Here is a 115343-nt window from a genome sequence, read left to right on the forward strand (position 1 = left end):
AGAATTCAAGGGGAAGTCCTCCTTTTGATGTTTGTATTTGGTTGTACAAATGCATCATAACGGAGGGCTTTTTTTAATACAAGGACCCCTCTATTATCCCACAGGAATCTCCCGCGGGAGAAGGAGCTAGGCAAGACCCCGCAGGGAGTGTAACGACCGAGGAGGCTTGCCAGTTCCCCCGCAGGAATGAAATGAATGCGTAATCGCCTTGGGAGACACGACACGCATAAGCAGAACATCAAAAGGGAAGGGTTCTTTCTTCCCGTTGATGGACTGCTTATGTCGCGAGTGTCTAGGTGATGAAGTTGGAAAGCGAGTAGTTTCCAACCCACCCCTGACTCTTTTTTAGCAAAGAACCCCTTTTACCTTGAAACTGAGTCTTCCATAATCCGGCGCTATACTTGAATAAGTGTATTAGAAGCAAAAATGAGCCTGGCGATTATCGCCAGGCTCATTTTCATTAAGACAATACTTCTTTGATTTGGTCGATCGCCCATTCTAAATCCTTACGATTAATAATCAGTGGAGGGGCGAAGCGGATGACGTTTTCATGCGTCTCCTTACATAGGAGGCCTTTCTCCTTCAGTTTTTCACAATAGCTTCGTGCAGGTTCGGTCAGTTCGACTCCGATGAATAAACCTTTTCCGCGTACTTCCTTGATGATCGGATTATTGATTTTTTTCAATTCGCCCATCATCAAGTTGCCTAATTCCAGGGAGCGGTCTGCCAGTTTTTCATCTTCCAGCACTTCCAGGGAAGCGAGAGATACTGCGCAAGCCAGTGGGTTTCCTCCGAATGTAGAGCCATGGGATCCAGGATTGAAGACACCTAGGATTTCACGGTTAGCTACTACAGTGGAAATCGGGAACACACCGCCGCCAAGGGCTTTACCTAAAATCAACATGTCAGGTGTTACGTCTTCCCAGTCGCAGGCGAACATTTTGCCGGTTCGGGCCAGGCCTGCCTGGATTTCATCAGCGATGAACAGCACTTTGTTTTCTTTACAAACTTCGGATGCTTCTTTCAAGAAACCTTCTGGAGGGATGACAATTCCAGCCTCTCCCTGGATCGGTTCAATTAAGAATCCGGCTGTATTTTCAGTGATCGCCTCTTTGAGCGCATCGATATCACCGTATGGAACTAATTTGATGCCTGGCAGCATTGGACCAAAGCCACGCTGATATTCTTCTTCGGAAGAAAGGGAAACGGCAGTCATCGTACGTCCATGGAAGTTTCCGGTGCAGGCGATGATTTCTGCCTGGTTATCGGCCACCCCTTTGACATCATAAGCCCAGCGGCGTGCTGCTTTGATAGCTGTTTCGACTGCTTCAGCTCCCGTATTCATCGGAAGGGCCATTTCTTTATTGGTGAGCTTGCAAATCTTTTCATACCATGGTCCGAGTTGATCATTGTGGAAGGCGCGTGACGTCAGGGTCACACGGTCTGCTTGGTTTTTTAATGCTTCAATGATTCGTGGATGGCGATGGCCCTGGTTGACGGCCGAGTAAGCGCTGAGCATGTCCATGTAGCGGTTACCTTCAGGATCTTCTACCCAAACACCCTCCGCTTTTTCTACCACAATCGGAAGTGGGTGATAGTTTTTTGCGCCGAATTCCTGCGTTTGGTCGATGATTTCTTGACTAGTTCTTGTCATTCTATCCCTCCATATCAATTCGAAAATCTTCATTCATTATAACAGGTTTCAGGCTAATTTTCTCTCTAGTCTAAAAATTCCTCCTGAAAGGTTTTATTAGGATAAATTTGTGTAAACATGGTACTATAACGGTAGATTGATAGCAAAAGGAGGAAGTTTAGTGGCACACTTACATATCACCTCATGGGTGATCACGTTAGCATTATTGATTCTAGTATTGACCTTCTCCCGCGCAGGGAATGCGAAAGCTGCTAAAATCACACAAATGGTTATGCGGTTGCTCTATTTACTTATTTTATACTCTGGTGGCAGTCTGTTCGCTTCCTACTCTAATATCGGTATACTGGTTATCGTTAAAATGCTGGTCGGTCTTTGGGCGATTGCAGCAATTGAAATGGTGGCAATCAAGGTTTCCAAGGCACAGCCTGCTTTCAGCTGGTGGACACAGCTGCTGATTGCATTCGCATTGGCATTGATTCTAGGTTTTGGGTTTATGCCATTAGGTATTCTTCCAGCATAAATGAGAAAGTTGCCTGGCTAATTTTGCCGAGGCAGCTTTTTTTATGCCATGTTTATTGTGCTGAGAAAGAGGATTACCATTACGAATAGGAAAAATTTAAGCATAGGGACGACTCACTTCACATATATTAGGTTATCTTTTTTAGCTACAAAAAAGGAGTGGCTCGATATATGTGCGGAATTGTCGGATGGACGGATTTCCGGAAAGACTTGAGTTGTGCTTATGATACGATTGCGGCCATGGCAGCGACATTGGAGCACCGTGGTCCCGATGAAGGGACCCAATGGCTGAGCCGGCACACAGCGTTCGGGCATCAACGTCTGATTGTCATCGACCCTGCCGGAGGTCGTCAGCCAATGACGCGAAAGGTCGGGGAGAAGCGCTTTACGTTATGCTATAACGGAGAATTATATAATACAGAAGACGTAAGAACGGTATTGCATCAAAAAGGCTGGACGTTCCGATCCCATTCCGACACGGAAGTGTTATTGACCAGCTATATGGAATGGGGCGAGTCATGCGTCAACCATTTGAATGGAATATTCGCATTTGCTGTTTGGGATGATGCGGAACAAAAATTATTTCTGGCACGGGACCGGCTCGGGGTCAAGCCGTTGTTCTATATGGAAACAGATGGCGGATTGTTATTCGCCTCCGAAATTAAAGCGCTGCTCGCCCATCCGAAAGTAACTGCGGAAGTGGATACCACTGGACTCCATGAACTGTTGGCATTAGGACCGTCCCGGACACCCGGATGCGGGGTATTCTGCGGCGTCCATGATTTACGGGCTGGTCATTCCGCTATTTTTACCAGGGAACAAGGGCTGAGAATAAAGCGATACTGGAATGTGGAAAGCAAACCTCATGAAGACAGCCTCGATGTGACCGTGGAAAAGGTACGCGCACTTTTTCTTGATGCGGTCGATCGTCAATTGGTTTCAGATGTACCGCTTGGAACATTTTTATCCGGCGGGGTCGATTCCAGTGCCATAACCGCAATAGCAGCAGAGCAATATCGCAAACAGGGAAAAGGAGCGCTTGATACATTTTCGATCGATTTTGAAGGTAACGATAAACATTTCAAAGCCAATGCCTTTCAACCCACAAGCGATAAAGATTTTATTGCCTTAATTCAAAAAGAGCATGGCACGAATCATCAAAGCTGTATCGCCGATAATGAAGAATTAGTACGCCTTCTGAAAAAAGCGACCAAATTACGGGACCTGCCCGGGATGGCGGATGTTGATTCGTCATTGCTTTGGTTCAGCGAAGAAGTGAAGAAAAAAGTGACCGTTGGTTTATCAGGAGAGTGCGCCGATGAAATTTTCGGTGGATATCCGTGGTTTTACAGGCGAGAGGAATTGGAACGGGAAGGCTTCCCTTGGATCCGTTCACTGAATTTGAGAAATGGGCTGCTTACTCAGGAGTGGCAGCAAAAACTGGATGTGAAAGGGTATATGCTGGCCCGCTATCAGGACACAGTCAATGAAATGCCGAAGCTCGCCGGCGAATCGGCGGTAGAGGAAAAGCGCAGGCAGATGTTTTACTTGAATATTCATTGGTTTATGCAAACGCTGCTTGATCGCAAAGACCGGATGACTATGGGAGCGAGTCTGGAGGTGCGCGTTCCTTTCAGTGATCATCATCTTGTCGAGTATGTCTGGAATGTCCCATGGCAGATGAAGCACTTGGACGGGAAAGAAAAAGGACTGCTTCGGAAGGCATTGGAAGGGATTCTGCCTGATGAGGTGTTGTACCGGAAGAAAAATCCTTATCCGAAAACCCATAATCCTGTTTATACCCATGCGGTAGTGGCCTGGATGAATGAAATTCTCGCTGATAAACAGGCACCGATTTTTGATTTGTTTGACCGGAACGAGCTGCGTAAGCTCGCTGATACGAAAGGGCAGGCGATTGATGCTCCTTGGTTTGGCCAACTGATGACAGGGCCGCAGTTACTTGCCCATCTTTGCCAGATCAACTATTGGCTCGAACACTATCAAGTTTCGATAAAATGAACAAACTGAAAGCTATGAGACGCTGTTATATAGTTAACCAGGAAAGGACCGGGGGACCGGTCCTTTTGATATGGGAAAACGTAAGAGAACTGTCCCGCTCCTGATTATCACACCCCTGAGCCCTCCAAAAAAGGAAAATCGCACGCTGCTAACTGGAGTCTTTTACAAAGGCCTTCGATACCCACACACGCGAACGCCAGCGGAACAGCATGAAGATGCCACGCAGCCACTCATCGACCATGAAGGCGATCCAGACACCGACAAGGCCAAGATCCAGATAGAGTCCGAGAAACCAGGCTAACGTAACGGCTATTCCCCACATCGACAAAATACCGATGTACACGGGAAATTTGACATCTCCAGCGGCCCGCAGTGAATTGATGACGACGAGATTGAAAGCACGGCCCGGCTCGAGCACAACCGTCAGCAGTAATAACATTGAACCCTGAGCTATGATGGTGGCGTTATCTGTAAATATGCCGAGGAGAAAGTTGCTGGAGGCATACACGACAACGGCAACAGCAAGTGAAATGGCAATCGCCAGTTTCAAGCTTTTCAGGCAACGGTGGTACGCTCGTTCGGTTTCTTTTGCACCTATGTAATGGCCGATAAGGATCTGGGTTCCCTGTCCGATTGCAATCGAAAATAAGAAGATGAGCATCATGATATTCTGGGTATACACTTTCGTCGTGATCGCAATCGTTCCCATCTGGGCAATGAAATAGGTGATAGCCATCTGACTCGTATTGTAGGAAAGATGCTCGCCTGCAGATGGAATGCCAATGCTGAGCAGGTTTTTGACATGGATTTTATGATATCTGAAAAATGAACCTTTCGGGAGCGATCCCTCGCTACGTTTGATCAAAAGTCCAAGCAGCACGATAAACCCGATCAACCGGCTGCCCGCCGTAGCAAAAGCAACGCCCTCGACGCCAAAGACAGGGAAGCCGAACGGGCCGAATATGACGAAGTAGTTGGCAATCACATTCACTATATTCATTCCGATCGTCACGTACATCGTATCTTTTGTGAAGCCATAACTGCGAAGAATGGCTCCTGTCGTCATGATCAGCGCCTGGATGAAAATCAGGCCGCCGACCACATTCATATATAACTGAGCTTCTCCCATCAATTCGGGTGGCAGGTCCATAAGCGCGAGAATCTTTTCACTGAACAAGAATAATAGAAAACTTAATACAACAGAAAACCAAAGATTGATGCTGAGGGAAGTAACTGCAATTGCTCCTGCTTCTTTTTCCTGTTCGGCACCAAGGTTCTGGGCGACGAGGATGGCAGAGCCGGTAGCGACAAATCCGAACATGACAATCACAACAGCAAGAATTTGATTGGAAACGCCAACAGCAGCTACTGCATTATCGGAATATTGACTGAGCATCAGCGTATCGGCATTTCCCATTAGCATATGTAGAAATATTTCTATGAAAATAGGCCAAGTCAACGCGAGTAATGACATATTTTTAGTAGATTTTAAAGCCATGGCACCCGGACTCCTTCAAGCAAATTCAAATAAATCAAGCCGCCCATTTCTAAAGAGCGACTTGACTATCTAGCAGGATTCTAATGATTCAGTTGAAAAATTTGAAAGCCGAAAGCAGGAAGTGTCACTTTTGCTTCATGATTAAAGCTTATGTTTTCTCCGGTAAATAATGTTTTCGCTTGTTTGTCTGCTAAAGCATCCAAGGTGAACGTTTGTTGTTGATCACCATTATTGACGACAAAAATCAGCCTGTTTTTTTCGTTGAATTTTTCATAGACGATGACACCTGTGTCATCATTCGTTTCAAGAAAACGGAAGGAACCATCGTTGCCGAAGGCAGGTACAGCACCTCTGTAATTGAGCAGTTGCTGGACAAAGGAAAATAGATTGCGGTCCTGTTCTTCTTCGTCCCATATCATACATTCCCGGCAGCCTGGATCCTGGCCGCCACTCATTCCAATTTCATCGCCATAATAAATGCACGGCGTTCCGATAAACGATAATTGGAACAAATATAATAGCTTGACACGCGCTTTTTCCTCGCCTGCGAGCGTCAGGATTCTTGGTGTATCATGGCTGTCGAGGAGGTTAAACGCGACTTCATTCACATTGTCAGGATACATATGAAGCACCTTTGTGATCGTATCAGCAAATTCCCCAGCCTTCATGGTATCTTTTGCGAAAAATTCCACCGCTCCATTGGTGAAGGGGTAGTTCATGACAGCATCAAACTGATCGCCCTGCAGCCACGGCATGGAATCGTGCCAGATTTCACCAAGAATATAAGCGTCGGGTTTTGCGGATTTTACCACACGGCGGAACTCCCTCCAGAAGGCATGGTCGATTTCGTTGGCGACGTCGAGGCGCCAGCCATCGATATCGAATTCTTTTATCCAATAACGAGCGACATCGAGAAGATATCGTTTCACTTCCGGGTGCTCCGTATTCAGCTTAGGCATCGTATGGACGAAGGCAAATGTATCATAATTCGGCACGGGCTCTGTTTTGATCGGTAACTCACGTAAATGGAACCAATCGCGATACTTGGACGCTTGTTCTTTTGCTAAGACATCCTGGAAGGGAGGGAAGTAGTAACCGCTGTGATTGAAGACAGCATCGAGCATCACTTTAATCCCCCGCTCATGGCATGCCCTTACTAACTTACGAAATGTCTCTTTATCTCCGAATTGCGGATCGATTTCCATGTAGTCGATGGTGTCATATTTATGATTGGAGTACGCTTTAAAAATCGGTGTAAAGTAAATGCCATTGATGCCGAGTTCGACAAGATGGTCCAGGTGGTCGATCACCCCTTGGAAATCGCCTCCGAAAAAATTGGTCGGCGTCGGGTCGGCACTGCCCCATGCAAGCGTGCCTTCCGGGTTCAAGGATGGGTCGCCGTTACCGTAACGCTCTGGAAAAATCTGATACCAGGTTGTCTGCCGGACCCATTCAGGCGCAGTAAAGACATCTGCCGGATTAAGGAAGGGAAAAGCGAAATAATCGGCTGTGTCACCAGGCGCTTCATCATAGAATCCCCGCTCCGTATAAATGCTTGTTTCTGCCCCATCCGAAACTTCAAATCCATAACGCAGCCGTCGGTAAGGAGGCTTGATAGCAGCTTTCCAGTAATCGTTGAGTTCCGAAGAACCTGTTTTCTCCATAGGAAGTGTTTCGGTTATCCATTGTTCCTTTTCCCAATGATAAGGGTCTCCGTGGATGAGGGAAACGGAAGTGAGATCATCTTTCTTGGTTTGAAGCATGATATGCAATGTGTCGTCATCATAAGCATAAGCGAAATTGTTTTTGGGACGATGGTAAATCGCTTCTTTTAACAAGTATCTCATCCTTTCAGCACAATCGTTTGCACAAAAATTGCCCTATAAATATTTCTTATAGACTAAAAGTAGACAAAAGTAAACAGAAAGTCAATGAAAACATACAAGATTCATAGCCTGATTGTGAAAACGCTAACCATATGTCTGTAATAGAAATAAACGTGATTAGTTAAAAGTAGTAAAATTGTCTTGCAAATTATTTTAGCTTTTGTATAATAGAATTCAAGATGTGTGCAATCGTTTTCATGAAAAATATTTGAAATCGATTACATACATCTTGTAATTAATATACCTTTGGGAGGTCAATACAATGAAAAAATGGTTAGGTATGTTGTTTGCCGCACTATTAATGATCGGCGCACTTGCTGCCTGTGGTCCTGATGAAAGTGGACAAGAATCGGAAGGGAACACAGAAGGCGGAGAGTCAACAGAAACAGAAGGCAATACAGAAGGTGAAATGCCTGAAAAGCCTGAAAAACTTACTGTATGGATGAACGCAGAAGAGAAACAAGAAGAAGCGTTGAAGACTATCACAGATAAATTCACAGAAGAAAATGACATCGAGGTCGAAATCATTCCTATCTCTATGTTGGATCAAATTGAAAAGCTGGACGTAGAAGGACCTGCCGGAAATGGTCCAGACATCATTTTCCAACCGCATGATCGGATCGGTGACCTCGTACTTAAAGGTCTTGTAGACCCTGTAAATCTTGGAGATAAAGAGGGCGAATATACAGAAACTGCTGTCGATGCTGTCACTTATGAAGGCGACGTGTGGGGCTACCCGGCAGTAACAGAAACATATGCTTTATTCTATAACAAGTCATTAGTAGAAGAAGCTCCTGAAACTATGGAAGATTTGATGGCGATTGCCGAAAGAGATACCAAAAAAGGTGAAGATAAGTATGGATTCCTAATGGAAGGTGCTAACTTCTACTTCACATACCCGTTCTTCTCTGGGAATGGGGCTTATGTTTTCGCTAACGAAAATGGTTCTTATGACATTGATGACATCGGGTTGAACAACGAAGGCGCTGTCAAAGGCGGCAAGCTGATCCAGTCTTGGTTTGACAACGGATATATTCCGCAAGACTTGACTCCGGATATCATGAACGGACTGGTCAAAGAAGGAAAAGTATCTACGGTAATCAATGGCCCTTGGATGGTGCGTGAATACCAGGATGCCCTTGGTGACGACCTGGCAGCTGCTCCACTACCATTGCTTGAAAATGGCGAAAACCCTAAATCTTTCGTAGGTGTAAAATCCTACATGCTTTCCTATTACTCTGAAAACAAAGAGTGGGCAGAAGAGCTGATGGCATTCATCACAAACAGTGAAAATGCGATGACTTACTATGACATGGCTGGTGAAATGCCTGCACGTAAAGATTCCATCGAAGATCCGGCAATCGCGGATGATGAAATCATGTCCGCTTTCGCTGAGCAGGCTACTTATGGTGAGCCAATGCCTGGTATCCCGGCAATGCAACAAGTTTGGGAACCGATCAACAATGCACTTTCGTTTATTTCAAAAGGTGAGCCTGTAAACGAAGTACTAGATGAAGCGGTTCAAATCATCAAAGACAACATCGCAGCTTCAGGTGCTGGACAATAAATAAAGGAAAAAGCTCTGTCAATTAAGGGCGAGATGGAAGGCAGACAGCCTTCCATCTGCCATTTTATACTTTAGAAAGTTTAACTTTGTTAAATGATTAGAAAAGACTAAAGCTTTCGCCATAAGTACTTGGCGACAAGCCAAGTTTTTCTAATCACCACCGGGGAGGACATTATTATGGCAAAGGATGATAAAAAAGCAGCATTCGACATCAAACAACCCCGCAATATTGCTGCTTTATTATCTGTTTTCGTTCCAGGTCTGGGACAAATGTATAACCGCCGCTTCATTAAAGGCATACTTTTGTTTGTTATTGCTGTCTCTTTCTTGATGGCATTTTGGGATTATATCGATATCGGGGTCTGGGGGCTATTTACGTTAGGTACGATTCCCCGGGAACATCATTCCATCCAGTTATTGATACAAGGCTTCATATCATTAGTGGTGCTTTTCTTTGGAATCGCTATTTATATTTACAATGTTAAAGATGCTCGTAATGATGCAATTGCTAGAGAAGCCGGAAGACCGAACCCGACATTTTTCAAAGCGATGCAGGATTTCTACGATCGCGGATTTCCATATTTCATGATCCTGCCTGGCTTCATCATGTTGATTTTCGTAGTAGTACTGCCGCTGGCGTTCATGGTCTCGCTGGCCTTCACCAACTACAACCAGTATAATTCACCTCCGCGAAAACTGTTGGACTGGGTCGGCTTTGACAACTTCGTCAACTTAGTGAATGTGGATATTTGGCAGGATACATTCTTGAATGTATTCACTTGGACGATTGTTTGGACAGTAGTGGCGACAACTCTGCAAATTGTTCTTGGTCTGTTCCTGGCATTGCTTGTCAACGATAAACGGATCAAGTTCAAGCGGACGATCCGTACCGTACTTATTTTACCATGGGCGGTACCGGCTTTTGTATCAATTTTGATTTTTTCAGCATTATTCAACCCGACGTTCGGTGCGATCAACCGTGATATCCTCAGCCAATTCGGGATGATGATCCCTTGGCTGTCAGACCCATTTTGGGCTAAGATCGCTCTGATCATGATTCAGACATGGCTGGGCTTCCCATTCGTATTTGCATTGTTCACTGGAGTTTTGCAAAGTGTGCCGGCGGATATGTACGAAGCTGCCGATGTTGATGGCGGAACACGATTCCAGAAGTTCCGTTTCATCACCCTGCCGCACATCCTTTTTGCCACGGCACCACTTCTGATCATGCAATATGCCCAGAACTTCAATAACTTTAATATCATCTATCTATTCAACGAAGGGAATCCTGCTGTCCGAGGCCAGTCTGCCGGTGGGACAGATATCCTGATTTCCTGGGTATACAAACTGACATTTGAAACCAATAACTATAATATGGCTGCAGCTATCACGATCATCATGGGATTAGTAATATCAATCTTCGCATTCTACCAATTCCGGAAAACGGCTGCATTTAAAGAGGAGGGACGTTACTGATGGCGATGAATAAAAAAACGAAGTCCAGGATAGAAGTAACGTTCATTTATTTATTTTTAGCAGTGATGTTCGTGCTGATTGCTTATCCGTTACTATGGACAGTAATGATGAGTATCAACCCTGGTACGAACATGCTGGTGACGAAAATGCTGCCGGAAAACCCGACACTGGAGCATTATAAATGGTTATTCACTGATCCAAGAAGTGACTATGTTATCTGGTATAAGAACAGTCTGTTGGTCGCATTCGCCAATGCAATCGGTTCCGTCATTTTGACTTCATTAGTCGCTTATGCATTTTCCCGTTACAAGTTTATTGGGAAAAAGTATGGGCTGTATATGTTCCTGTTACTACAAATGTTCCCGGCTTTGATGGGGATGGTTGCGTTATACATCCTGCTTAGTACGATTGGGTTGATCGATTCCTTAGTCGGTCTGACATTGATTTATCTTGGCGGACAGATTCCATTCAACGCCTGGCTGGTCAAAGGTTACTTTGATACCATCCCGAAAGAATTGGATGAAGCCGCCAAGATGGATGGAGCCGGACACTTGAAGATTTTCTGGACAATCATGCTTCCTTTGGCAAAACCGATTCTTGCTGTTGTAGCGCTTTTCAATTTCATGGCTCCGTTCATGGACTTCCTGCTGCCGCGAATCGTGTTGACCAGTCCGGAGAAGTATACACTGGCACTTGGATTATTCAATTTCATCAATGACCAGTTTTCTAATAACTTTACCCGTTTCTCCGCGGGAGCAATTCTGATCGCTGTTCCAATTGCGCTTGTCTTCTTATTACTGCAGCGTTATTTGATTTCAGGATTGACATCTGGAGCTACCAAAGGATAATAGGAAAGGGATACTTAATTTTAATGATAAGGGGGAGCGGAAATGAGAACAAAAGCACTGTTATCTTTGTGCATCATTCCGTTTCTTCTTTTTTGTTCTTTTCCTATGACTGCTTTAGGAGCTGATGAAAAAGAAGAAAATGACTGGAACGATGAAATGATTTATTTCATCATGGTCGATCGTTTTTTTAATGGGAATTACGACAATGACTATGAAGTGGATACAGGTGATCCGAAGGCATACCACGGAGGAGATATAGAAGGGGTCATCCAGCAGCTGGATTATATTAAGAGCCTTGGCTACACAGCAATATGGATGACACCGATTATGAACAATGAACCGAAAGGCTATCACGGCTACTGGATTGAAGATTTCATGGAAGTGGAAGAGCATTTCGGTACCATGGAAGATGCCAAGCGCCTTGTAGAAGAGGCTCATAAACGTGACATGAAAGTGTTGTTCGATTTTGTCGTCAATCATACTGGTTACCAGCATGCATGGCTGGAGGATTCGAATAAAGAAGACTGGTTCCATGAAGAAAAACGGATGATGGGAGAAAGCCAATCCGTATTAGAAAATGCCTGGCTCGCAGGCCTGCCAGATTTGAATACTGAAAATCCGGAAGTGGAACAGTACTTATTTGATGCAGCCGAATTCTGGATCGAGGAGACGGGAGTGGACGGTTTCCGTTTGGATACGGTTAAGCATGTGCCGAAAGACTTTTGGAAAGATTTCAATGATCATGTAAAAAGTATTGATCCAGATTTCTTCCTGCTTGGAGAAGTATGGCAAGATAGTCCGCGTGAAATAGCGGCTTATGAAGAAACAGGTATCGATTCTTTTGTTGATTATCCATTATTCAATGCGATTAATGAGTCGTTTAAGAAGGCGGGCAATTCTTTGAATGGCCCAATGAGTGTGTGGAAAGCGAATGAACAATTATATGAAGAGCCTGGTATGTTAAGTTCTTTCATTGATAATCATGATAATGTCCGGTTTACCAGAAAGGCGATTGAGAATAAACAAAACCCGGTGACGCGGTGGAAGCTGGCGTTGACCTACCAATTCACAATGCCTGAAATCCCTATTACATATTATGGGACAGAGGTGCCGCTGGATGGTGGAGAAGACCTGGATAATCGCCGGATGATGAACTTCAAAGCCGCTGATGAAGAGTTGAAACAAAGGATTGAACAGCTGACATCGATGCGAAAAGAATTCCCGGCACTGACAAAAGGGGATTTTGAAGAGCTATACAACGAAGACGGGCTTGCCGCTTATAAACGTACCTATGAAGACCAGACATTAGTCGTTGTCCTCAACAATGATGTTGAAACGCGAACCATGGAGTTGGATAACCTTCCCCAAGACAAACAGTTACGCGGGATGTTGACCGATGATATCGCCAGGGAAGTGGACAAGGGAACCTACAAGATCGCGATGGAACGGGAACAATCAGAAGTGTACTTGGTCGAAGAGAATACCGGTCTGAACTGGTCTTTCCTGTTATTTGTCGGAGGTATCTTTGCTGCCTTTGTCGTTGCGGTCATCATTTTAAGTAGAAAAAGCAGGAAGAACTAGACATCCAGCCATCTGAAATGAGTTACAATAATAGAGAGAAAGAGTAAGCAGCAAACTTTCATTCGTAAAGGAACTGCCAAGGAAATCAGAAGGAATAGAAGGTGAGTGTCATGGGAGTTACCATTAAAGAAGTTGCCAAAGCGGCAGGGGTGGCGCCTTCCACGGTATCCCGCGTCATAGCGGATAATCCGCGGATCAGTCCCGCCACGAAGAAACGGGTAAGGAAAGCGATGAAAGAACTTGGCTACCACCCGAATGTAAATGCGAGAAGCCTGGTAAGAAGTTCGACACAAGCGATTGGAGTCGTCATGCCTTCAAGTGCAGATAAGGCCTTGCAAAATCCATTTTTCCCTGAGGTACTGCGTGGAATCAGTACGGTAGCCCATGACCTCGAGTATTCTTTGCTGCTTTCGACGGGAGAAACGGAAGAGGAAATATTAGAAGGAGTCCAGCGGATGGTCCATGGCAATCGTGTGGATGGAGTCATTCTGTTGTATTCCCGGTTAAAGGATAAAGTCATGGAATTTCTTCATGAACAGAACTTTCCCTTTGTCATTGTAGGGAAGCCAAATGAAAACATCGATACAATCAGTCATGTCGATAACGACAACATCCGGGCATCCAAAGAGATCACAGAGCACCTGATTGGGCTGGGGCATCACCGCATCGGTTTTATCGGGGGTTCCAAAGATCTGGCTGTCACCGTCGACCGTATTACTGGCTATGAACAGGCCCTTAACCAGGCAGGACTGCCAGTCAAAAAAGAATACAGGGTCCACACCGAATTTTTGAAATCCGGTGGAAGAAAAGCCGTCCATGAATTATTTTCTTTAGAGGAACCGCCGACCGGCCTGGTGATTTCTGATGATCTGATGAGCATCGGGGTCATCAATATGCTGGAGGAATTCGGTCTGTATGTACCAGAAGACGTGTCAATCGTCAGCTTCAACAATGTCTATATGGCGGAGGTCACCCGACCGCCGCTGACAACCGTCGATATCAATATTTATGATCTTGGCGCCCAGGCATGCAAGTGTCTGGTTGAAAAAATACAGAATAAAAATGAACCAGCCAAGCGGATCATCGTGCCGTTTGAAATCAAACACCGCATGTCTACACAACAGTGGAAAAGGGAAACAAGTAAGAGAGCCTGATTCGGTTCTCTCTTTTTCCCATAGAAATGCAAACGTTTGCCTAATCTAAATGAGAGGTGATAAAGATGAAACAGATTTGCAGAATGGATGAATGGAAAGTCATCGAAGACAAGCTGCACCCAGGAGATAACCGTCTTGCAGAAAGCTTAATGAGTATCGGCAACGGCCAGATGGGGATGCGTGGCAACTTTGAAGAAACCTATTCCGGAGATACCCATCAAGGCACCTATGTAGGGGGCATCTATTACCCAGATAAGACCAGGGTCGGCTGGTGGAAAAATGGTTACCCGGAATACTTCGCTAAAGTTTTGAATGCGCCGAATGTAACCGGGGTCCGGGTGTTTGCTGATGACGAAGAACTTGACCTTCATACATGGAAAGTACACGAATTCAAGCGGGAATTAAATATGAAACACGGCTACCTCTACCGTGAATTTGATGTGACAAGCCCAGAAGGCAAACATATCAAGGGAAAGGTTACCCGTTTCTTTTCCATCATTGATGCTTCGATTATTGCCATCAAGTATGAGGTTACGTCCGAAGACTTTGAAGGAAAGATCACCTTCCAGCCCTATATGGATGGCGACGTCAGGAATGAAGATGCCAATTATGATGAAGACTTCTGGATGCCTGTCCATCATGAAGCTGACAAGGAACAGGCCGTTTTGACGATGCGTACCCGCAAGACGGAATTCGATGTTTCTGCTGCGATGACAAATCAGCTTGTCGGTCAGGAGACGAAAGTAGAAGATGTTGTGAACAAAGAAGAATATGTCGATCAAAAGCATACAGCCAGCATCAAACCTGGGGGAAAGGTAAGTTTTTATAAATATGTAGCTGTTACGACAAGCAGGTATTTCAATAAAAACGAGCTTGCGGATGAAGCAAAAAAGCAGGTAGCAAAAGCAGCTGATAGCGGATTCACTTTCTTGTTCAAGCAGCAGATGGAAGCGTGGGAGCGCCGCTGGAACCATGCTGATGTGACTATCGGGGGAGATACGTCCGCTCAGCAGGGGATCCGCTATAACATTTTCCAGCTGTATAACACGTATACAGGTGAGGACGCGCTTTTGAATATCGGTCCGAAAGGCTTTACGGGAGAGAAATATGGGGGGAGCACTTATTGGGATACGGAAGCTTACTGCCTGCCATTTTACCTTGGTACAGCTGATTCATCCATCGCCCGCAATCTATTAATCTATCGTTATCGACATTTAGAAAAAGCGAAAGAAAATGCGGCGAAGCTCGGCATGGAGGGCGCTCTCTATCCAATGGTAACGATGAATGGGGAGGAATCGCATAACGAATGGGAAATCACATTTGAAGAAATCCACCGTAACGGTGCCATTGCTCATGCGATTTGGAATTACGTCAACTATACCGGCGATACCTCCTACCTGCCGGAATATGGTTTTGAAGTGCTGGCAGAAATCAGCCGTTACTGGGCAAGCCGGGTTAATTACAACCCTCGTAAAGGAAAATATATAATTCTTGGAGTCACGGGACCGAATGAATACGAAAACAATGTCAACAACAACTGGCACACTAACCGGATGGCCGCCTGGACATTGGAGTACACCTTGTCTGTCGCCTTGTACCTGGAACGTAACCATCAGAAGCGATTCGTAGAATTAAAGAGTAAATTGGGCTTGAAGGAGGACGACTTCGACCACTGGAAAGACATCATTGAACACATGTACTACCCAGTTGATGAACAGCTTGGTGTCTATTTACAGCAGGACGGCTTCCTCGATAAGGATTTGATACGTGTCGCGGATCTAGATGAAAAACATTTGCCGCTCAACCAGAACTGGTCGTGGGACCGGATCCTGCGTTCCTGCTTCATCAAGCAGGCGGATGTATTGCAAAGTATGTATTTCTTGAATCACCGCTTCACGTTGGAGGAGAAAAAGAACAACTTTGACTTTTATGAGCCGATGACTGTTCATGAATCATCGTTATCACCTTGTGTGCACTCGATCATTGCAGCAGAAATCGGTTACGAAGAAAAAGCATATGAAATGTACTTGCGCACCGCAAGACTCGATCTCGACAACTATAATAACGATACGGAAGACGGACTCCATATCACAAGTATGGCTGGATCCTGGCTGTCTATCGTTCATGGCTTCGCTGGGATGCGGGTAGAAAAAGGGGAATTACACTTTAAGCCGTTCATTCCGAAAGCTTGGGGTGATTACTCCTTCAAAATTAACTTCCGCGGCCACTTGATCAAAGTAAGCGTCAATCATCAGCAAGTCGTGATTACACAGGAGGAAGGTAGTGACTTCGCAATTTTTATCAATGGCGAAGAAAAACAGCTGCCAGCTGAAGGGAATATCACCATATAAACGGTTAAATCAAAAAGGCTGTTCCACAATGGAACGGCTTGTTTGCTTTTATCAAACTAAAAAGAAAAACTTGCAACTCAAGATAGAAACCTATTTTCCTATTGTGATAGGATAGGTGGAGGCAAGGGGGGATACTTATTTATCCATATATCTTACTAGTATTCGTTATCCTATTCTTTTCAGGCAATATCCTCGTTGGTAAGGCAATCAATGAGCTTCCGCCATTCACCATTGCTTTCTTCCGACTGGTGGTTGCTTTCTTTGTAATCCTTCCGTTCGGCTTACGTGGAGCCTGGCAGTATCGCAACAGCTACCTACAGCATAAAAGGCCATTTTTGATCATTACGCTGACCGGAATCACATTCTTTAATACATTCATTTATGGCGCACTGCAATTCACGACATCTACCAAAGTCTCCGTGCTTGAGACAGTGATTCCGGTGGCAACTGTGATCATGAGTGCGTTTGTTTTAAAAGAAAGGCTGGCCAGCATCCAATGGACAGGAATCGTGCTTTCTCTGATGGGAGCTCTTTGGGTAGTCATGGATGGGAAAATTCTGAAATTGGCTGCTATGGAATGGAATATCGGAGATGCCATCATGATCGGGGCGATCCTGACCTGGGCAGTCTACTCGATCATGGTAAAGCAGTACATGCATCTTTTCCCTACTTATGGCACGCTGCTTGTCATGACTGGCATTTCCGTTATCGTTCTGCTTCCGATCGTAGCAGCAGAATGGATCATCGTCGGGGTGCCATCTTTGAATCTATCCAACATGAGCGGGTTACTCTATTTAGGGATTTTCCCCTCTTTCATCGCATTGAGCATGTACAATCGGGCAGTCGAACTGACGAGTGCGTCTAAAGCTTCGGTGTTCTTGAATTTTCTTCCGGTAGTGACGATGATCGGGGCCTATTTTTGGTTGGGAGAATCAATTACTGTGATGCAAATTTCAGGTGCTCTCGCTGTTATAGCCGGCGTCATACTGACTACCCAATTTGGGAGGCAGGAACAGGATTTGAAAAAAGCAATCAACCAGGAAAAATAAATTTTTGTATGGGCGGTCTCCCAGCATTTCTATCGGTTATAATAGAAAAAATCCAATCAGGTGGAGGAATGCCCGTTGAAAATCATGCCCCATACCCAAGTAGAGCCACAATTAGCACAGGAAATCCGTGCGTTAGAAAGCAAACTGAAAATCCATGACGGCATCGACAGTGAGATGTATATCGTCGATAATTTGAATTTTGATACCACATTACCGTGGGTGTTCACGATGCATGAAAATGATGAGTTGATTGCTGCTGTAGCTGCCTTCATTCCTGCAAAAAAAGAAATCGAATTGATGGCCGTCACCCATCCGGACTACCGGCAAAAAGGGTATTTTTCTATGTTGGAAAATCAGCTATATGAAACATGGGAGAAGCACAAAATCCCTTCTTTGCTTTATGTTCTTAATGAAGATTCTGAGACTGGTAAGGCAGTAGCACATAGCAGGGGAGCATCCTATCAATATACCGAATACCAGATGGAGCTTCGCGGACAAGACGATCAGGAAGACATTGGTAAATTAGAGATCGTGAAGGCAAAAGAAGAACAGGTGGATACTTTGGCAAACATTCAGGAGCGGGCATTCGATCTGCCAGGAGAAGACGCTCATACCTTCATCTCGGCTGTTTTAAAAAAGTCCCATCACCATATGTTCCTTTCCTTTTACCAGGGCAGCCCAGTTGGCATGGGGGCGATTGCCGTTGATGAGTAGGCGGCCTCAATTTATGGCGTTTGCATGTTGCCGGAACATCAGGGCTTTGGTTATGGAAAAGAAATGATGCTGCATCTGATTAAGGAAGCAAGACGCTTGTCCAATCAAAAAGTTACGCTCGAAGTGGATAGTAAAAACGACCGGGCTTATCTGTTGTACCGGAAACTTGGGTTTGTAGCAACGAAATCGACCGGTTATTATCAAAAATCCCTTCAGCAATAGTCTCTGTTAAATTTACAGATAAGCTCCCTTTTGCTGAAGACTCAGTTTCGAGACTTTAGGTTGCAATGATGGTGGCTGGGAAAACGGATCGCTTTCCGTGGGCATGTGGTGAGCTTCCTCAGGCTTCGCCTTGCGGGATCTCACCGATCATGTTCATCCCACAGGACTTTGTAATAAGCATCTTGAAGAAACACCGCACGAAGGAAATGCGTAGCATTTTCGAGGAGTCTCACCGTTTTTCCAGCCACCATATGGTTGTAAGAATCTCGAAACTTCTGTTACGAATGGCATACTTTTGAAGCAATAAGAACGGATCAATCTGGCATTGTAATAGTATTTTCCTAACAATTTAGGGTAAGTAAATTTAAGAGCGATTTCGATAATCTTATGTGGTAAGGGGCGTGGGGGAAGGGTGAGACTCCTGCGGGAAAGGATAGACTGGCAAGACCCCGCAGAGCTTTAGCTCGAGGAGGCTTGCCGTCTTCCCCGCGGAAAGCGAATCGCTCCCCATCGATCCTAATCTCCTCCAATATCTCGAAATCAAGTCTTCGACTTTTCGGCTCTATAGTTGAGTAAACCTTTATAAAAAATTAACAACAACGTTAACTTGGCCTGGCAACATAGAAAAAGGTACAGTCCTTAGGGGGGCTGCACCTGTTTTGTTTAGTTGTTTTCACGTTTACGTTTGCTTCTCTGGCGGATCAGTAACCAAACCACAGGAATAGCAATCAAAAATATAACTGGTGAGTAACCGATGAGGATGACCATGATCCACGAAGCAAACTGAGTCAACCCGTTCAACGATTGCACAAATGCCTGCTTCGTTTTTTCCCATGTATTCAGTTCTTCTTCATTCAAGCCAGGTACATTTACCTTTGTCTCAGTAATATTCAAGGTTATCGTAGAAAAGTCACTTTGATTTTCTAAGTATTTCATTTTACCTTGAATCACTTCGATTTCTTCCTGGACGCGTTCAAGGTCTTGAGAAATCTTAATCAAATCCTCTGTCTTTTCTGCTTCATCCATGAATGCCAGCAGCCGTTCTTCGATTTTTTCTTTAGCGGCCAGGCGAGATTCTAAATCGACGTATTCCTCGGTTACGTCTCGCCCTGAAATGTTCCTTGAATCAATGTTATCGCTGTAACTGCCAAGCTCATCGATGAAGGGTTGGAAATTTTCCTGCGGCACCCGAAGGCGGATATGGGCGTTCCGCTGTCCATGTTCCTGTCGGTTGACGTTTGCTTCGACGATGTAGGCTTTTTGTTTATCCATATGTTTTTCCAGTTGCTGGTAAAAGGTGTCATAATCTTTTGTGCGCAGGGAGATATCCGCATTGTAAATCATCATTTGATTTTGAACGTTGTCCATCATATTCCCCGAATTCGGACTCGCCTTTTCTTCAGAAAGACTGTCACCATCCTGTGCCATGTTCGGTTCAGACATTTCCTGTTCAGTCGCCATGTCCATACTTTCGCTGGATTCGCCAGCTTCATCATTACTGCTGCAGGCTCCTAACAAAAGCAGAGAAAACAGCAGGGTGAAACCAATTATTTTTTTCATCGTAACGACCCCCTTCTAATAAGTTAGTCGTTCTATGTAACAAAAATGTTACAAAAAAGCAGGCTCTCTTTTCAGAAAGCCTGCGGCACTTTTTCTTAATAAATAAGAAATTATAAAATATTGGACATCTGCGAAGTATTGGCTAGCTTCAACACCCAGACACTCGCTACATAAGCAACCCGTATTGCGGATGGGAAGGACACCTTCCTCCAGCCGTTTTGTTTATGCGTCTCGTTTCTTTCAGGGGCGCTTTCACTTTTCTTATACCATTTGAGGTTTTTTAACTCCGTTGGCAACAGAATAAGTTTTCCAGCCGCCATCCAGGTTACGAGCATCATAGCCGTTAAGACGGAGCAGCTTAGTTGCAAGATAGCCACGCAGACCTACCTGGCAATTCACGTGGATCGGTTTATCTTTCGGCAGTTCTTCCATCCGATGACGCAGGTCATGAAGCGGAATGTTGATCGCTCCAGGGATATAGCCTTGATCCAATTCTTTTGCATCACGTACGTCAAGTACGAGATCGCCTTGGTTCACTTTTTCGTCAATTTCATCCCAGTGGGTGATTTCAACCGCACCATCGATAATATTTTCCGCGACATAGCCAAGCATGTTGACCGGGTCTTTTGCAGAAGAGAATGGTGGAGCATAAGCAAGTTCCAAATCTGGCAGGTCATGGACAGTCAGACCGCCTTTGATAGCCGTGGCAAGTACGTCAATCCGTTTGTCCACGCCATCTTTTCCTACGATTTGAGCGCCGTAGATTTTTCCGTTGTCCGGGTTAAACAGCATTTTCATTGCTAATGATTCAGCTCCAGGATAGTAGCCGGCATGGGAAGCAGGATGGATGTGAATCGCTTCATACTTCCAGCCAAGATTCTTCATGCGTTTCTCATTGACACCTGTAGCAGCAACGGTATAATCAAATACCTTTACAATGGATGTACCCAATGTGCCAGGATAAGCTTCGTTCTTTCCATAGATGTTGTTCGCAACGATCCGTCCTTGACGGTTGGCAGGCCAAGCGAGCGGTACCATGGCAGGTTCTTTTGTAATATAGTCCTGAACCTCAATGGCATCACCTATCGCGTAGATGGATGGATCATTTGTTTGCATGTATTCGTTGACGATGATACCCCTGCGGGCACCAAGTTCTAATCCTGCTTCATGTGCCAGTGTGCTTTCAGGCTGTACTCCGATGGAAAGGACGATCATATCAGTATCCAGCATCCTGCCGCTTTCTAATGCGACGACGTCACCTTCGTTTACGGAAGCGATCCCATCGCCAAGAATCAGTTCGACGCCTTTTTCCCGAAGATGTTCGTGGACGATTGCTGCCATTTCAGGGTCGATCGGCGCCATGACTTGTGGTCCTTTTTCCACGACAGTTACTTTAGCCCCGCGATCAGCAAGGTTCTCAGCCATTTCCAGACCGATAAACCCTCCCCCGATAACTGTTACGTGTTTCGGCTGTTTTTCATCAACATAAGCTTTGATCCGATCCGTATCAGGAATATTTCTTAAAGTAAAATATGTGCTTTCTTTCAATCCAGGAAGCGGAGGTACGATAGGTTTTGCTCCTGGAGATAAAATCAAATGATCATAGCTTTGGTGGTAAACTTCCCCGGTCTTCAAATCTTTGATTTCGATTTGTTTGTCTTCCCGGTTGATCTTCATGACTTCCGCAGAAGTTCGGATATCCATATTGAAGCGGGCTTCCATACGATCGACGGTCTGAACAAGCAGCTTGCTGCGTTCTTCGATGGTACCTCCGATGTAGTACGGCAATCCGCAGTTTGCGAATGAAATATATTCTCCTCGTTCAATCAAAATGATTTGGCTTTCTTCATCTAATCTTCTCAATCTGGCAGCGGCAGTAGCACCACCAGCAACTCCTCCAACAATCACAATCTTTTTAGACATTTTGTTTTCCTCCCTAACCATTGTATTAATACCCCTTACCGTATGGTATAACGGGGAGGGGGTAATTACAACAGGTAAACAAGCAGTTTATGTTACAAAATTGTGAATGGGTGAACATTGGAAGGTTTTCGGTAATATTGAAGAAATTGGGCATGACTAGGAAAAGATAAAAAAAGCCGCCTCTTTTAGGAGAAAAGGCAGCCTGGAGAGTATGAACACTCATATTTTCGCTCGTCAACGCTTATTTTGTAATTACAAATCATAATTTTTGACCGCCAAACAGATTCTCTCGTTCACAACCTGGCCCACGGACATCATTTATATGGCTGGTTCAGGAAGAAAAGTGCGATGGTACCCGGGCCGGCATGTGCCCCGATAGCGGAGCCGACCATTTCAATATGAATCTGCTCGGTGCCGAATTCTTCCTTTATCATGCTCGCGAGCTGTTCTGCGTTTTCTAAGTCGTCAGCATGGCTGATGGCAATTGGCTGATTGGAAAGGTCTTCGCCACGTTCCTTCATGATGTCCAGCATGCGTTTCAAAACTTTTTTGGCGCCGCGGATTTTTTCCAATGGAATCAGCTTGCCTTCTTCGACATGTAAGAGGGGCTTGATCTTCAATAAGGTACCCACGAATGCCGCTGTTTTACTGACACGGCCACCGCGGTATAAGTATTCCAGATCATCGACGGTGAAAATGTGTTCCATATGTTCTGCGTGATAGGTACCGATATCGAGTATTTCCTGTATTGATGCGCCGTCAGCAGCCAATTCTGCTGCCCGCAGGACGACGAGTCCATAACCTAACGATGCGCACTTGGTATCGACTATATGCAGGTCAAAATCAGGGTGCTCTGTTTTCACTTCATCTTCCATCATTTTCGCTGTCTGATATGTACCGGATAATTCTGAAGAGAGTGCGAAGTAAATGCATGGTTGTCCAGCTTCTGCATAACGTGTAAAGAATTCTTTGAACGCCTGCGGAGATACTTGTGAGGTTTTTGGAGCAGCTCCCTCGCGCATCGCATCGTATACCTTTTTTGGCGTGATAGTCTTACCATCAAGATACTCTTCTTCATTCAGGGTGACTTTTAACGGCACCATTTCGATGTTATTACGATCGAAATGTTCTTGAGATAAATCGCTTGCCGAGTCACAAATGATTTTAACTTCCATCACGTTCACCTTCTTATTAGTAAGGAATTAATCATACTTGTTTTATTCAAGTTTATGCCTATATAAGGAAACTGTCAAAACATTTCACGCTAATGAAGGGAATAGGTGATTATTTTTTCCTAGGTGGGGGAATGGGGAATTGATGCTTGATTTTCGTTCACTGGGGTGATAAAAAAGAATAGTGTTTTTCGCTATTATAAGTTCTTTTTAAAGGAGGCAACTATGTTTTCATTTGAAGCCAAACGGATTGTTGTTGTCATATTCGGCGCCATCTTAAATGCGCTTGCTCTAAATATGTTTTTAATTGAAGCGAATGTATATGCGAGCGGTTTTACAGGTGTCGCTCAGCTGACAGCCAGTATTCTCAAGGATTTCTTAGGGGTGCCTGGCATCAGTACAGGTTTGCTCTTATTCGTATTGAATATTCCGGTTGCCATATTAGGCTGGTATAAAGTAGGGAAAGGATTCACGGTCTACAGTGCACTATCCGTAGCTTTCACCACTGTATTTCTTGGGTTCATTCCGGTAAAACAGCTCTCTGAGGATATCATACTTAATGCTGTATTTGGTGGAGTGCTCGGTGGAGCGGGCGTCGGCCTGACACTAAAGTGGGGTGCTTCCACCGGGGGTCTCGATATCGTAGCAATGGTATTGTCCAGGATGAAAGACCGTCCGATCGGCATCTATTTTTTAATTTTGAACAGTGGCATTATTGCACTGGCGGGGCTATTATATGAACCGGAAAACGCCTTGTATACCCTATTAACCTTATATGTATCGACTCGGGTCATTGATGCCATACACACCCGTCACGAGAAACTGACTGCTATGATCATTACCACCAAGGCAGCAGAGTTGGAAAAAGCCATCCATTCCAAAATGGTACGCGGGATCACTACCTTACCGGCACGAGGTGCTTTTACCCAGCAGGATAAAAATATGCTGGTCATGGTCATCACACGTTATGAACTTTACGATCTGCAGGGAATTATCAATGAAGTCGATCCACAGGCGTTCACAAATATCGTCCAAACGACAGGGATCTTCGGATTTTTCCGAAAAGACGACAAATAATGTAACCTTTGGTAAGTTCATACGTCTATATTAATGAACCCACCTAAAAAGAAGGAAGTGACGGACAATGAAAAGGGGATGGATGCTTCTTATTGGGCTGATGGTAATGCTACTTGTCGCAGCCTGCGGAGCAAAGGAAAGTCAAGGGGACTCTGGAGATGAAGGGGCAGAAGACGTAATGAAAGAGGAAGAGACAAGCAGCAACGAAGGTCAAAATACTGTCCAGGAGGCGGTTAGTCAGTTGGCTGTAGATGCTACGATTACGCCTGAAAGTGACAAGGTAACATTCAGTTTCTCTATGGAGAATCAAGGGGACAAAGCATATGATCTTGGTTTTTCATCCGGCCAAAAATATGAAATCGTTGTAAAAAATGAGGAGGGAGAGGAAGTATACCGATACTCAGAAGGACAAATGTTCACGCAGGCGTTAGAAACAAAAACCATTGAACCAGGAGAGAGTATCAGCTTTGAAGAAGTATGGTCCGCAGACATCAAGCCAGGAGAATACGATGCGGCGATCTCCATTGAAGTAAACTCGATCAACGAGCAATCGCTGGAGGCGAAGCCATTCAAAGTGACTAAAGCATTTACCGTGGAAGGGAAGCAAACCACAGAAGAGCAGGAAGGTAACTCTGGCGATTCAGTTGCGGAAGGAGAAGCTTTCCGTAATATTGAGGTTTCTGGAGAAAAAGGTTCCTATGTTGTTACAGGGGAAGCAAAAGTATTTGAAGGTTCGTTCGTATATAATGTAGAGGATGGACATAATATGCTGATTGAAAACACCACCCATCAAGTGGATGAAGGTGCTCCTTCCTGGTCATCGTTCAAACTTGAAATAGAAATTAGTCAAGAGGAGCTCCCGCAGTTTGGCTCCTTGACGTTAACCATGTTCGAAATCGATCCGAAAACCGGCAACCCGACCAACGTGAATTATATTCCTTTAGAACAGTTTCAGGGATAATTGTCAGGTTAAACAGCTTAAAAGAGTGTAACACAAAAAAGCATAGAGATATAAGGCTCTAAGCTTTTTTTGTGTGCTTCCTTTAATACTCATCTAAGTGACGCATCAACAAAAAATCGAGGATAAAACCTTAACGATTTTATCCTCGATTTTTTTTGCCGTCAATTAAGTTAAAATACTTACCTTGGTTTTACTTAACGATATTGAATCGCAGTATGGTTTTAATAGTTGTGCTTTTCGAATACTTCTTCAATCTTCGGTGTCAGGCTGTCCCACTCAGCATCGAATTTTTTGTTGACGGTGATGAAATTCTGGAAACCGAAAACGTTATCCACGCCTTCCACTGTCATCAAATCGTTCAATATTTCATGTTCACTAGTCTGTCCTGCCATGACTGATACACTGCCGTCACCGCTGAAAATCATGGAATCCGTAGTGAATTTCATTGCATTCGGGTTTGGTGTTGCTTCTACTTTTACACTCATTTTTTTAAAACCTCCTCCATACATCTGTTTTCATTCTATCAAAAATTCACGGATTCACAAAAGATTACTTTTTCCGCAGGTTTACAGTATTATTTCGATGGTAAAATGATTTACATATTGAGGTGAGCAGGAAAGGAAGAGGGTACATGTACCAGACTGGTTTATTGGTGGGTACTATTGCCGGCATGGCGCTGGCAATAGTTCTTTGGGCCGCTGAAGCGGCAACCGGAATCAAAGTATATACGCTATTAATGAATGTAGATTTTATTCCCTGGATAGGACAGATCGATTGGCCTGTTTATATGGAGTGGTTCTTCCATATGATTATTTCCTGGGGAATAGGCGTGATTTATGTCTTTTTATTGCACTATTCAGTAAGTGACGCCCCAATCCATCAATGGTCGCTAGCGTTAACTCTCGCGACACTGGCAGGTCTGACATACTTTCCACTGACCGCTTTAGCTATCAAGGAGACACCGGCCATCGATGATATCGCAGCCATTGCAATCTGGTCCGCAGGGCATGGGTTATACGCAGTGGTGATGAAGCTCACTTATCGCATGAGTTAAATACAGGTTTGAATCAGGCCGGTTCAGGTTACAAGAATTATGCATATATTCTTGTTGTTAAGGAGCGGATATAATGAAAGTATTAGTTGCTGGAGCAAACGGTCATACAGGTCGATTGTTAGTACAAAACCTGGATGCTGCAGGTCATGAAGCCTATGCTATGGTGCGAAAAGAAGAGCAGAAAGAGGCCATGGAAGGCTTAGGAGGTATTCCGGTACTTGCCGACTTAGAAAGCGACGTCGGTCATGCGGTGAAAGGCATGGATGCAGTCATATTTGCAGCTGGGTCCGGTTCCAAGACACCGCCAGAAAAAACAAAGGATGTCGACAGGGACGGTGCCATCAATTTGATTAAAGAGACAGAAAAACTGGGAAGAGCCCCTAAATTTATCATGTTGAGCGCCATGAAAGCAGATAATCCGGAAGAAGGCCCGGAGCAATTGAAATACTATTTAGAAATGAAAGGCGAAGCAGATGATTATCTTCGCAAGACGGAGCTTAATTATACCATTGTACGTCCAGGAGCGCTGACTCACGAGGCAAGTACTAGTAAAATCAAGGTAGGTAAATCGGTGGATCGCGGCTCTGTATCCCGTGCAGATGTTGCAAAGACAATGATTGCAGCGCTTGAGGAACCGAATGCCTATCGTAAAACCTTCGAAATGGTAGAAGGCGATACGCAAATTGAAGACGCATTGAAATCATTGGAGTAATAAATGGAACAAAGACAAAGACTGGTTCAGATTAATCTGAACCAGTCTCTTTTTGCGGGTGATAATTTACAGCTCGTTATGGCGCTTTAATTGCTGTTCAAGCTGCTGTAGCTGCTGCTTTTCTTCAGGAGTGCTAGTGGCATAAGCGGACTGAATGGCCTGTTGAGCCGCTTGTTTTTCCTGTTCATTGGACTGTCCGCGAGCTGCGTTGGTGATACGATTGACGGCATTTCTCGCACTCTGCATAAGATTGTTATTGCCTTGATTGACAGCATCCATGGCATTTTGCATAGCGTTATTGTTATTATTGTTTCGTTGGTTGTCCATCCTAAAAACCTCCTACAGTGTGACGGTCAGCTTCTTCACGTTTCCGTTCGACGTCTGAAAAGCGCTCCCGGTAGGGGAACCGTTCATCATGCTTTTTGACTGCGTCTGAACCCTGTTGTACAAAACGTTTGGATTTGTTGTTCTTAGCCATAACAAGACCCTCCCGAATTAAAAAGCCTGAACGTTTTTATCAAAACGCTCAAGCTTATTATGACTCAGGAGAGTCTTCTTATTCGTTATCAAAATATGGGTTAAATGGCTTTTGTATTCAATTTCAGATACTCCTCAAGGAAGCTTCCAATGCCATTATCCATATTCGAGTGCGTGATATGCTTAGCAATCCCTTTCAATTCATCAATACCGTTTTTCATTGCGACGCCTACACCTGCGTATTCGATCATTTCCAGATCATTATCTTCATCTCCGAATGCGATGATACGGTCTTTGGGGATATGATAATAACGGGAAATTTTATCTAATCCGACGGCTTTATTCAAGCCTTTACGGACAATTTCAATGACGTGATAAGGTGCTCCCCATTTGCGGTGCTCGATGAGTTCGGCATGATTGTCTTCCAAACCTTGCCTTAGGGATTGAATTTGATGTTCGTGGGGATAAATAAGTAACGAAGTAGGATCTTCTTTCAGTTGATGTTTCAAGTTTCCTACAGTCACTGGGTTAGTATCCCCGGTTGCATGAAAAAGTTCCATAACTTCCTCGTCGTGCTGATCCAGGAAGACATCATCTTTAATTTCGGCTAACAAGTTTTTTACTTCCATCTCGTAGCAGTCATGAATGATGCTTTTTGCTGTCCGGATCGGAAGTGGAGAATGGAGCGCATCCCATTTATGGTCTGTCGGGTGATGAATCAGGGCCCCGTTGAAATTGACCATCGGAGTATCGAGTCCGAGTTCATGGTAATAATCAATGCTTGCCCGGTGAGGACGGCCGGTAGCGATGACGACTATGTGGCCTTCCTCTTTCGCTTTCAATACCGTTTGTTTTGTGCGTTCGCTAATAGTTTTTTCATCTGTCAATAATGTGCCATCTAAATCCAATGCGATCAAATGCTGTTGTCTGCTCATATTTTTCACCTCGTTGCTCTATAGTTTAGCGGTTTTACAGCTATTTGCAAAGTGATTCTGCTTTAATTATCTGTATACCCATGTTACGATTTGATTATATTATGTCAATATTAGGATGAACTAAACGGCAAGTAAAGTTTTTGCAAAGAAGGGAAATAGCAATTATGGTAACGGTCAATCGCAAATTTATCGAAGGAATCCCTGTATTAGTAATCGTAGAAGCAGAAAAATATGATCAGCCGCTCCCTGTCGTTACATATTTTCATGGGTTCACCTCAGCTAAAGAACATAACTTGGCACAGGCTTATCTTTTAGCACGTAAAGGCTTCCGGGTACTGCTGCCGGACAGCATGGATCACGGAGAAAGGGCAGTGGAGCAGACCCAGGAAGAACTGCAGTTCAAGTTCTGGGACATTGTCCTGGCCAATTTAGAAGAGCTTAAAAAAATTAAGACAGCAATTGACGATAAGGGCTGGACAAAAGGACAGCGGTTTATTGTGGCCGGAACCAGTATGGGAGGCGTCACCACATCCGCGGCTCTTACGCAATACCCATGGATAGATGGCGCTGCAGTCATGATGGGCTCCCCTAAACCAGTAGAATTTGCGCAAAAGATGATTGCTGATGTCCGTAATATGGGTGTGGAAATGCCGATAACTGAAGAGCAAATGGACGCATTGATGAAAGCTTTGTCTGAAATCGACCTGTCCCGCCAGGTGGAAAAGCTCCATGGCCGCCCTATCTTCTTCTGGCATGGAGATGCAGATCCTGTCGTACCATTCGAGCATTCCTATGACTTTTACAATGAAGCGATCCATCATTATAAAAATCCGGAAAATATCCGGTTCCTGCGGGAAATCGGAAAAGATCATAAAGTGACTCGATTCGCAATTCTGGAAATGGTCGATTGGATGGATAATCAATTTAATACCTATTAAGTGATAGGAATCATTTTAATCACTGAAGAATTTTGTTTATAATAAGAATGAACATTCAGGAAGGGGGAACGATTCGTGGAAGATAAAGCATTGGAAGAAAATCTTATGGGCGCACTTGAAAACGTCATTGACCCTGAACTTGGGATAGATATCGTAAACTTGGGACTTGTTTATGGTGTAGATGTGGACGAAAACAACACATGCACGGTGACAATGACCTTGACTGCAATGGGTTGTCCGTTAGCAGGTGTCATTGAGCAAGATGTGAAACGTGCGCTTGCTGACATTCCGGAAGTAGACGAAGTGGTCGTGAACATTGTATGGAATCCGCCTTGGACAAAGGACAAGATGAGTCGCTATGCGAAAATCGCGTTAGGAATTCCAGATTGATTTCAAAGAGTGAGAGGCTCTGCCGGCAACGGCAGAGCCTTTTGGTTATCTGGGAGAGTTACTGTAATTGTCACAGCATTTTTTAAACAATAGTTTTAAACTGTACATAGAGAATAAAGGGGGAGCGCATATGCCGAAAGCCAGTTCTTTTCCGATCATTCAAGTGATCGGGTATAAAAACAGCGGGAAAACAACGATGGTGAACCGTCTGATTCGCTACGCTTCGGATCATAATATTAAAACTGCTTCGCTGAAGCACCATGGCCACCAGGATAGTTTGACACCGATCCACGCGGGTACAGACAGTTATACACATAAAGAGTCGGGTGCTTTTATAACGGGAGTAGAAGGCGGCGGATCCTTGCAACTGGAGTTCGGTGAGGATATCGACGTTTCCCTCGATCAGCTGATTAAAATTTATGAAAGCTTTTCTCCAGGATTACTGGTGGTGGAAGGGTACAAACAAGAAGTACATCCCAAAATTGTCATGATTCGGAAAGAAGCGGACCTCGAATTGATTACAACCGTCTCCAATATTAAAGCGATCATCCGATGGAACGCTCAACTGGAGAATCCATCCGAAGATATTCCGGTGTTTGAGTTAGAGCATATTGATGACCATTTAGCGGAATTGATATATTTGTGTAAAGAGGTGTAAGTTATGAGCGAAAAATTTTGGATTTCTGAGCAACCATTGAATATACAGGAAGTAGTTGATCTCGTAACCAGAAGAGAAGCAGGGGCCATTAACACGTTTATTGGTACGGTTCGTGAGTTCACGAAAGGAAATCGGACGCTTTATTTGGAATATCAATCTTATGTACCGATGGCTGAAAAAAAGCTTGCCCAAATCGGTGATGAAATTAACGAAAAATGGCCAGACGCCGACACGGCGATTGCCCACCGGATCGGACATTTGGATATTACCGATATAGCGGTTGTCATTGCTGTATCCACGCCACACCGGGCCGATTCCTATGATGCAAGCCGTTATGCCATCGAGCGTATTAAAGAAATCGTTCCTATATGGAAAAAGGAACACTGGGAAAATGGGGAAGAGTGGATTGGTGATCAAAAGGAACAGAAAGCTTACCCGCAAGGACAACCAGATGAGGAGGATTTGATATGAATAAAATTCTATTATTTGCCGGACTTCAGGAAAAGGCAGGCCAGGCTGAAGTAGAGCTTAATGCCGTAAATAAAAGCATCGCAGAAATAAAATCCATGCTGAAAGAAAGCTACCAGATGGAGGAAATCGATACATCGATGGCAGCGGTCAACGAAGAGTACGCCAATGGTGACTTTGTCGTGAAAGAAGGAGATACGATTGCCTTTATCCCCCCGGTCAGCGGTGGCTGATTAGATGACTGGAAGTGAGACATTTCTTTTGTGTATGAGCCAAAAGGGCTTATATATGGGGGGGTTTATCCCCGATGAGAGACAATCCCGCTAATAAGGGAGAGTAGCGAAAAAAGAGAGACAGATATAGTCTTAAGAGAGACATTCCACGTACAAAAATGCTCAGCGCCCAAGTGAGGGAGCTGAGCATTTTCACTACATCAACATTTCTTTGGCGCGGCTGCTCATTTTTTCCGGCGACCAGGCAGGATGCCAGACCAGCTCGACATGGACATCATTGACTTCATCTACCCCATAGATCATTGCTTCTGCGCCGCTGACGATACTGTCATGGAGTGGGCAGCCGGGAGTGGTCAACGTCATTTGCACATGAACATCGTTTGTTTCGTTCACATCTATTTTATAGACAAGCCCCAGGTCAACGATATTGATGCCAAGTTCCGGGTCAATCACTTGATATAGTGCTTCTTCGACTTGTTTAGTCAAATCCATGATAAATCACTCCTTGGTTATCTAGTTAAAACACGGAAGATTGAGCCTGCGTATAACAGCGAAACAATCGTTAAAAGTCCCTGAGCTGTAAAAACTGATACTGGCATTTCCAGCATGGCGGTGACCGCCAGTATTAGCACTCCGGCAGTCATGGCCGCGAAAAGAATGGTACCCCATTTTTCCTGGATCATTTCCTTCAATGTCGGTACATCTTTTTTACCGACACTGCCGGAATACTTATGGGTCCACCATAAAAATGGAACTATTTTGTAAAGATAACCCATGATGCTGAAAATGATCCACATCATGATGTAAAGATAGATCATCCAGCTCCAGATGGTAACATCCTTGACGTGGAACATACTCATAACCAGGGCGGATGTATGGATCACCCACCCGAAGCAAATGGAGACTAACGAGAAAACAAACGGCTGATCGAGCTTTTTTTTGATTCGCTTTGTGACTATTTCCTCCATGTCGACGGCATAGCCGGTAAAACCGATCCATAGGAAGCCCCATCCGAATGTCAGCAGCCAGCCGGCAGAAGACCACACACCAAGTATCAGCAGTATAAGGCCAGAAACATAACTGATAAAAGCAGGCTTTGCCCATCGCATTGAAAAGCCATGAGAGAGGCTGAACATGGGCACCATTTTATAGGAAAAGCCAAAAATTAAAAGCGTAAACCAGCCAGTAAGGCCGAAAATCAAATGAGATTTGAACAAAGAGTCATAATAGACGAGCGTTCCGAACGCCAGGTTCCAGGTCAAAAAAAGTCCGGCCAGAATCGTCAGTAAGAAGAATACTAGTGCTCCACCGACAAACCAGCTCATGATATTTGCTTTTTCCTGCTTAAGTAAAGTCATACCGATTTGAAACAAGAACATTAAAATACCGAGGACTGTCAGGCTCCCTGCAATGATCGCGGCGTCAGGTTTCAGGGACAGCGCTATTGATAAACCAGCAACCCCGACAGCTGTTATAAAAAATTGAATGAAGCCGAATCTTTCATTCCAAATCGGTGTCAAAAAAGCGACAGGAACGAGCTGGTACATGGCACCCATGACGACCATCACCGCCCATCCCAGTAAGAGGAAGTGGGCGGCCATCCATAAGTCAGGCATTCGGAATATCCCGTTGCTCAAAGCAGCAGTGTTCATCCATAAAAGCGACTGGGCAGCGATAAAGGATACCAGGCCAAAAAGGATGAAGGCGAGCGGCAGTTTGATATTGGTTTCTGTTTTGGTCTGCATCTGCGGTATCATGTTAATCACCAGATTTCGTAATTGTTATCCGGAAGCTCCCATCTTCTTGTTGAACCGTTTCATAAAGATGGCCAAGTTCGTCAAGTTCAGCGAATAAAAACATCGGGCGGCGGTCATTGATGATGACAAGTGCTTCCTTATCGGTCAATTCCTCAAGTGCCGTCAGGGTCCGCATCATCGGCTGTGGCGGTTCTAACCCACGGTTATCAAGTATCATTGCAATCCACCATCCCGTTTATAAAAAGTGACTTGCCAGTGTTTTGGCTCCACTTGCTCTAAATGATGATCAAATCCCTTTTTATCCAACACCTTTAGTAAGGGGATCGGTTTGAACGGTGCGTGCAGCAGGAGTGCTTCACCATCCTTCAAACTTTTTATGGTATCCATGATTTTATGGAACGGGTCATTTTTCAGTTTCAAATCTTCCCTGACGTCCAACTCTACGATAGCAGCTTGTTCTGACATATTTATCACCCCATCATTGATTTATACCCCTATGATAATCATTTTCAATTAAACAGGAAGTGATGATCGTCACAGGGTTAGAAGAGTTCTTCCTCCAATGCTTCCGGGTGTAATTTGAAATAGCCGTCAAAATCGGTGTAGACGAGATTGTTTTTCTTCAGCTGTGTCAGTGTCCGGCTGACGGTTTCCCGGCTCGATCCGATCATGTTGGCAAGTTCCCGGTTGGTGAAATGGGAATGGAGCTTTACCCAGCCATCTTTTTCTTCCTTACCGTACAACTTGCCCAGCCGGATCAATAGCATGATGATCTGCTCATAGGTGTTATGAAGAATCTGTTCTTCCAGCCGGTTATGCAGGTCGACGATTTTATCTCCGAGTACCTTGAAGAGCTTTACGGAAATCTCGGGATGATTAATCAATGTCTGTTCAAAGGAAGGAATCGGAATATGAACGAGCATTGCTTCATCTAATATTTCCGCATGAGCCGGGCATTCATCTTTCCGAAAGAAACCCTGGTGGGGAAACATGTCGCCAGGCTGAAGTACGTTGACGATCTGTTCTTTACCGTGAAAGTCTGTTTTATAGATTTTCACTCTTCCTTTATTGATGAAATATACATTCTGCAAGGGATCCCCTTGCATGAAAACATGGGTGCCGGCTCTGTATCGGCGGGATTTAGCCAGTTCAAGGACTGGTTCCATTTCTATATCTGTCAAATCTTTGAATATAGGAACATTCTGTAACAATTGTTGTGTAGAATGGAATTTCACATTAAACATCCTTTCTTATCCAATTTCTACTATATATTGTAGCATCAAAAACAGGTATTTTTGATACTACTTTTTGAACAATTTATAACTATCTTTATACGTTGGCTGTGATGAAAATCATAGGTGTCTGTTGCTTCTTCTCACACCCGGATGAAAATTACAGGAGTAACATGAAGGCATACAAACGAAAGGATGTGAACGTGATGGGTGTTCGCAAACTGGAGGAATGGCAGCAGAAAGAAGCCAAACCTACCACGAAAAACGGATTACTTAAATCTATTTTAATCGTTACTTTATTAGCAAGCTTCACAGTTTTAATCGTTGGGGGATTTTGGATATTCGAAAATATGGCCCCTCGTCCGATGGAAGCGACCAGCTCAGACGGAGAAGTCGTCATGACGCAGGATTCCATCATCGGCGGTCAGGCTGTGTTCCAAAAATATGGATTGATGGATTACGGGACGGTCTTAGGACACGGATCCTATATGGGTCCTGACTATACGGCGGAAGCACTCAAGGTCTACACCGTCGGTATGCAAGACTTTTACGCCATGAAAGAACACGATCAAGCCTATGCGGACTTGAATCAAGAGCAGCAGACGGTGATCAAAGAAAAAGTCATAACAGAAATGCGGGTCAACCGGTTTAATGAAGAAACCAGTGAACTGCCGCTGACCGATGCTCAGGTATTTGGACTGGAGCGGGTCGAAGCTTATTACGAAGATGTATTTAAAAATGGAGATGGCTGGGGGTTAAAAGCCGGCTTGATCCAGGAATCACACGTACCGGGGGAAGGGGAGCGTTTATACGTTGCAGACAGCGACCAGATTACGCAGATTTCCCATTTCTTCTTCTGGACCGCATGGCTTTCCAGTACAGAGCGGCCAGATGATGATATCACTTATACAAACAACTGGCCTTATTTTGAGGATGCCGGGAATACGATGGCTTTCTCGGCGGTCTGGTGGAGTGGTGCCAGTGTCACTGTCTTGATCTTATTCGTCGGTCTGATTTTGTTCGTATTCTATCGTTATCATCTTGGCATGCAGGAGGCTTACACCAAGGATAACTATCCGACCTTCAACCTTGCCAAGCAGAGTCTGACATCCTCCCAGGTGAAGTCAGCCAAGTACTTCCTGGTTGTAGCCTTACTGTTCCTGGTGCAGGTCATGTTCGGTGCCCTGATGGCCCATTATTACGTCGAACCGGATTCGTTCTTCGGAATGGATTGGATCTTTGAACTATTACCATTTGGCATCGCCAAAGGCTACCATTTGCAGCTTGCAATCTTCTGGATAGCAACCGCATGGCTGGGGATGGGAATCTTTGTCGCACCAATTGTCGGTGGCCATGAGCCGAAACGTCAAGGTTTACTCGTCGATATTTTATTCTGGGCATTAGTAGTCTTAGTCGGTGGCTCAATGATCGGCCAATGGCTCGGAGTCAACGGCTATCTTGGCAACCTATGGTTCCTGCTTGGCCACCAGGGCTGGGAATACTTAGAGCTCGGGCGGATCTGGCAAGTGATTCTCGTTGTCGGAATGCTGATCTGGCTGTTTATCGTCTACCGGGGCATTCGAAATGGTTTGAAAAAAGAACGGGATAAAGGCGGGCTTGTCCACTTATTATTCTACGCATCGATTGCGGTTCCAGCTTTTTATATCTTTGCATTCTTTATCAACCCAGGTGCCAACTTCACGATGTCTGACTACTGGCGCTGGTGGATCATCCATCTTTGGGTAGAAGGTATTTTTGAAGTATTCGCGGTCGTCGTCATCGGTTTCTTGTTAGTACGGATGAAACTGGTTACCAAGAGTTCTACCGTCAAAGCGCTATACTTCCAGCTGATTATTCTGCTCGGAAGTGGCGTTATCGGTATCGGTCACCACTATTACTATAATGGTTCAGCTGAAGCCTGGATCGCACTTGGATCTGTCTTCAGTGCCCTGGAAGTTATTCCATTGACATTGCTGGTATTGGAAGCCTATGACCAATACAAAATGATGCGTGACGGGGGAGTCGATTTCCCTTACAAAGCCACGTTCTGGTTCCTTATTTCCACAGCGATTTGGAACCTGGTCGGAGCTGGTGTGTTAGGATTCCTTATCAACCTGCCAGCCGTCAGCTACTTCGAGCATGGACAGTTCTTGACACCAGCTCATGGTCACGGAGCGATGATGGGAGTTTACGGAATGTTCGCGATTGCCGTATTGCTGTATTCCTTAAGGAATATCGTCCGGCCAGATAAATGGAATGACAAGTGGCTGAAAATCTCTTGTTGGACATTGAACATCGGGCTTGCAGGAATGATTCTGATTTCCTTATTACCAGTCGGATTCCTGCAATTGAAGGAAGCATTCGAAAGTGGTTACTGGGCGTCCAGGGATTCGTCATTCCTTCAGCAGGATATCATTCAGGAGCTATTGACAATCCGTGCAATCCCAGACGTGATTTTCATTATCGGTGTTGTGATTTTAGCGGTCTTCGCAGTGAGATCCATGTTCCATCTCCGTCCCGCTACACATAAAGAAGGAGAGCCGCTACCAATCGACGAGGTAGAAGAAGATTAATAATCAATGATGTGGAGGAGATTTTTATGAAAAGTCAAGAATTCGCTGCTAAGATTTATGCGCCGGAGATTGAACCAAAGATACGTCACCCAAGGATACTGGAAACATTTGATGAACTGGATAGTGGTCAAGTGATGGAGTTGACCAATGACCACGATCCCCGCCCATTGCGGTACCAGTTCATGGCGGAGCGGGAAAACCAGTTCGAATGGGAATATCTCGAAGAAGGTCCAGAACAGTGGCGTGTAGCTATTTCTAAAAAATAATAGGGGAGAGACTGCGGCATGAATCTTTCATGCCGCAGCTTTTTCATGCGAAGTTCTTTCCTTACTCAATTATCTGCATATTTTATGAAAACTTTTTGAATAAAGAAGGGAAGTGTCCATGTCTTGTGATGTAAATCACAACTAAAGGTCACATTCTTCGCTACAATTGAACCATGAAAATAGTGTTAACCAAAGTTAGGGTGGCACGAAGGAGGGAACGTCATGTTCAACCGTGACTATAATGAAAATCCTTTTATTGTGATTTGGGAACTTACAAGAGCGTGTGAATTGAAATGTCTCCATTGCCGGGCAGAAGCTCAGTATATGCGAGATCCTCGTGAGCTATCGTTTGAAGATGGTAAAAAGCTGATTGATGACATATATGAAATGGAAAATCCGATGCTGGTCTTCACAGGAGGAGACCCATTGATGCGTCCGGATGTTTTCGATATTGCCGAATACGCAGTCAAAAAGGGAGTCCGTGTTTCCATGACGCCTTCTGCTACACCGAATGTTACAAAAGAAGCGATGGAAAAAGCCAAGGAAGTAGGGTTATCGCGCTGGGCATTCAGCCTGGATGGACCGAATGCCGCAGTTCATGATCACTTCCGGGGGACCTCAGGATCGTTTAATCTGACGATGAATGCAATAAAATATCTTCATGAACTTCAAATGCCAATCCAGATCAATACCGTCATCTCCCGTTATAACTACGACCACCTGGATGAAATGGCCGCGTTGATCGAGGAATTGGACTGTGTATTGTGGAGTGTGTTTTTCTTGGTACCGACTGGACGCGGACAAGAAAAAGATATGATCACGCCGGTGGAGCACGAAAAAACATTCAAGTGGTTATATGAACTGTCTAAGCGTGTTCCATTCGATATTAAAACGACAGCAGCACAGCATTACCGGAGAGTTGTCATTCAGAACAAGATGAGGGAAAGCAGTCAAACGACAGCCAATAAGGAAATTAACTATCAGGATGCGTTGATGAATGGGACGACAGGACAGATTGATGGTCTAGGCCGGGCACCAAAAGGGGTGAATGATGGCAATGGGTTTGTTTTCATTTCCCATATCGGTGATGTCTATCCAAGCGGGCTGCTTCCAATCAAGGCGGGGAATGTGAAAGAAACACCACTCGCAACGATTTATCGGGAGTCTGAAGTATTCAAAAATCTTCGTAATACGGATGCTTATAAAGGAAAATGCGGGGTATGTGAATTCCGGCATGTATGCGGCGGTTCAAGGTCACGTGCTTATGCGATGACAGGGGATTACATGGAAAGTGAACCGTATTGCGTCTATATTCCGAAAGCACTACGCGGGAAAAAGAAAGCCGGCACGGTCTGATGACGGATGAAGTTTATACCATTTAAACGAGGTGACGGGTATGAAATTATTTCTCCCTAAACAGCACGGGGCTTGGGCGATGTTGACAGTGCCGTTTCTTTTAGGAATGGTAGCGGGTGGGTTCGACTGGCTGCAGCTGCCCTTGCTGATTGGATGGGTGGCTTTATATTTAGCGACTTATCCATTGATTTTGGCCGTGAAAAAAAAGAAGATCCGGTTTCACATGAACTGGTTTTTCAGATATTTTATCGTCGCAGTTATTTTTGCTTTACCAGTTTTAATTGTCGAACCTTTCTTATTGTTGATTGCATTCATGATGGTGCCCTTTTTTATCATCAATTTATGGTTTGGAAAAAGAAACAAAGACCGCTCGCTTTTGAATGATTTCGCAGCAATCACCGCTTTTGGTATCAGTGGTATTGCTTCTTATTATTTGGGAGGAGGGTATATCGACGAGCTTGCATGGTCGGTGTTCGTATTGGCGATTTTGTTTTTCTATGGGAGTGCTTTTTTCGTTAAAACCATGATCAGGGAAAAGAAAAATCCAGCATTCCGCTGGATATCGTGGGGCTATCATGTGATTGTGGTCGGATTGTTCCTTGCTACAGGAGCATGGATGGTAACGCTTGCTTTCATTCCAAGTCTTGCCAGAGCCATCTATTTATACGGAAGGCAATTGAAGCCGATGCAGATCGGCATCCTGGAAATCGGAAATTCCTTGTTTTTCTTAGTAATTTTATCCGTCGGTTTCTTTTAATCAATGCTGCATAAGACAATCGGACAATTTTCACAATTGATTTCATCTTTTAAATACTGGAGGTCCTTGACTACGATTTTGTTTTTTTCCATCTCAAGGACTTCTTTTCGTTTCAAATCACTGAGCATCCGATTGACGCTTTCTCTTGAGGTTCCGCAGAAATTGGCTAGTTCCTGATTCGTCAATACGATATCAATAAGAATATCATCGGGTCGTTTAACGCCGTAGCTGTTGGTGAGACGGATCAACGTAGAATACAAGGCACCTTTTTTGCCATGCAAAACAAGGTCGCGGAACTTCGTTTGTGTCTTACGGAAATGCTCGCTCATCCACTTCATGAATTCAAAAGCGAGTTCTGTATTGGTCAGTAATTCCCGCTCTAAGTAATCTTTTTTTATAACGGCAACTTCGGCATCCTCCATCACTTTCGCGTTCAAGAGGTAAGTCGCGTCATCAGTAAACAGCGTAAGTTCCCCGATGATATCGCCTTTTTGGCAGATACGGAGGGAGAGTTCCCTGCCATCGGGAGAAATTTTACTGATTTGGATTCTTCCAGATTGGATGATGAACATCTGATCGGCATCTTCGCCTTCCTGGAATAAGAACCGGTTCTTTTCGATTTTTTGTACATGATCCACGGACGAAAGCAATTCTTTCAAGTTTTCAGATATGGAATGTTTGCTCAATTGCTTTACCATATGCACAATCCCACCTTTATCTATTCATGTCTGGAATGCTGGTTATATTTAGCAAGTTGTTATTACTCATTTAAAATCATATCCTAACCTACGTCAAGATATGATAGAAAGAAAGAGGATGGTTTCCACCATCCTCTTTTAGCTTATAGGGTTTTCTTTTGTGACGTTGTGACCTTTATCACACCATTATAAAATCATGATAGCTATCGCCCCAACGACGAAGCAATAAAAGGTGAAATATTTTAAATTCCCTTTTGCCATGATATTCATGAACCATAACAAGGCAAAATAAGTTGCGATGATCGATGCGATGACTGCGAGCGTCCAAAGTACCCACATCTGTGAAATGTTTTCCTCGAGTAAATCCCCAATAGACATAACCATCGTACCAAGACTGATCGGTACATATAATAAGAAAGAAAAGCGCAGGGCGGTTTCCTGCTTCATGCCGAGCAGCATTGCTGCCACTATGGTAGCACCCGAGCGGCTGATTCCTGGAATCAATGCTACGGACTGGGCAAGACCGACAATTAAAGCATCTTTCCAGTTAAGTCCGCCTTCCCCTCTTGTTCCGCGGATATTACGGATGATCCATAACGCTATCCCCGTGATGATCAACGTAACCCCGACCAATTGAGGCGCTTTGAAGGTTTCACCGATCCAATCCTCGAAGAGCAGTCCAAGGACGCCGGCAGGGATGGTTCCGATGATCAAGTAGACAATAAACATGAATTCCGATTTATTTTTTTCATCTTTATGGACGGCATAGCTAATCCCATTTTGCGCCAAACGGATGATATCTTTCCGGTAAACCATCAATACAGCGATCAGTGAGCCGAAATTGAGCAGCACTTCCAGCTGAAGCCCTTCCAAGTTCATACCGAAAACAGACTGTAATAGGGACAAGTGGCCGCTTGATGAAATTGGAATGGGCTCTGTGACCCCTTGGAACAGCCCTAAAAATATGTATTTTATTAATAACCAAAACTCCGTAGTTGCTTCCATATCTATAACCTCCTGGGTAAACCGCGATATTTTTTGAGATTTACTTGCTGAACATTGGTTTCGTTACATTTGAATATGGTGGAGGGGGTCTGGGAAACCACTCGCTTTCCGAAGCCCCCTTTTACACATGAAAGCTTTGGAATCGAGTCTACGATTTTACGCCCTCTAAAAAAATTAACAACCTTCAACAGAGATACAATTCATTATTAGCCTATGTTTGTACACGGGGAGAATGACTCTTCACGTATGAAAGACAGGCGGATGCACATGATAAAACTATATAGAATAAAAAGGAGTGTGCACAATGGGTCAAAGACACCAATTTCGAGCAGGCGATCATGCCCCGAATAACGGGGTATATGTAGAAATCGGCGAAACAGGAAGCATGGTCACAGAGCCGCAGCAAATCCATTTGAAGGCTGGCGACCGCTTTCCTGAAACAAAAAACCAGGACCGCATTTGGACGTATAAACGCAAACCTTAATATATCATGAATACAAAAGGCTGTCTCCATAAATGGTCAACTTCACACCATTGGAGACAGCCTTTTTTTTGTATTTGTTTTTATAGGATCTAAGCCTCGTCCTTGATCAATCCATCACCAAGAACAACCGCAGCTCCAGAGAATAGTACGGTTAAAACAACAACTTGTACGAAACTGAAATCGGAGCTTTGCATATTGCTGATAACATACGTAATCATAAAGCTTAATAAGAAAGCCCAAAAGATAGTCCAAAAGAAACGCATATCTGTTCACCTCATTTAACATTCTCTCATTAGTTTATCAAACCCCGTAAGAAAAATAAATATGAAATCGCTTTAGTCGATGAATAATTGAATAACACCCCCCTTCTTATGAATAAATATGGAATAGCGAAGGGGGACGCGAACATGGTTTATATCATCGATGCATGCTTCCATTGGATAGGATTTCATCTAACGCAGCATTTGCTGACAGAAGGGTACGAAGTGATTGGAATTGATCCGCTTGAAGGTACAAAGCAGGAGAACCTGTACTTTTTTATCGGTCGAAACAGCCGTTTTCAACATTTTCATTCTATAGAAGAAATGGAGCGGCATTGTCATAACGAGACGATTGAAGCAGTTATCAGTGTTGGCAGTCCTGCAGATGGAAGAAGCCGTTTTGGTGAATTGTTTGTTTATGAAAGTGTGGAAGGTTTCATGAATAGGAAAGGCAACGGTGTTGAGCTTCCGCCACTGTACGGAGAATGGATGCCGCGGGATGAACAGACAATTTATATCAGTAAGACAGAACCATTATTATTTTCCGATCTGGTAGATAGGGAGGATTCCCTCTATATAGAAGACTTTATTGTATATTTCTTTAAGAACTTTTCGGAAAAAGGAACGAGCTTCTCAGCAAGTGATTTACTTTCTCTCCAGTCACCGTCCACAAAAAATAACGAAGAATTGAAAGAACAGTTACAGGAACATTACCGACAATACCGCCGGATTTATGAATATTAGGTTAATATTCCTACTAATTCATTTACTTATAATAGTAAATATAGTTAAAATAAGAATAACAATGTGATAAGTGAAGCTGTAGGAGTGCTTATAGTGAAAAAAATTATCGTAATAGTCATGCTGGCAATGATGATATTGACTGGTTGCAATGTCGGTTTCAGTGAAGGAGAAATTAGATCTGTCGGGATGCTGGTGGAAACAACGATCCATGACCAGGCATGGGGACAGAAAGGTTATAAAGGATTGTTGGAAGTAAAAGAAGAATTTGGTGTCGATGTGTATTTTAAGGAAGGCATCAAAAACCAATCTGATGTAAACCAGGCAGTAGATGAGCTGGTTGATAAAGGAGTCAATGTCATCTTCGGCCATAGCAGTATTTATGGAGAATATTTCAAAAAGATACATGAGGATTATCCGGAAGTCCAGTTCGTTTATTTTAACGGCGGCTATTCTGCTGAAAATGTCACGAGCCTAAATTTCAGCGCGGATGCCATGGGTTTTTTCGGAGGAGTAGTAGCCGGCAGTATGACGAATTCTAATCAAATCGGATTGATTGCCGCCCATGAATGGCAGCCGGAAGTGGAAGGATTTTACGAAGGGGTCAAATATATCAACCCGGAGGCGAAGGTGAACTTTTCCTTCGTAGGGAGCTGGGATGATACAGAACAGGCCATGCGGTTATATGACCGCATGGCCCAGCAGGGAGCCGATGTCTTCTATCCTGCCGGAGATGGTTTCAATCCGCCGATGATCCAGCAGATTCAAAATGATGGCCATTATGCCATCGGGTATGTATCCGACCAGTCATCTCTCGGGGAAGGAACCGTTTTGACCAGTACAGTCCAGCACGTGGAGAAATTATATGTGATAGCGATGGAACGCTTAATGGAAGGAAAGCTTCCAGGAGAAGTATTAACCTTTGATTTCCAGGATGGTGCCATTTCAATGGGGAAGTTCAGTCCTAATGTTCCTGAAGAGGTAAAGGATCAGGTCAACAACATGGTAAATAATTATATTGAAACAGGAGAGCTCCCGACAGAGAGATAAATATAGAAAAGCCGTTGCTTAAGCATAAAAGCAACGGTTTTTTTGCATATCAGCGTAAGACAAACGAAATTAGCATGAAGAGAGACAAGCTCTTTCTATATGTGTATCTGGGGAGAGGGGGAGAAATAACCTGCAAATAAGAGACATTTTTGAAAAACGGAAAGCAGGTTTCTTCTTATTAAAAATAACACCTCCGTTGGCGGAGGTGCTTTATAGTCTGCTTACTGGTCGCTTCCGCTTTTGAACTTATCGATTGCTTTCGATAGGTTTTTGATATAGGGGTTGAAGGCGTGGTAGGTATCGGACATGCTTTTCATAAATTCCATCCAATCAAAGGATGATTTTTCCTCTTGTTTTTCAGCAACGCTTGTATCACGATTCCGGTCCCGGTTATGGTTACCAAACATGAAAGCATCAAAAGGATCCTGTCTCTTTTCGTTATCTGGCATAGCTAACACCTCCTGCATTATCCTATGTAAGCAGGGCCGACGCTTGTGGGCGCGGGACTTTTGAATACTTGCTAAAATGAAGCTTATACATTAAAATTAGGACCAAGTCATAATAATTAGTATTAGACACTACCATAAGGGGATGGATATATGAAAGCTGGAATTTTAGGTACTGGCCACTTTGTACCGGAAAAAGTCCTCACGAATAAAGATTTAGAGAAAATGGTTGATACGAGCGATGAATGGATCAAGTCTAGAACCGGGATAGAAGAACGCCGGATTGCGGACGATGATATGGATTCATCTGATATGGCATTCCGTGCTTCCGAGCGTGCACTTGAAAATGCCGGAGTCAGGGCGGAAGACCTGGATATGATCCTTGTTGCTACCGTGACACCGGATACACCTTTCCCATCGGTTTCCTGTATGATTCAGGAACGCCTTGGTGCAAAGGGAGCTGCCGCGATGGATGTCAGTGCAGCTTGTACTGGTTTCATGTACGGCTTAGCGACAGCTAAGCAATTCATCGAATCTGGTGATAATAAAAATATTTTAGTCGTAGGTGTAGAAAAGCTATCGAAAATCGTCGATTGGGATGATCGGAATACGGCTGTCTTATTCGGTGACGGTGCCGGAGCGGCTGTCGTCGGTCCTGTCAGTGAAGGAAAAGGAATCCTTTCTTATGAATTGGGAGCGGATGGCGCCGGCGGCGAGCATCTATACCAGGACGAAGAAGATCACCTGTTCATGAATGGACGGGAAGTGTTCAAATTCGCAGTGCGCCGTATGCCGGAAGCATCAGTCAATGTGGTAGAGAAAGCCGGATTCAATAAAGAGGATGTGGACTATCTTATCCCACACCAGGCAAACATCCGCATTATGGAAGCAGCCCGGGAGCGCCTTGGTATATCGGAAGAAAAAATGGCGATCAAAGTGAATAAATATGGAAACAATTCAGCAGCTTCCATCCCGATCGCATTGTCTGAAGCAGTACAAGAAGGTAAAATAAAAGAAGATGACCTGGTCGTCCTTGTCGGGTTCGGCGGCGGATTGACTTGGGGAGCAGTCGCCCTGCGCTGGGGCAAGTAGAAGGAGGAAGCAGGTATGGATAATAAACGTGTTGTCATTACAGGGCTTGGAGCGATTTCCCCTGTAGGAAACAATGTCAAAGATATGTGGGAAAGTATCACTTCCGGCCGTTCCGGAATAGATACGATGACAAAGATTAATAAAGATGATTACCCTGCCAAAGTGGCAGCGGAAGTAAAGGATTTCGACCCGACTGATTTCATCGAAAAAAAAGAAGCGCGCAAGATGGATCCGTTCACCCAATACGCGGTAGCAGCTTCCTTGATGGCGGTCAAAGACGCCAACCTTGAAATCACAGAAGAGAATGCTTATCGTACGGGGGTCTGGATTGGCTCAGGTATCGGCGGTATGGGAACTTATGAAGAACAGTTCGAAAAGTTCCAGAAAAAAGGATACCGGAGGGTTAGCCCGTTTTTCATTCCAATGATGATTCCAGATATGGCAGCTGGGCAAGTATCGATCACACTGGGAGCAAAAGCGATGAACTCTTGTACCGTGACAGCATGTGCTTCTGGAGCAAACTCGATCGGGGATGCGTTTAAAGTCATCCAACGGGGGGATGCTGATATCATGATCACTGGGGGCACAGAATCACCAATGAATAAGATGTCGTTTGCCGGCTTCTCCTCTGCAAAAGCATTATCCTTTAATGAAGATCCGAAGACAGCGAGCCGTCCGTTCGATAAAAACCGCGATGGTTTCGTCATGGGTGAAGGTGCTGGAATCCTGGTTATGGAAACCTTGGAATCTGCACAAAAACGAGGTGCCCATATTTACGGAGAAATCGTAGGGTATGGTTCTACTGGAGATGCCCATCACATTACGGCACCAGCACCAGAAGGAGAAGGTGCCGTCCGTGCGATGAAGCAGGCACTTGAAGATGCTGGCATGAGTCCGGAAACAATTTCTTATATCAATGCGCATGGTACATCAACTGAATTGAATGACAAATTCGAAACGATGGCCGCTAAGCAGGTATTTGGAGAGCATGCCCGTAAAATAGCCATGTCTTCCACCAAATCGATGACTGGCCATCTGCTTGGTGCAGCCGGGGCGATTGAAGCGATCATTTCCTTGAAAGCGATCGAGGATGGTATTTTGCCTCCAACCATCAATTATGAAACACCAGACCCGGATTGTGATCTGGATTATGTACCGAATGAAGCTCGTAAACAGCAAGTGGATGCTGTCATGAGTAACTCGCTTGGATTCGGCGGGCATAATGCCAGCCTCGTCTTCAAAAAATACGAATGATACGTGCATAAAAAAATGGTGCGATTCCTTTAGGGATCGCACCATTTTTATTTTATTCTGTTGTTTTATCTTCGAGTTGGAAAAACTCTTGTAAGGCTTCACGGTTCTTTTTTTCATCATGGGCAAGCACTGCTCCGGCATGACTGTATCTTTCATCCCAGTAGGAACCTTCCACGGGAACACGTAACGTGTCAATATTGTCAGGAGCATTAAAGATGAAATCTTTCCCGAGTCCGACCATCTTGCCAGAATCGATGTTGGTATCAATGTAGGGCTGCAGCGTACCGATCAATCTAGGCACCTTTAGCAGTCCTTTGGCAGAGACGAGTTCATCCTTCATTAATTGGATGACTTCCTGCTGCCGTTTTACACGGCCAAAGTCACTGAAAGCGTCCCCACGGTAGCGGGCATAGCCTAATAATTCTTCCCCGTTAAGCTTTTGGGTGCCTGGTTCTAAGTTGATGGTGCCTGCGTTATCTTTATAGTACATTTTTTTCTCTACATCCACTTTGATACCTTCTGGTGCTACGGTATCGACGATCTGTTTGAATCCGTCAAAATCGACGATCGAATAATATTCTGTTTCAATGCCAAAGTTCTTTTTGATCGTTTGTCTAAGCAGCTCCGGCCCACCAAAGGCAAACGCGGCATTCAGCTTATTGTAGCCATATCCTGGGATATCCACGTAGGTATCCCGCATCAAGGATGCCAGTTTTGCTTCATTTTCTTCAGGGTCATATTGTGCAATCATAATGGTATCTGTACGCATCGTTTCTTTATTGCTGCGTTTATCGACACCAAGCATCAGCACAGTTGTTTTACCATCTTTATTATCCACGCCCTGGAATTCATCTTTGAATTCACTATTTTCAAGCTCTCCTTCAGACTCGCCCATAGCGTCCCGTTTACCTGCCATATATTCATAGCTGCTAATTCCGATTCCTATTAATAAGAAAATCAGAGCCACAGCAATGAAAACTTTCCTTTTCCTTTTCTTCTTTCGGTTTTTCTGTTTGTATTCTTTTCGAGTGGTCACCAAAGTATCACCTCATTTAAAAAAACCACTATCTATTAATTTACCGTTTATAGCATAGATAGTAAATAGTTTTTACGGATGATATCGTTTTCATGTCATGTTAAGAGCGTTTGTCTCATATATTTAACAAAAAATGGACAGGCTGGAGGGATGGATATTTTTTATTGGTTCGTGTTTTTAGTAGGGTTCGGTTTCACTGTTAGTGGTGGAATATCCTTGATTTCTTATATGAATCTGCTTCCAGCGGGCTTTACCTGGCTCGAATACCTTCAGTTTGTCCAGACGCGCAGCGAGTGCTGGTTATTTCCAATTGGTATCATTCTTATGCTGCTTTCGACATTAAAAATTGGACAATCTCCTTGTCAATAATTCCAATTTAAGAATAAAACTTCCAGATTTGGCCATACTGATGGCAAATGAAACTAAGGGATGGAAGGTGAGTACCGGGTATGTTATATTTACATGATGTTTGGGTGAACTGGTTCGAAGGGGAGGAGAACGGATACAACGTTTCTCCATTTCATGAGTGGCGGAAAGAAGATGGGATTGAGCTATTGGATCAAGCTCCGCTGCTGTATATAACAGATGATTTATATCAGTATATTGAAAATGATTTACAGGATTTGCCGATCAGTTTGTTAGAATCCATCCATAGAAGAGCTTACTTAAGAAAAAACCAGGAGCGTAAGTCGCTCGATTATGCTGCTATTGTTACCAATGGTCATTCTGTGCTTGCATTCGATACACTGGGCTATACACTTCCAGTCCGTAAGAGCAGACTGATTCCACGCCAGGAAAGACTAGCCCTAGAAATGATTGAAGGACAGAAGCCGAATAAATATGACTGGGACCCTGCTTTAGCAAGAAAAGAACATCATATCCTTTCTTTGTCTCCAGAATACATGCTGGGGCTGACGAGGAAGGAAAGACAACTGAAACAGTTGCTGATGATGGCGTTGGACCAATTACAGCATACAGATAATCCGGAAGAAATCCGTTATTGGCTGACCGAATGGGAGCCGAGCCATTATCCGATGGTTAAAGAATATACGATTGAACAAGCTTGGCAAAAACTTTATGAAGGAACAACCCCAGGGTGGAGCCGTTCTCATGAGGAGTTATGCGGAAAAATCATCAAGGGGCAGCCATTCTTCGAGAAAATTTGGGAATTAGAAAATCATAAAGCAGAAGCAGGAATAAAAAACCAGAATTGAAGGTCTCCTTCAATTCTGGTTTTTTTATTGTAGTTTAGTAAGCGGTCAAACCCGCTTTATTTCTTTTTCTTTCTGACGCGCCCCAGACCCATCGCTTTTTTCGCTTTGCGAAGCATTTTTTCCGCTGCCTGATTAGCACGCTCTGCCCCGTTATCCAGTACATCATCCAGCTCTTCAGATTCAAACAATTGATGATAACGCTCCTGGATAGGGGAGAGTGTTTGAATGACAGCATTCGCAACGTCCTGCTTGAATTCCCCATATCCTTTTCCTTCGTATTTCGCTTCCAATGCTTCCACCGTCTCTCCGGTACAAGTGGAATAGATGGTAAGCAGGTTGGAAATTCCCGGTTTATTTTCTTTATCATATTTAACGATGCCTTCCGAATCAGTGACAGCACTCTTGATCTTTTTCTCGATTTTCTTTGGCTCGTCGAGCATCGAAATATAGGCTTTCTGGTTTTCATCGGACTTGCTCATTTTTCTGGTCGGATCCTGGAGTGACATAATCCTGGCGCCAACCTTCGGAATGCTAACTTCTGGTACGGTGAATATATCGTTGTATTTATTATTGAAGCGCTCGGCTAAATTACGGGTAAGCTCCAAGTGCTGTTTCTGATCTTCCCCGACTGGAACAATATCGGTTTTATATAGAAGAATATCCGCAGCCATCAATGGCGGATAGGTCAACAGTCCAGAGGAGACTGCTTCTTTCCCTTGTGACTTGTCTTTGAATTGCGTCATCCGTTCCAGTTCACCGATGTAGCTGACACATTGCAGCATCCATCCCAGCTGTGTATGGGCTGGAACTTCCGATTGAATGAACAGTGTAGACTTCTCCGGATCGATGCCAGAAGCAAGGTATAAAGCAGCCAGCGAACGAATATTGTCACGCAGCTTCAATCGGTCCTGTGGGACAGTGATGGCATGCTCATCGACCACACAGAAGTAACAGTGGTTCTCTTCCTGAAGTTCGACGAAGTGTTTCATCGCTCCTAAGTAGTTACCGAGTGTTAATGTACCGCTTGGCTGAATTCCTGAAAAAATGGTTTTCATGTTTTCCACCTCATTTATTTTATTTGTGAACATTCTCGTCAGGTTTCCTTAAATGTAAATTGCTGCTTTTTCCAATAAAAAAAGGCCATTCTCCCTCTATAAAGAAGGGACGAATGAACCGTGGTGCCACCCTTGTTATCCCGCATTTCACGGAATCACTTGTCCTTTAACGCAGGGGTACGTCGTCTGTAACGAAGCTCCAAAGCCCAATTCCCGGTACCTTTTGTCGGCTGTTTTCACCAACCACAGCCTCTCTTTAAAACAGGGAAGTCCGGTACTATACTTTTTCATCGCATTTCAATATATTCAAGAAAATTATAAATAAGTTTTCTGGAAGTTGCAACAGCCAGATGATCAGCCCTGATAGTAATAGATAAGCATAGCGACCATACCAAAGTTCATAAAGATTCCCTGGAACAGAAAGAACTTTAATATTTTACCGTCGATGGTTTGAGAAGGAAGCGGCTTCTTTTTCCAATCTTCCATATAATCAGCTGTTTTTGCTACTCTATGGTAGAATCTGCGAAAACTATAGGTTATCGTGTCGAAAAAGCCGCCTCGGATTACCCACAAAAGAAGCCCGCCAAAAAGATAAAAGAAAGCGACATAGAAGGTCTGGTTAATATAATGGAACAAGTCGTACACAGGTGCCCGCATAAAAAACAGCAGTGTTACCACAGTGAAATTAATGCCTAAAAACACCCACTTATTCTTTAATACCATTAGAAGAAGGCACATCCTTTCTTAAAAAATACTTCTTTCATTATAGCATGTTTTCATGTGTCTGTTTTAGTAGAGGTAAAAAGTAAATTTCAACCAGGATAATAACAAGAATGAAATTTTAAGTAATTTTTGCTGAAAAGTTTGTAACAATACAATTCTCTATGTAAAATTCCCCCGTTATCGTGTAGGACATTTGTAAAATAAACTAGGTATTTAAGACTATTTTATGCCACAAGAATGTAATAATAACAAGGTTCTTACAATTTTATCAAAAAAATATTAATGCAAAATAGTTCGAAAACTTGTATAATTCGTATTGTAGATTAATCATCTGCGTTAATTTTTAGAAAATTATATTTTTGGGGAGGTCATTCTTTCATGAGAAAGACAAATTGGTTATTGCTTGGACTAGCATTAGTTCTAAGCATGTTCCTGGTAGCTTGCTCAGGCGGCGGCGACAATAACGCCGACGGTGGCGAAGGTGAAGGGAACACAGAAGAGAAAAACGAAGGTAATGAAGGAAGCGAAGGTTCAGAAGGTGAGCCTAGCGGAGAGCAAGTATTGAATATCACTGACTCTGCTGAGATTCCTACAATGGATCCTTCCATGGCAACTGACGCAGTTGCATTCCAATGGTTAGGTTCTACAATGGACGGGCTTTATCGTCTAGGTGAAAATGCTGAAATGGAACCTGCTATCGCAGAAAGCCATGAGCAAAGTGAAGATGCTTTGACTTGGACTTTCAAACTACGTGAAGATGCAACTTGGACTAACGGTGACCCTGTTACGGCACACGATTTCGTATATGCTTGGCAGCGGGCGGTTAACCCGGAAACTGGGTCCGAGTATGGCCCATACATGATGAATGGCGTTATCAAAAACGCTGAAGCTATTTCTAACGGTGAAATGGCAGTGGAAGAGCTAGGTGTTACTGCTGAAGATGATTATACATTGAAAGTAGAACTTGAAAAGCCGATCCCTTACTTCCTATCCTTGACTGCATTTGGTACATTCCTGCCGTTGAACCAGGACTTTGTTGAAGAACAAGGCGACAAGTTTGCACTTGAAGCAGAAAACATTCTTTCTAACGGTCCATTCAAGATGACTGAGTGGAAACATGAAGAAAGCTGGAAACTTGTTAAGAATGAAGATTACTGGGATGCTGAAAATGTAAACCTTGAAGAAATTAATGTAAGTGTTGTTAAAGAAACTTCAACTCGTGTAAACCTTTATGATTCAGGCGAAATCGATGCTGCTGGTTTGAGCGGTGAATTCGTTCAGCAAAAAGCTGGCAGTGAAGAATTGAAGACAGAAGAAGAACCAGTACTGTTCTACTTGAAAATGAACCAGCAACATGAAGTACTTGGTAATGTGAATGCACGTAAAGCGATTCAATCTGTAATCAACCGCGAAGACCTTGTTAATGTCATTCTTGCTAACGGATCCCTTCCAGCTGTAGGTGACATTCCTCAAAACTTTGCTAAACACCCTGAAAGCGGAGAAGACTTCCGTGATATCAATGGTGAGTTGGTTGAAACTAACGTAGAAAAAGCACAAGAACATTGGGCTACTGCTATGGAAGAGCTTGGAAAAGACTCTGTAGAGCTTGAACTTCTTGGCGGCGACTCTGAAGTTGCTAAAGAGATGGATGCTTACTTGAAGAACCAATTGGAGCAGCTTGAAGGTTTGACTGTGAAAGTTAAGCCGGTTCCATTTAAAGAGCGTCTTCGTCTAGACACTGAAATGGAATATGACTTGCAAAACTCTGGTTGGGGCCCTGACTACATCGACCCGAACACATTCTTGAACATGTGGGTAACAGATGGCGGAAACAACAAAACTGGTTACTCCAGCGAAGAATATGATGCGCTTATCGAAAAAGCTAACAACGAGCTTGCTCTAGAGCCAGTTAAGCGTTTCGAAACATTCCTGGAAGCTGAAAAAATGTTGATTGAAGAAGATGCAGTTCTTGCTCCTCTATATCAACGTGCCAGCGCTAAACTTTGGAAGCCTTACGTTAAAGGTGTAATCACTAACCCAATGGGACCAGACTACACTTACAAGTATGCTTATATTGACGGTAAAGAGTAATAGCTTACCATAATTGAATAAAGCTGACTCGGAGGGGAGAGAGTATATGACCATGTTGTTGGCATATGCTCTCTTTTTCCCTGTCATCAAATATAACTGATAATAATCAATATTCAGTAATTTATAATAATAAGAAAACACTTATAAATATAGGAGGTGGGCAAGGATGGCTCGTTATATCACTAAACGACTAATCTACATGTTGTTGACACTGATTATAATCGCGACGTTTTCATTTTTCTTGATGAAAATGCTGCCTGGTACACCACTGACCATGGAAGATAAATTGTCAGAAACGCAAAAAGAGATCATTCTTGAAAAGTACGGTTTGAATGACCCGGTACCGATCCAGTATTTGAAATACATGGGTGGTTTAGCTGTAGGCGATCTAGGGATTTCATTCCAGTTTGATAACAGGGAAGTTACAGACATTATTATGGATCGTATCGGTCCTTCTATGCAATTAGGGGCACAGGCTCTGATCATTGGTACGATCATCGGAATGCTGCTTGGTTTGGTTGCAGCTATCTATCATAATGGTTTCCTGGATTACTCGTCCACATTTGTAGCTGTTATCGGTAAATCTATTCCATCGTTTATTTTCGCAGGTCTATTGCAATATTTCATAGCCCTTAAATTAGGCTGGTTCCCGGTTGCACTTTGGGGATCCTGGCAACATACGGTGCTGCCGACCGTAGCGCTGGCGATGTTCCCGATTGCGATTGCTGCCCGTTTCATGCGGACAGAGATGCTAGAAGTGCTTGGTTCTGATTTTATCCAGACCGCACGTGCAAAAGGTGTCAATAAATTTGGCGTCGTTTTCAAGCACGGGGTTCGTAACGCTTTGATTCCTTTGGTAACCGTAATGGGTCCTCTGGCAGTAGGATTAATGACTGGAACATTGGTAATTGAGAAGATTTTCGCAGTACCTGGAATCGGGGAACAGTTCGTTACATCGATTACAACAAATGACTTCCCAATTATTATGGGTACAACATTGTTCTTCTCTTTCTTTTTCATTTTCATCATTTTAGTCATTGACCTTCTATATGGAATCATCGACCCTAGAATCAGACTTGCCGAAGGAGAGAAATAAATATGGATAACAGCAAACCATCAAAAGATCTTTTTGTCCCTGTCGAGCGGGGAGGAATGGATAGCGAGAAGATTTCTCGTCCTAGTCTGTCTTTCTGGCAGGACTCCTTTAACCGCCTTAGGAAGAATCTCGGGGCAATGGCAGGGGTTGTCACTTTAATTGTGTTAATGTTGATGGCAGCTTTTGGCCCATATATGAATCAATTCGATCCATATGAACAGGATTTATCCCGTTCTTACACACCACCTAAGATTCCAGTACTGGAAAATATCGGCTGGCTTGGTGTGGATGGTATGGAATCGACGATTATTGAGGGAGATTCTGTCGACGCTGCGAAAAATGTCGCTAAATTGAAACTTGGCGCAGCTAATGCCGATTTTATTGAATATAACGTAATTGATGAAGGCGGGAATGGCACAAAAGCAAAAGTTGAAGCTTCCGTTGACGTATATGCAGCAAAAGGGATAGAAACAAATCACTGGTTCGGAACAGATAGTCTTGGACGTGACTTATGGACACGTACATGGCACGGAACGCGAATTTCCTTATATATTGCCTTGTTGGCAGCAGCAATCGATATGATAATTGGGGTCATTTATGGCGGAGTCTCCGCATATTATGGCGGACGTGTCGACAACATTATGCAACGGATCATCGAAGTCTTAGTTGGGATACCTAACCTGGTTATTGTTATTCTGATGATTCTGATATTAGAACCGGGGATCCTGTCGATCACCATTGCCCTGACCATTACCGGCTGGATATCGATGGCACGGATCATACGGGGACAAGTTTTGAAACTGAAGAATCAGGAATTCGTACTGGCATCCAGAACACTCGGAGCACCAGATAGCAGAATTTTGAAAAAACACCTCGTACCGAATGTTACTGGTTTGATCGTCATCAATACGATGTTTACGATTCCAAGTGCTATATTCTTTGAAGCATTCTTAAGCTTCATCGGGTTAGGGCTTCCAACCCCGATTGCATCTTTGGGAACATTGATCGATGACGGATTCAAGTCATTGCAGACCAATCCACACGTGTTGATTTTCCCTGCAATCATCATTTCCATGATTATGGTTGCCTTTAACATACTGGCTGATGGACTGCGGGATGCGTTTGATCCGAAGATGCGTGAATAGGAGGAAGGAATACCAAATGGAAAAACTTCTACAGGTAAACAACTTAAGTGTATCCTTTGACACATACGGAGGAGAAGTCCAGGCTGTCAGAGGTGTCAATTTCGATGTACACAAAGGAGAAACCCTGGCAATTGTCGGTGAATCTGGTTCAGGCAAGTCGGTAACGACAAAAGCATTAATGCGTCTGATTCCTCAGCCGCCGGGCCGTATCAAAGAAGGGGAAATCCTTTTCGAAGGTAAAGATTTAGCTAAGTTAAGTGAAAAGCAAATGGAGAAAATTCGAGGCAAGGATATTTCTATGATTTTTCAGGATCCGATGACATCATTAAATCCAACGATGAAAATCGGCAATCAGATTATGGAGGGTCTTATCAAGCACCAGAAAATGAGCCGTTCCCAGGCGAAAAAGCGTGCAGTGGAATTGATGGAACTGGTTGGGCTTCCTGATGCAGCTAACCGTGTCGATCAATATCCCCACCAGTTCTCTGGTGGACAGCGTCAGCGTGTCGTTGTTGCGATTGCGCTTGCCTGTAATCCTAAGCTTCTAATTGCTGATGAGCCGACTACCGCGCTTGACGTAACAATACAGGCACAAATTTTAGAGTTGATGAAGGATATCCAGAAGAAAACGGACTCTTCCATTATCTTCATTACGCATGACCTTGGTGTTGTTGCTAATGTGGCCGATCGTGTCGCCGTCATGTATGCAGGTAAAATTGTAGAAATCGGAACCGTTGATGAAATCTTCTATAATCCAAAACATCCCTATACATGGGGACTGCTTGGCTCTATGCCTTCTTTGGACAGTGCAGATGAAGATTTATATGCCATTCCAGGTACACCGCCGGACTTGATCGCTCCACCTAAAGGTGACGCGTTCGCAGCCCGGAATGATTATGCGATGAAGATTGACTTTGAACAACAACCACCAATGTTCAAAGTATCCGATACGCATTATGCCGCGACATGGTTGTTGCACGAGCATGCCCCGGATGTGGAGCCTCCTGCTTCCATACAACGTAGAATGCAAGGATTTGCTCAAGAGGCTGAACTTAATACGAAAGGTGATCGCTCATGAGTCGAGAAAAATTAGTCGAAATCAAAAACTTAAAGCAGCATTTCAAAACCGGGCGTCACAGTGTCGTAAAAGCAGTCGATGGCTTAACCTTTGATATTTATAAAGGGGAAACTTTCGGCCTTGTTGGTGAGTCCGGGTGTGGTAAGTCGACGACAGGCCGGACAATCATCCGGTTGTACGATGCTACCGAAGGAGAAGTCAATTTCAATGGGGTCAATGTACACGATAAAAAGAATAAAGCAGATTTGAAGCAATTCAATCGTGAAATGCAAATGATATTCCAGGATCCTTATGCATCTTTGAACCCTCGTATGAAGGTAGAAGATATCATTGCAGAGGGCTTGGACATTCATGGTCTAGCCAAAACAAAAGAAGCGCGCAAGAAGCGTGTACATGATTTGCTGGAGACGGTAGGTTTGAACAAAGAACATGCCAATCGTTATCCTCACGAATTCAGTGGTGGACAGCGTCAGCGTATCGGTATTGCCCGCGCTTTGGCCGTTGATCCAAGCTTCATTATTGCTGACGAGCCTATTTCGGCGCTTGATGTTTCGATCCAGGCGCAGGTAGTCAACTTGTTGAAAAAACTGCAAAGAGAGAATGACTTGACGTACTTGTTCATTGCCCACGACCTGTCGATGGTCAAATATATCAGTGACCGAATTGGGGTTATGTATTTCGGTAAGCTTGTGGAACTTGCTGATGCGGATGATTTATATAAGAATCCGATGCACCCGTACACCAAATCTTTACTATCTGCTATTCCATTACCGGATCCTGATTACGAACGAAACCGTGTCCGGGAAGAATATGACCCAAGTCAACACGATACAAGTGAAGAGCCGGAATTCTGCGAAGTTGGCCCGGACCATTGGGTGCTTTGTACAACGAAAGAATTCGAACATTATAAAAAAGAATATGTGTCCGTTTAAGACGGCTGTAAAAAGACAAGGTTCTTTCCGGATTGGCGGAATGACACCTTGTCTTTTTGTATATATATAAAACGGGGAAAAGGTTTAAATTAGGTCATTTGATATATTTTAGTGATTTTCTACAAAATTTTACTAAATAGCCTACCAATTTATAGGAATCCTCTTTTATAATAGGAGATAGAAAAAACTTGGGGAGTAGGATTAATCATGAGGAAAAAGGTAAGACAGCTTAAGAGTATCACGTTCATCACCATTCTTTTTATTTTGGCAATTGTCCCGGTACATACATTGCATGCAGACGAATCGAATGAGGCAGAAGCTTTGCCGGTGAAAAACTTGCAGGATAGAAAAGTTTCATTAGAGTTATTAAACAATGAAAAGCCAGCAGCAAGGTTCGTCTATGATTCTGGTTTGACGTTTGAGTATCCAGATGCAGTACGGGGGATTTATGTAACAGGTAATTCAGCTGGAGGTAGTCGATTTGAATCGTTATTAGAGCTTGTTGGATCGACAGATTTAAATGCGATGGTCATTGATATTAAAGAAGATCACGGTAATATAACATTTAAGCCCGACGAAGACTCTCCTTATTATGATATTGCACAGCCGTACATCAAAGAGCCGAGAAAAATGCTTGAAGTGCTGGAGGAGAAGGGAATTTATCCGATTGCGCGAGTGGTTGTCTTTAAAGATTCGATTTTAGCTGAAAAGCGTCCCGAGCTTTCTTTTAAAATGAATGGCCAGATCTGGAAAAACGGCAGGGGAGAAGCCTTTGTCAATCCATTCATGAAGGAAGTCTGGGAATATAATGTAGAAATCGCCAAAATGGCTGCAAAGCTCGGATTTGAGGAAATCCAGTTCGATTATGTCCGATTCCCGGAGGGCTTTGAAAACCGTGATAAAACATTGGAATATAATCAAGGAGAATATGCAAACCTGGAAATGGATGAGGTACAAAAGCGTGTGCAAGCTGTAACGGACTTTGTCGCTTACGCCAGGGAAGAGTTACATTACTACGCAGTTGATGTATCTGTTGATATATTCGGATATTCCGCTACGATTCCGGAAGCACCTGGAATAGGACAGAATTTCTCTAAAATCAGTTCCAATGTCGACGTCATTTCCTCCATGATCTATCCAAGTCATTGGACCTCTTATTTCGGCATTAAGAAGCCGGATATGGAGCCATATAAATTGACGGTTGAATATGCCAAAGTGGAAAATGAAGTGCTGGCTAAATTGGATAACCCGCCGACATCGAGACCATGGATCCAGGATTTCGAAGCGCCGTGGCTTTATTCCGGACCTGCGAAACAGTATGGAGTAGCAGAAGTGGAAGCCCAAATCCGTGCCCTGAACGAAAACGGGATCAATGAATATCTGATTTGGAATCCAGGTAACAGTTATACCCAGGGTGTCGATTACACTCCGTTAAACTAAAAAACAGTCTCATAAAAAAACATGGAAGGTGAGCCTTCCATGTTTTTTTATGTAGCTTATTTCTGAGTTCCTCCGACGTTTCTCCACGTATCCTGATAAGATCGTGCCTTGTCCAAAAACTCATCTTTTTTACCCCGGCTGAACAGCTTATTGCCTATTCCATTCATGGCAACTCCGAGAAACGCTGTTGCTCCGATGATCCCTAACCCAAGCAACGTAATATCGAGCATTAATGCACCCACATGCTCCCCTCCTTTACCGGTTACTTTTATTTTAGATGATGTGTTAAAAAAAAGAAAGCTGGAAAAAGTAAAATTGTAAGTGTTTTCAAAAGCCATTTAACAATTACTGAGAAATTCGTTATAATAGAAAAGACTAACTTGTAAGGGAGCAGATTTATGAATTGGTATGAAAAATTGAAACAATACTTTCCAATCGAAGAAATGAAATCTCAAGAGCATATGGAAACGTTGTTAAAGGAGAAAGGCGATGTCTATTATAAGGATGAGGGTCCTCATCACGTTTTGATGTATGCTGAATTCCCTTCTTTCCTTTTCATCGATTATGTCTATGTATCTGCAGCCTCAAGAGGGCAGGGCTTAGGACATAAGCTGATGCAAAAAATGAAAGATAAAGGAAAACCAATCATTCTGGAAGTGGAGCCGGTCGATTATGATGACACCGATACAGAGAAACGTCTTCGTTTCTACCAGCGGGAAGGGTTCAAGCATGCCCAATCCATCGGTTACACACGAAAATCTCTAGCTACTGATGAACCTAATTCTATGGAAATCCTCTATTGGTCCCCTGAAGATGCATCTGAAGAACACATTTATGAACAAATGAAAAAGATGTATGAAGAAATCCACACCTATAAAGATACTCAATTTTATGGCAAGTCGTACGAGCCTGTGGAAGAGGTACTCACCTATGACGAAGATGCAGATAACACAAACATCTTGGAAGACTTAGAAAAAGAAAAAGCTTAATAATGGAAGGTACAGGGTTGTCTCCTATAAGCTTCGCGCAATCAGTGACCAGGAAAGGGAGCGGTTTCAGCAACCGCCAGGCTTTTTTCAAGCTGTGAAGCTATTAGGGGACAGCTTTTTTCAATTCATAAAGCTAACTGAAAATATAGGAAGCAGAAAAAGTTTGAAAAAAGATGTTTAATGGAAGTGCAACAGGGTATATTAAAAGTGTCACAATGAAATCGCTGAATCTGTACAAGTTTTGTATAAAAAACTTACAATACTACTAGCTAACACTTGACAGTTATGATATAGTATACATAGGCTGTTAATTAAAGTTATTTTAAACTGGCAAGCACATGCAAACCTTGTATGATAAATACATTTTGAGGAGTGAAGTTCCCATGGTAACTCTATATACCTCACCAAGCTGTACATCATGCCGTAAAGCTAAGGCATGGTTAGAAGAACATAATATCCCTTTCAAAGAACGTAATATTTTCTCTGAGTCTTTGACTCTGGATGAAATTAAAGAAATTCTACGTATGACAGAGGATGGAACGGAAGAAATCATTTCCACTCGCTCCAAAGTTTTCCAAAAATTAGACGTTGATTTCGAACAAATGCCTTTGAAGGATCTTTTCGATCTCATTCAAGAAAACCCTGGACTACTACGCCGCCCGATTATCATTGATGAAAAGCGTCTTCAGGTAGGGTATAATGAAGATGAAATCCGCCGCTTCCTGCCAAGAAGCGTTCGTACTTTCCAGCTTCGTGAAGCACAACGCCTGGTAAACTAATAGCAAAAGACCGCGCAAAGGGCGGTCTTTTTTGTTTTTTCTAATTTTGAGAAGCTGGATTATTGTTGCGGTAACCCCAGGAGATGACAAGAAAAATGATAACAATCGGCATCATATAGTGAAGCGAATCGTATTGCTCAAAAAATGGCCGGAGCCGTCGTTCTTCTAAAATCATTTCAGCTGCTGTATAAGCGAGGATGCCCGCTCCGATATAAACGAGGGAAGGAAAATGCTCCATCAGCTTCAATATCAATTTGCTTCCCCAAATGATAATAGGCACCGATACAAGCAGACCCATTGCTACTAATAAAATATTGTCGTGGGAGGCCCCTGCGATCGCAAGCACATTATCAAAGCCCATCACTATATCTGCGAACACAATCGTCTTCACAGCCGAAATAAGACTGTCACTGGCTTTGATATCCGGTTCTTCTTCCTCTTCGGTCAGCAGTTTGATTGCGATATATATGAGTAGTATTCCCCCAATTAATCGGAGGAAGGGAATGTGCAGAAGATACAGGGCAATCGCAGTCAAAAACACCCGGACAATAATAGCTAAGCCTGTCCCCATGAAAATCGCTTTATTGCGCTGTCTCTCCGGCAGATTCCTGCTTGCCAGCGCAATGACAATGGCATTATCTCCTCCGAGAACGATATCAATTCCTATGATGATTAAGATTGCTTGGATCAATTCCCATTCCATAAAAAAGCCTCCTGATATGTAGTGACAAATGACTATAAATAAGCTAAAATAGACAACTAACCATAGAATTGCTACTGTGCAGTTCTTGGAGAGTATCGCTCAAGCGATTTTTATAAAAGTCGTGATATTCGTTTGTTTTTCCGTAAATGAAGCATTTTGTTTTCCAGAAAAGGCAAAGCTATCATACAATAGAATTAAGAGGTACCTGACCTGTATAAACATGCGATTAAAGTCCTGAAATATGGGGTAAGGTATACTATAAAATAACAACGAGGGTGAAGCAGTCCCTTCCGCTTATCCGAATATAGAAGGGAGAGAGATGCATGGAAATCGAAAGAATCAATGAAAACACAATCAAATTTTATGTTTCTTATCATGACGTTGAACAACGCGGGTTTGATCGGGAAGATATTTGGTATAACCGTGACAGAAGTGAGCAGCTTTTCTGGGAAATGATGGACGAAGTTAATGATAAAGAGAATTTCCACGCTGAAGGTCCCTTATGGATCCAAGTGCAAGCGATGGAGAAAGGCTTGGAAGTTATCGTCACGAAAGCCCAGCTTTCCTCAGACGGACAGAAGCTCGAGCTTCCTACTGAAAATGGTAAAACCATCGATATGCCCGTGGATGAAAAAATAGAATCAATGCTTGATGAAAAATTAAATGAAGCAGATACGCATACGACCGATGAAGATACTGATTGGAGCAATGATCTGGAGCCTATGCAGTTCACGATCCGCTTTGATGAATTCGAAGATGCAATCCAATTGAGCCACAGTTTTCAATCCGTTAAAGAATTCGAGCAAAGCATGTACCATTTTGAAGATGCCTATTATCTATATATTCAATTCAATGAGGATAATATGAATGATGACGAACAGGAAAATATTTTAAGCAATATATTAGAGTACGGAAACGAATCGGATATCACAATCCATCGCCTGCAGGAATATGGCAAAACGATTTTTGCAGAAGATGCACTGAATCAAATAAAAAGTTATTTTCCTCTATAATTGATAAGCATGCCGCCATGGTATGCTTTTTTGTTTTGCCATCGGACTATATGGCACGAAAATTGTTGCACTGGGTTGACTGGTAAGTAATAGCAGAGTAGAAGGAGTGAATATAGGATAAAAAAGTAACAGAGACAAAGTGTTATGCATCAGCACACGCTCACTTTTATGCAGATAAGCAGGATTTTTGCCGATTGATGTCGAATAAGTTTGTTATATAAAGGGGGGATGAACGAATTGCTTAGTGCCATCAATGCCAAGGGTCAATTTGTTCAATTGGCAGGTCGGCATATCCATGAACTTATACAAGCAAAAATGCAAGATAGTTATTTCTGTCCGCAGTGCAAGGCGCCAGTGTTAATCCGGGCTGGATCCAAGGTTGCTCCGCATTTTGCTCATTTTCCTAATAGTGACTGCCCGTCAAGCAAAGGTGGTGAAGGGAGCTACCATCATAAAGGGAAAGCCCGGCTGTGGGAGTGGCTGAACAATCAGGGTTATGACGTAGAACTCGAAGCTTATTTGCCGAAAACCCAGCAGCGTCCGGACATATTGCTGCATACAAAGAAGAGACGCATCGCCATTGAGTATCAATGTGCGAAAATTCCAGAGCCCGAAATCAGTAACCGAACGAAGCAGTACTTGCAAGCTGGTATCTTTCCTTTTTGGATTCTGGGAGGAAACCGCTTGAAACGAAAAGGAACGAACATGATCCAGTTGACGAGCTTTGATCGTAACTTCATCTATCATTTCCCCGATTATCGCATCCATTATTTTGATCCTATAACGGATAAGCTTATGATTGGCTCCTATCTCCAGGGGACCGGTTCAAACATCACTTTTTCAAACCTCCATTATTTTTCCTTAACCGGTATCTCGTTCAACGCGATATTCAGCTCTCAAAATCTCCTCCTTAATGATATGCCTGCGGGCTGGAAAAGTTTCATTAAAAAAAGAAGGATACGTCCTTTGGGACATTCCTCACCGCAAGAAAAAAGTTGGCGTCAATATCTTTATGCCAAAGGCTATCACCCGTCATTGCTGCCTGCGATTACTTACCTCCCCGTACCGAGCCAAATTCAACTGACCGAACCACCATGGATCTGGCAGTCCCGCTATTACCTCGACACCTTTTTAAGAACACCGGTTTCAGGACTGCTCCCGATGAAACTTACTCAGCCTGTTGTTCCTCTTTTACATGTATCTGTCAAACCTAATCCATTAAAAGAATACCTGGATCTGTTATGCCGTCTCGGCCTGGTAGTAGAAGAACAACCTGGAAAATACCGTAAACGAAAAGAAGCAGTGAACCCTCTTACTATCGAAGAAGCAATGAAGCAGGATGAAATTGTTTTTAATTCTTTCAAAAAGCGGGTAAAACCATGAGAAATATCATAAAATAGGGAGGTATTTCCTATTTTATAGAGAAATTATTTAGGGTGACGAAATGCGTAAAAGGAGGAAGTAATATGAGTACAGCCAGTAAGGAATTGCCAAAGCGTGAAGAGCTTCCGGTGGAGCGGACGTGGAAGCTTGAAAATATTTTTGCGACAGATGATGAATGGAAGAAAGAACTGGAAGCCATTAAAGAAATGATTCCCGAAATAACAGCGTTCAAAGGGAAACTGGGAGAGTCAGCGGACCAGTTATATCAAATGCTTGTGAAGCAGGATGAAATTTCTAACCGGATTGGAAAGCTATATACTTATGCACACATGCGTGCGGATCAGGATACGACGAATTCCTTTTACCAGGAGCTGAATTCCAAAGCAGAGAACCTGCTGACCCAGGTATCCTCAGCAATGAGTTTTATTGTACCGGAAATATTATCATTAGAAGAAGGGAAAATCGATAAATACTTAGAAGAAAAAGAAGAACTGGAGCTATACAGACACACACTTGATGAAATCACCCGTAAACGTGCTCATGTGTTGAGCGAAAAAGAGGAAGCATTACTTGCAGGGTTTTCTGAGATTGCATCCAATCCATCGCAAACATTTGGGATGTTGAACAATGCGGATTTGACGTTCCCGAGTGTCAAGGACGAAAACGGCAACGAAATCGATCTCACCCATGGCCGTTATATCAATTTCTTGGAGTCAAAGGATCGTGACGTCCGTAAAAACGCTTTTCAGGCGATGTACAATACATTTGAAAAGTTCAAAAACACCTTTTCTTCTACACTGGGCGGCAACGTCAAAAAAGACAATTTCTATGCAGAAGTAAAAAATTACGGTTCTGCGCGTGAGAAGGCCCTTGATAATAACAATATTCCTGAAAAAGTCTATGATAACCTTGTGGACGCGGTAAATGACAGGCTGCCTTTGCTTCATCGTTATATCGCGCTTCGTAAAAAAGTTTTGGAGCTGGATGATGTTCACATGTACGACCTTTACACTCCGCTCGTTAAAGATGTCGAGATGGAAGTAAGCTATGATGAAGCAAAGGACCTGGTCGTCAAAGGGCTGCAGCCGCTTGGAGATGAGTATATCAACATCATCCAGGAGGGTTATGAAAACCGCTGGATTGATGTGGATGAAAATAAAGGAAAACGCAGTGGTGCGTACTCATCCGGACACTACGGAACCAATCCTTATATCCTCATGAACTGGCAGGACAACATCAACAACCTGTTTACCCTGGCCCATGAGCTTGGTCACTCCATGCACAGCTACTATACCCATGCCAACCAGCCTTACCGCTATGGCAACTATTCGATATTCGTAGCGGAAGTTGCTTCGACCTGCAACGAAGCTTTATTGAATGACCACTTGTTGAAGGCGACAGATGATAAAAAAGAAAAGTTATATTTGTTGAATCACTTCCTTGAAGGGTTCCGGGGCACCGTTTTCCGTCAGACGATGTTTGCGGAGTTCGAACACGACATTCATGTTCGTGCTCAAAACGGCGAAGCTTTAACTGCCGATAAGCTGACTGAACTTTATTATGATTTGAATAAGAAATATTTCGGTGATGATATTGTCATCGATGATGAAATCGGACTAGAATGGGCGCGGATTCCACATTTCTATTACAACTACTACGTCTACCAGTATGCAACCGGCTATTCCGCGGCTACTGCACTTGCTGCCCAGATTCTTGAGGAAGGTGAGCCGGCAGTAGAACGTTACAAGAAATTCCTGAAAGCCGGGAGCAGTGACTACCCGATCGAGGTATTGAAGCAGGCGGGTGTAGATATGACTTCCAAAGACCCGATTTTATCTGCATTAGATGTATTTGAAGAGAAATTAAATGAAATGGAAGAGCTGTTGAAATAAAATAAAGAAAAAGGAACCATTCAGGTGACTGAATGGTTCCTTTATTAATCAATATTAGCACTTGGAATCGTAAGAACGTTCAAACGGCTTTTGTTTGCTGGGAAAAGAAGACTGACAATCGTCCATTAAATGAAGGGAGAGAAACAATGGGTAATCCAACCGAAGAGGTTGCAGATTCAGCTGAGGAAAAAGATGATGGTATGGATGTCGCTTCACTTATGATAACGCTTATATTTGCTATTGCTATGAAAGTAGGGGATAAGCTTATGGACTTGAGTTTCCTCCCCACCATTTCAAGCATTGCGATTTATATTTTATTAACCTTAGGATTAGCAGCGATTATGTTCAAACTGTTACATATGCCTTTAATAAAAATGTTGGGGAAGAGGAATAAGCGGGTTCCGCTTGGCTACGCCATTATATTTAGTATAGCTGCATTTTGGTTATTTCAGGGAATAAACTTTATTCTAACTGCCCTATAGGACGTTTATAAAGACTGGAAAAAGGAGTGTATTAATGGAAACACCAAAACATATTGTTTCAGCAGCTACGGTTATCTTAAATGAAAAAAATGAATTACTGTTGATCAAAGGACCGAAACGGGGATGGGAGATGCCGGGCGGTCAAGTTGAAGTGGGTGAATCACTAAAAGAAGCAGCTATCAGGGAAACCAAAGAAGAATGCGGTCTGGACATCGAGGTCACCCGTTCTGCGGTGTGTTTCAGAATGTCAGTAAATCGATTTGCAACACATTGTTCTTAGGGAGACCGGTCGGCGGAGAACTGGTCCCTACGCCTGAAGCTTTAGAAGTAGGATTTTTTCCAATAGAAGAAGCGTTAGAGAAAGTGACCTGGAACAATTTCAGACAAAGGATTGAACTTTGCCTCCAGGAAGAAGCACAACCCTTCTTTGTGGATTTTTAGTAGTAACCCAGATTAACTCTATGATTAAAGGCTGGTGATTGTTGAGATCACCAGCCTTATTCAATGGTAGCTCTTGAATCCTTTGAACTTTCTTCTGTGAAACAGGCTTTTAATCACAAAGAAGATCACCAGGAATAATAAAGGTGAGGTGATATACAGGGGATAGAGACGCATCAACCCGAATAGATTCATTAAAAAGGCTACCAACACCAGGACGGCGAAAATAATGACTGCAGCTATTTTCATGTCCAACCCTCCTTACTAAAAATTTATGCTTTAAAGGAAGAGATAGAACACTTGTGACAAACTCGTGAAATATTGAACAAGTGTATTGCGCCAATGGTTTCTGCTTGCTATATTATAGATGTGAAAGAAATCCCATTAACCCCCCCCAACAGTTTGATAGGGACCACTTTCTCCCATCCTCCTTTATTTATAAAGGACCTATAATAACCAGCCCCCATGCTGGTTATTTTTTTGTTTTAGGCTCTGTTAACTCACCATGTTGATCTTACAGTTAAGCTCCCTTTTGCTGAAGACTCAGTTTCGAGACTTTAGGTTGCAATGATGGTGGCTGGGAAAACGGATCGCTTTCCGTGGGCATGTGGTGAGCTTCCTCAGGCTTCGCCTTGCGGGATCTCACCGATCATCTTCATCCCACAGGAGTCTCACCGTTTTTCCAGCCACCATATGGTTGTAAGAATCTCGAAACTTCTGTTACGAATGGCATACTTTTGAAGCAATAAGAACGGATCAATCTGGCATTGTAATAGTATTCTCCTAACAATTTAGGGTAAGTAAATTTAAGAGCGATTTCGATAATCTTATATGGTAAGGGGCGTGAGGGAAGGTTGAGACTCCTGCGGGAAAGGATAGACTGGCAAGACCCCACAGAGCTTTAGCTCGAGGAGGCTTGCCGGCTTCCCCGAGGAAAGCGAATCCTTCCCCAACGCCCCTAGACATTACCAACATCTCGAAATCAAGTCTTCGACTTTTCGGCCCAATAGTTGAAAAAGTATATTATGAAAAATCAACAAAAGTGTTTAACAAGCCTTGTTTAACAAAAAAGAGCATCGGGTTGCTAAGCAAACCGATGCTCCCCAGGGGAAAGCTTTTGACTCACGCTACGGATGAAAGTTGTTTGGATCGTTTGGAATACACCTGGAATAAGGTGAAGGCGATCACAGATAGGATGATTCCGGAAATATACGGTAATCCAATCGCGATGGAAAACAGCCATCCTCCAAGCGGAGGACCGACAATCCTTCCCAGTGAATCAAACGAGGATAACAGCCCGGTGGCGCTGCCATATCCTGATTTCGTTTTCTTTGTCAGTAAAGCCGACACACTTGGACGGATGACCCCGTTACCTATCCCAAAGATAGACAGGAAAATCGCAGCCGTCACAAAATCCCGGACAAACAAGATTAATGCGAAGCCGACGACGGATACGACGATTCCGAGTTGAATGACGAAGGGTTCACCAAATCTTTTCGTCAGCCTGCCGACCAATCCTCCTTGAACAATTGCTCCTGCAAAGCCCATGATCATGAAGATGTAGCCCAGCTTTACTGTGCCCAGTCCAGCTTTTTCTGCAGCAAAGTATGCGAAAGTCGCTTCCAGTCCGGAGAGTGACAACGAAACAAACAATTGCAGGAAGAACAACATCGAGCTTGGGCCGCTCAAAGCCTGACGCAAAGGGGCTCTTTTGCCGGTGTGCTGGCCTTTTGCTTCCTCTGTCAGTGATTCTTTCAATACGAACACAACTAGTAAAAAGGTAAGCAGCGAGGAAAATCCGGCTATGTAAAACGGCATTTCCAGGCTGGTTTTTGAAAAGACACCGCCAATCGCCGGTCCGAATACAAATCCAAGACCGATAGCCGCTCCTATGATACCCATGCCTTTCCCGCGATCCTCATCTGACGTGATATCAGCCACATAAGCCATGATGGTCGGCATGTTAGCTGAAGATAGGAATCCACCGATAATTCTGGCGGCGAACAACATCCATAGCTGCGTAGACAACGCCATTAGAAAGAAAGAAATTGCAAGACCGGCAATGCCTGTCGCAATCACCGGCTTCCGGCCGATCCGGTCAGAAAGCCTTCCCCACATGGGTGCGAAAAGCAGCTGCATCAACGAGTAGACAGCCATTAATAAGCCTAACTCTGTTGGTGTTGCACCGATTTCTTCTGCGTAAAAAGGAAGTACCGGAATAATGATTCCAAAACCGACCATTACTAAAAACATGATAGCAAATAAGATAGGTAATGCTTTTTTTATATCCAGAGTAATGTTCACTCCTTTACATAACAAATAAGACTACGGAAAATATCATAACACTAGCTGTTTGGAAAATAAATGCTTTCTCTTATGTTAAATAAAGAAAAAGCGACTGTCTCAAAATGAAAGTCTGCACGTAAGTCAGACCCTTTTGAGACAGCCGCTTTTTAGGATTGTTGCTCAGTGGGCTGGTATTTCCAGAACACCCCATGTTTGACTGGTACTTCTTTGACGATTTGTTTCAAAACGAGCTTTTTCATTTCCCGCTTTGCCTGCTGTTCGGTCCAGTCATAAACGACGGCGATTTCTTTGGTTGCTACGAATTTATAATGCTGCATGAATGCTTCCAGCGTCGGCTTCCTGGCCGGTTTCGGGTCTTTCTGGAGCATCTCTTTCAATACATTTACGTAAATTTCATAAGGATAAGAACCGGAAATTTTCAATCCTGCTTCCTCTTCGGATTGGTTGAACAATACGAGGGCAGGAATCGATTCGACGTCCATTTCCCTTGTCAGCTTGAAATCACATTGCAGTGCACGCCGAGCGGTATCGGAGTAAAGGTCTTTCCGGAATTCGTCGACATCGAGGTTACTTTTTTCCGCACATTCTACCAATACTTCTTCATCGGAGATGTTTTTCTTATCCAGAAAGACATACTCCTGAACTTTACGCAAGAACCGCATGCCGGATTTTTTTCCCTGCAGTTCTGCTGCTTTGATAGCAAGCGATGTGATGAGTGGAGAAGAAACAGGATTCTCCAGCCAAATGTCGCCGTCACAGCACATGCCAGTGCGGTTGGCTGTTTTATCCCATTCTTTTTTCAAATGATAAGGCTTCTCTACGTTTTTTTTATGAAGGGAAGTCATTTTCCCGCTGATAATCGGTTTTATAGTAAAAAAGCGTCCATATTCGATGGTGAGCTTTTTGATGATCGGCTCGATGGACCAACACTCCGGGCATAGGGGGTCTACGAATAGGTAGAGCTCCAATGGCCGTTTCAAAAGATCGAAAAAACCGAACTGGGCACTTGATTGTTCCTGGGATGCTCCAGTAGCTTTCCAACTCACATCGATTCTCCTTTCTCATCCTCTGGTGTATTCATCATATGATTGGCTGTCATGGTCAGACGTTCGAAAATCGCCGTGCGGTATGGCTCTTCAATATTCGCTTCTTCGAGTGCTGCGGCCATGCAATCCAGCCAGGCATCCCTTCTCGTTGGTGTAATCGGAAAAGGCAGGTGCCGTGCGCGCAGCATGGGATGGCCATGTTCTTCGGTATATAAAGCTGGTCCGCCGAAAAATTGCGTCAAAAACTGTTTTTGTTTCCGGGCAGTTTCTGTCAGGTCATCCGGAAAGATCGGTATTAGATCCGGGTGACTTCCAACTTTAGTATAAAAGGCATCGACAAGCTTGAATACTGCTTGTTGTCCGCCTATCGCTTCGTAAATTGTTCCTGGTACACTCATGATCAGAACCCTTTCTGCTTGTTATTCATTGTAGCAACGCCAGGCATGGCCTTCAAATAATGTGACTCAAGCCCGTGCCTGAAAAAAGCGCTTGATCTTATTATCGGTATCGCGCTCAGGAATTTCATGATCGGTCAATAACTGGTAGAAAATCTTTTCCCCATGCGCTCTGTTCGTCGCTTCCAGTTCAAGTTCATAATCTTCCGTATCATGATAAAGACTATGGTCTAAGACCAGGAGGGTGTCCTGGTAGTCGATTTCCTGGCGGTTCGTTTTCAATTCACCCCAATATTTCAATGCGTGATAGTCGATACCCATCTGTTTAAGCTGATTGATGACGTTTTCTTTTTCTACCGGGTTACCGGCAATCCAGCTTTCAAATTCGTCCATGGTCAGTTTGGCATGAGTCTCAAGCAGGCCCTCGGGATGCGGCTGTTTCAAGGTCAACGTATAGCCGCCGTTTTTCTCTCTGATTCTCAGGGCAGCCCTTTGTTGTTTCAAATCAAAATTCTCCGTTTCAAAGTAGTGGTTGATTTGTTCCTTGGCCACTGCATTTTCAAACGGTAAAGTCGTCTTCAGGCGATTGTATTCTGCTTTTGTCAACATATTTTTGAATTCGATCTCAATTTCCTGGTTCATAATATCCCTCCAGCGCTCTGCAATCATTATGAGGTGGGAGCCTGTTGATTGCAAAGATTATCTCCTGTCATAATTTATGATACAATGAATGGGTACTTAATATCACATATTTACTACATAGATGTATGGTTAAAGGTGGGAAGGACAAGATGGATTGGGAAGTATTTTTGGCACCCTACACCCAAGTGGTGGATGAATTGAAAGTGAAACTGAAAGGGATGCGTGCCCAGTTTGAATATGAACTGGAGCATTCACCAATCGAGTTTGTCACCGGTCGTGTCAAACCCAGAACAAGCATTATTGAAAAGATGAAGCGGCGTGGTATCACACCGGCCGATGTTGAAAAGGAACTCCAGGATATCGCAGGGGTGCGTGTCGTCTGCCAATTCGTCGATGATATTTATGTTATTGCCAATATGCTTCACAACCGCCACGATTTCGAAATCATTGAAGAAAAAGATTATGTTTCTGATAAGAAGGATAGCGGCTACCGCTCTTATCATATTATTATCAGCTATCCTGTAGAAACGATTCATGGCAAGAAAAAAGTACTCGCAGAAATTCAGATTCGTACACTCGCGATGAACTTTTGGGCGACCAACGAGCATTCGTTGAATTATAAATATTCCGGCCAGATTCCGGGGGAAGTCAAGGCACGCTTAAAGCGAGCCGCCGAGGCTGCCTTCCGATTGGATGAGGAAATGTCCAAAATCAAAAATGAAATCCAGGACGCGAAGAAAGCGTTTAACCGAAAAGAACAAGGGAATCAACCAGAATAGTGATCCGCAGCTGGAAAGGAGCAGGCATAGCGTATGAAATTTTCCGTTTTATCAAGAGGCGACAAAAATTCAAATGAAATCCGTTCCAAAATAAAAAATTATTTATCAGAGTTTGATATGGAATATTGTGATGAAGAGCCGGAAATCGTGATATCTGTTGGCGGTGACGGGACGTTTCTGGAAGCTTTTCATAACTACAACCATCGCTTGGACAAGACAGCCTTCATGGGGATACATACTGGACATCTGGGGTTCTATGCCGACTGGACACCCGATGAAGTGGAAAAGTTGATCATCGATGTTGCGCGCACTCCTTTCCAGGTGGTCGAATATCCATTGCTCGAACTGATTATCCGTTTGAAAAACGGAGGAGAAGAAGGGCAATATTTAGCACTCAATGAATGTACCATCAAGACCTCAGAAGGCTCGGTGGTGCTCGATGTCGATATCAAAGGGGAGCATTTCGAAACGTTCCGCGGTGACGGGTTATGTATTTCGACCCCATCAGGAAGTACCGCCTATAACAAAGCGCTTGGCGGGGCCATTATCCACCCATCACTCGAATCAATCCAGATTGCGGAAATGGCTTCGATCAACAATCGCGTCTTTCGTACCATCGGTTCCCCGTTGATTTTGCCAAGCCACCATACGTGCCTGCTGAAGCCGACTTCAGATAAGAGCTTCTTGATCACGGTCGATCACTATACCCATACGTATAAAGAAGTAAAATCAATTCAGTGCCGAGTGGCAAGAGAAAAAGTCCGGTTTGCCAGATTCCGGCCGTTCCCATTTTGGAAACGAGTCAGAGATTCATTTGTTGCGGACGATAAAGAATGAAGCAGTGGAGCTGGACGTGGAAAATAGCAAAGCAGCAGGAGGGGATGCTCGTACGGGAATATTTGATTTCTGTGCGGGCATTTTCTCGTCAATTACTGAAACAGATAAAGCACGCACAAGGGCTAAAAGTTAATGGTGCAGCTGTTACAGTACGGAAAAAGCTTGAGGCGGGAGACGAACTGGAAGTGACTCTTCCAGCTGCGGAACCAGCGGAGCGGCTGGAAGCGGTCGAGATGGAATTGGCTGTAGTTTATGAGGATGAGGATGTCCTGGTTGTCGATAAACCAGGAGGGCTTGCAGTCATGCCTTCTATGAACCATGACGTCACGCTCGCGAATGGTATCATGGCTTATTACCAGCATAACGGAATTCCGAGTACGATCCATGTAGTCACGCGGCTCGATAGGGATACGTCGGGGCTTGTGCTGATTGCCAAGCATGCCTACAGCCACTCCCTGCTTGCCGCTTCTCCTAGTGGTCCACTAGAAAAAACTTATCTGGCTCTGGTGGAAGGACACCTGGATCAGTCGAAGGGCACCATCGAAGCTCCAATCGGAAGGAAAGATGGCTCTATCATTGAACGACAGGTACGTGAAGACGGCCAGCCTGCCACCACCCAATATCAGGTTCTGGAATTTTTAAATAAGCATTCGCTGGTAGAAGTTGAACTGGTTACAGGAAGGACCCACCAGATCCGTGTCCATATGAGCTGCCTTGGACATCCCCTTGCCGGCGATGATCTTTATGGAGGATCCCTATACCTCATGAAAAGGCAAGCCCTGCATTGCCACAGGCTTGCCTTTGTGCATCCATTGACCGGGGAAGTAGTTGTCTGCCAGAAAGAGCTTCCCATTGATATGGTTTCCGCTATGGACAAAGCTTAATCCAGGCGGAATTTTTCTTCTACGAATGGCTGTTTAGAAGAAACGCTTACAATTTCCTCTTCGGGCAGCCGGAAAGCAGTCAATTTATTACCGAATACACACCCGGTATCAATGTTCACCGTATTATTAACGAACCGCGGCTCTCGTACCGGTGTATGACCATAGACGATCCAGCGGCTTCCTTCGTAGGCCTGCGCCCAATCGCGGCGCACCGGCCTTCCATCTTCATGCTTCTCTCCGGTAATATCTCCATAAAGCACGAATGTACGAACTTTTTTCCCTTGCTGTCCAATAAAGCTTTCTTTGATGCCGGCATGAGCCACGATAGCATTGGCTTCACGAAGCTCCAAGTATAGCGGTGCTTCTTCATATAATTTCATAAAGTGATGGCGTACTTCCTTTTGTTCTTTTGAGGGGAGGGCGCGATATTCTGCGGTCGTCGTCTCGAGCCCATGTTTTTCCTGCACCTTGTTTCCCAGAAAAAAGCGGTACAGCTTATTACAATGGTTTCCAGGGACATACCTGCCTTTATTTTTTCCTACTACTATCTTATACACGTAACGGATGCAGCCGATCGAATCGGGTCCCCGGTCGGTAATGTCGCCGAGAAAAATAGGTATCCTGCCATCTGGATGGACAGGGACACCGTCCTCCTCCTCGTAGCCCAGCTTGTGGAATAAAGCTTTCATTTCGTCGAGACAGCCATGTACGTCCCCGATGATATCTACTTTCATAGTAATCCTCCTTCCTTATGTAAAAGTGCTTCTGTTATTATTCCCAATCCCGGGTGTTTAGAATCGTTTGACGTGAAATTTCAATAAGAACGGCACGATAGGTCACACTAAAAAGTAAGCCTGGAAAAGTGCCAGTATATGATGGCATCCCTGGTCTTATCGGTTCCATTTTTGCACATTTATTTGATAAACTACTATCATGTATTTCTAAAGAATTATTTTATTGACAAAGCTTGTTGATGCCATTACGATATAACGGTCAAAATGAATCTGGCTTGAACATGGGGGAGGGATTTCTGATGGAACATTTGGAAACAGATGAACGGGAAAGAATGTGGGAAAAAGTGCAAGAGGCTTTGCTGAACGACCAGATAGATCAGTTCCGTGCCGAATTCCTAGAAATGCATCCATACGATCAAGCTAGTATTTTCACTGATATGGACGCTGATGTCCGTAGGAAAGTTTATATGTACTTATCTCCGGAAGAGATTTCGGAAGTGATGGAGCATATCGACTATGAAGATGTCGAGCCGTTTTTCTCCGAAATGGATCCGCGCCTAGCATCGCAGGTGCTCGCGGATATGTCGACGGATGATGCGGTCGACATCCTCAATTCTTTAGATAAAAACAAAGTAGCAAGCTTTTTGACGATTATGGATGATAACGATTCTGATGAAATCAAAGACTTGCTGCATTATGAGGAGAAGACTGCAGGTAGTATCATGACGACCGAGTTCGTGGTCGTGAAAGCCAACCAGACCGTTAGAGAAGCGATGCTGCATCTCCGCCGGGAAGCACCAGATGCCGAAACAATCTATTATACGTATGTGATAGATGAAGATAAGCACTTAGTCGGTGTTATATCATTAAGAGACCTAATTATCGCGGAAGATGAATGGTTGATATCAGAAGTGATGAATGAGCGGCTTGTTTCTGTAGCTGTAGGAGAAGACCAGGAAGAAATCGCGCGCATGTTCCGTGACTATGATTTCCTTGCGCTTCCCGTAGTTGATTTTCAAAACCATCTCCTTGGGATTATCACTGTCGATGACGTCCTGGATGTCATGGAAGAGGAAGCGAATGAGGACTATTCCAAACTTGCCGGTATCAGTGATATCGACAGCCCTGATGATCATGCTTTCGCCTCAGCGAAAAAACGGCTTCCATGGCTGATCATCCTCTTGTTTTTAGGGAGTTTGACGGCCAGCTTGATCGGCAGGTTCGAGGATACGCTTGATGTGGTGCCGATTCTGGCGATATTCATTCCACTAATCGCCGGGATGGCAGGTAATACCGGAACACAGGCACTCGCTGTTGCTGTCCGCGGAATGGCGACAGGAGAGGTCGACAAACAAGGAAAAAGAAAGATAATCATGAGGGAAGCGGCAACTGGATTGATTACCGGAGCTTCCTGCGGTGTTTTAGCTACGGTCATCATCTTTTTTTGGCAGCAAGACATATATCTCGGCTTGTTGGTTGGTCTGTCAATTTTCGCAACCCTCGTCGTGGCTACGTTAGCAGGCTCGCTTGTTCCTTTAGTAATGGATCGTCTCAATATCGATCCAGCTGTTGCATCTGGCCCTTTTATTACTACGATTAATGATATCATCTCGGTTCTTATTTATTTCGGGATGGCGACAGCATTCATGAACCTATTGACATAAATGGAAAGGGGGACGATTGAATGGAGCATGGCGCTTCCGTCACCTCATTAGTAATTGTAATTTTAGCAGCATTTCTTACCCCGATTCTTATGCATCGATTCAAGTTGAGAGCCATCCCCGTGGTTGTGGCCGAAATTATCGTCGGTCTGATCATCGGGAAAAGCGGCTTCGATATCGTCAATGAATCAGGAAGCTGGATAGAAATCCTCTCGACGCTCGGGTTCATTTTTCTTATGTTCCTGAGTGGACTGGAAATTGATTTTTCGATTTTCGGCAAGAAGAAGAAAGCGAAGAAACCGGAAAATAAAGGCATCGAGCCACCGAACCCGCTTTGGATCTCGTTGATGGTATTTGCGGCTATCTTCGCCCTTTCCCTTGGATTGTCTTATCTATTCGTTTTAGTCGGGTTTATTGATAACCTGTTCTTGATGACATTAATTATTTCTACCATTTCCCTTGGGGTAGTCGTGCCAACGTTGAAGGATGCCCAAATGATGAAATCGACGATCGGCCAGACGATTCTGATGATTGCGGTCATTGCCGATTTGGCGACCATGATTTTGCTTGCTGTATTCGTTTCTATTTATGGAGAAGGCGAAGGGAACATGTGGCTGCTGCTCGTTCTTTTTGGAGTAGGTGTCCTGCTTTACTTCGTCGGGAAATATTATCGTCATCAATCCTTCATGGAAACGATGACCAAAGGGACGATCCAAATCGACACCCGGGCGGTTTTTACATTGATTATTCTGCTGGTGGCTATTTCAGAAACGGTCGGCGCAGAAAACATTCTTGGCGCTTTCCTTGCGGGTACCCTTGTTTCCCTTTTATCTCCTAACCCTGAGCTCGTGAAGCGGATGGATAGCTTCGGTTATGGGTTCCTGATCCCGATTTTCTTCGTTATGGTCGGGGTTGAAATCGATATTTGGGAGTTGTTCAGCAATCGGCAAGTGGTTCTGTTAATCCCGTTATTATTGATCGCCTTGTTCCTATCCAAAATGGTTCCAGCTTTGATTTTGCGTAAATGGTATGACTGGAAAACTGTGGTAGGATCCGGTTTTTTGCTGACTTCCACCTTATCGCTCGTCATTGCGGCTGCAACCATCGGAGAGCGGGAAGGCATGATCGACAAGCAGATGGAAGGGGCTCTGATTTTGGTTGCCGTCCTGACTTGTCTGATTACGCCGATCGCGTTTAAGAAAATTTATGGACGTTTTGAGGAAGAAAATCATAGACAAACGGTTTCTTTCATTGGCTCCAACCGCCAGACATTGCCAGTCGTTCGTGAACTGGATGAAAATTTGTATGAGACTCACCTGTATCACACCAAGGTTGATAAAGTGGATGAAAATATTAGCCGCTCCTGCTTCGATATCCAGGAGCTTACGGCATACGATCTGGATAGTATGAAAGAATTGGGCGTCTTCGATGTCGACATTCTCGTGGCATCCACCGGCGACCAGGTGAAAAACGCTGAAATCGCGAAGTTCGCCAAAAATAACGGCGTGGAACGGGTTATCGCCCGTGCCGAATCTCCAGAGCTCGATCAGGAGCTTAAGAATATTGGAGTCGAAGTCTTTTCCGTAATGCTTTCCACCAAAGCGCTGCTGAAAGCGATGATCGTAGCTCCAGACGTGGTAGAAATACTGACAGATCAAGACAGTGCATTGTTCCAGATTAACATGAACAATCCCATGTATGATCGGATACGACTACGTGAATTTCCATTCACCGGCGATGTCATCATGGTTCGTATTTTCCGAGGAGAGGATTCGATTGTTCCTCACGGGGATACCGAACTGCGGATGTTCGATCACTTGATCGTGACCGGCTCGCCGGAATACGTAGAAGAACTAAAGATGCAGCTTGAATATTGTGAATGGTGTTGAGGATTAATTAGCCTTCCTGCTTATAATAGCAGGGAGGCTTTTTCTGTATGGATGTAACTTAATCCCAAAAGAATAAGAAGTGATGTAAATGAAGAAAATAGACATGTTAGGGAAGCAATAGTTATGATAGCTCGAATAGATCATGTAGCTCACGAGCTGTTAGTAATAAAATAAAATCGATAAGCTTCCAGACATAAAGGAGGAAACCTCAATGGAATTAGAAAGAGATGAGCGGATTATCATTCCTGATGAAAAAGGAGAAGAACATTTATTTGAAGTATTGTTCTCTTTTGATGTAGACCAAACTGGGAATTCCTATATTTCCGTAGTTCCTGCCGACCAAAAAGAGGGCGAGGAAGCTGAAGTCTTTACGTTCCGTTTTGATGAAGAAGAGAGTAATGACGATGATCTTGCTCTATACCATATCGATTCGGATGAAGAATGGGAAATGGTGGATGAAGTGCTTCATACATTGACTGGTGAAAATTTAATTTAACTATAAGACAACTTAATCGGTTTCGAGACTTATTGTGGCGATTATGGTGGCTGGGAATCTCGAAACTCCTCTTAACAATAGCGTGCTTTTGAAATATAAAATACGATTATTTCAGCATTTTAATAGGGTTCTCCTCGCAAATTTATGGAAGTGAATTTAAAGGCGATTTCGAAGACTTTTGCGGTAAAGGGAGAGGGGGGAAGGGTGAGATTCCTCCGGGAGAAGAAGTGAGGCGAGATCCTGCAAGGCTTTCCTGAGGAGGCTTGCCAGTTCCTCCGCAGGAAAGCGAATCCTTCCCCAACAACCCTAACTCCCAAAATATCTCGAAATTAAGTCTTCGACACGGCTCTTTTATTGAATAAGGCTTTTATGAGTAATAAACTCATTTCTTAATGGAGCCAAATAAATAATAAAGAAGCATACTAAATATAAAATGCGGAGTTATCCACCTGAGTCATAAATTCACTGGTGGATTTTTTGGTTACCGCCGAATGCCAAATGAAAAAGCGAGTCAACAGGTTTCTACTGTAAAACTTACATCATCATTTGTATTTATGGATGGTTTCCGCTAAAATAGTAGCAGGTACTAATAACAAATCATAATACTTATAAAAAATCACCTCAAGGAGGTTAATGGTATGAATTTTTCTTTAGAAGGCCGTACATACGTCGTCATGGGCGTAGCGAACAAACGAAGCATTGCGTGGGGAATTGCACGTTCCCTTCATGAAGCAGGAGCACGTCTGATTTTCACCTATGCGAATGAACGTTTTGAAAAGCCGGTCAGAGATCTTGGTGAATCATTGGAAGGGCAGGATGCTTTATTCTATGAATGTGACGTAACCGATGATGAAGCGATCAAAAAGACGTTCGCGGACATCAAAAATGATGTTGGTACGATTCATGGTCTGGCGCACTGCATCGCGTTTGCCAACCGGGACGAGCTGAACGGTGAGTATATGAATGTTACACGTGACGGCTTCAAACTGGCGCACGATATCAGCGCGTATTCGTTAACTGCCGTAGCAAAAGAAGCTTATCCGCTTATGACCGAAGGTGGCGGCATCGTTACCATGACGTATCTGGGCGGCGAAAAAGTCGTCAATAATTACAATGTCATGGGTGTTGCAAAGGCTAGCCTGGATGCTAGTATGCGCTACCTTGCTAATGACCTTGGGAAGCACGGCATCCGTGTTAATGCAATTTCCGCTGGTCCGATCCGAACGGTATCAGCAAAAGGTGTCGGCAGCTTCAACACGATCCTGAAAGAAATCGAAGAGCGCGCGCCGCTTCGCCGTCCGGTTTCCCAGGAAGAAGTCGGCGATACAGCGTACTACCTATTGAGTGATCTATCCCGCGGGGTGACCGGGGAAATCATCCACGTCGATTCCGGTTTTAACATCATCGGATTCTAAAAAATAACCAATCAGAAGGCTTGAGGTAAACGTGCCTCAAGCTTTTTTATAGTTTAAGAAAAAGATAATTCTCTCGTTTTTACATAAACAAGTGATCCTTTACCCTTTAAGATCCGATTACTTAGGATAACAACTAGTTAAAGGGCTGCAACCCGAATTATCATACCGATTATACTATGATGGCAATATCCACCACTTAAAGGAGCATGCGATGAGTACTAAAGATACGCAACTCTATCATCAAGTATCCCAATAATTGGATGATTGTATGTTGAAAAACTGAAATTCAGATAGCATGCACATTTCCTTAAATCTGGGCATATATATGAAAAGACGGAGAACAGGCTAAGGAGGGAGCACATCTATGGGCAAGCAAAGTAAGCTTGAACAACGCCCGATGCTTTATATTGCACAGCCGGATTTCGCCCCCAGCAAGGCTTCAATGCAGACGACTTACCATGGTAAAAAAACAGCCAAGGAACAAGAGAAAGGAAAATCCGCACCAGAACCTGAGGGAAAGCAGTCCCGCGAACTAGAAGATAACCCTGCCCGTAAGAAGCAGAGGGTTGAACATCATCAGCCGGAGGCCGAACAGGAAACCAAAAGTCAGTCGCGGGCAGGATCTGCCAGAGATCGGAGACAGCGGTTCCGGGATATGACTTTAGAAGAAAAGGTGACGTATTTTGTAAATCTGCCGTCCCAGATTCCAAAAATGAAGTGTGAAGTGGAAACAGAAGAGGGGAAACTGCGCGGATATATCAACGATTATCAGGGTGGTATCGTCCATATGAAAACATTCCAGCGTCCGTTCCAGAAAGAAATCAAGTTTGCAGAGATTATTGATATTAACTTGATCGGTTTTTAAACCGTACCAACAGAAAAAAGTCGCGCCCATGTTGGACGCGACTTTTTTTTAGGTGTTACGAGAATGCGTCGATTGCTGGAAGGCAAGTGATGTGGCAGAAGCAATCTAAATCGACAGTGATGCAGATGCCTGTAGTACGAAGGTTACCTGTTTTTTGGTCAACTGGATCTTTTGGATTGTCGTCATTGTCGTTTGGATCGCGCAAAAGTTCAAGTGTTGCGCAGCAATCTTTATCCACATCTTTGACACGGAAATAGAAGCTTCCCATTACATCACCGATGTTATTCCTTGGAGCTCCGAATCCTTCGAATGGCTTACAGTTTCCTTTACAGTATAGCAGTACTGGAACCGTATCTTTCCCTGTTGGAGCCATCTCTCCCAGTAAATCATTAATGGATTGTTCGCAGCTGGTTTCACATTCCATCGTAACGACATCTTCTTGAGCATCAAGGATCTCTCTTAGAATGTCACAAACGCAGTTGCCTGTGTCATGTTTTTTTCCACAGCCCATTATAATTCCCCTTTCGTCTTTTATTGACGTATTGTCTTTAATAGAATATGAACACTCGCCCTTATGGTGTGGGCATTCGTCGTGATTTTAGTGAATCACCCAAGAAATATCAGGGGAGGGAAGCCCATACACAATTGTCAGGTATTCATAGACTAATAAGGAACAATAGAAGTAAAAGGAGAGGAAAGGGCATGTCTGATAACTGTATGAATAAAAACTATATCAGAGCTGATGAAGTGGTCATCCAGGCTGATAAAGTCATCATCAAGTCAGATGACGACCGCCACCACCATGGCCGTCGGGGACACGATGATCGACGGGACGATGACCGGGTAGATCCGTTCTTCGGCCGCAGACGCCGACACGATGACCGTATGGAAAGCAGCTCCCGTCGTCGTGATGATGATCGAGTGGACCCGCTCTTCGGCCGCAGACGCCGTCACGATGATCATATGGAAAGCAGCTCCCGTCGTCGTGATGATGATCGAGTGGATCCGCTCTTCGGCCGCAGACGTCGTCACGATGACATGGAAAGCAGCTCCCGTCGTCATGACGATGATCGGGTAGATCCGTTCTTCGGCCGCAGGCGTCGTCACGATGACATGGAAAGCAGCTCCCGTCGCCATGACGATGACCGGGTAGATCCATTTTTCGGCCGTAGACGCCGTCACGACGATATGGAAAGCAGCTCCCATCGTCACTGATGATGACCGCCGTGGAGACAGCGATCACCGCGGGGGAGCCTACTGGTTCTAAAAAGATCCCATCCGATACCTAAGGGTGGGCTACATAAATAATCATCTTGAAGGAGGCTGGCTGATTGGGGATTACATGGATGGAATTCGTGCTGTTGACACTTGCTTGTTTTCGATTGACCCGGCTGCTTGTGGATGACACGATCACGGACTGGCTTCGTGCGCCTTTTCATCATTATATAGAACAGATCGATCAAGAGGGAAACGTGGAAACATTTATTGAAGTGAAAGGGAAGGGTATCCAGGCATTTATCGGCGAATTGCTCAGCTGCCATTGGTGCACTGGCATCTGGGCGAGTGGCACCCTTATAGCCGGTTGGGTAATGATTCCTTATTTTGAATGGGTAATACTGCTGCTTGGAATTGCCGGAGCGGCTGCAATTCTCCGCGTCTTTCTGGATAGATGAACTACACCCGTCGTTGCTCTAGAGAATAAGCTATAGAAAAAAGGACTGATCATCATGGATAGAGAAAGACGAAAGCAAGTGAAGCGCACAAGGCCGAGAAAGCGGAAAGGTTGCGGGTGCGGAAAGAAGGTGAGGCCATGAACCTCCGCCATATGCGACGGATGATCGATGAAATTGATTATATGATTACATCAAAACCGAACTTGAAAAAGCCGGAAAAAACGATGACGGAATTCGAGCAGATGATGGTCTCGCTGGAGAAACTGTTAACAAAGCAAATGGGTGAGTTCGAGAAGCGGACGGAAACAAAAGTAGACCGTTTAAGGAAATTTTTCGAATAGCCCCCTCAAAAGGTAGCGTTTCCACGTATATATCTATTAAATTAAGGGTATGTATTCTGTAAGGAGGGGAGCTTCATGGGTTACATTCTGCCAGTACCGATGTATCAGTACGATGACTACCAAGAGCGAACCGTCAAGCCGAAAGAGTCACCTTTCCAATATGCCAATGTCCATAAAGTGACATTGGACAACAGGCAGCTGCAAATGAGAAATACCGATAAGATTGATAAAAAAGCATTCCATAAAAAGAAAAAACTGCATGCACCGAATGACATCCATGCAGCTTACTCGGAAAAAGTTTATTCCGATCTGACAGGAAAAGGACGGCACTTCAGCGAAACTATTTAGTAGAATCGCTGAAAGGGGTCGTTCTTTTTTTATGGAAATGAAACAGATTAACAGTCACTGCTACTATTTTCATAGCGCCGTCAATATCGGCTATGTCTACAATGGGGACGACGGCATGCTCATCGATGCCGGCATCGATAAGTCGGCGATCAAAAAAGTGATCAAAGCTTTGAAGCAGCACGGGCTGCCAATTACCCATTTATTCATTACCCATGCCCATGCCGATCATTATGGGGGAGCGAAGTATCTCCAGGACAATTATGACGTCCGGACAATTGCTCCCAAATACGAGGCTGCAATCCTGGAAAATCCGTCACTCGAACCGCTTTACTTATTCGGTGGTAATGATCCGCTGGATGATATTCGAAATAAATTTCTCGAAGGTCCACCAGTACGGATTGATGACAAAGTCTGGGAAGGGAACTTTACGTTCGGAGAATTCGAGCTTGAAACCTTTTCGTTGCCAGGCCATAGCTACCATCAGCTGGGCGTGAAAATCTATGATGTTCTGTATGCCGCTGACAGTTATTTTGCAGAGGCGCAGCTTAAAAAACACAAGATTCCATATATTACTGACTGCGCGCTGACAATAGATAGTCTGTCCAGGGTGAAGGAAATCCTGTGTGATGGAGCGGTTCCTGGTCATGGGGAATATGAGACCAATTTCCAGGACACCGTCAGGAAAAATATCGCCTATCACGAGCAGCTTTCCACCTGGCTGGAGGAATATATTTCAGATCACCCGGACGGCGTCAGTCATGAACAGGTGATCGTGGATATGTGTGATGCCTACGGTGTCGAGAACAACCAGCTTTCCCAGTGGCTGTTGTACCGTACGGCTGTCACCGCATACCTGATCGGGCACATTAAAAGAGGAACCATCACGTATGCCATCGAAGGAAACCGCTGGGTGTTCAAACAACTGAAAAAAGGAGAGGATTAGTATGGTAACACATACAAATCCTCTCCTTCTTTATATTCGGCATATAAAACTTCTTTGTAATCGGTGATCTCCTGCTGCTGCAGCTGGGTAAACAGCCAATGTTTATCGAACCCGGCTTCTTTCAGGTTATCCCACAACACTTCGCCGTCGCTGATGAAGGCCATTGGCAGTGGTGTGGCCTGGGGAGTGAGGTTCAAATCACCACGGGTCGGTGTCTGATCCATCGATTTTCTCAACACGGAAATCGATCCATCGGTTTCAAGGACCGCATACTCGACTTCGCGAAGTGAAAATACATCCTTGGAACGGAGCAAGTGCTGGAGCTGGTTGATATCGAGTTTGTTTTTTTTCAGCTCTTCGCGGATGAGCTTCCCTTTATGGATGACAATCGACGGCTGTCCTTCCAAAAACCCCCGTGTCGCTTTCACTTTTTCTGTCAAAATTTCTGTTACATACATGAGTACACCCCAGACCAATACGGCAAACGCAATCTGCCATACCCCGACTTCCGGATCATAGAGTGCGTTTCCTACCAGTTCACCGAGAATGATGGCTGAAATGAAGTCAAACGGGGTGAGCTGAGTGATCTGAGATTTTCCAAGCACCTTGGCCAAAACAAACAGGGCAGCGAACCCAAAAGAAGCTTCTAATAAAATACGTAAATAGTCCATTATCATCACAATCCTTCTATCTGCTGTTACCATTGTAGACAGAGATAGAAAGAGCTATACAAAAAACCTGGAAGATTTCTCTCTTCCAGGTGGAAAATCAGTCTAGCGTTTTAATCATCGTGACATGGGGGATGCCGGCGTCCATGAACTGGCCGGAAATCGTTTCATATCCGATGGCCCTGTAGAAATCTTCCGCATGCGTCTGAGCATTCAATTTCGCCTGCTTCAAGCCTTCTTTTTGGATCCGTTTTTCCATCGCTTCAATCATCTGCCTGCCGAATGAGCGGCCGCGGAATTCCTTCATCACACAAATCCGCTCCAGTTTCCCATTTTCTTCGACAAAACGAAGGCGGGCAGCGGCAATCGGCTCGTTATTTTCATAGCCGATGAAATGGACGGCTAAATCATCATACTCATCAAGTTCTAAATCTTCCGGAACCTGCTGTTCTTTGATAAAGACCGTGCGGCGGACACCGAAGGCATCTTTCAGCTGTTGGTCGTTCTCTACCGTTCTAATCAGCATTGGATCACCCCTCACCGAGCACGAATGTTTCGTATACAGTCCAGGATCCGTTATCCAATTGGTAAAGCAACTGGAAGCGGTCGACCGTCTCTTTCAAATCGAACCCTTTCATGCGAAGCGTGCCATAAACATCGGAATACTCGTCATCGGAAAGTTTTTGAGCAATCGTAATATGCGGAACAAAAGAGTGTTCCCGCTCACCAGGGAGGTGCTCGCCATAGAGCTTTTCGTTCAATCCCATGATGATGTCCGTAGGCTCGACCTTCAAATAAATGGTATTCGTGATTGGTGTGAATGAGCTGACTTTGTTGATTTCAATTTCGAAGGGCTGCATTTCTTTCGCAATCTCCTTCAAATGAGGCACCATTTCCTTGATTTCACTATCCTCTGCCTCAAACGGATCCTTTAACGTGATGTGTGGTGGGATCAATGCATAATGCGGGTCGTAACGTTTCCGGTAGGAGTTTGCGACATCCTGTATTTTTTTCGGTGGAAAAATGGCGATACCATACTTCATTTGGAATACCCTCCTATAATTAATAGTACTGTTTTTATTCGTGTTGAATGCAAAGTGAATTAGTCAGTTATTCAGGTTGTCATTATTATACCAAAATATTGCTCCCCTTACATAGGCTTTACGGTCGGAACATCGTAACCAGGGCTCGCTCCATATCCTGCTGCCAATATTTCCACGTATGGTCTCCATCAAGTTCATGGAAAAAGTAAGTGAGCGGCTTCTTATTCAATAGCTTTCTCAGTTCATAGTTCGGTGTAACAAAATCTTTGCGGTCCCCATCAGTCGTTGGCACATCTGTCTCTTCGCTTCCGATCGTATGATAAATGGCAAGCGAGGACATGTCCTTGCTGTTCTGGACTTTGTCCATCACCTCATCGTTCACGAAAGGGGACTGCATGATGACATTCCCGAATGTGTTCGGATATTTAAGTGCCGTCATCAAGGCCACTGTTCCACCGAGCGAATCACCCATCAACGTTCTGCCGCTGCCCATATGATAGCCTGGAAGCTCTTCATCCAGAAGCGGGACAACTTCATTGACAAGAAACTTGATATAAGCGGACTGCTTTTCCCCGTTCGGATGATACTTGTCCTGACGGTCATATTTATCCTGATAATGGATCCCGACAAAAATCGTATCCGCAATCCGTTTGTCTTTATGCAGTTTATCGCTTAATGTCGCGACCCGCCCCATCTGAAAATAATCGTCACCATCCTGCATGATCGCGATATGATACTTATAAAGCGGAGAATAATTCTCCGGCAGAAATACTTTCAATGTCAATGTTTCATCTAAATAGGAACTATTGATTTCAAAATCCTTGAACGTTCCATCACGTCCCAAAGCGAACACCTCCAAAAAACGACAACGTATCTATAAATGTAACACACCTATTTTACCATATCATTTTCAAAAAAGTAGGACAGCTCTGACGATTGTCATATAATTGAAAACTCTTCCGCAGAAGCTAAGTGGCCTGGCCGCCAGTGGAAGAGAGATTTTCTGAAAATGATAAAAAATTGTCGATAAGTTATTGACACATAACTGAAATCATATTATATTAGTACTTGTCCAATTCAAAACAACTTTATCCCTTGATTCCGTAGCTCAGCTGGGAGAGCGCCACCTTGACAGGGTGGAGGTCGTTGGTTCGAGCCCAATCGGAATCACTAAGTCTTAAAAGCCTCTGGCCGTTGATCCTGCAACGGTCAGGGGCTTTTTTATTTATTTTAGAAATAATAGATAAAGAAGTAAAGAGATAAGCAGGGAAAGGAATGATTGACAAGGCTCTCCGAAGAGCGTCATTCCCAGTTGCAGAGAAGTCAAATTGTTGGTGGATGAAGAGGCCGTTTAGCTTTGGAAATGGTAAATGATCGTAATTTGACCGTCCATATCTTTAATGAAGAAGTGGCCATTAAAATCCCCGGTATAATAACCTTCTCCATAAATGGGTGGAACGGATAAAGAGATGGAATAGCCTTTAAAAGATAAAGCCCAGATGTTAGCAACTACGTCTAGGGCTTTGTTTATATAGAAGTTTGGCTTTTATAGTGAGTATTGAAAAGAAGTTATCACCTTTTTGTGAATGAGAGAATTATAATAAAATAACAAAAAAGGCATAAGAATGGAAATCATATATGGTATCCATCCATATATGGGCGGCATGATGTAGTATTCTCATTCTGAAAATGAGAACATGTCATGCATTAGATACATTTCTAACTCTACAGACTATTTCCCAAAACTGGGGGATAGTCTTTTTTAGGCTGATCAAGTTTGCTTATTAAGCTCTATGCGGAAAACGAACTTATATACCAAAATCAAGGGAAAAATGAAAATATTATTATATTTTATTATGATCTTGTAATCGCGATATTGGAAAGTCTGATATCCTACATTTCCACTGTTTAAATGGTAAAAATTACAAATGTCATCTAGTAAGAATGATAAGTATGTCTTTTCTTGTTCTCTTTAACCAAATACACTAGTAGTAGCTAAAAACAAGACTTAAGGAAGAGCAAGTTAAAGGCTTTCTTGAAATAATACTATTTTCGAAATGGGGTATCTTATTGATGGAATTAAAAAAAGTAAAAATTGGTGATATGGAGCCAAAATTTCCTATCGTTCAAGGTGGAATGGGAGTTGGGATTTCTCTCAGCAAACTAGCAGCAGCTGTTGCTGATGCAGGGGGGATTGGAACCATCTCTGGAACTGGAATTTCAGTGGAAGAATTAAGGTATCACATAAGAAAGGCGAGAGAACTTACAAACAATAGAGGTTACATAGGAGTAAATGTTCTTTTTGCCATGAATGATTTTGCAGAGAAAATGAAAGTGGCAATGGAGGAAAAGGTGGACTTTATAGTTTCGGGTGCTGGAATTTCTAGAGATATGTATGCATGGGGAAGAGAATATGACGTTCCTGTCATATCGATTGTTTCTACTGCGAAACTAGCCCGCTTTTCTGAAAGGTTGGGTGCAGCAGCTGTAGTGGTAGAGGGTTACGAAGCGGGAGGACATTTGGGTACAGAACGACCGCTTTTTGAAATTTTGCCAGAAGTGACTAGTGTAGTCAATATACCGGTGATTGCTGCGGGTGGAATTCTAACAGGTGAAGATGTTGCGGAAGCTTTCCGTTTGGGGGCATCCGGAGTACAAATGGGAACTCGTTTTGTAGCGAGTGAAGAATGCGATGCACCTCTTGCGTTTAAACAGAAATATATTGACGCAAGAAAAGAAGATACGGTCTTAGTAAAAACAACAGTGGGTCTTCAGGGAAGAGCAATTCAGAACAGATTTATAGAAAAGATTAGTGAAGGAAACAAGCTGAAAATAGCTAAGTGTTATGATTGCTTGAAGAATTGCTCCTATCAATTTTGCACCTTGGACTCCTTGTTTAAATCACTAGAGGGGGACGTAGAGAACGGTCTCGTTTTCTCTGGAGCAAGAGTTCACGAAATTAAACAAATTCTTCCTGTCAAACAAATTATAGAAAAAATTATAGCAGAATGGCAAAGTTTTGTTGAGGGGGAGGCTTCATTATATCAGATATAGTATTCTATCTGACCGGCTTAACCTATAAAAACGAAACAGGATTTTACCTTGTAAAGGGGAAATATGTACCCTTTTATTTTAAAAGGACGAAAATTTATAAGGTTAGGTTAAATGTTGAAAATCTGTGGTTGCCAAATTGTTGTCGAGTTGCTGCCCAATTGGTTGAAAAAACTATAAATCCTATTCAAATGAGAAAGAACTAATAAAAAAGGCTTTTATCTAAGATCATCACAACCATTTCTATTCAGTTGACTACCTTGACAGGGTGGAGGGCGTTGATTTGAGTCCAATGGAATCATTAAGTTCTAAAAGTCTCTGGCCATTGATCCACAAACTGTCAGGGACTTTTTTTGTTTAAGATGAAGAGCTCCTTATTAATTTTGTCAGCATTTTTTTGAATCTTTTAATGTGTAGAAATGTTTTATTTCCTTATACTAAGAAAATAAAGCCAAGAAAGGGGTATCTTAATGAAAATAGCGATAATGGGTGCTGGTTTGTCAGGCCTCGCTTGCGCCCTGACCTTGGAGAAGTATGGGTATCAAGCGGACATTTTTGAAAGGCGAGCGATGGTTGGTGACCGTTTTGTTGTAGCAGAAGCGATGTTTTCCATGTTTCACACTCCCTATGATGATGCAGTCAAATACTTGTCCGAAAACCATCATATCCACCTCAAGCCTACGACGAATATTCAAAAGGTAAACATTTATTCTGAAAATGAACACTCTTTTATAGATGGACATTTGGGATTTACGAATATGCGAGGGAAACATCCAGAATCCTACGAAAAACAGCTTGCCCACCAATTAAAAGGAACCATCCATTTCAATCAGGATGTTTCCTATAAAGATATTTCTAAAGAGTATACCCATGTGGTGCTCGCTACAGGAGATGCCTTAGATACGCAAAAATTACAACCATTCGACGTGGCATTTAAAGCCAGTTTTAAAGGTGCGGTGGTCGAAGGGGAGTTTAATCAGACGGAAGTGCATACTTTTTTCAATAATGATTTTGCTCCTAAAGGAATGGCATATATTCTTCCGCACTCCGACAGGGAAGCATCTCTCGTATTAGTATATCCGCAATACCCTGAGAATGAGTCTCTGGATAAAGATGAGCTATGGAAAATGTGTTTCGAGGAATGTTCCAGGAGGCTGGATCAGGATTTTAAAATTCTTAACGAATATTCGATTAAGGATTATCGAATCGGTAAAATTGAAACTCCCAGAATAGGCAATACATTTTTTGTAGGAAACTGTTTCGGAGCTATTACACCAGTGATTGGTTTCGGTCAATTTGAATCGATGCTGACTGGAATTTATGCGGCCCACGATATTGTTGGAATTGGGGAGTATGACAAGCTCGTCCAACCACTGTCAGAAGGCTATCACGATTCCCTCACCCTACGCCGGAATTTAGAAAAACTGGATAACAAAAAGCTTGATCTATTAACAAAATCAATGAGTAATGAATTAATGGAAAGCTTTATCACCAGTAAAAAAATCAATGCGATGAAAATATTGAGCAAAATCCTTCATCCATATCCCCGCAAGGCATAGGTGCCTGTATGGACAAGAAGTGAATAGTTTTTTACTGAAGTATTCAAAAAATATAAACGCACGGAAGTGTTAGTTCTATCGGTTTTAGAGATAGGGCTCAATGGATCTTCTACATGTAAAGATGGCTGTAGAAGATTAGATAATAAGCTCAGGGATATAGTTCCTTTGAGCTTATTTTTTTAATGAATTTTTTTATTGCTGTTCCTACAAATAATGCACGGAAAAGGCTGTGTGTTGACTGAACGCAATTCTTTGCACGATCATTTAAAGTCTGGATGCACGCAGTCCTTGCATTTTTATAGGCTCTGTAAGCAAACTGTATACATTCTTCATAGCCTCTTAAACATTGAAGACATGCCTCAATACACTGATCCATATTTTTGGGTTATTCAGATAATACTCCTGTTCAAACTCCTCCTTATACTAAATTTTTCAATACTTTCTACTAAAGATGATCATTTTAAACGACTTCTACTTTTAGAAACTGTGGCAATTATGTTAAGAAATGATTTTTTGTCAGAAGTTTATCGTTATACGCTATCGGGGTATGGTTTTGTAGCTTTATAGTTGGAGGTGGAAATATGTTGACAATTATCTCTTGGATAGCGTTAGGGTTAGGTTTTTTAAGTTTTCTTATTATCCTAATCGATGTAATCAAACATCCACAGCAAATGATGGTGATGAATATCGTTTGGCCCATCAACGGCTTGTTTTTTGGTCCTTTCAATTTGTGGGCGTATAATAGGTGGGGACGATTAAAGGCGAAAGACATAGAGAGAGATGATAATCGAAAGTGGTCTTCAAAAGTATTTGTTTCAACCAGCCACTGCTCTTCCGGATGTGCAATTGGGGATATCGTCGGTATTCCTATCGTTGCCATTACAGGGATGACCATTGCCGGGGCTACCATATTTGCAGACTTTACTGTTGAATTTATCCTGGCATACCTATTCGGTATTTTCTTTCAATTTTATGCAATTTATCCAATGAACAAGGAAAAAGGGGTGTTCCAAAACTTCAAGGATGCCATCAAGGCAGACTCGTTAGCTTTAATTGCCTTTGAGGTAGGGATGTTCGGATGGATGGCACTTGTCCACTTTGTTATATTTGCTGCCCATCCACCTAAACCGCATGAACCCACTTATTGGTTCATGATGCAGATTGCATTGATCTTAGGATTTTTGACCAGTTACCCAGCAAACTGGTGGTTAGTCAAGAAAGGAATAAAAGAAGAAATGTAACCAAATACATGTCAATATTCCGTAATATTTTCTCCATGGGTTCTTGATATTTTTACTTCATGATTTAAGTATAAAGTAAAGGAGATGAGTGAAATGAAAAAAATCATTATTGGCGCACTATCATTAGGAATGGTGGCAGGTGCCGGAGTCACCGGTGTCCAGGCTGAAAGCGGTCAGATGGTGATGCCAAAAGAAAAGCAAATGACGCAAATGGAGGAAATGCATCAAGACATGTTTGATTCAAATGCTGTCATTAATTATGGGCAGGCGAAAAACTTGATGGAAGAAATGCACCCAGAGTTGGGTAAGGAAGAGGTAAAAGAAATGTATCAGTCTATGCATGGAACAAATGGAGCAGCGCCTAGTGTGAACTTCAAAGATATGAACATGAACAAATAATGGAAACAATAAAAAGCTGGCCTGGAATAATGAAGAATTCCAGGCCAGCTTTTTTAATTATTTACAATTTTTTGAACCAGATCACCATCCATAACACCAATGTGACGAGTCCTGTATGCCCTGGTCGTGTGCTGCCTTTCTACTATTAGTAATGTCCGGTGATAGATTAACATATGCTAAACTATCAACTTCTATCGGAGGAGAAAACATGCGACCAAAAATTGCAGTAGCCTATGTTCGAGAGAGTGGAGGACTCTTGTTGTGGATGTTATGTTCCATGGTTCTGGGTGCTCTTCTACTATCTATTTCCGTCACGCACAGTGGGGTGAAACAGCATTTATCTTCCACCGTCCTTCGTTCCGTTTCAGAAGCACTGCCAAAAGAGGCCTATCTATTTCTCATGGCTCAGGAACTAACTCCCTTAAGGTCCGAATATCCAGATCAGTTGTCCAATGAGATAAACTTGCTGGAATTAGCAACTAATGTGGAATTAGGTGATATTCGTACATTATTAGGAAGGGAGATTCCCGGTCTTGGAAGTTATCATACGGAAATCGCAATCGCAGGAAAGGGAACCAATATCGGCAACCTTCCAGTTGAGTCCCTGCCCCCGACCGATGAGCAGTTAACCGATCAGGAAGTTAACCAGGAAGAGCTGGATGTCATTGAGGATAGAGAGAATGATGCAAGTGATGATGCGGGCAGTACTGAAAAGAAATCTGTGTTTATCTATCATTCACATAGCTGGGAAGCCTTTAACCCTTTATTAAAAGGGGAGGAAGAACGGGATGCTGCCAGTACCAATGAAAATGTTAATGTAATCGCAGTAGGCAGCAAATTGAAAAAAGAACTAGAGGCGAGGGGGATTGGGGCTCAACATGACAAGACAGATGTGACAGCTGGATTGAAAGCAAAAGACTGGAACTACAACCATTCCTATCAATTCTCACGTGAACTGGTAAAAGAAGCCCTTGCCGAGAGTGAACAATTGACGTACCTGATTGATATTCACCGGGATTCTCAACCGAAGAAGATAACGACAAAGACAATCGACGGTAAAGCGTTTGCGCGCCTCTTTTTCATTGTGGGGAAAGAAAATGAAAACTTTGAGAAAAACCTGGCGATTGCCAAGGAAATCAATGCAGCTTTGGAGAGTGAGTACCCTGGTATCAGTCGAGGGGTATTTATTAAGACGAAGATGGAAGGTAATGGTATCTACAATCAGGACTTGACGGAACGATCAATGCTTTTGGAGTTCGGTGGAGTGGAGAACGACCTTACGGAACTATATAACTCTATCGAAGCTTTTGCCGAGGTATTTGCTGATTACTATCATAAAGACGCAGAGCCAGTGAATGGGTCTGGAAGCTGATAAATTAGAATGTTTTCGAAAGCGGCGCATTTGAGCTGAACCAACGAAGGTTTAGCTCTTTTTTGATTTAAGATGGGGCATAGTGATTAAGGATAAAGGTTTCTCTTATGTAGATTCAATTAAATGGATTTTTATTTCGTTTTCTTATTTGATAGGATAAATATAATATTATTATTTCTTTCGTAAAGGTGGTTAAAGGTGTGCGTATAAACCGAAAAGGGATATATTGGATAGGCAGTATTATTATTGCGATTGGTTTACTGACCGGGTGCTCGAGTAATGAAAAAGCGGCGCCGGAAGAGGAGAAGCAAGAAGAAGTAAAAGAGGCAAATGAAGCCAAAAAATCGGATGAACAAAAGGCTGCACAAAAAGAGGAATCCAGTGGAATGGATCAGTCACCTTCCAAAGAAGAAGATGATGATCATATTATCGAAATCAGTGCATTCGAAATGGGTTACACTCCACCAGAGGTCACTTTACAAAAAGGGGAAGAATATACGTTGATCATGGAGAATGATGGGGAGATCTTCCATGATTTGACGAACAAAAAAATGAATGTGGAAATCACTTACATGAGTAAAATGCCCGACCACCCGGAAAACGTTTCTTTTATCGATAAAGTTTTTGGTGTGAACAAAGTGCATGCTGGCGGGGATCACGACGGAGGCCATGGTGATAGTCATGGGGGAGAACCCACGAATATTCATATGAACGCTAAATCGGGTCAGCAGGTCAAAATAAAATTCATCCCTAAAGAAACGGGGGAATTTGAGTTTTATTGCAGTATTCCTGGACATGAAGAGTCTGGCATGCATGGTAATTTTAATGTCGAATAAAGAGGATAATACAGAATAGAGCGGACAAGCGTAATTCTTTTAAAGAGTTGCGCTTTTTTTGTTACGGCATGGGGCCAGCGTGGAGGTCCTGGTTACGAGCCAATGGAATCGCTATGTTTGAAAGTCTGTCATCATTGAATTACTCCCAAGTCTAGGGCAATCTGATAGTTGTTAACCAAGGTAGTGTCAAACCGGCGGAGAGGTGGTATTTAAAGAAAAAACTTGATGATCGTCCATCCAGCTATAAAAAAAGAGCCTGTTATACTGGTGAAGTATGTGAAGAACCGCCTATTTTCTTTTCTTTTTAACTTTAGATATTCCTTATAAGAGATTTCCCCTTTAGCAAATCTCAATCCTTTTTCATTCGGTCCAATTTTGTAATAATTTCCTTCCCTGTCTTTTACGATTACTTTGGTAATAAGCTCTGCTGTTTCAAGCTCATGAGGAAGCTTCACAGTTTTACCTCCGATATATTCAATCGCGACAGGTAAGTAAATCGAGTTTTCTCTTATTTCCTTACTCATATGGCAGGCCTGCAATTCAAATACATGATTAGAAATACACATTTTGTTCACCTCATATATCATTTTATATTTATTTAGTAAAAAAGGTGCACATATTGAGGCCTGCCTCCGGTAGGTTGATGATGGTTGGCTAGCAATAGTCGAAATCTGTTCTGTGCCTCTCTTTAATCTAAATAAGAAAACCCATAATTAATGAAGTTATTGATCATGTAAGCCATGTCCTTCGGAGACTGGTCCATGTCATTCGCAATCCAGTCTTTGATCACATGAATCGCTCCGCTGATAACAAAGGTACTTAAGTAGTTCACTTCTTCCTGTCCCAAATGATTGTCGCTCATCCAATTGTTCATCATAAACCCGCGGGTCAACTCCATCATTCTTTTTTCGAAGGTAGGAGTGGCATCTTTTTTTAATAAGGTGTGAAACATGAATTTGTTTTCGATGACATATTCTAGTATTTTCTGGGTCATCTGAATCGACTCTTCTTCAGCGGGATAGTTGTAACTATTCAAATATTCGTTCATATCCTCGGTTATTTCTTCTTCAATTTTACTTAATAAATCGTACTGGTCGGTATAATGGGTGTAGAACGTCGAGCGGTTGATATCGGCGAGCTCGCAGATTTCTTTTACGGTTATTTCTGAAATCGGCTTTCGGGCGAGCAAGGTGATCAGGCTTTCCTTCAATACTATTCGCGTGTATTTTTTGCGGCGGTCCAATTTATCACCCACGATACAAACCCTCCTTATGTTAAATTTTTGTGACAATCCAACACATACATAGTGAAATGTTGGGAAACTGACGTAAGTTGTAAAACTGTTTGTTGAAAATCCAACACAGTGTCAATACAATATTAGAATGTGTGAAAGGGATTTGCAAGAGAGGATGAAGCCTTATCGACTTAACAGCACGAATCATTAAACATAAAAAAAGCATTGTAATTATATTTATTCTTATTACCATGATCAGTGCGGTGTCGCAATTTGCAGTCTCAGTCAATTACAACATGGCCGATTATCTGCCGGACGATTCTTCGTCGATGCAAGCAGTGGATTTGATGGAAGAAGAGTTTGATGAGCCCATCGCCAATGCGCGCGTGATGGTCAAAGATGTCTCGGTAACCGAAGCGCTGGAATATAAACAAGAACTCGAGGCGATTGATGGGGTCAGCGGGGTGACCTGGTTTGATGACGTCGTCAATTTGAAAGAACCGCTCGAAATGGCCAATGAAGATACCACGGAAACATATTATCAAAATAAAAACGCGTTGATTTCGCTGAACATCCGCGAAGGCGACGAAGTAGAAGTAACGAATAAGATCTATGATTTGATCGGGGAAGAAAATGCGATTACCGGTGAAGCGGTCACCACGGCTACTTCCCAGCAAATGGCGGGGAGTGAATCCTTAAATGCGGCCGCCTTACTCGTTCCGATCATCATTATTATTTTGGTGTTATCCACGAATTCCTGGATGGAACCGGTGTTCTTTTTGATTGCCATTGGGGTCTCCATCGTCATCAACCTGGGGACGAATATTTTTATTGGAGAAATTTCGTTCATTACCCAGTCGGTGGCGCCGATCCTGCAGCTGGCTGTGTCTCTGGACTATGCGATCTTCCTGTTGCATAGCTTTTCGGATTACCGAAAGGATGTCGAAGATCCGGTTAAAGCGATGCAGCTCGCGATGAAGCGGTCATTCCCGGCTATTGTAGCTAGCGCTTCGACGACATTCTTCGGGTTTATGGCCCTGACTTTCATGGAGTTTGGCATCGGAGCGGACCTGGGTCTCAACCTTGTTAAAGGAATACTGCTCAGCTTTATCAGTGTCATGGTGTTTTTGCCTGCGTTGACGTTGATGTTCTATCACTGGATCGACCGTACAAAGCACCGCCAGTTCGTGCCGGACTTCAAAAATATCGGCAAATATGTAATGAAGTTCAGAATACCAAGCTTGGTATTGGTACTGCTTTTGATCGTACCTGCATTTTTAGCCCAAAGTAACACGACTTTCCTATATGGAACAGGGGAACAGCCCGATAATACACGGGCAGGACAGGATGCGAACGCGATTGAGGAAGAGTTCGGAAAGAACGTTCCAGTGGTGCTATTGGTGCCGCAAGGGGACAGGGGAAAAGAGGAAAACCTGGTTCAGCAGTTAGAATCCCTTCCAAATGTCTCCAGTGTTATGGCTTATGTGAATGTGGTCAGTTCGGCGATTCCACCGGAGTATTTAGAAGAGTCGATGACCGAGCAGTTTTATTCCGGTGATTACGCAAGGATTACTCTTTATACGGAAACGGATTCGGAAGGAAAAGAGGCGTTTTCCCTGATTGAACAGGTAAAGGAAACTGCTGATTCCTATTACGATGAAACGCACCTGCTCGGTGAGAGTGTGACCTTATACGATATGAAACATACGGTGCAAAAAGATAACAAATTAGTTAACTTACTGACGGTCCTCACCATTGCGATTGTGCTCTTGATAACATTCCGTTCGATATCGATTCCGGTCGTCCTGCTTTTGACAATCCAGACATCGGTGTGGATCAACCTGGCAGTGCCGTATTTTACAGATACGCCGCTTGTTTATGTCGGCTATCTGCTGATCAGCACCATCCAGCTGGCAGCAACGGTCGACTACGGAATCTTATTCACGGAAAATTACTATACTTTACGAAAAGAGATGCCTGCCATGCAGGCAATCAAGAAAACGATTGATGAGAAGATTTTTGCAATTTTTATATCAGCTTCGATTTTATCCAGTGTTGGGTTCATTTTAGGAGCCACATCGTCCAACCCGATCGTATCCGCCATCGGTCTCCTGTTAGGCCGGGGTGCATTGCTGGCATTTCTGATGGTTGTTTTTGTCCTGCCGGCCTTGCTGGTGGTCTTCGATAAGGTAATTGAAAAAACTACATGGAAAGCAAACTTTTATAAGGAGAGAGGATAATGAGACTGAAACGTATAACCACCTTATTCATGTCAACGATGCTTGTGCTGCCGACGTTTCTTGTGTCCGCGGAGACCGATGACGGATTATCTTCTGAAGAGAAGGCTCCTCAAGGGGAGGGGTCTTACTCAGAAAAAAATGAAGTCGTCTACGCGACACTCGACGGCTCCGGTGATCCGAAAGATATGTATGTCGTCAACAATTTCACGATCAAGGAACAGGGTGAAATTATTGATCATGGACCTTACAGCAGTGTGGAAAATCTTACAGATCTGACGGAAATCGAAAAAAATGACAACAACATCGTATTCACTGCGAAAGATGATGAATTTTATTATCAAGGCAACTTGGAAGGCAAGCCATTGCCGTGGGATATCAATGTTTCTTATAAATTAGACGGAAAGAAAATAGCGCCGGAAGAGTTGGCAGGAAAAGGTGGCGGGCTGGAAATCCAAATAGATACAGCTAAAAACAAAAAAGGAGAGGAAAGCTTTTTTAAGAATTATCTCCTGCAAATTACCTTGAAATTCGATTCGGCCAAGTATAAAAACATCCAGGCAGAAGATGCCAATGTGGCAAGTGCCGGAAAGACCCGGCAGGTGACGTTCACGGCGATGCCGGAAAAAGAAGAGAGTTTCAAAGTAAATGCGCTCGTCTCAGATTTGGAAATGGAAGCCATCGAAATCGCAGCCATGCCCTCCTCGATGCCGATAGAAAAGCCGGATACCGGTGACATGAAAAAGGACATGAAATCATTGTCTGATGCCACGGAAGAAATCAATCGCGGTGTTGGGGAACTGGAAAGTGGGATTGCGGAACTGAATAATGGTGTGGCAAGCCTGTATGATGGTTCCGAACAATATAAAAATGGCATCATCGAGCTGACCAATGGCTCGTCCGAATTAGTAGGGGGTTCTGCGTCAATTAAATCAGCACTGCAAAAAATGAGCGAGTCCGTCAGCGCAGGGTCTGGTGACGTGGACATGAGTCAGTTCAAACAGCTTGAAGATGGACTGCGGCAAATTGCCGGCGGATTGAACGAGACAGAGACTGGACTTACGAATTTGAAAAATAATTATAGCAAAGCCTATCAGGCACTGGATCAGTCTATCCAATCGATTCCAGCTCAGAATGTTTCCGAGCAGGAAATCCAGACTCTGTATGAGAGTGGTGCCGATAAAGAAGTTGTCGACAAGCTGGTAGCCAATTATAAAGCGGCGCAAACTACAAAACAAACGTATGCGAGTACCAAAGAAGCATTCGCAGCTGTCGATCCGACTTTAGGAAAAGTATCCGGCTCCTTGAATGAAATGAGCGGCAGTCTGAGTACCATGGCGGACAACGTGGCAAACAGCATGGAAAGTAATGATATCAATGAATCTATGAAACAATTAGAGGAAGGGCTGCAGTCGCTGTCGTCCAATTATAATAGCTTTCATTCCGGCCTGAAGGAATATACCGGTGGCGTACAGCAATTAGCAGGTTCCTATGAGGAAGTTCACGGCGGCATCGCATCCTTGACCAACGGTACGGATGAACTGGAAAATGGTGCTGGAGAACTTCATAATGGGACAGCAGAGTTAGCGCAACAGACGGCTGACCTTCCTGATCAGTTGCAAAAAGAAATCGATGAAATGATCAATCAATACGACAAATCCGATTTCGATCCGGTTTCCTTCGTTTCCTCTAAAAATGAAAAAGTAGAGACGGTCCAATTTGTGATCAAAACGGAAAGCATCAGGAAAGAGGAAGGAGAAAAAGAAGAAAAGAAGAAGGAAAAAGAGAAAAGTGTCTGGGAACGGTTCCTGGATTTGTTCTAATAAAAAAACAGTCTTCCCTTCATAGTAAACAAGGGAAGACTGTTTTATTTAGTGGTCCTGCTTAATGATGACCGCCGCCATCTTTCTGTTCTATTTCTAATTTGTTATCGATAATTCCCTGTAGACTGTAGGATATATCACCAAGGGATCCAATGATAAATCCATGATTATATGGTCCTTCCATTGGGCTCTTTTCAAAAGTGGGCTTCACTTTTGCCAGGTATCTTCCCATATTTTCTGACATTTCCCCTTTGTCTAAAAACAATAATGGCGCATGCTTGCCAAGATGGGCTAGAGGGGCAGTAACGAGAGCGAAGTTCGGCGTTTCAGAAGATACGAACGATAACCCGTGGCCTGGGTCAGTGATTCCCCAGCCAAACCCGCTTTCTTCATCTTTGAACTGGGTAAAGGCAATAGATGCCTCGCTCGGATTTTCACCTTCAATCCTCTTTACCTTACCTAATTCTTTCAGTTCCTCTTCTACTTGCCGGGAGACAACAGATGACGGACCTAAAATGTACATCGTCGGGTTTTCACGCTTCTTGATCGCTTCTTTTGTAGATTCAGGGATTTCCTCTTCTGTTACAAATAAAACAGGTTCTGGCATGTGAGCAATCCAGTAGGTTGCTATTATAGAATAATCTTTGGCTTTGTCATCGGATGACACAATAATCACGTTTTCTGGCAGTTCACCGGACACCTCGGCATAGAAACGGTCAATCTCTGCCGCAAAGCTTGCTGGATTATCATCGGTTATTTGATCAATCTTGTAGTCTTCGAGGGATTCTAAAACCTTTTCAGAAACGTTCCCCATCACTTTTACTTGTGTGCCCTCACTATTTCCTTTAGGCTGCAGCCTGTTGATTTCATCCAATGTTGCCTGGGGGATGGAATCATTATCAATTAATAAAATAGGACCATTGTTCGGATGGTGAATCAAGTCTGCACTTGCCAGTGTAAGCTGCCAGCTATCTACTGCGGAAAGGATTATAGCACCCGGCCGGGACTCTTCATGGGTTGCCGGCCATATCAGCTGTGATGTCATGACTGCTAATTCGACAGGATCACTTTCATCAAGTCTGGTAATATTCTTACTGCTAAAATACTTTAGATTTTCCGTCGCCCGTTCATTATTTTTCTTTGGAATGGAAGCGAATTGTTCTTTGTTCTGGTTTAACTTAATCATTTTATCACCTCTCGTAATCGGAAGATTACTATCTATATAACCTGTTATGGAATAGGTAAACGTAAAGGGCAAGTTTAAACACTCCTTCCGGGGGTACTTCTAAGTATAGAAGAACTAAAAAGAAGGAGCAGGAAAGATGACTACACATATAGAAAATCGACGTATAGACACAGCAGATACGAACAAGAAAAAAATAAAAATCATTCTTATATTAGCCCTTCCTGCAGTCATTGAAAACTTTTTCCAGACCATACTTGGCTTCGTAGATACGTACTTTGTTTCTCAGATTGGCCTTGCTGAAGTGTCGGCAGTAGGGGTGACCAATGCAGTACTGGCCATTTATTTCGCTTTATTTATGGCTTTAGGTGTAGCGGCAAACGTCTATATTGCCAATTTCATGGGAGCGGAAAAAGTGGAGAAAGCGAGACATATTGCGCAACAATCGATAGTGGTTGCAGCGGTACTCGGTATTTTGACAGGGATCGTTACTTTATTGTTTGCGGAGCCACTGTTGCAGCTGATGGGGATAGAAGAAAATGTACTGGCAGCAGGGTCCTTATATTTTCGTATTGTTGCCATCCCTTCTATATTCATGGCCTTCATGTTTGTATTAAGCGCTATACTACGAGGGGCCGGAAATACAAAGGCTCCTATGTACGTTGCCATCTTTGCTAATTTGGTGAATGCAGCACTGGATTACTTCCTAATCTTTGGAATATGGATTTTTCCTGAATGGGGAATAGCTGGAGCGGCAGTTGCTACGGTCACTTCCCGTGTTCTAGGGTCCATCGGTCTTTTTTGGTATATTCAAAGGTCAGATATGCTGCGTGTCAGAAAAGATTATTGGCATTTGGACAAGGAGCATTTAAAAGAATTGTTTGTGTTGGGAAGTCCTGCAGCTGGAGAAAGGCTGATCATGCGCGCGGGACAAATCGTTTACTTCGGGCTTGTAGTGGCATTAGGAACAAATGTGTTTGCGGCCCATCAAATCGCCGGTAATATTGAAGTGTTTTCCTATATGCTAGGGTTCGGATTTGCCACAGCAGTCACCATTCTGGTTGGTCAGCAAATTGGTGCAGGAAAGTATGAAGAAGCAAAGCAGTATGCAAAATTAGGCGTGTTTCTGGCTTTCGGAATCATGACCATATTCGGTTCAATACTTTTCTTTTTAGGAGAGTGGGCAGGCGGTTTCTTTACCGATGATGAAACAGTCATCCATAATATCGGGACAGCCTTGAAAGTCTCAGGTGTCTTCCAGCCATTCCTTGCTGTTGTCATTGTACTGACAGGAGCCTTTCAAGGAGCCAATAATACAAAGTTTCCGATGTATTTGACAGGAGTAGGTATGTGGGCAGTTCGCACACTATTTGTGTATCTGTTGGGAATCAAACTTGGATGGGGTCTGCTTGGTGTATGGATTGCGATCGGTATGGATATCAGCTTCCGTGCTGTGGTTTTGGCAGTTCAGTTCTCACGGGATAAATGGGTGGCTTATAAAGAAGAGCCAGAAGAAGATCCAGAATCAGAATGTCATCCTCAAACCACCAAAGATGATCTTCCATCCTGCGTCAATAGTTATTGAGGCAAAAAGTTTGTTAGAGTAGGGGTGGCGCAGGCACTATTAGTTTTATCTTTGGGTGGACGTCCCAAATGCCTCATCCGGATGGCGTTGAGGATGACAGCGAGCATACTTGCCTTGTGGACGAACATTCCCGATGATAGAGAGAAAAGGCAGCGGTTATACCATGTAGCCTGGGGGAGGTCACTGGTGATACGCTGCCTTTATTCCTGTTATGCTAACAGACTAAAGCATAAAAGGGAAGAAATAAAACAAAAATTCTCAAAGACTCATAAAAAAGAGAGTGGTTTACAAGCATCATAGGTTCGGCTACAATAAGGTTAATTTCATATCACACGAACAGGTCCTTAAAGGGAAGCTTTTAAGGTAAAAAGGGAAAGTTGGTGAAAGTCCAACACGGTCCCGCCACTGTAAGCATTTTTAAAATGTAAGTCAGGATGCCTGCCTGTTTGTCGCAAAGTTGACCCTTCGAGGAAAAGGGGACTTTTAAGTACGTGGAATACCTATAATACATATTCTGCCTATTTAGAGTCGCACCTTCCTTTGAGGAAGGTGTTTTTTTATATCTTTTGAAAAGTCTTAAGGCTTGGCAAGCCAAATACTTCTAATGTAATTAAGGAGGAGAGAGCATGAATAAGAAGCAGGGATTGACACTGGTTTTTACCGGTGATGGAAAAGGGAAGACGACAGCCGCAACAGGGCTTGCTGTAAGGGCATTAGGTCACGATAAAAAGGTGAAAATGCTGCAATTCATCAAGTCCCCGAAACGGCCTTATGGGGAAAGGAAATCACTGCAAAAGCTGGGAGCTGAAATCATCCAGCTTGGGGAAGGGTTCACCTGGACAAAGACACCGGAAATCCACCGGCAAGCATTAAAGAAAGCCTGGGTTGTTGCTAAGGAAGCTGTATTGTCCGGTGAGTACGATGTGGTGATTCTGGATGAACTGAACAACGCCCTTGCGATTGATTCTTTTCCAGTTGATGATGTGCTGCCGCTTGCAGAAGTTGTTGAACTGATCAACAACAAACCGGAGCATGTCCATCTTGTAATAACCGGCAGGAACGCTGCCCAGGCAGTGAAGGATGCGGCCGATCTCGTGTCCGTCATTGACGTGGAGAAGCATTATTATGATGAAGGCATTCCCGCCGTACGTGGTGTCGAGTTTTGACTGCCCGCCGCCTCGTAGTTGCAGGAGTTTCAAGCGGTGTCGGGAAAACCAGCATCGCAATCGGATTAATGGCTGCTTTTATGAAAAAAGGGCTGACAGTACAGGGGTTTAAATGCGGTCCCGACTACATCGATCCTTCTTATCATGCAGCTGTAACCAGGCGCCCTTCCCGTAATCTGGATAGCTGGATGCTGCCACCGGATATCATGAAAGAAGTATTTGTCAAAGGAAGTGAAGGTGCGGATGTTTCTATCATCGAGGGCGTAATGGGATTTTATGATGGCAAATCGCCGACTTCTAATCAAGGCTCCACGGCAGAAATCAGTACCTTATTGGATTGCCCGGCGATTCTGATTGTTGATTGTTCGGCAATGGCCCGGAGCGCCGCTGCCATTGTCAAAGGGTTCCAGGAGCTGGATCCTGAAGTGAACATTGCAGGTGTTATCGCCAACAAAGTCGGCAGCAAAGGACATTACCAGCTGATCAAGGAAGCGGTGGAACAGGAGTGCGGCATTCCGGTTTGTGGTTATCTCCTGAAAAACAAAAGCCTCGAGATGCCGGAGCGGCACTTGGGACTGGTACCTTCGATTGAGCGCGGAGAACTCGATGAACAACTGGACCAGTTAGGAGAAGCGGTGGCGGAAACCATCGATGTGGACCAAATCTATCAGATTAGCGAACAGCCAGTGCTAACAGCTGAGCCTTCCCTGTTTCGAAGAAAGGGTGCGAGTGAAGTAACAATTGCAGTAGCACGTGATGAGGCATTCAACTTCTATTATCAAGAAAACCTTGAGCTTATCGAACATTATGGGGCTGAAGTTGTTTATTTTTCTCCTTTAAATGGGGAAGTGCTTCCTCCTGAAGCGGATGGACTTTATTTAGGGGGTGGTTTTCCGGAGCTGTTCCCGGAGCAGCTTGCGAAAAACAAGGAAGTCAAGCAGTCGATAAAAGAGGCGGTCGAAGAAGGGCTTCCTGTGTTGGCAGAATGCGGCGGGCTGATGTATTTATCTGATTCTATTACGACTATCGACGGTAAGACCTACCCGATGGCAGGTGTGCTGCCGGGTAAAACAGAAATGCAGGCGAAGCTTGCATCCCTTGGCTATCGCGAAATCTCCGGACTTCCCAATAACTATCTATTTAAAAATGGCATGGAAGTCCGAGGACATGAGTTCCATTATTCTATCTTTAAGCCTGCCGGACAACTTCCTGGTGCATATCGTGTGAGCAGCAGGTTCGGAACGGGGGAAGAAGGATGTTTGTACAAAAATGTTGTCGCTGGGTATACGCACCTTCATTTTGCCTCGAATCCAGAGGTGCTGGATAATTTTTTACAGGCCTGCAAGGAGGAAAAACAGCATGGGGGATAAAAAGGCGATCCCTGTCATGGTCCAGGGCACCCATTCCGATGCCGGGAAGAGCATCCTTGTTACCGCCCTGTGCCGGATTTTAACGAAAGATGGCTACCTGACAGCACCATTCAAGTCCCAGAACATGGCTTTGAATTCCTACATAACGGTAGACGGAAAAGAAATCGGACGTGCCCAGGGAGTCCAGGCAGAAGCAGCCGGAATCGCGGCGACCACTGATATGAATCCCGTCCTGATCAAGCCGAACCGCGATAATGATGCTCAGATCGTCGTTCACGGGAAACCAGTGTCGAACATGAAAGCGAGTGACTATCGAACGGATTATTATGAAACCGCCAAAGAGGTAATCGCGAATGCATATAACCGGCTTGCCGGCAGTTATGATCGCATTGTCATCGAAGGAGCGGGCAGTCCGGCTGAGGTCAATCTGAATGACCGTGAGCTCGTCAATATGAGTGTTGCAAAACTGGCAGATGCTCCGGTCATTTTAGTCGGGGACATTAACAAAGGCGGGGTGTTCGCCAGTCTGGTCGGAACACTCCAGCTTTTATCGGAAGCAGACCGAGATCGTGTGATGGGGGTGGTCATCAATAAATTCAGGGGCGACAAAACACTGCTTGATCCCGGGCTGGAGTGGTTTGAGGAGTATACCGGGAAACCGGTGCTCGGTGTTATCCCGTTTATCCAGGATCTTCATATCGATGCTGAGGATTCGCTAAGCCTGAGTGAATATACAAGGAACCAGAACACGGACAAACACATCGACATTGCTGTCATTGAATATCCCAAAATTTCTAATTTTACCGATATTGATCCGTTCCTGATTGAGCATGATTGCCATATCCGGTTTGTCAAGGAAGCGGCTGAGCTCAAGCAACCAGATGCCATCATACTTCCTGGCAGCAAAAATACGATCGAGGATTTGGTCTATTTAAAAGATAGAGGGCTCGATCAGGCAATTATGGCGGCTCAGCAGCAAGGTGCCTTTGTATTCGGAATTTGCGGCGGCTACCAAATGATCGGAAACAAAGTAAGCGATCCGTATCAGGTGGAGACAAGCCTGGATGAGGTCCAGGGGCTTGAACTGCTGCCAATCGAGACGACGCTTGCCAGACACAAAAAGACGGTCCGATCAAGCGGAACCATTGAATGGAACGGACGTACCATCCCTGTAACCGGTTATGAAATCCATATGGGGGAAACCGTAGCCAAAGAGTCTGTAGAAAACTTCATAGAAATGGACGGACAGGCCGATGGTACAAGAAAAGGAAATGTGATGGGTACTTATTTTCATGGGACTTTCCATAATGATACATTCCGGACAGCGTTTTTGAATCTGATTCGCTTGGAAAAGGGACTGCCCCCCCTTAAAATTACCACCTCATTCCGGGCCCATCAGGAAGAGGAATTCGACAGATTGGCCTTTCATGTCCGCGAAGCTTTAGATATTCCCAAACTTTATGATCAAATAACTACATTCAAAACAGTCGGAGGAGTAGGATGAACAAACAATTGCAGAAACTGATCGAATCGATTGAACCGGTCAGCCAGGAAAAAATCAGTAAAACCACCCTCTACTTGGACACATTGACAAAACCGCCGGGAAGTCTGGGTAAGCTCGAAGACATCGCCATACAGCTTGCGGGAATCACCAATCAGGAAGCACCACAGGTATCCCCGCCGGGCATCCTTGTTTTTGCAGCAGATCATGGCATTGTTGAAGAGGGGGTTTCTGCATTTCCCCAGGAAGTGACCGTTCAAATGATCAGGAATTTTCTCGATGGCGGGGCGGCTATTAATGTGTTTGCCAGACAGATTGGTGCGGAGCTTCAAGTAGTCGATGTCGGAGCAGCTGATGAGGTAGAGGATAAGCGATTAGTATCCAAAAAAATTGCTGCGGGTACACGGAATTTTTTAAAAACCGATGCGATGACAGAAGAGCAAATGGAAGCGGCTGTCCTGGCAGGAACCGAGTCAGCGGAGGCGATGATTGCCCGGGGAATAAAATGCCTCATCTTAGGTGAAATGGGAATCGGAAACACAACTGCAGCCAGTGCGCTCGTGTCGGTGCTGGCAGGCTGCAGTGTGGACCAGGCGGTCGGTTACGGTACAGGGATTTCAAATGAGGTGAAGCAGCATAAAAGGAATGTCATTGAAGAAGCGGTAAAGCGCCGTAACCCGGATAACAGCGCCCCGTTAGATGTGCTCAAAAAGCTTGGTGGTTATGAAATTGCTGCGATAACAGGAGCGATACTGGCAGCAGCAAAAGTAAAAATCCCAGTTATCCTGGATGGCTTTATCTGTACATCAGGTGCGATAGTCGCCTCCCGGCTCAATGAACACGTCAAAGATTATCTGTTTGCCGGACACGTATCACAAGAGCAAGGCCATCAATTTGCCCTGGAGGATATAGGACTCGAGCCACTGTTGGAGCTGGGGTTGAAGCTAGGAGAAGGGACAGGCGCAGCATTAGCTTTTCCAATGCTTGAAGCAGCGGTGCGGATGCGGAATGAGATGGCTACGTTTGATAAGGCCGGAGTCACGAATAAGTAACTCCCAGCGAATATACATTTACAAGTTCACCGTGCTGACATATAATTGTTCTGTCATAAAAAAATGAATATTCCGAACAGCAGGTCCTTGAAATTTCAGTTTCAAGGATAATAGGGAAGTTGGTGTAAATCCAACGCGGTCCCGCCACTGTAAGCGAGGAGTAAAGCTTTATAAATTCCACTGTTTGTTTAGCAAACGGGAAGGAAAAGGCTTTTACGATGATGCGCAAGCCAGGAGACCTGCCTGCTGTTCTATTGAGAGTTACATCCTTCGGGGAAAAGGATAAGCTACAGGTATGTCATTGATACATAGCTCATACCAGTCTTTATTGCTTTATTCGCCTTTTCCATCGGGATAGGCGTTTTTTTATGCTTTAAGAATTTCAACTTTGTGAAGCAACTAAGTATTGGGGATTCTAATTATTAAAGGGAGTGTCTGGAAAAATGAAGACAAGTAAAACAAGAATTTCTTTTTTATCTTTCATGCTCGCAATTCTATTGGCGGTTATGGTCGGATGCGGGGCGACAGAAGAAGGAAACGAAAGCAAGGAAAGTCCAAGTGAAACAAATACCAGTGAAGAAACACAAGGTGAATCGTCGGCTGGAGGTTTTCCTGTCACGATTAAAGATGGATCGGGTGAACAGGTTGAAATAAAAGCGGAGCCTGAAGCGATTGTATCGGTACTGGCCAGCAACACGGAAATCGCTTTTGCCTTAGGCCAGGGTGAGAAAATGGTCGGTGTCTCGGATTATAGTAATTACCCGGCAGAGACAGCAAATATTGAAAAGGTCGGCGGGCAGGAAATGAACGTTGAAAAGATTTTGTCTTTAAATCCGGATATGGTGCTGGTTTCCACTTTCCATTATGAGAATCATTCGGATGTACTACAGCAGTTCAAGAAAGCTGGCATGGATGTCGTAGTTGTGGATGATGCTAACTCATTCGAAGACGTGTATAAAAATATCCAACTTGTTGGAAAAGCAACAGGAAGCTCCGATAAAGCGGATGAAATTGTAAAAGATATGGAAACCCGCTTAGCTGAAGTAAAAGAAAAAGCAAAAAAAGTGGAAGAAAAGAAAAAAGTTTGGGTCGAAGTGGCACCTGCCCCTGATATTTTCACGACAGGTACAGGGACATTCATGCATGAAATGCTGGAAGCCATCAATGCGGAAAACGTAGCTGCAGAGGAAGAAGGCTGGGTCAAATTTACGGAAGAGGAAGCGGTGAATTTGAATCCGGAAGTAATCATTACTACCTACGGCTATTATGTAGAAAACCCTGAAGAGCAAGTGGTGAACCGGGAAGGGTGGAGCGAAGTGCCTGCGGTCGAAAATGAGCAGGTATTCGATGTTGACAATGATACTGTCACAAGGCCCGGACCGCGTTTGATTGATGGAGTTGAGAGACTTGGTGAACTCATTTATCCAGAAGTATTCGGTGAATAAAACAGTATGGGTGTATATATTCAGTGGAGGGTTTGTACTTAGTACAGCCCTTCTCGGTTTATTTGTCAGCAGTGTATCTTTTCCACTGACTGCTGTCCTCGATGTCCTCGCTGAAAAAATAGTCGGGAATAAAATATTCGGCCATGAAGCTGCTGGTAATATCGAGGTCATCATTTGGGAAATACGTTTTCCTAGGGTATTGCTGGCATTATTTGTCGGTGCGTCATTATCCATTGCAGGTGCATCTTTCCAGGGTCTTCTCAGAAATCCGCTGGCTGATCCGTACACAATCGGTGTTTCCTCCGGAGCGGCCCTTGGGGCGGTAACCGTCCTTTATTTTCAATTATCCATTTCTTTCCTGGGAAGTTATACACTTCCTGTGGTGGCTATCCTTGGCGGGTTTATTACAATGGTGATTGTTTTTATCATTACCAGGCTTTCGAGCCGTGATTTGAATATTGAGACAATCATTCTGGCAGGGATCATTATCAGTGCATTCATCGGTGCGATCATCTCCCTCATCATCGCACTCAGCGACAGGGAAGATATGCGGCAGATACTATACTGGCTGATGGGGAATATCGGTATGAGAGGCTGGAGCCATGTGCAGCTGCTTATTCCGTTTTTCATCGTTGGGGTCATTCTGCTGGTGTCACGCGCACACGATTTAAATGCATTTGCACTCGGGGAGGAATCGGCAGGGCATTTAGGAGTGAATGTCCAGGGAGGAAAAGTGCTGATTTTAGTCGGAGCTTCGTTGCTGACCGGCGCCTCTGTTGCCGTTTCTGGTTCAATCGGGTTTGTCGGTCTTGTTATCCCTCATTTTGTCCGGTTGATTATTGGACCGGATCACAAGCATGTCCTGCCGTTATCGATGCTGACCGGAGGAGGATTCCTCGTCCTTGCCGATTTGATATCAAGGTCGATCATCGCACCGAAGGAACTGCCGATTGGCGTCATTACTGCACTGATTGGGGCGCCGATTTTTGCCATCCTGTTAGTTCGAGAACGCATGAGGAAGGGGTGAAAGCATGATAGAAGTGAGCGGTCTGACCGGCGGTTATCAGAATGAGGATATTCTTACCGATATCAACCTGACAATTAATGAGGGAGAATTTTTTGCTTTGATTGGACCGAATGGAAGCGGCAAGACGACGCTCCTTAGACTGATGACCGGGGCATTGGCTCCTTCGGGTGGAATCATTGAAATATCCGGGAAACCGATTCAGACGTATTCTCCGAGAAAAAAGGCTGAAATCATGGCTGTCCTCGCACAAAGCTCCCATGTTGAATTTGATTTTTCTGTGGAAGAAATCGTCATGCTTGGACGCTATCCGCATCAAAAAGGCTTGATTAAGCACATTTCACGACGGGACAAGGAAGTCGTCTCTGAGGTGATGAAACAGACGGAAGTCTACCAGTATCGGAACAAACCGTTTAAGTGGCTGAGTGGTGGGGAAAAGCAGCGCGTACTGCTGGCAAAAGCTCTCGCACAGGAACCGAAAATCCTGTTTTTAGATGAACCGACCAATCATCTCGATGTCAAGCATACTGTCGAAATGCTGCAGCATTTAAAAGCGTATCAGGCAAAGCGTCAGATGACGATCATAGCCATCCTTCATGATTTGAACACAGCAGCTTTATTCGCAGACAGGTTTGGCGCTCTCCATCAGGGCCGGCTAGTGAAAAAGGGAGACCTGTCTGTATTAAAAAATGAAACCTTATTGCAAAAGGTGTATGAGGTTGATATCAAGCATCACAGCCATCCTACACTCGCAAAACCTCAGATGCTCGTCGCACCGGAAGAAATGCATCATTCGAACCCTCATGCACTGGAGGCAGAGGTCGATCAGAATGAGCAATGCATCCATATTGCGTTTCCCAGGCCGCTCCGCGTGCTTTCTAATGCTGTGGTAGGGGAAGGACTACAGTGGCTCTGTCATTTTTGCAATTTCTATGTTCCCAAAAATTACGATTGCTCGAACCCTGCTGATGATGTTCGTAAGTGGCTGGAGAAAGCGGGAATTCCTTTGGGCGATACACTGGGAATGATGACCGCTGTCAAACTTGCTGATAAAGCGATCGTTAACGAGGTCATCATGGATACCCATATTTTTACGATTGTCACAGCCGGGGTGGGAAATGCGATGGATATTACGAAAGAACATCCGTTGGCGGAAGCATGGCAAATCGGTACCATTAATATCATGGTGTTTCTGGATGAACATTTGACAGACGGGGCATTCGTCAATGCGGTCCAGTCTGCCACCGAAGCGAAAACCAAGGCGTTAGTGGACATGGAGGTTACCGATCCGGCTACAAAGAGTATCGCGACCGGCACATCAACAGACAGCATCGCAATCGCCGCAACTCAAAATGGCACACCAACGCCCTATGCTGGCTCAGGAACACGGGTAGGCAAGGCGATTGGACAAAGTGTCTACCGGGCCGTCACAGAAGCAATAGAAAACTATCGCACGAGGGTTGGCAAGTAAATGGGGATATTTGAATACCATATCTATCTCATCATGGCAGCGATTGTACTGGATTTACTGATAGGCGATCCAAAATACCTTCCCCATCCGGTTGTTCTGATCGGGAAAGTCATCTCTTTTATGGATAAAAGATGGAACAGGGGTGAAAACCGCCAGGCGAAAGGGTTCCTGCTGTTGACTGTAGTAATAACACTGACCACGACTGTTATAGTTGCGCTAATCTTTCTCGTAGGGAAAATTTCTTTTTGGGCGTCAGCGGCACTGGAAGTTTATTTTCTATCTTCAACGATAGCCATCAGAGGTCTGCAGCAAGCGGGAAAGCAAGTAGAAGCACCGTTGCTAAGCGGAGATATGGGGAGCGCACGTAAGAAGCTCAGTTATATCGTCGGCCGTGACACGGAACGTTTATCGGAAGCCGAGGTGGTCCGGGGAACAGTAGAGACAATTGCAGAGAATACAGTCGATGGCATCATCGCTCCTTTATTCTGGGCTTTGATTGGAGGAGCACCTGCAGCTATGGCCTACCGGGCTGTGAATACGCTTGATTCGATGGTCGGTTATAAAAACCAACAATATGAAAAGTACGGGTTTGCTTCTGCAAAGTTTGATGACATCGTCAACTGGATCCCTGCCCGGATTACCGCTGTTTGTATGTGGCTCGCTTCCTGGTTTTATCCAGCGTTCAAAAAAGCGAATGGCTTTCGGGTGACATTCCGTGATGCCGGCAAGCATCCAAGCCCGAACAGTGGCTGGCCGGAAGCAATGACGGCAGGTCTGCTCGGTGTTGAGCTCGGTGGTACCAATACATACAAAGGAAACGTATCTAATCGCAGTAAAATAGGTCAACCATTCACAGAATTGAAAGCGAAACATATTCATCAATCGATACTGATTATGCATGGCGGCTGGCTGGTGTTTTTATTGTTTTTATTGTTTTTGCTATCGGTTACTTAAGGAGGGAAACATATGGTACTTCCAGCACACGGCGGACAACCCGATCGCATCATCACTTCTCTTGGAGTAGAGGCGAAAGGACACGTCTATGATTTCAGCGCCAATATCAACCCTGTCGGACCGCCGGCCTGGCTGTCCGAGGAGCTTCCCCGGCTAATGAATGAGGCGGAGCATTATCCTGATCCTCAATATACAGCGGCATATGATGCGCTTTCCGAACGGGAAATGGTGGCTCAGAAACAGCTCCTGCTGACGAATGGAGGAGCGGAAGCAATTTTTCTTACCGCCCAGCTTTTTCAAGGGAAAAAAGCGTTGATTATTGATCCGACATTTTCTGAATATGAGCGCGCATGCCGGGCATTCGGCATCGATGTTACACATCTTCGACTGGATCAGGACTTTCAATTTCCATTCGAGGAGATGGCACAGGCATTGTCTGATGTGGATGTCGTATTTCTATGCCGGCCGAATAATCCGACTGGAACGCTACTGTCCATTACTGACGTGGAGTATTTACTGAAAATTGGCATGGCAACAGGCACAGCCGTTGTGGTGGATGAAGCATTCGTACATTTTTTGCTGATGGAGGATTCTTCAGTTAAACGGCTGCTCGACTTCTATTCCAACCTGATTATCTTGCGTTCCTTAACAAAAATCTATGCCATTCCAGGCTTGCGGGCTGGTTATGTCATCGCTTCAGAAAACTTGATTGCGAAGCTGCAGGAAAAGCAGCCGCCATGGAGTGTCAATGGGATTACGGCGGCTTTACTGCCGGCATTGCTGTCCGATAAAGCATATGTGATAGAGACGAAACGGTGGCTGGGAGGTGAACAGAAAAAACTTGCTAAAGAGCTCTCGGCGCTTGGCTTTTTCCATACGTTATCATGTACCAACTTTTATTTGCTGAAAGACGAGGAGAGGCCTGAGGATACAGACGAGCTGTTCCGGTTTCTGGTGGCGAATAACATCATTCCCCGGCACACAGATAATTTCACCGGATTGGACGGCCGTTTCTTGAGGTTTGCTGTCAGGACAATGCAAGAAAATGATTACCTCCTTCATGTGCTGAAGAAATGGAGGGAAAAGGCGTGTTGACGTTCATTTCTGGTGGTGCTCGTTCGGGAAAGAGCAGCTTTGGAGAAAAGCTGGCTTTGGAAAGCTATCGCAACCATATAAGAGGGAAATTGTATTACATAGCAACATCCATGCCTGCTGATGATGAAATGAAAGAACGAATTATACGGCATCGCAAGGACAGAGGCGGAGAGTGGCAGACCATCGAGGCCCCAATTGAAGTGAAACCTTGCTTAAATCAAATAGAAAAAGGAAGTACCGTGCTGGTTGATTGCCTGACGGTATGGCTTAGCAATAGACTTTACATCGATCAGGCCGGCTGGGAGACGATCACCCAGGAAGTAAGCGGCTGGATTCAGGCAGCAAGCAGGCGGCATTTGTGCCTATATCTTGTGTCCAATGATATTAATGAAGGAATGCCGGCAAGCGCTGACAGTGTTGCTTCTTATATATATATGCTGGAGCAGCTGCACCAGCAGCTCATCTCTGCATCAGAGGAAGTCTATCAGGTGATCGCCGGATTACCTGTAAAGTGGAAGGATGATTGAATGAAAGGGCTGGTTTTTGGTCTGGTGCTGGCCTTGCAATTTTTAACGAGGCTTCCCATACCGGTGGTCGTCCCTTGGGAAAGGTCTGTGTTGAAGGGAGCACTGAAGTCTTTCAGTTTAGCAGGTTTTTTCATAGGTTTTCTCGTTATTGCTGTTCATGCTCTGATTGATGGCTGGCTTCCGCCCTGGTTTACGGCGCTAGTGCTGTTATCCGTCTGGACAGCGCTGACAGGAGGGCTCCATCTGGATGGCCTGATGGACGTAGCGGATGCTGCCGGGTCCAATGCACCGATAGAAAAAAAGATAACGATTATGAAAGACCCTCACGTTGGCAGCTTCGCAATGCTGACAGTTATATTTTATCTGCTATGGAAGCTGGCACTCATTTATGGCTTACTGGTCGGTCATGAATGGGACTTACAGCTTGTTGTCGGTATGTTCATACTGATTCCCGCCTGCAGCCGGTTCTTAGCTATTCTGCTGTTACGGACGACCCGGACGGTCAAGCAGGAAGGGCTGGCTCACACGTGGCAGGAACACCTGAACAATACAGATGTCATCACCGGCTTGCTGCCAATTGTACTGATTGCTCTGTTTTTACCGCAGGCGTGGTTTCTATTGGCCGGTTATGGACTTTTTTTCTACCTGATACGCAGATGGTTCCTTAACCAATTCCATGGGATTAATGGCGATATGCTGGGTACCACGATTGAAGGAGGGGAACTATGGGGACTGGTGATGGTGTACATCTATATTTTATCCGTCACGGGATGACGAAGGGGAACAAAGAAAAGCGCTATCTCGGTCATTCGAACGAAAAGCTGATGACGGAGTTTCTTCCTGATCTGCTCTTTTTGAAGGAGCAGCTATCCAGGATAACGTTCGATCAGATTTTTACGAGCGACCTGATTCGATGCGTGGAAACGGCAGCATACCTTGTTCCTGATCAGACAGCATGTGCTGATCCGAAGCTTCGCGAAATGGATTTTGGTGATTGGGAGTGGAAAAACCACCATGAACTCCAGAACGACCCCGCCTATCAGCACTGGATTGATCACTGGGAGACGTCATCCCCGCCAAACGGGGAAGACTATCAATCTTTCAAAAGGCGTGTTAGTCAGTGTTTAAATGAAATATTGGAGAATAATAGAAAAAACGTATTAGTCGTTACCCATGCTGGCGTGATTCGGGAAGTCATGAATGAATTTATTCCGTCCCTATTTTTTTCAGATACAAATATCCCCCACGGGAGAGGCGTGCGTATGATATACGAACAGGCTGGAGGTGAATGGAAATGCAGCTCGTGGTCGGTGGTGCCTATAGTGGAAAAAGAAAGTTGGTAAAGGAAAAGTTCCCTGACAGTCCATGGATTTCCGCCTATGAAAATGAACAATTGACCAATTGGAAACAAACCTATGAATCTGGTAGTTCCCCCCTTATAACAGAAGGGTGGGAAGAGTGGATCCGTCAGGAATGGGACAAATCTGGCGAGTTGGATGTCGTTAGAGAATACTTCGAAGCTATTATCGATGAGATGCAACGGGTGGAAGAGCAAAGAAAGCAGTCCATGGTGATGATTATGCTGGAGATGGGACGTGGCGTGGTCCCGGTAGATAAGGATGAACGGGCCTGGCGTGACTTATCCGGCTGGGTGCTGCAATCAGCGGCGGCTAGAGCAGAATCTGTGCATTACTGCTGGCATGGCCTGTCGAGGAAGTTGAAATAAGATGAAGGTTTGTTTTGTCAGACATGGAGAAACGGATTGGAATACAGAAGGCAGATTGCAAGGTCATACAGCGACATCGCTCAATGCAACTGGTATTCGGCAGTCCAGGCAGTGTGCCAAACAGTTAGCAGGTGAAGGCTGGGATGTGATTCTCAGCAGTCCATTACAACGGGCGAGGGAATCGGCTGATATCCTTTCTGCCTGTATGGGGGTCCCTCATTTCGCTTCTCCTCTTTTTACAGAACTTGATTATAATCACTGGAACGGGGAAGACAGACAAACATTAATGACTGATCATTCGTTTAAGAAATGGTATCAGTCTGAAATGAATAAGTTGGAAAAACAAGTTAAAAGAGATTGGGAGGCTCTCTATCATACCTACAGAGATGACGCCGTCATCGTTGTTACGCATGGCTTAGTGATCCAGCAGATAGAGAAGGTTCTAAACAGGCAGTCGCAATCAGACAGTGAGATTATTTCTAATGGTAGTTTCATATGTATCCATGTATAGGGAAACAAAGGAGGGGGATCTATGTTCACGCAAGAAGAAAAAGATGCTTTCTATAAAGTCATTTATACGAGAAGGGATATACGGAGTTTTTTACCGATACCTATTGAAAGAAATGTCATCGATAACATTCTCCACGCCGGTCATCATGCACCTTCCGTAGGTTTTATGCAGCCATGGAATTATATCCTGATTTCTTCGGAAGCTATCAAAGAAAAATTAGCATGGGCAGCTGACAAAGAAAGACGCGCGATGGCTATCCATTTTGAAGGCGAAAGAGAGTCGGAATTTCTTAGCTTGAAAGTGGAAGGGTTAAAAGAAGCTCCTTTGACGATATGTGTAACCTGTGATCCGACGAGAGGCGGATCACATATATTAGGGAGGAATTCCATCCCGGAAACCGATGCATTATCAACGGCATGTTCAATTCAAAACATGTGGCTGGCAGCGTGTGCAGAGGGA

General features: G+C 44.0%; 118 protein-coding genes, 1 tRNA gene, 1 pseudogene, 2 riboswitches and 1 other annotated feature (1 of these 123 running past the window's edge). Of the genes and pseudogenes, 81 read left to right on the forward strand and 39 right to left on the reverse strand.

Going from position 1 to position 115343, the window contains the following annotated elements; all coding sequences use genetic code 11:
• Nucleotides 1-460: 460 nt before the first annotated feature.
• A complete protein-coding gene (locus BLV00_RS00005; RefSeq protein ID WP_093040880.1) occupies nt 461-1654 on the reverse strand; it encodes an ornithine--oxo-acid transaminase in 1194 nt (397 codons plus the stop codon).
• Nucleotides 1655-1814: 160 nt separating this feature from the next.
• Between BLV00_RS00005 and BLV00_RS00010 the strand changes: the two genes are divergently transcribed.
• Nucleotides 1815-2174: a YisL family protein gene (locus BLV00_RS00010; RefSeq protein WP_093040881.1), complete on the forward strand. Its 360-nt coding sequence runs from the start codon at nt 1815-1817 to the stop codon at nt 2172-2174.
• 170 nt (nt 2175-2344) lie between these two features.
• Nucleotides 2345-4192: an asparagine synthase (glutamine-hydrolyzing) gene (gene asnB / locus BLV00_RS00015; RefSeq protein ID WP_093040883.1), complete on the forward strand. Its 1848-nt coding sequence runs from the start codon at nt 2345-2347 to the stop codon at nt 4190-4192.
• Nucleotides 4193-4340: 148 nt separating this feature from the next.
• On the opposite strand, the gene BLV00_RS00020 is transcribed toward asnB, so the two are convergent.
• Both BLV00_RS00020 and BLV00_RS00025 read right to left on the reverse strand, forming a co-directional pair.
• Nucleotides 4341-5690: an MATE family efflux transporter gene (locus BLV00_RS00020; RefSeq protein ID WP_093040884.1), complete on the reverse strand. Its 1350-nt coding sequence runs from the start codon at nt 5688-5690 to the stop codon at nt 4341-4343.
• Nucleotides 5691-5770: 80 nt separating this feature from the next.
• Nucleotides 5771-7528 carry an alpha-glycosidase gene (locus tag BLV00_RS00025; protein ID WP_093040886.1) on the reverse strand — a complete coding sequence of 586 codons (1758 nt, stop codon included), beginning with the start codon at nt 7526-7528 and terminating at the stop codon, nt 5771-5773.
• 310 nt (nt 7529-7838) lie between these two features.
• Between BLV00_RS00025 and BLV00_RS00030 the strand changes: the two genes are divergently transcribed.
• The 9 genes from BLV00_RS00030 (at nt 7839) to BLV00_RS00070 (ending at nt 18538) form a co-directional block, all read left to right on the forward strand.
• The gene (locus BLV00_RS00030; protein WP_093040888.1) at nt 7839-9143 is read left to right on the forward strand and encodes a sugar ABC transporter substrate-binding protein; all 1305 of its coding nucleotides are present in this window, start codon (nt 7839-7841) and stop codon (nt 9141-9143) included.
• Nucleotides 9144-9320: 177 nt separating this feature from the next.
• Nucleotides 9321-10619, forward strand: a complete 1299-nt coding sequence (locus tag BLV00_RS00035; protein ID WP_093040890.1) for a carbohydrate ABC transporter permease — start codon at nt 9321-9323, stop codon at nt 10617-10619.
• 5 nt (nt 10620-10624) lie between these two features.
• Entirely contained in the window at nt 10625-11467 is an 843-nt protein-coding gene (locus tag BLV00_RS00040; RefSeq protein WP_093041896.1) for a sugar ABC transporter permease, read from the forward strand.
• 42 nt (nt 11468-11509) lie between these two features.
• Nucleotides 11510-13048 carry an alpha-amylase family glycosyl hydrolase gene (locus tag BLV00_RS00045; RefSeq protein WP_093040891.1) on the forward strand — a complete coding sequence of 513 codons (1539 nt, stop codon included), beginning with the start codon at nt 11510-11512 and terminating at the stop codon, nt 13046-13048.
• Nucleotides 13049-13158: 110 nt separating this feature from the next.
• Nucleotides 13159-14202, forward strand: a complete 1044-nt coding sequence (locus tag BLV00_RS00050) for a LacI family DNA-binding transcriptional regulator (protein WP_093040893.1) — start codon at nt 13159-13161, stop codon at nt 14200-14202.
• 65 nt (nt 14203-14267) lie between these two features.
• Nucleotides 14268-16553, forward strand: a complete 2286-nt coding sequence (locus BLV00_RS00055) for a family 65 glycosyl hydrolase domain-containing protein (RefSeq protein ID WP_093040895.1) — start codon at nt 14268-14270, stop codon at nt 16551-16553.
• A 149-nt stretch (nt 16554-16702) separates the two neighbouring features.
• On the forward strand, nt 16703-17602 hold the full coding sequence (locus BLV00_RS00060) for a DMT family transporter (protein ID WP_342721966.1): 900 nt from the start codon (nt 16703-16705) through the stop codon (nt 17600-17602).
• A gap of 75 nt (nt 17603-17677) precedes the next feature.
• Nucleotides 17678-18316, forward strand: coding sequence for a GNAT family protein (locus BLV00_RS00065; RefSeq protein ID WP_093040901.1), 639 nt, complete (start codon nt 17678-17680; stop codon nt 18314-18316).
• A 9-nt stretch (nt 18317-18325) separates the two neighbouring features.
• Nucleotides 18326-18538 (forward strand): GNAT family N-acetyltransferase, encoded by a 213-nt coding sequence (locus tag BLV00_RS00070; protein ID WP_281242965.1) that lies wholly within the window; start codon nt 18326-18328, stop codon nt 18536-18538.
• 663 nt (nt 18539-19201) lie between these two features.
• Here BLV00_RS00070 and BLV00_RS00075 read toward each other — a convergent pair.
• The 3 genes from BLV00_RS00075 to BLV00_RS00085 form a co-directional block, all read right to left on the reverse strand.
• Nucleotides 19202-20098, reverse strand: coding sequence for a DUF4349 domain-containing protein (locus tag BLV00_RS00075; protein WP_093040904.1), 897 nt, complete (start codon nt 20096-20098; stop codon nt 19202-19204).
• Nucleotides 20099-20359: 261 nt separating this feature from the next.
• Complete coding sequence (locus BLV00_RS00080) at nt 20360-22021, reverse strand: CoA-disulfide reductase (RefSeq protein WP_093040906.1); 1662 nt, start codon at nt 22019-22021, stop codon at nt 20360-20362.
• 314 nt (nt 22022-22335) lie between these two features.
• On the reverse strand, nt 22336-23196 hold the full coding sequence (locus BLV00_RS00085; protein ID WP_093040907.1) for a DegV family protein: 861 nt from the start codon (nt 23194-23196) through the stop codon (nt 22336-22338).
• A 222-nt stretch (nt 23197-23418) separates the two neighbouring features.
• Here BLV00_RS00085 and BLV00_RS00090 point away from each other — a divergent pair, with 222 nt between their 5' ends.
• Both BLV00_RS00090 and BLV00_RS00095 read left to right on the forward strand, forming a co-directional pair.
• The gene (locus BLV00_RS00090) at nt 23419-24270 is read left to right on the forward strand and encodes a YitT family protein (RefSeq protein ID WP_093040909.1); all 852 of its coding nucleotides are present in this window, start codon (nt 23419-23421) and stop codon (nt 24268-24270) included.
• Between the two features lie 67 nt (nt 24271-24337).
• Nucleotides 24338-25231: a BsuPI-related putative proteinase inhibitor gene (locus BLV00_RS00095; RefSeq protein WP_093040911.1), complete on the forward strand. Its 894-nt coding sequence runs from the start codon at nt 24338-24340 to the stop codon at nt 25229-25231.
• Nucleotides 25232-25452: 221 nt separating this feature from the next.
• On the opposite strand, the gene BLV00_RS00100 is transcribed toward BLV00_RS00095, so the two are convergent.
• Nucleotides 25453-25716, reverse strand: coding sequence for a NifU N-terminal domain-containing protein (locus BLV00_RS00100; RefSeq protein WP_093040913.1), 264 nt, complete (start codon nt 25714-25716; stop codon nt 25453-25455).
• A 146-nt stretch (nt 25717-25862) separates the two neighbouring features.
• Here BLV00_RS00100 and BLV00_RS00105 point away from each other — a divergent pair, with 146 nt between their 5' ends.
• Entirely contained in the window at nt 25863-26285 is a 423-nt protein-coding gene (locus BLV00_RS00105; protein WP_093040915.1) for a hypothetical protein, read from the forward strand.
• 73 nt (nt 26286-26358) lie between these two features.
• On the forward strand, nt 26359-26997 hold the full coding sequence (locus BLV00_RS00110; RefSeq protein ID WP_093040917.1) for an SDR family oxidoreductase: 639 nt from the start codon (nt 26359-26361) through the stop codon (nt 26995-26997).
• A 66-nt stretch (nt 26998-27063) separates the two neighbouring features.
• On the opposite strand, the gene BLV00_RS00115 is transcribed toward BLV00_RS00110, so the two are convergent.
• From BLV00_RS00115 to BLV00_RS00120, 3 genes are all read right to left on the reverse strand, one after another.
• Nucleotides 27064-27324 (reverse strand): DUF3813 family protein, encoded by a 261-nt coding sequence (locus BLV00_RS00115; protein WP_342721958.1) that lies wholly within the window; start codon nt 27322-27324, stop codon nt 27064-27066.
• A gap of 1 nt (nt 27325) precedes the next feature.
• Nucleotides 27326-27475: a hypothetical protein gene (locus BLV00_RS21780; protein WP_166761337.1), complete on the reverse strand. Its 150-nt coding sequence runs from the start codon at nt 27473-27475 to the stop codon at nt 27326-27328.
• 100 nt (nt 27476-27575) lie between these two features.
• Complete coding sequence (locus BLV00_RS00120) at nt 27576-28409, reverse strand: Cof-type HAD-IIB family hydrolase (RefSeq protein WP_093040920.1); 834 nt, start codon at nt 28407-28409, stop codon at nt 27576-27578.
• Nucleotides 28410-28573: 164 nt separating this feature from the next.
• Between BLV00_RS00120 and BLV00_RS00125 the strand changes: the two genes are divergently transcribed.
• From BLV00_RS00125 to moaD, 5 genes are all read left to right on the forward strand, one after another.
• Nucleotides 28574-29347 carry a serine aminopeptidase domain-containing protein gene (locus BLV00_RS00125; RefSeq protein WP_093040924.1) on the forward strand — a complete coding sequence of 258 codons (774 nt, stop codon included), beginning with the start codon at nt 28574-28576 and terminating at the stop codon, nt 29345-29347.
• A 105-nt stretch (nt 29348-29452) separates the two neighbouring features.
• A complete protein-coding gene (locus tag BLV00_RS00130) occupies nt 29453-29737 on the forward strand; it encodes a metal-sulfur cluster assembly factor (protein ID WP_093041902.1) in 285 nt (94 codons plus the stop codon).
• A gap of 130 nt (nt 29738-29867) precedes the next feature.
• A complete protein-coding gene (gene mobB, locus BLV00_RS00135) occupies nt 29868-30395 on the forward strand; it encodes a molybdopterin-guanine dinucleotide biosynthesis protein B (RefSeq protein ID WP_093040926.1) in 528 nt (175 codons plus the stop codon).
• 3 nt (nt 30396-30398) lie between these two features.
• A complete protein-coding gene (locus BLV00_RS00140; protein WP_093040927.1) occupies nt 30399-30866 on the forward strand; it encodes a molybdenum cofactor biosynthesis protein MoaE in 468 nt (155 codons plus the stop codon).
• Nucleotides 30863-31096: a molybdopterin converting factor subunit 1 gene (moaD, locus tag BLV00_RS00145; protein WP_093040929.1), complete on the forward strand. Its 234-nt coding sequence runs from the start codon at nt 30863-30865 to the stop codon at nt 31094-31096. Before BLV00_RS00140 ends, moaD begins: the two co-directional genes overlap by 4 nt.
• 195 nt (nt 31097-31291) lie before the next feature.
• Here moaD and BLV00_RS00150 read toward each other — a convergent pair whose 3' ends face one another.
• The 5 genes from BLV00_RS00150 to BLV00_RS00170 all read right to left on the reverse strand — a co-directional run bounded on the left by BLV00_RS00150 (nt 31292) and on the right by BLV00_RS00170 (nt 34088).
• Entirely contained in the window at nt 31292-31588 is a 297-nt protein-coding gene (locus tag BLV00_RS00150; RefSeq protein ID WP_093040931.1) for a metal-sulfur cluster assembly factor, read from the reverse strand.
• A 17-nt stretch (nt 31589-31605) separates the two neighbouring features.
• Nucleotides 31606-32853, reverse strand: coding sequence for a hypothetical protein (locus BLV00_RS00155; protein ID WP_093040932.1), 1248 nt, complete (start codon nt 32851-32853; stop codon nt 31606-31608).
• A gap of 1 nt (nt 32854) precedes the next feature.
• Nucleotides 32855-33070 carry a DUF2249 domain-containing protein gene (locus tag BLV00_RS00160; protein ID WP_093040934.1) on the reverse strand — a complete coding sequence of 72 codons (216 nt, stop codon included), beginning with the start codon at nt 33068-33070 and terminating at the stop codon, nt 32855-32857.
• Nucleotides 33067-33318, reverse strand: a complete 252-nt coding sequence (locus BLV00_RS00165; RefSeq protein WP_093040935.1) for a DUF2249 domain-containing protein — start codon at nt 33316-33318, stop codon at nt 33067-33069. The genes BLV00_RS00160 and BLV00_RS00165 overlap by 4 nt, the downstream gene beginning before the upstream one ends.
• A gap of 77 nt (nt 33319-33395) precedes the next feature.
• A complete protein-coding gene (locus tag BLV00_RS00170) occupies nt 33396-34088 on the reverse strand; it encodes a Crp/Fnr family transcriptional regulator (RefSeq protein WP_425441618.1) in 693 nt (230 codons plus the stop codon).
• Nucleotides 34089-34291: 203 nt separating this feature from the next.
• On the opposite strand from BLV00_RS00170, the gene BLV00_RS00175 reads away from it, so the two are divergent.
• The 4 genes from BLV00_RS00175 to BLV00_RS00190 all read left to right on the forward strand — a co-directional run bounded on the left by BLV00_RS00175 (nt 34292) and on the right by BLV00_RS00190 (nt 39037).
• Nucleotides 34292-36658: a nitric-oxide reductase large subunit gene (locus BLV00_RS00175; RefSeq protein WP_093040938.1), complete on the forward strand. Its 2367-nt coding sequence runs from the start codon at nt 34292-34294 to the stop codon at nt 36656-36658.
• Nucleotides 36659-36684: 26 nt separating this feature from the next.
• A complete protein-coding gene (locus tag BLV00_RS00180) occupies nt 36685-36924 on the forward strand; it encodes a DUF2249 domain-containing protein (RefSeq protein ID WP_093040940.1) in 240 nt (79 codons plus the stop codon).
• 222 nt (nt 36925-37146) lie between these two features.
• Complete coding sequence (locus tag BLV00_RS00185; RefSeq protein WP_093040941.1) at nt 37147-38280, forward strand: TIGR04053 family radical SAM/SPASM domain-containing protein; 1134 nt, start codon at nt 37147-37149, stop codon at nt 38278-38280.
• 40 nt (nt 38281-38320) lie between these two features.
• A complete protein-coding gene (locus tag BLV00_RS00190; RefSeq protein WP_093040943.1) occupies nt 38321-39037 on the forward strand; it encodes a YwiC-like family protein in 717 nt (238 codons plus the stop codon).
• Here BLV00_RS00190 and BLV00_RS00195 read toward each other — a convergent pair.
• Together BLV00_RS00195 and BLV00_RS00200 are read right to left on the reverse strand one after the other, a co-directional pair.
• Complete coding sequence (locus BLV00_RS00195) at nt 39034-39735, reverse strand: Crp/Fnr family transcriptional regulator (protein ID WP_093040945.1); 702 nt, start codon at nt 39733-39735, stop codon at nt 39034-39036. The two genes, BLV00_RS00190 and BLV00_RS00195, sit on opposite strands and share 4 nt — an antisense overlap.
• Nucleotides 39736-39921: 186 nt before the next feature.
• Nucleotides 39922-40740: an undecaprenyl-diphosphate phosphatase gene (locus BLV00_RS00200; protein WP_093040947.1), complete on the reverse strand. Its 819-nt coding sequence runs from the start codon at nt 40738-40740 to the stop codon at nt 39922-39924.
• A 304-nt stretch (nt 40741-41044) separates the two neighbouring features.
• Here BLV00_RS00200 and BLV00_RS00205 point away from each other — a divergent pair, with 304 nt between their 5' ends.
• Complete coding sequence (locus BLV00_RS00205) at nt 41045-41224, forward strand: YjzC family protein (RefSeq protein WP_028782041.1); 180 nt, start codon at nt 41045-41047, stop codon at nt 41222-41224.
• A gap of 89 nt (nt 41225-41313) precedes the next feature.
• Here the strand turns inward: BLV00_RS00205 and BLV00_RS00210 are convergent, their stop codons facing one another.
• A complete protein-coding gene (locus tag BLV00_RS00210) occupies nt 41314-41487 on the reverse strand; it encodes a YjzD family protein (protein ID WP_093040948.1) in 174 nt (57 codons plus the stop codon).
• A 144-nt stretch (nt 41488-41631) separates the two neighbouring features.
• Here BLV00_RS00210 and BLV00_RS00215 point away from each other — a divergent pair, with 144 nt between their 5' ends.
• Both BLV00_RS00215 and BLV00_RS00220 read left to right on the forward strand, forming a co-directional pair.
• A complete protein-coding gene (locus tag BLV00_RS00215; RefSeq protein ID WP_093040950.1) occupies nt 41632-42228 on the forward strand; it encodes an NAD-dependent epimerase/dehydratase family protein in 597 nt (198 codons plus the stop codon).
• 93 nt (nt 42229-42321) lie between these two features.
• Nucleotides 42322-43275, forward strand: coding sequence for a BMP family ABC transporter substrate-binding protein (locus BLV00_RS00220; protein WP_245728675.1), 954 nt, complete (start codon nt 42322-42324; stop codon nt 43273-43275).
• A gap of 221 nt (nt 43276-43496) precedes the next feature.
• On the opposite strand, the gene BLV00_RS00225 is transcribed toward BLV00_RS00220, so the two are convergent.
• On the reverse strand, nt 43497-43724 hold the full coding sequence (locus tag BLV00_RS00225; protein WP_093040952.1) for a hypothetical protein: 228 nt from the start codon (nt 43722-43724) through the stop codon (nt 43497-43499).
• Between the two features lie 150 nt (nt 43725-43874).
• On the opposite strand from BLV00_RS00225, the gene BLV00_RS00230 reads away from it, so the two are divergent.
• Both BLV00_RS00230 and fabF read left to right on the forward strand, forming a co-directional pair.
• Entirely contained in the window at nt 43875-44813 is a 939-nt protein-coding gene (locus BLV00_RS00230; protein ID WP_093040954.1) for a beta-ketoacyl-ACP synthase III, read from the forward strand.
• A 15-nt stretch (nt 44814-44828) separates the two neighbouring features.
• A complete protein-coding gene (gene fabF / locus BLV00_RS00235) occupies nt 44829-46067 on the forward strand; it encodes a beta-ketoacyl-ACP synthase II (RefSeq protein ID WP_093040956.1) in 1239 nt (412 codons plus the stop codon).
• Between the two features lie 52 nt (nt 46068-46119).
• On the opposite strand, the gene BLV00_RS00240 is transcribed toward fabF, so the two are convergent.
• Entirely contained in the window at nt 46120-47103 is a 984-nt protein-coding gene (locus tag BLV00_RS00240; protein WP_093041908.1) for an LCP family protein, read from the reverse strand.
• A gap of 150 nt (nt 47104-47253) precedes the next feature.
• Here BLV00_RS00240 and BLV00_RS00245 point away from each other — a divergent pair, with 150 nt between their 5' ends.
• Both BLV00_RS00245 and BLV00_RS00250 read left to right on the forward strand, forming a co-directional pair.
• Nucleotides 47254-47472 (forward strand): YuzI family membrane protein, encoded by a 219-nt coding sequence (locus BLV00_RS00245; protein WP_342721959.1) that lies wholly within the window; start codon nt 47254-47256, stop codon nt 47470-47472.
• Between the two features lie 80 nt (nt 47473-47552).
• Nucleotides 47553-48317, forward strand: coding sequence for a YjbA family protein (locus BLV00_RS00250; RefSeq protein ID WP_093040958.1), 765 nt, complete (start codon nt 47553-47555; stop codon nt 48315-48317).
• 56 nt (nt 48318-48373) lie between these two features.
• Here BLV00_RS00250 and trpS read toward each other — a convergent pair whose 3' ends face one another.
• A complete protein-coding gene (gene trpS / locus BLV00_RS00255; protein WP_093041914.1) occupies nt 48374-49372 on the reverse strand; it encodes a tryptophan--tRNA ligase in 999 nt (332 codons plus the stop codon).
• Between the two features lie 102 nt (nt 49373-49474).
• Nucleotides 49475-49672: a binding site (T-box leader), on the reverse strand.
• Nucleotides 49673-49726: 54 nt separating this feature from the next.
• Nucleotides 49727-50095 (reverse strand): DUF3899 domain-containing protein, encoded by a 369-nt coding sequence (locus BLV00_RS00260; protein ID WP_245728679.1) that lies wholly within the window; start codon nt 50093-50095, stop codon nt 49727-49729.
• A gap of 378 nt (nt 50096-50473) precedes the next feature.
• On the opposite strand from BLV00_RS00260, the gene BLV00_RS00265 reads away from it, so the two are divergent.
• The 6 genes from BLV00_RS00265 (at nt 50474) to BLV00_RS00290 (ending at nt 57877) form a co-directional block, all read left to right on the forward strand.
• Nucleotides 50474-52186, forward strand: a complete 1713-nt coding sequence (locus BLV00_RS00265; protein ID WP_093040962.1) for a peptide ABC transporter substrate-binding protein — start codon at nt 50474-50476, stop codon at nt 52184-52186.
• Nucleotides 52187-52352: 166 nt separating this feature from the next.
• Nucleotides 52353-53282, forward strand: a complete 930-nt coding sequence (gene opp3b / locus BLV00_RS00270; RefSeq protein ID WP_093040964.1) for an oligopeptide ABC transporter permease — start codon at nt 52353-52355, stop codon at nt 53280-53282.
• A 2-nt stretch (nt 53283-53284) separates the two neighbouring features.
• Nucleotides 53285-54427: an oligopeptide ABC transporter permease gene (opp3C, locus tag BLV00_RS00275; RefSeq protein ID WP_093040966.1), complete on the forward strand. Its 1143-nt coding sequence runs from the start codon at nt 53285-53287 to the stop codon at nt 54425-54427.
• 16 nt (nt 54428-54443) lie between these two features.
• The gene (locus tag BLV00_RS00280) at nt 54444-55505 is read left to right on the forward strand and encodes an ABC transporter ATP-binding protein (RefSeq protein ID WP_093040968.1); all 1062 of its coding nucleotides are present in this window, start codon (nt 54444-54446) and stop codon (nt 55503-55505) included.
• Nucleotides 55502-56437: an ABC transporter ATP-binding protein gene (locus tag BLV00_RS00285; protein WP_093040970.1), complete on the forward strand. Its 936-nt coding sequence runs from the start codon at nt 55502-55504 to the stop codon at nt 56435-56437. The genes BLV00_RS00280 and BLV00_RS00285 overlap by 4 nt, the downstream gene beginning before the upstream one ends.
• 207 nt (nt 56438-56644) lie before the next feature.
• A complete protein-coding gene (locus tag BLV00_RS00290) occupies nt 56645-57877 on the forward strand; it encodes a putative glycoside hydrolase (RefSeq protein WP_093040972.1) in 1233 nt (410 codons plus the stop codon).
• Between the two features lie 56 nt (nt 57878-57933).
• Here BLV00_RS00290 and BLV00_RS00295 read toward each other — a convergent pair whose 3' ends face one another.
• The gene (locus BLV00_RS00295) at nt 57934-58119 is read right to left on the reverse strand and encodes a hypothetical protein (protein ID WP_093040974.1); all 186 of its coding nucleotides are present in this window, start codon (nt 58117-58119) and stop codon (nt 57934-57936) included.
• A gap of 156 nt (nt 58120-58275) precedes the next feature.
• Here BLV00_RS00295 and BLV00_RS00300 point away from each other — a divergent pair, with 156 nt between their 5' ends.
• Nucleotides 58276-58866 (forward strand): GNAT family N-acetyltransferase, encoded by a 591-nt coding sequence (locus BLV00_RS00300; RefSeq protein WP_093040975.1) that lies wholly within the window; start codon nt 58276-58278, stop codon nt 58864-58866.
• Nucleotides 58867-59249: 383 nt separating this feature from the next.
• Nucleotides 59250-59645, forward strand: a complete 396-nt coding sequence (spxA, locus tag BLV00_RS00305; RefSeq protein ID WP_028782060.1) for a transcriptional regulator SpxA — start codon at nt 59250-59252, stop codon at nt 59643-59645.
• Between the two features lie 40 nt (nt 59646-59685).
• On the opposite strand, the gene BLV00_RS00310 is transcribed toward spxA, so the two are convergent.
• Nucleotides 59686-60348 (reverse strand): TerC family protein, encoded by a 663-nt coding sequence (locus BLV00_RS00310; protein WP_093040976.1) that lies wholly within the window; start codon nt 60346-60348, stop codon nt 59686-59688.
• A gap of 323 nt (nt 60349-60671) precedes the next feature.
• On the opposite strand from BLV00_RS00310, the gene mecA reads away from it, so the two are divergent.
• From mecA to BLV00_RS00335, 5 genes and pseudogenes are all read left to right on the forward strand, one after another.
• Nucleotides 60672-61361, forward strand: a complete 690-nt coding sequence (mecA, locus tag BLV00_RS00315) for an adaptor protein MecA (protein ID WP_093040977.1) — start codon at nt 60672-60674, stop codon at nt 61359-61361.
• A gap of 228 nt (nt 61362-61589) precedes the next feature.
• A complete protein-coding gene (locus BLV00_RS00320; RefSeq protein ID WP_093040979.1) occupies nt 61590-62744 on the forward strand; it encodes a competence protein CoiA in 1155 nt (384 codons plus the stop codon).
• A gap of 83 nt (nt 62745-62827) precedes the next feature.
• Complete coding sequence (gene pepF, locus BLV00_RS00325) at nt 62828-64636, forward strand: oligoendopeptidase F (RefSeq protein WP_093040980.1); 1809 nt, start codon at nt 62828-62830, stop codon at nt 64634-64636.
• A 32-nt stretch (nt 64637-64668) separates the two neighbouring features.
• Entirely contained in the window at nt 64669-65118 is a 450-nt protein-coding gene (locus tag BLV00_RS00330; RefSeq protein ID WP_093040982.1) for a hypothetical protein, read from the forward strand.
• A 34-nt stretch (nt 65119-65152) separates the two neighbouring features.
• A pseudogene (locus tag BLV00_RS00335) lies at nt 65153-65559 on the forward strand (NUDIX hydrolase).
• Nucleotides 65560-65619: 60 nt separating this feature from the next.
• Here the strand turns inward: BLV00_RS00335 and BLV00_RS00340 are convergent.
• From BLV00_RS00340 to BLV00_RS00360, 5 genes are all read right to left on the reverse strand, one after another.
• Nucleotides 65620-65799: a hypothetical protein gene (locus BLV00_RS00340; protein ID WP_245728738.1), complete on the reverse strand. Its 180-nt coding sequence runs from the start codon at nt 65797-65799 to the stop codon at nt 65620-65622.
• An 879-nt stretch (nt 65800-66678) separates the two neighbouring features.
• Nucleotides 66679-67848 (reverse strand): MFS transporter, encoded by a 1170-nt coding sequence (locus BLV00_RS00345; RefSeq protein WP_093041917.1) that lies wholly within the window; start codon nt 67846-67848, stop codon nt 66679-66681.
• 161 nt (nt 67849-68009) lie between these two features.
• Nucleotides 68010-68909, reverse strand: a complete 900-nt coding sequence (locus BLV00_RS00350; RefSeq protein WP_093040985.1) for a ClpXP adapter SpxH family protein — start codon at nt 68907-68909, stop codon at nt 68010-68012.
• Nucleotides 68906-69307: a globin domain-containing protein gene (locus BLV00_RS00355; RefSeq protein ID WP_093040987.1), complete on the reverse strand. Its 402-nt coding sequence runs from the start codon at nt 69305-69307 to the stop codon at nt 68906-68908. Before BLV00_RS00355 ends, BLV00_RS00350 begins: the two co-directional genes overlap by 4 nt.
• Nucleotides 69308-69373: 66 nt before the next feature.
• Nucleotides 69374-69946, reverse strand: coding sequence for a CYTH domain-containing protein (locus BLV00_RS00360; RefSeq protein ID WP_093040989.1), 573 nt, complete (start codon nt 69944-69946; stop codon nt 69374-69376).
• A 149-nt stretch (nt 69947-70095) separates the two neighbouring features.
• On the opposite strand from BLV00_RS00360, the gene yjbM reads away from it, so the two are divergent.
• The 3 genes from yjbM to BLV00_RS00375 are packed head-to-tail and all read left to right on the forward strand — an operon-like array spanning nt 70096 to nt 72446.
• Nucleotides 70096-70725: a GTP diphosphokinase gene (gene yjbM / locus BLV00_RS00365; protein ID WP_093040992.1), complete on the forward strand. Its 630-nt coding sequence runs from the start codon at nt 70096-70098 to the stop codon at nt 70723-70725.
• Between the two features lie 33 nt (nt 70726-70758).
• Nucleotides 70759-71562, forward strand: coding sequence for an NAD kinase (locus BLV00_RS00370; RefSeq protein WP_093040994.1), 804 nt, complete (start codon nt 70759-70761; stop codon nt 71560-71562).
• Nucleotides 71559-72446 (forward strand): RluA family pseudouridine synthase, encoded by an 888-nt coding sequence (locus BLV00_RS00375; RefSeq protein WP_093040997.1) that lies wholly within the window; start codon nt 71559-71561, stop codon nt 72444-72446. Before BLV00_RS00370 ends, BLV00_RS00375 begins: the two co-directional genes overlap by 4 nt.
• On the opposite strand, the gene prpE is transcribed toward BLV00_RS00375, so the two are convergent.
• Nucleotides 72443-73180 carry a bis(5'-nucleosyl)-tetraphosphatase PrpE gene (gene prpE / locus BLV00_RS00380; protein WP_093040999.1) on the reverse strand — a complete coding sequence of 246 codons (738 nt, stop codon included), beginning with the start codon at nt 73178-73180 and terminating at the stop codon, nt 72443-72445. The two genes, BLV00_RS00375 and prpE, sit on opposite strands and share 4 nt — an antisense overlap.
• 299 nt (nt 73181-73479) lie before the next feature.
• Here prpE and mgtE point away from each other — a divergent pair, with 299 nt between their 5' ends.
• The 5 genes from mgtE to BLV00_RS00405 all read left to right on the forward strand — a co-directional run bounded on the left by mgtE (nt 73480) and on the right by BLV00_RS00405 (nt 79506).
• Nucleotides 73480-74844 carry a magnesium transporter gene (gene mgtE / locus BLV00_RS00385; protein ID WP_093041001.1) on the forward strand — a complete coding sequence of 455 codons (1365 nt, stop codon included), beginning with the start codon at nt 73480-73482 and terminating at the stop codon, nt 74842-74844.
• 20 nt (nt 74845-74864) lie between these two features.
• Nucleotides 74865-76730, forward strand: coding sequence for a monovalent cation:proton antiporter family protein (locus BLV00_RS00390; protein ID WP_093041004.1), 1866 nt, complete (start codon nt 74865-74867; stop codon nt 76728-76730).
• Nucleotides 76731-76941: 211 nt separating this feature from the next.
• Nucleotides 76942-77226 carry a DUF1292 domain-containing protein gene (locus tag BLV00_RS00395; RefSeq protein WP_093041007.1) on the forward strand — a complete coding sequence of 95 codons (285 nt, stop codon included), beginning with the start codon at nt 76942-76944 and terminating at the stop codon, nt 77224-77226.
• A 638-nt stretch (nt 77227-77864) separates the two neighbouring features.
• Entirely contained in the window at nt 77865-78641 is a 777-nt protein-coding gene (gene fabI, locus BLV00_RS00400; protein ID WP_028782081.1) for an enoyl-ACP reductase FabI, read from the forward strand.
• Between the two features lie 364 nt (nt 78642-79005).
• Nucleotides 79006-79506 carry a CotO family spore coat protein gene (locus BLV00_RS00405; protein WP_093041009.1) on the forward strand — a complete coding sequence of 167 codons (501 nt, stop codon included), beginning with the start codon at nt 79006-79008 and terminating at the stop codon, nt 79504-79506.
• A 55-nt stretch (nt 79507-79561) separates the two neighbouring features.
• On the opposite strand, the gene BLV00_RS00410 is transcribed toward BLV00_RS00405, so the two are convergent.
• Both BLV00_RS00410 and BLV00_RS00415 read right to left on the reverse strand, forming a co-directional pair.
• Nucleotides 79562-80017 carry a CotY/CotZ family spore coat protein gene (locus BLV00_RS00410; protein ID WP_093041011.1) on the reverse strand — a complete coding sequence of 152 codons (456 nt, stop codon included), beginning with the start codon at nt 80015-80017 and terminating at the stop codon, nt 79562-79564.
• Between the two features lie 269 nt (nt 80018-80286).
• Entirely contained in the window at nt 80287-80712 is a 426-nt protein-coding gene (locus tag BLV00_RS00415) for a hypothetical protein (RefSeq protein WP_143030655.1), read from the reverse strand.
• A 125-nt stretch (nt 80713-80837) separates the two neighbouring features.
• Between BLV00_RS00415 and BLV00_RS00420 the strand changes: the two genes are divergently transcribed.
• From BLV00_RS00420 to BLV00_RS00435, 4 genes are all read left to right on the forward strand, one after another.
• Complete coding sequence (locus BLV00_RS00420) at nt 80838-81179, forward strand: DUF1360 domain-containing protein (RefSeq protein WP_425441619.1); 342 nt, start codon at nt 80838-80840, stop codon at nt 81177-81179.
• 137 nt (nt 81180-81316) lie between these two features.
• Nucleotides 81317-81520 carry a hypothetical protein gene (locus BLV00_RS00425; protein WP_093041016.1) on the forward strand — a complete coding sequence of 68 codons (204 nt, stop codon included), beginning with the start codon at nt 81317-81319 and terminating at the stop codon, nt 81518-81520.
• A 75-nt stretch (nt 81521-81595) separates the two neighbouring features.
• Nucleotides 81596-81868, forward strand: a complete 273-nt coding sequence (locus BLV00_RS00430; protein ID WP_093041019.1) for a hypothetical protein — start codon at nt 81596-81598, stop codon at nt 81866-81868.
• Between the two features lie 37 nt (nt 81869-81905).
• On the forward strand, nt 81906-82811 hold the full coding sequence (locus BLV00_RS00435) for an MBL fold metallo-hydrolase (RefSeq protein ID WP_245728681.1): 906 nt from the start codon (nt 81906-81908) through the stop codon (nt 82809-82811).
• On the opposite strand, the gene BLV00_RS00440 is transcribed toward BLV00_RS00435, so the two are convergent.
• The 4 genes from BLV00_RS00440 to BLV00_RS00455 all read right to left on the reverse strand — a co-directional run bounded on the left by BLV00_RS00440 (nt 82808) and on the right by BLV00_RS00455 (nt 85366).
• On the reverse strand, nt 82808-83482 hold the full coding sequence (locus tag BLV00_RS00440) for a DUF421 domain-containing protein (RefSeq protein ID WP_093041922.1): 675 nt from the start codon (nt 83480-83482) through the stop codon (nt 82808-82810). The genes BLV00_RS00435 and BLV00_RS00440 overlap by 4 nt on opposite strands.
• A gap of 97 nt (nt 83483-83579) precedes the next feature.
• Nucleotides 83580-84005: a GNAT family N-acetyltransferase gene (locus BLV00_RS00445; RefSeq protein WP_093041025.1), complete on the reverse strand. Its 426-nt coding sequence runs from the start codon at nt 84003-84005 to the stop codon at nt 83580-83582.
• 4 nt (nt 84006-84009) lie between these two features.
• Nucleotides 84010-84522: a YjcG family protein gene (locus BLV00_RS00450; protein ID WP_093041029.1), complete on the reverse strand. Its 513-nt coding sequence runs from the start codon at nt 84520-84522 to the stop codon at nt 84010-84012.
• 118 nt (nt 84523-84640) lie between these two features.
• Nucleotides 84641-85366, reverse strand: a complete 726-nt coding sequence (locus BLV00_RS00455; RefSeq protein ID WP_093041032.1) for an alpha/beta hydrolase — start codon at nt 85364-85366, stop codon at nt 84641-84643.
• A gap of 253 nt (nt 85367-85619) precedes the next feature.
• Here BLV00_RS00455 and BLV00_RS00460 point away from each other — a divergent pair.
• From BLV00_RS00460 to BLV00_RS00495, 7 genes are all read left to right on the forward strand, one after another.
• A tRNA-Val gene (locus BLV00_RS00460) sits at nt 85620-85692 on the forward strand.
• A gap of 903 nt (nt 85693-86595) precedes the next feature.
• Nucleotides 86596-87576, forward strand: a complete 981-nt coding sequence (locus BLV00_RS00465; RefSeq protein WP_093041035.1) for an NAD(P)H-dependent flavin oxidoreductase — start codon at nt 86596-86598, stop codon at nt 87574-87576.
• Between the two features lie 467 nt (nt 87577-88043).
• On the forward strand, nt 88044-89132 hold the full coding sequence (locus tag BLV00_RS00470; RefSeq protein ID WP_093041038.1) for an NAD(P)-binding protein: 1089 nt from the start codon (nt 88044-88046) through the stop codon (nt 89130-89132).
• 581 nt (nt 89133-89713) lie between these two features.
• On the forward strand, nt 89714-90373 hold the full coding sequence (locus BLV00_RS00480; protein ID WP_093041043.1) for a DUF4396 domain-containing protein: 660 nt from the start codon (nt 89714-89716) through the stop codon (nt 90371-90373).
• Nucleotides 90374-90466: 93 nt separating this feature from the next.
• Nucleotides 90467-90772, forward strand: coding sequence for a hypothetical protein (locus tag BLV00_RS00485; RefSeq protein ID WP_093041046.1), 306 nt, complete (start codon nt 90467-90469; stop codon nt 90770-90772).
• A gap of 208 nt (nt 90773-90980) precedes the next feature.
• Nucleotides 90981-92144: a stage II sporulation protein P gene (spoIIP, locus tag BLV00_RS00490; RefSeq protein WP_176791267.1), complete on the forward strand. Its 1164-nt coding sequence runs from the start codon at nt 90981-90983 to the stop codon at nt 92142-92144.
• A 200-nt stretch (nt 92145-92344) separates the two neighbouring features.
• Complete coding sequence (locus BLV00_RS00495) at nt 92345-92980, forward strand: cupredoxin domain-containing protein (protein WP_093041051.1); 636 nt, start codon at nt 92345-92347, stop codon at nt 92978-92980.
• 209 nt (nt 92981-93189) lie between these two features.
• Here BLV00_RS00495 and BLV00_RS00500 read toward each other — a convergent pair whose 3' ends face one another.
• Nucleotides 93190-93504: a hypothetical protein gene (locus BLV00_RS00500; protein ID WP_176791268.1), complete on the reverse strand. Its 315-nt coding sequence runs from the start codon at nt 93502-93504 to the stop codon at nt 93190-93192.
• Nucleotides 93505-93668: 164 nt separating this feature from the next.
• Nucleotides 93669-94235 (reverse strand): TetR/AcrR family transcriptional regulator, encoded by a 567-nt coding sequence (locus BLV00_RS00505; RefSeq protein ID WP_093041059.1) that lies wholly within the window; start codon nt 94233-94235, stop codon nt 93669-93671.
• Nucleotides 94236-94465: 230 nt separating this feature from the next.
• Here BLV00_RS00505 and BLV00_RS00510 point away from each other — a divergent pair, with 230 nt between their 5' ends.
• Together BLV00_RS00510 and BLV00_RS00515 are read left to right on the forward strand one after the other, a co-directional pair.
• Nucleotides 94466-96454, forward strand: coding sequence for an efflux RND transporter permease subunit (locus BLV00_RS00510; protein WP_093041061.1), 1989 nt, complete (start codon nt 94466-94468; stop codon nt 96452-96454).
• Nucleotides 96454-98274 (forward strand): hypothetical protein, encoded by a 1821-nt coding sequence (locus tag BLV00_RS00515; protein WP_093041063.1) that lies wholly within the window; start codon nt 96454-96456, stop codon nt 98272-98274. Before BLV00_RS00510 ends, BLV00_RS00515 begins: the two co-directional genes overlap by 1 nt.
• Nucleotides 98275-98335: 61 nt before the next feature.
• Here the strand turns inward: BLV00_RS00515 and BLV00_RS00520 are convergent, their stop codons facing one another.
• Nucleotides 98336-99460, reverse strand: a complete 1125-nt coding sequence (locus BLV00_RS00520) for a cell wall-binding repeat-containing protein (RefSeq protein ID WP_143030656.1) — start codon at nt 99458-99460, stop codon at nt 98336-98338.
• A 136-nt stretch (nt 99461-99596) separates the two neighbouring features.
• Here BLV00_RS00520 and BLV00_RS00525 point away from each other — a divergent pair, with 136 nt between their 5' ends.
• The 16 genes from BLV00_RS00525 to bluB form a co-directional block, all read left to right on the forward strand.
• Complete coding sequence (locus BLV00_RS00525; RefSeq protein WP_093041069.1) at nt 99597-101042, forward strand: MATE family efflux transporter; 1446 nt, start codon at nt 99597-99599, stop codon at nt 101040-101042.
• Between the two features lie 321 nt (nt 101043-101363).
• Nucleotides 101364-101502: riboswitch (cobalamin riboswitch) on the forward strand.
• 166 nt (nt 101503-101668) lie between these two features.
• Complete coding sequence (locus BLV00_RS00530) at nt 101669-102208, forward strand: cob(I)yrinic acid a,c-diamide adenosyltransferase (RefSeq protein ID WP_093041071.1); 540 nt, start codon at nt 101669-101671, stop codon at nt 102206-102208.
• The gene (locus BLV00_RS00535; RefSeq protein WP_093041074.1) at nt 102205-103578 is read left to right on the forward strand and encodes a cobyrinic acid a,c-diamide synthase CobB; all 1374 of its coding nucleotides are present in this window, start codon (nt 102205-102207) and stop codon (nt 103576-103578) included. Before BLV00_RS00530 ends, BLV00_RS00535 begins: the two co-directional genes overlap by 4 nt.
• Nucleotides 103568-105082 (forward strand): cobyric acid synthase, encoded by a 1515-nt coding sequence (locus BLV00_RS00540; RefSeq protein ID WP_093041077.1) that lies wholly within the window; start codon nt 103568-103570, stop codon nt 105080-105082. The genes BLV00_RS00535 and BLV00_RS00540 overlap by 11 nt, the downstream gene beginning before the upstream one ends.
• Nucleotides 105079-106131 carry a nicotinate-nucleotide--dimethylbenzimidazole phosphoribosyltransferase gene (gene cobT / locus BLV00_RS00545; protein WP_093041080.1) on the forward strand — a complete coding sequence of 351 codons (1053 nt, stop codon included), beginning with the start codon at nt 105079-105081 and terminating at the stop codon, nt 106129-106131. Before BLV00_RS00540 ends, cobT begins: the two co-directional genes overlap by 4 nt.
• Nucleotides 106132-106195: 64 nt before the next feature.
• Nucleotides 106196-106392, forward strand: a riboswitch (cobalamin riboswitch).
• 182 nt (nt 106393-106574) lie between these two features.
• Complete coding sequence (locus BLV00_RS00550) at nt 106575-107576, forward strand: ABC transporter substrate-binding protein (RefSeq protein WP_093041083.1); 1002 nt, start codon at nt 106575-106577, stop codon at nt 107574-107576.
• Entirely contained in the window at nt 107524-108603 is a 1080-nt protein-coding gene (locus tag BLV00_RS00555; RefSeq protein WP_093041084.1) for a FecCD family ABC transporter permease, read from the forward strand. The genes BLV00_RS00550 and BLV00_RS00555 overlap by 53 nt, the downstream gene beginning before the upstream one ends.
• 4 nt (nt 108604-108607) lie before the next feature.
• Nucleotides 108608-110071, forward strand: coding sequence for an adenosylcobinamide amidohydrolase (locus BLV00_RS00560; RefSeq protein WP_093041086.1), 1464 nt, complete (start codon nt 108608-108610; stop codon nt 110069-110071).
• Nucleotides 110072-111025 carry an adenosylcobinamide-phosphate synthase CbiB gene (gene cbiB / locus BLV00_RS00565; RefSeq protein ID WP_093041088.1) on the forward strand — a complete coding sequence of 318 codons (954 nt, stop codon included), beginning with the start codon at nt 110072-110074 and terminating at the stop codon, nt 111023-111025. It begins immediately after the preceding gene.
• Between the two features lie 12 nt (nt 111026-111037).
• Nucleotides 111038-112120, forward strand: coding sequence for a threonine-phosphate decarboxylase CobD (gene cobD, locus BLV00_RS00570; RefSeq protein ID WP_093041091.1), 1083 nt, complete (start codon nt 111038-111040; stop codon nt 112118-112120).
• Nucleotides 112114-112647 carry a bifunctional adenosylcobinamide kinase/adenosylcobinamide-phosphate guanylyltransferase gene (locus BLV00_RS00575; protein ID WP_176791269.1) on the forward strand — a complete coding sequence of 178 codons (534 nt, stop codon included), beginning with the start codon at nt 112114-112116 and terminating at the stop codon, nt 112645-112647. Before cobD ends, BLV00_RS00575 begins: the two co-directional genes overlap by 7 nt.
• Nucleotides 112648-113421 carry an adenosylcobinamide-GDP ribazoletransferase gene (gene cobS, locus BLV00_RS00580; RefSeq protein ID WP_093041099.1) on the forward strand — a complete coding sequence of 258 codons (774 nt, stop codon included), beginning with the start codon at nt 112648-112650 and terminating at the stop codon, nt 113419-113421. It abuts the gene before it with no gap.
• A complete protein-coding gene (locus BLV00_RS00585) occupies nt 113373-113990 on the forward strand; it encodes a histidine phosphatase family protein (protein ID WP_093041101.1) in 618 nt (205 codons plus the stop codon). Before cobS ends, BLV00_RS00585 begins: the two co-directional genes overlap by 49 nt.
• Entirely contained in the window at nt 113942-114373 is a 432-nt protein-coding gene (locus tag BLV00_RS00590) for a bifunctional adenosylcobinamide kinase/adenosylcobinamide-phosphate guanylyltransferase (RefSeq protein WP_176791270.1), read from the forward strand. Before BLV00_RS00585 ends, BLV00_RS00590 begins: the two co-directional genes overlap by 49 nt.
• Nucleotide 114374: 1 nt before the next feature.
• Nucleotides 114375-114884: a histidine phosphatase family protein gene (locus BLV00_RS00595; RefSeq protein WP_093041107.1), complete on the forward strand. Its 510-nt coding sequence runs from the start codon at nt 114375-114377 to the stop codon at nt 114882-114884.
• Nucleotides 114885-114905: 21 nt separating this feature from the next.
• Nucleotides 114906-115343: the 5' portion of a 5,6-dimethylbenzimidazole synthase gene (gene bluB, locus BLV00_RS00600; protein WP_093041108.1), read on the forward strand. The gene runs 228 nt beyond the window's last position; the window shows 438 of its 666 coding nt (coding positions 1-438); the start codon lies at nt 114906-114908; its stop codon lies off the right edge, out of view.

Source organism: Thalassobacillus cyri (assembly GCF_900107755.1).
GTDB classification, from domain to species: domain Bacteria; phylum Bacillota; class Bacilli; order Bacillales; family Halobacillaceae; genus Thalassobacillus; species Thalassobacillus cyri.

What these genes read in the sequence shown, in the direction of transcription:
- BLV00_RS00245 (WP_342721959.1), top strand. Translation starts at nt 47,254, where the DNA reads ATGGATATTTTTTATTGGTTCGTGTTTTTAGTAGGGTTCGGTTTCACT.
- BLV00_RS00595 (WP_093041107.1), top strand. Translation starts at nt 114,375, where the DNA reads ATGAAGGTTTGTTTTGTCAGACATGGAGAAACGGATTGGAATACAGAA.
- BLV00_RS00480 (WP_093041043.1), top strand. Translation starts at nt 89,714, where the DNA reads ATGTTGACAATTATCTCTTGGATAGCGTTAGGGTTAGGTTTTTTAAGT.
- BLV00_RS00550 (WP_093041083.1), top strand. Translation starts at nt 106,575, where the DNA reads ATGAAGACAAGTAAAACAAGAATTTCTTTTTTATCTTTCATGCTCGCA.
- mobB (WP_093040926.1), top strand. Translation starts at nt 29,868, where the DNA reads ATGCCGAAAGCCAGTTCTTTTCCGATCATTCAAGTGATCGGGTATAAA.
- BLV00_RS00050 (WP_093040893.1), top strand. Translation starts at nt 13,159, where the DNA reads ATGGGAGTTACCATTAAAGAAGTTGCCAAAGCGGCAGGGGTGGCGCCT.
- BLV00_RS00210 (WP_093040948.1), bottom strand. Translation starts at nt 41,487, where the DNA reads ATGCGTTTCTTTTGGACTATCTTTTGGGCTTTCTTATTAAGCTTTATG.
- BLV00_RS00395 (WP_093041007.1), top strand. Translation starts at nt 76,942, where the DNA reads ATGGAATTAGAAAGAGATGAGCGGATTATCATTCCTGATGAAAAAGGA.
- BLV00_RS00195 (WP_093040945.1), bottom strand. Translation starts at nt 39,735, where the DNA reads ATGGTAAAGCAATTGAGCAAACATTCCATATCTGAAAACTTGAAAGAA.
- BLV00_RS00130 (WP_093041902.1), top strand. Translation starts at nt 29,453, where the DNA reads ATGGGCGCACTTGAAAACGTCATTGACCCTGAACTTGGGATAGATATC.
- BLV00_RS00285 (WP_093040970.1), top strand. Translation starts at nt 55,502, where the DNA reads ATGAGTCGAGAAAAATTAGTCGAAATCAAAAACTTAAAGCAGCATTTC.
- BLV00_RS00445 (WP_093041025.1), bottom strand. Translation starts at nt 84,005, where the DNA reads ATGCTGATTAGAACGGTAGAGAACGACCAACAGCTGAAAGATGCCTTC.
- BLV00_RS00405 (WP_093041009.1), top strand. Translation starts at nt 79,006, where the DNA reads ATGGGCAAGCAAAGTAAGCTTGAACAACGCCCGATGCTTTATATTGCA.
- BLV00_RS00040 (WP_093041896.1), top strand. Translation starts at nt 10,625, where the DNA reads ATGAATAAAAAAACGAAGTCCAGGATAGAAGTAACGTTCATTTATTTA.
- BLV00_RS00120 (WP_093040920.1), bottom strand. Translation starts at nt 28,409, where the DNA reads ATGAGCAGACAACAGCATTTGATCGCATTGGATTTAGATGGCACATTA.
- BLV00_RS00530 (WP_093041071.1), top strand. Translation starts at nt 101,669, where the DNA reads ATGAATAAGAAGCAGGGATTGACACTGGTTTTTACCGGTGATGGAAAA.
- BLV00_RS00095 (WP_093040911.1), top strand. Translation starts at nt 24,338, where the DNA reads ATGAAAAGGGGATGGATGCTTCTTATTGGGCTGATGGTAATGCTACTT.
- BLV00_RS00410 (WP_093041011.1), bottom strand. Translation starts at nt 80,017, where the DNA reads ATGGGCTGTGGAAAAAAACATGACACAGGCAACTGCGTTTGTGACATT.
- BLV00_RS00265 (WP_093040962.1), top strand. Translation starts at nt 50,474, where the DNA reads ATGAGAAAGACAAATTGGTTATTGCTTGGACTAGCATTAGTTCTAAGC.
- BLV00_RS00115 (WP_342721958.1), bottom strand. Translation starts at nt 27,324, where the DNA reads ATGGACAACCAACGAAACAATAATAACAATAACGCTATGCAAAATGCC.
- BLV00_RS00250 (WP_093040958.1), top strand. Translation starts at nt 47,553, where the DNA reads ATGTTATATTTACATGATGTTTGGGTGAACTGGTTCGAAGGGGAGGAG.
- BLV00_RS00300 (WP_093040975.1), top strand. Translation starts at nt 58,276, where the DNA reads ATGAATTGGTATGAAAAATTGAAACAATACTTTCCAATCGAAGAAATG.
- BLV00_RS00200 (WP_093040947.1), bottom strand. Translation starts at nt 40,740, where the DNA reads ATGGAAGCAACTACGGAGTTTTGGTTATTAATAAAATACATATTTTTA.
- BLV00_RS00555 (WP_093041084.1), top strand. Translation starts at nt 107,524, where the DNA reads ATGGAGTTGAGAGACTTGGTGAACTCATTTATCCAGAAGTATTCGGTG.
- spoIIP (WP_176791267.1), top strand. Translation starts at nt 90,981, where the DNA reads ATGCGACCAAAAATTGCAGTAGCCTATGTTCGAGAGAGTGGAGGACTC.
- trpS (WP_093041914.1), bottom strand. Translation starts at nt 49,372, where the DNA reads ATGAAAACCATTTTTTCAGGAATTCAGCCAAGCGGTACATTAACACTC.
- yjbM (WP_093040992.1), top strand. Translation starts at nt 70,096, where the DNA reads ATGGATTGGGAAGTATTTTTGGCACCCTACACCCAAGTGGTGGATGAA.
- spxA (WP_028782060.1), top strand. Translation starts at nt 59,250, where the DNA reads ATGGTAACTCTATATACCTCACCAAGCTGTACATCATGCCGTAAAGCT.
- BLV00_RS00430 (WP_093041019.1), top strand. Translation starts at nt 81,596, where the DNA reads ATGGGTTACATTCTGCCAGTACCGATGTATCAGTACGATGACTACCAA.
- BLV00_RS00520 (WP_143030656.1), bottom strand. Translation starts at nt 99,460, where the DNA reads ATGATTAAGTTAAACCAGAACAAAGAACAATTCGCTTCCATTCCAAAG.
- BLV00_RS00435 (WP_245728681.1), top strand. Translation starts at nt 81,906, where the DNA reads ATGAAACAGATTAACAGTCACTGCTACTATTTTCATAGCGCCGTCAAT.
- BLV00_RS00320 (WP_093040979.1), top strand. Translation starts at nt 61,590, where the DNA reads ATGAACGAATTGCTTAGTGCCATCAATGCCAAGGGTCAATTTGTTCAA.
- opp3b (WP_093040964.1), top strand. Translation starts at nt 52,353, where the DNA reads ATGGCTCGTTATATCACTAAACGACTAATCTACATGTTGTTGACACTG.
- BLV00_RS00160 (WP_093040934.1), bottom strand. Translation starts at nt 33,070, where the DNA reads ATGATACTTGATAACCGTGGGTTAGAACCGCCACAGCCGATGATGCGG.
- BLV00_RS00080 (WP_093040906.1), bottom strand. Translation starts at nt 22,021, where the DNA reads ATGTCTAAAAAGATTGTGATTGTTGGAGGAGTTGCTGGTGGTGCTACT.
- BLV00_RS00180 (WP_093040940.1), top strand. Translation starts at nt 36,685, where the DNA reads ATGAAAAGTCAAGAATTCGCTGCTAAGATTTATGCGCCGGAGATTGAA.
- BLV00_RS00100 (WP_093040913.1), bottom strand. Translation starts at nt 25,716, where the DNA reads ATGAGTGTAAAAGTAGAAGCAACACCAAACCCGAATGCAATGAAATTC.
- BLV00_RS00035 (WP_093040890.1), top strand. Translation starts at nt 9,321, where the DNA reads ATGGCAAAGGATGATAAAAAAGCAGCATTCGACATCAAACAACCCCGC.
- BLV00_RS00465 (WP_093041035.1), top strand. Translation starts at nt 86,596, where the DNA reads ATGGAATTAAAAAAAGTAAAAATTGGTGATATGGAGCCAAAATTTCCT.
- BLV00_RS00470 (WP_093041038.1), top strand. Translation starts at nt 88,044, where the DNA reads ATGAAAATAGCGATAATGGGTGCTGGTTTGTCAGGCCTCGCTTGCGCC.
- BLV00_RS00125 (WP_093040924.1), top strand. Translation starts at nt 28,574, where the DNA reads ATGGTAACGGTCAATCGCAAATTTATCGAAGGAATCCCTGTATTAGTA.
- BLV00_RS00045 (WP_093040891.1), top strand. Translation starts at nt 11,510, where the DNA reads ATGAGAACAAAAGCACTGTTATCTTTGTGCATCATTCCGTTTCTTCTT.
- BLV00_RS00560 (WP_093041086.1), top strand. Translation starts at nt 108,608, where the DNA reads ATGATAGAAGTGAGCGGTCTGACCGGCGGTTATCAGAATGAGGATATT.
- BLV00_RS00110 (WP_093040917.1), top strand. Translation starts at nt 26,359, where the DNA reads ATGAAAGTATTAGTTGCTGGAGCAAACGGTCATACAGGTCGATTGTTA.
- BLV00_RS00585 (WP_093041101.1), top strand. Translation starts at nt 113,373, where the DNA reads ATGGGGACTGGTGATGGTGTACATCTATATTTTATCCGTCACGGGATG.
- BLV00_RS00510 (WP_093041061.1), top strand. Translation starts at nt 94,466, where the DNA reads ATGATCAGTGCGGTGTCGCAATTTGCAGTCTCAGTCAATTACAACATG.
- BLV00_RS00090 (WP_093040909.1), top strand. Translation starts at nt 23,419, where the DNA reads ATGTTTTCATTTGAAGCCAAACGGATTGTTGTTGTCATATTCGGCGCC.
- BLV00_RS00020 (WP_093040884.1), bottom strand. Translation starts at nt 5,690, where the DNA reads ATGGCTTTAAAATCTACTAAAAATATGTCATTACTCGCGTTGACTTGG.
- BLV00_RS00140 (WP_093040927.1), top strand. Translation starts at nt 30,399, where the DNA reads ATGAGCGAAAAATTTTGGATTTCTGAGCAACCATTGAATATACAGGAA.
- cobS (WP_093041099.1), top strand. Translation starts at nt 112,648, where the DNA reads ATGAAAGGGCTGGTTTTTGGTCTGGTGCTGGCCTTGCAATTTTTAACG.
- cobT (WP_093041080.1), top strand. Translation starts at nt 105,079, where the DNA reads ATGAACAAACAATTGCAGAAACTGATCGAATCGATTGAACCGGTCAGC.
- BLV00_RS00175 (WP_093040938.1), top strand. Translation starts at nt 34,292, where the DNA reads ATGGGTGTTCGCAAACTGGAGGAATGGCAGCAGAAAGAAGCCAAACCT.
- BLV00_RS00205 (WP_028782041.1), top strand. Translation starts at nt 41,045, where the DNA reads ATGGGTCAAAGACACCAATTTCGAGCAGGCGATCATGCCCCGAATAAC.
- BLV00_RS00165 (WP_093040935.1), bottom strand. Translation starts at nt 33,318, where the DNA reads ATGTCAGAACAAGCTGCTATCGTAGAGTTGGACGTCAGGGAAGATTTG.
- BLV00_RS00030 (WP_093040888.1), top strand. Translation starts at nt 7,839, where the DNA reads ATGAAAAAATGGTTAGGTATGTTGTTTGCCGCACTATTAATGATCGGC.
- BLV00_RS00330 (WP_093040982.1), top strand. Translation starts at nt 64,669, where the DNA reads ATGGTTCCTTTATTAATCAATATTAGCACTTGGAATCGTAAGAACGTT.
- BLV00_RS00155 (WP_093040932.1), bottom strand. Translation starts at nt 32,853, where the DNA reads ATGATACCGCAGATGCAGACCAAAACAGAAACCAATATCAAACTGCCG.
- BLV00_RS00150 (WP_093040931.1), bottom strand. Translation starts at nt 31,588, where the DNA reads ATGGATTTGACTAAACAAGTCGAAGAAGCACTATATCAAGTGATTGAC.
- BLV00_RS00415 (WP_143030655.1), bottom strand. Translation starts at nt 80,712, where the DNA reads ATGGGAGCTGCTTTCCATATCGTCGTGACGGCGTCTACGGCCGAAAAA.
- BLV00_RS00500 (WP_176791268.1), bottom strand. Translation starts at nt 93,504, where the DNA reads ATGAGTAAGGAAATAAGAGAAAACTCGATTTACTTACCTGTCGCGATT.
- cobD (WP_093041091.1), top strand. Translation starts at nt 111,038, where the DNA reads ATGGTACTTCCAGCACACGGCGGACAACCCGATCGCATCATCACTTCT.
- BLV00_RS00260 (WP_245728679.1), bottom strand. Translation starts at nt 50,095, where the DNA reads ATGGTATTAAAGAATAAGTGGGTGTTTTTAGGCATTAATTTCACTGTG.
- BLV00_RS00185 (WP_093040941.1), top strand. Translation starts at nt 37,147, where the DNA reads ATGTTCAACCGTGACTATAATGAAAATCCTTTTATTGTGATTTGGGAA.
- BLV00_RS00280 (WP_093040968.1), top strand. Translation starts at nt 54,444, where the DNA reads ATGGAAAAACTTCTACAGGTAAACAACTTAAGTGTATCCTTTGACACA.
- BLV00_RS00190 (WP_093040943.1), top strand. Translation starts at nt 38,321, where the DNA reads ATGAAATTATTTCTCCCTAAACAGCACGGGGCTTGGGCGATGTTGACA.
- asnB (WP_093040883.1), top strand. Translation starts at nt 2,345, where the DNA reads ATGTGCGGAATTGTCGGATGGACGGATTTCCGGAAAGACTTGAGTTGT.
- BLV00_RS00310 (WP_093040976.1), bottom strand. Translation starts at nt 60,348, where the DNA reads ATGGAATGGGAATTGATCCAAGCAATCTTAATCATCATAGGAATTGAT.
- cbiB (WP_093041088.1), top strand. Translation starts at nt 110,072, where the DNA reads ATGGGGATATTTGAATACCATATCTATCTCATCATGGCAGCGATTGTA.
- BLV00_RS00370 (WP_093040994.1), top strand. Translation starts at nt 70,759, where the DNA reads ATGAAATTTTCCGTTTTATCAAGAGGCGACAAAAATTCAAATGAAATC.
- BLV00_RS00590 (WP_176791270.1), top strand. Translation starts at nt 113,942, where the DNA reads ATGCAGCTCGTGGTCGGTGGTGCCTATAGTGGAAAAAGAAAGTTGGTA.
- BLV00_RS00290 (WP_093040972.1), top strand. Translation starts at nt 56,645, where the DNA reads ATGAGGAAAAAGGTAAGACAGCTTAAGAGTATCACGTTCATCACCATT.
- opp3C (WP_093040966.1), top strand. Translation starts at nt 53,285, where the DNA reads ATGGATAACAGCAAACCATCAAAAGATCTTTTTGTCCCTGTCGAGCGG.
- BLV00_RS00005 (WP_093040880.1), bottom strand. Translation starts at nt 1,654, where the DNA reads ATGACAAGAACTAGTCAAGAAATCATCGACCAAACGCAGGAATTCGGC.
- BLV00_RS00375 (WP_093040997.1), top strand. Translation starts at nt 71,559, where the DNA reads ATGAAGCAGTGGAGCTGGACGTGGAAAATAGCAAAGCAGCAGGAGGGG.
- BLV00_RS00515 (WP_093041063.1), top strand. Translation starts at nt 96,454, where the DNA reads ATGAGACTGAAACGTATAACCACCTTATTCATGTCAACGATGCTTGTG.
- BLV00_RS00105 (WP_093040915.1), top strand. Translation starts at nt 25,863, where the DNA reads ATGTACCAGACTGGTTTATTGGTGGGTACTATTGCCGGCATGGCGCTG.
- BLV00_RS00360 (WP_093040989.1), bottom strand. Translation starts at nt 69,946, where the DNA reads ATGAACCAGGAAATTGAGATCGAATTCAAAAATATGTTGACAAAAGCA.
- BLV00_RS00085 (WP_093040907.1), bottom strand. Translation starts at nt 23,196, where the DNA reads ATGGAAGTTAAAATCATTTGTGACTCGGCAAGCGATTTATCTCAAGAA.
- BLV00_RS00355 (WP_093040987.1), bottom strand. Translation starts at nt 69,307, where the DNA reads ATGAGTGTACCAGGAACAATTTACGAAGCGATAGGCGGACAACAAGCA.
- BLV00_RS00450 (WP_093041029.1), bottom strand. Translation starts at nt 84,522, where the DNA reads ATGAAGTATGGTATCGCCATTTTTCCACCGAAAAAAATACAGGATGTC.
- mecA (WP_093040977.1), top strand. Translation starts at nt 60,672, where the DNA reads ATGGAAATCGAAAGAATCAATGAAAACACAATCAAATTTTATGTTTCT.
- BLV00_RS00485 (WP_093041046.1), top strand. Translation starts at nt 90,467, where the DNA reads ATGAAAAAAATCATTATTGGCGCACTATCATTAGGAATGGTGGCAGGT.
- prpE (WP_093040999.1), bottom strand. Translation starts at nt 73,180, where the DNA reads ATGAAAGTAGATATCATCGGGGACGTACATGGCTGTCTCGACGAAATG.
- fabI (WP_028782081.1), top strand. Translation starts at nt 77,865, where the DNA reads ATGAATTTTTCTTTAGAAGGCCGTACATACGTCGTCATGGGCGTAGCG.
- pepF (WP_093040980.1), top strand. Translation starts at nt 62,828, where the DNA reads ATGAGTACAGCCAGTAAGGAATTGCCAAAGCGTGAAGAGCTTCCGGTG.
- BLV00_RS00525 (WP_093041069.1), top strand. Translation starts at nt 99,597, where the DNA reads ATGACTACACATATAGAAAATCGACGTATAGACACAGCAGATACGAAC.
- BLV00_RS00215 (WP_093040950.1), top strand. Translation starts at nt 41,632, where the DNA reads ATGGTTTATATCATCGATGCATGCTTCCATTGGATAGGATTTCATCTA.
- BLV00_RS00055 (WP_093040895.1), top strand. Translation starts at nt 14,268, where the DNA reads ATGAAACAGATTTGCAGAATGGATGAATGGAAAGTCATCGAAGACAAG.
- fabF (WP_093040956.1), top strand. Translation starts at nt 44,829, where the DNA reads ATGGATAATAAACGTGTTGTCATTACAGGGCTTGGAGCGATTTCCCCT.
- BLV00_RS00230 (WP_093040954.1), top strand. Translation starts at nt 43,875, where the DNA reads ATGAAAGCTGGAATTTTAGGTACTGGCCACTTTGTACCGGAAAAAGTC.
- BLV00_RS00425 (WP_093041016.1), top strand. Translation starts at nt 81,317, where the DNA reads ATGAACCTCCGCCATATGCGACGGATGATCGATGAAATTGATTATATG.
- BLV00_RS00390 (WP_093041004.1), top strand. Translation starts at nt 74,865, where the DNA reads ATGGAGCATGGCGCTTCCGTCACCTCATTAGTAATTGTAATTTTAGCA.
- BLV00_RS00540 (WP_093041077.1), top strand. Translation starts at nt 103,568, where the DNA reads ATGGGGGATAAAAAGGCGATCCCTGTCATGGTCCAGGGCACCCATTCC.
- BLV00_RS00075 (WP_093040904.1), bottom strand. Translation starts at nt 20,098, where the DNA reads ATGAAAAAAATAATTGGTTTCACCCTGCTGTTTTCTCTGCTTTTGTTA.
- BLV00_RS00440 (WP_093041922.1), bottom strand. Translation starts at nt 83,482, where the DNA reads ATGGACTATTTACGTATTTTATTAGAAGCTTCTTTTGGGTTCGCTGCC.
- mgtE (WP_093041001.1), top strand. Translation starts at nt 73,480, where the DNA reads ATGGAACATTTGGAAACAGATGAACGGGAAAGAATGTGGGAAAAAGTG.
- moaD (WP_093040929.1), top strand. Translation starts at nt 30,863, where the DNA reads ATGAATAAAATTCTATTATTTGCCGGACTTCAGGAAAAGGCAGGCCAG.
- BLV00_RS21780 (WP_166761337.1), bottom strand. Translation starts at nt 27,475, where the DNA reads ATGGCTAAGAACAACAAATCCAAACGTTTTGTACAACAGGGTTCAGAC.
- BLV00_RS00225 (WP_093040952.1), bottom strand. Translation starts at nt 43,724, where the DNA reads ATGCCAGATAACGAAAAGAGACAGGATCCTTTTGATGCTTTCATGTTT.